Origin of the sequence: Luteimonas qiangzhengi (assembly GCF_039548515.1) — a bacterium.
In the GTDB taxonomy this organism is placed as follows: domain Bacteria; phylum Pseudomonadota; class Gammaproteobacteria; order Xanthomonadales; family Xanthomonadaceae; genus Luteimonas.
The window spans coordinates 225,940-339,170 of the sequence record NZ_JBCLVE010000002.1 but is presented as its reverse complement, the minus strand read 5'-3'; the positions used below and the strand labels follow the sequence as shown (position 1 = coordinate 339,170).

Genomic DNA, 113,231 nt, shown 5'->3' with positions numbered 1-113,231 from the left:
GCACGCTCATTCGATGTCGCGTCTGCGCCCACGCTGTCGATGCGACGCGGCGCTCCGTTCCGACCTCCGATCCAAGCGTAAGGCGCGACTGGCCGACTGGCCACCCGTCAACCTTCTGCTTTCCTCGGAGAACTCCCATGCAATTGCGACTCATGGCCTTGGCCGTGTGCGTCGCGGCGCTTGCCGTGGCCTGGCCGGCGGTCGCCGCCGACCCCATGACCCTGGACGATGCATTCGAGCGCGTCGCCCGATCCCATCCTGACCTGCGCCTGTTCGGCCCACGAAGCGACGCCTTCGCGGCCGAACTTGATCGAGCGTCATTGCGCCCGGCGTACGTGGTCGGCGGCGACATCGAGAACGCACTTGGCACGGGCGATGCCAGCGGCCTGGGTGGTGCCGAACTGACCTTGACGCTTGCGTCCGTGTTCGAGCGCGGCGGCAAGCTCGACGCCCGTCGCACGCTGGCGCAGAGCCGGATCGATGCTTTGGCCGTTGAACGCGAGTCGCGCCGGCTGGATCTGCTGGCCGAAGTCGCGCGACGCTATCTGGCGGCAGTTGCCGCGCGGCAGCAGTCCGCCATCGCGCAGCTCGACATCGAGCAACGCCAGCGCACGGTGGCCGCTGCCCGGCAGCGGCACCAGGCGGGCGCATCACCGGAATCGGTACTCCTGACCGCGCAGGCAGCTCTGGCGCGCGCCGAGCTGGATCAGGCGCGCAGCGAACAGCAGGGTGTCTCCGCGCGCCAGCATCTGGCGGCAATGTGGGGCGAACAGGCGCCTGATTTCGAAGTGGTGCAGGGGGACGCGCTGCAGCTGGCGAACGTGCCGGACTTCGCCACGCTGGCGCGATGGCTGGAACGCAACCCCAGCTGGCAAGTTTTGCGGATGCGCGACGCATCGGCGAGGCCAGGCTGCAGCTGGCGCGTACCGAGGGCACGGCGGATGTGGACTGGCAGGTCGGCGTGCGCCGCCTGCAGGGGACCGACGACTTCGGTCTGACCGCGGGCATTTCGATCCCGCTGGGTTCGTCAGGCCGCGCACGACCCGGCATTCGTGCTGCCGAGGCGGAGCTGGCCGCGCTGGAGATCGAACGCGAAGCCGCTGGGCTGTCGCTGTACTCGACGCTCGCCGAGGCCCACGGGCGCTATCGCGTCGCACAGTTGGAGGTGTCCCGCATCGGCGAGGAAGTGCTGCCGATGCTGGAGCGTGCGGAAGCCGCATCGGCCCGTGCCTACCGGGAAGGTGCCGCGAGCTACCTGGAGTGGGCAACGCTCCTGGCCGAGCGCACCGCGGCCTTGCGCCAACAGCTCGATGCGGCCTTTGAAGGGCAGCGTGCGCTCATCGAAATCCAGAGGCTGACCGGCCAGGCGTTCGTCGCCGGCCCGGCGCCATCCACTGAAGGAACAACCCCATGATGCCTGCTTCCACATTTCGACCCCTGGTTGCCGCTCTCGCGCTCGCGTTGTTGCTTGCGGCATGTGGTGCCGACCACGATGCCAACGACGGCCACGGCCATTCCGGGGAGGACGGACACGCCGAGGACGAGGACGCCGCCAGAGGCGAGCACGGAGGGCGCCTGCTGGAGCAGGACGGCTACACGGTCGAGCTGGCGATCGCCGAGGACGGCACGCCGCCCCGGTACCAGGCCTGGCTTTACCGCGATGGCAAGCCATTGCCGGCCCGCGAGGGCAGCGTTGGGGTGAATCTCGAGCGCTTGGGCAACGTGGATGAGCAGCACGTGCTTGAGCCGCAGCCCGATGGCAGCCTGATGGCCACGAGTATCGTCGGCGAGCCGCATTCGTTCGATGTCGAGGTGCGGGCCACGATCGACGGTCAGCCGCTGCACTGGACCTATCCCAGCTACGAAGGCCGTACCGAAATCGCCGCGGCCGTTGCCGAGCAGTCCGGGATCAGGGTCGCACCGGCAGGCCCCGGCATCATCGCCGACGAGCACGAAGTCCAGGGCTTGCTGACGCCCGTCGAAGGGCGCGTGGCCAGCGTGAGCGCGCGCTTCCCCGGTCCGATCCGCAGCCTGCGCGCCAACGTCGGCGACGCGGTCCGGGCAGGACAGCCCCTGGCGACCATCGAGAGCAACCTGAGCCTGAGCACCTACACCGTCAACAGTCCGATCGCCGGCGTGGTGACTGAACGCAACGGCGCCGTCGGCAGCGTCGCGGAGAACGCGGCCCTGTTTGAGGTCGTCGATCTTTCCGAGCTGTGGGTCGACCTACATATCTTCGGCTCCGACGCCCAGCACATCCGCCCCGGCGTGCCGGTCACGGTGACCCGGCTCAGCGACGGCACCACTGTGGAGACGACGCTGGAGCGCGTGCTGCCCGGGACCGCCACGGCCAGCCAGAGCACCGTGGCCCGAGCCACGATCGACAACCGCGACGGCGAATGGCGACCCGGCAGCGCCGTCAAGGCGCGTATCACCGTGGACCGCGAGCCGGTCGAACTGATGGTGCCCCTGGCCGCGCTGCAGACGTTCCGCGGCTGGGACGTGGTGTTCGTACAGGTCGGTGATATCTACGAGATACGGCCGGTGGAGCTGGGCAAGCGCGATGGTGAACGGGTGCAGATCCTGTCCGGACTGGAGCAGGGCGCACAGGTGGTCGTCGAACAGAGCTACCTGGTGAAGGCCGACATCGAGAAGTCGGGGGCCTCCCATGACCACTGACAAACGCGGCGCACTCGAGGGCATCATCCGCTTCGCCATCGCGCACCGCTGGCTGATGCTGGCGTTGACGCTGGTGCTGGTGGGAGTCGGCATCTGGAGCTTCACCAAGCTCCCCATTGACGCCACCCCGGATATCACCAACGTCCAGGTCCAGATCAACACCGAGGCATCCGGCTACTCGCCCCTGGAGGCGGAGCAGCGCGTGACATTCCCGATCGAGACTGCGATCGCCGGGCTACCGGGCCTGGACTACACGCGATCGATCTCGCGCTACGGGCTGTCGCAGGTCACCGTGGTGTTCGAAGACGGCACCGACCTGTACTTCGCGCGCCAGCTGGTGGGCGAACGGCTGCAGGAGGTGTCATCGCAGTTGCCGGATGGCATCGATCCATCGATGGGACCCATCGCCACGGGCCTGGGCGAAATCTTCATGTACACGGTGGAAGCCGATCCCGAAGCGCGCAAGGACGACGGTACGCCGTGGACTGCAACCGACCTGCGCACCCTGCAGGACTGGGTGATCCGCCCGCAGATGCGCAACACGCCGGGCGTGACGGAGGTGAACACCATCGGCGGATACGCGCGACAGATCCACATCACGCCCGATCCGGCGAGGCTGGTCGCAGTCGGCCTGACCCTGCACGACGTGGTGACCGCGGTCGCGGCCAACAACGAGAACATCGGCGCCGGCTACATCGAGCGCAATGGGCAGCAGTTCCTGGTGCGCGTGCCGGGCCAGGTGTCCGGGCTCGACGAGATTCGCGAGATCGTGCTCGATCGTCGCGGCGGCGTGCCGATCCGCGTGGGCGACGTCGCCACGGTCGGCGAGGGTCCGGAGCTGCGCAGCGGGGCGGCGACCCAGAACGGGCGCGAAGTCGTGCTCGGCACGGTAATGATGCTGGTGGGTTCCAACAGCCGCGAGGTCGCGCAGGAAGCGGCCGCAAAGCTCCAGGACGCGACTCTCAGCCTGCCGGCAGGTGTCTCCGCCAATCCGGTCTACGACCGCACGGCGCTGGTCGACCGCACCATCGCCACGGTGTCCAAGAACCTGGTGGAAGGCGCCCTGCTGGTCATCGTGGTGCTGTTCCTGCTGCTGGGAAACTTCAGGGCGGCGCTGATCACCGCCGCGGTGATCCCGTTGGCGATGCTTTTCACTGTCTTCGGCATGGTCCGCGGTGGCGTCTCGGGCAACCTGATGAGCCTGGGCGCGTTGGATTTCGGCCTGATCGTCGACGGCGCGGTGATCATCATCGAGAACTGCCTGCGCCGGTTCGGTGAGATGCAGCACCGGCTGGGCCGGGTGATGAATGAAAAGGAACGTCACGACGTGGCCGCCTCGGCGACCGCCGAGGTGATCCGGCCCAGCCTGTTCGGCCTGGCCATCATCACCGCTGTCTACCTGCCGATCTTCGCGCTCACGGGGATCGAGGGAAAGATGTTCCATCCGATGGCGATCACGGTGGTGCTGGCGCTGAGCGGGGCGATGATGCTGTCGCTGACCTTCGTGCCAGCGGCCGTGGCGGTGTTCCTGGGCAGCCGCGTGGAGGAGAAGGAAAACCGCCTCATGCAGTGGACCAAGCGCCTCTACGCCCCGGCGCTGGACTGGTCGCTGCGCCACCGCAACATCGTGGTGGGAAGTGCGCTCGTGTTGGTGATCGCCTGCGGCTTGTTGGCCACGCGCCTGGGCACCGAATTCATCCCGGACCTGGATGAAGGCGACATCGCACTACATGCGCTGCGCATTCCGGGAACGGGACTGGACCAGGCGGTACAGATGCAGATCACCCTGGAAGACCGGATCGCGCAATTCCCCGAGGTCGAACGCGTCTACAGCAAGATCGGCACGGCGGAGGTCGCCTCCGACCCGATGCCGCCATCAGTCGCGGACACGTTCCTGATCATGAAACCACGGGACCAATGGCCGGATCCCCGCAAGTCGAAGGCCGCGCTGATCGCGGAGATGGAGGCCGCGGTCACGCAACTGCCCGGCAACAACTACGAGTTCACCCAGCCCATCCAGATGCGGATGAACGAGTTGATCTCGGGCGTACGCGCGGAGGTTGCGATCAAGGTGTTCGGCGACGACCTGGACACGCTGGTCGAGGTTGGGGAGCAGATCACCGAAGTTGCCGAGTCGGTCGGTGGCGCCGCGGACGTGGCGCTGGAGCAGACCACCGGGCTGCCGATGCTCACGGTGACACCGGATCGGGTGGCGCTGGCGCGCTATGGCCTGAACCCGGGCACGGTGCAGGACACCGTGGCCACGGCCGTCGGCGGCCAGGTCGCCAGCCAGTTGTTCGAAGGGGACCGGCGTTTCGACATCGTGGTCCGTCTGCCCGAGCACCTGCGTCAGGATCCGGCCGCGTTGGCCGACCTGCCGATTCCCCTGCCTGCGGAGTTCAGCGCCGACGAGTCGGGACGCCGTGCCACTTGGCAAGCCGGCGCTCCGCGCACGGTGCCGCTGCGCGAGGTCGCCAGCATCGAGACCGTCACCGGCCCGAACCAGATCAACCGCGAGAACGGCAAGCGCCGCGTGGTGGTGACGGCAAACGTGCGTGATCGTGACCTGGGCAGCTTCGTGGAGGAGTTGCAGGATCGTGTGGTGGCCGAAGTTGAGCTTCCGACCGGCTACTGGATCGACTACGGCGGCACGTTTGAGCAGATGATCTCGGCCAGCCAGCGCCTGTCGCTCGTCGTTCCGGTAACGCTGGCCGGAATCTTCGCATTGCTGTTCATGGCCTTTGGCACGGCCAGGGACGCGGCGATCGTGTTCACTGGCGTGCCGCTGGCGCTGACCGGAGGCGTGCTTGCGCTTGCGCTGCGGGGCATTCCGCTTTCGATCTCCGCCGGTGTCGGTTTCATAGCCCTCTCGGGTGTCGCCGTGCTCAACGGACTGGTCATGATCACCTTCATACGCAAGCTGCGGGAGCAAGGCGTAGCGCTGGACACTGCAGTGGTGCAGGGTGCATTGACCCGTCTGCGACCGGTGTTGATGACGGCGCTGGTCGCATCACTGGGGTTCGTTCCGATGGCATTCAACATAGGAGCGGGTTCGGAGATCCAGCGGCCGCTGGCAACCGTGGTGATCGGCGGGATCACATCCTCGACGCTGCTTACGCTGCTGGTCCTGCCGGTGCTGTATCGCTGGATGCACAGGGCGGATGGGTGACCAGCCTGCTCGCCTATCGGGATCGGGGCTGATCTGAAGCGCCGTGTCGTCCGCTCAGCACGTCCAAGGTGGGGCAGGGGGTTCCGGCAGGAGCCTGGACACACCTGTCGAGCTGCTTTTCCAGATCGGCTTCCAACTTCCGCAGATCGGAAATGCGCCCACGGACATCGGCGAGCCTGCGCGCGGTGAGCAATTGCGTCTGCTCGCACGAAGAATTCCCAACCACCTGCTGGAGTGCCTGAACCTCCCTGAGGCTGAACCCCATGGCTTGGGCCCGACGGATGAACTGAAGTTGCCTCACCGCATCCGACCCGTAACGGCGGACGCTGCCTGCGGGACGCTCAGGTTCCGGAATCAATCCGCGGCGCTGGTAGTAGCGGACGGTTTCCACGTTCACGTTTGCGGCCGCTGCGAGCCGCCCGATGGTCAACGTCTGGGTATTCAATGGCCTTGACTCCGTACCATGGTACGGAAGTTAGTATAGCCCTCATGTCGCGTACGCACCCCAAATCTCCAGTCGTCGCCGTCGTTGCCGCTGGCCTCGCCACAATCGGAGCTTCGGTCTGCTGCGTGGTCCCGCTGGTGCTCGTGCTCATGGGGGTCAGCGGCGCCTGGATCAGCACTTTTACTGCGCTCGATCCCCTGAGGCCCTGGTTCAGCGCCGTCGCCATCCTGTCCCTGGTGGTGGCGTTCTGGATGCTGTATCGACCAGCAGTTCGGTGCGGCGTGGATGGCCACTGCGTCGAGCCCGGCACCCTGCGGCGCCGGCGGCGTTGGCTCTGGTTGGCGACAGCCGTCATCGCCCTGTTGCTGCTCTTTCCCTATTACATCGTCTGGATCCTGTAGGAGGACGCATGCGCAAGTGGATACTGACCCTGGTGGCTGCTTTTTCGCTCGGCGCAGCCCTGGCGGCCGCACCCGCGGCCGTGGTGGTGCTCGATGCCGAGAACATGACCTGTCCCGCCTGCGGCATCACCATCAAGAAGGCACTGGAGAAGGTGCCGGGCGTCACCGACACGAAGGTCGATACCCGAGCAGAAACCGTCACGGTGACGTTCGACTCGGGCCAAACGGATACATCCGCGATCGCGCATGCAGTCACGGAGGCCGGCTTCCCGGCGACGGCGCGGACAGACGGTGAGTAGCGTCGAGATCGAAAGCATCCTGACCTGTCCGGAATGCGGGCATCGGGCGAGCGAGACAATGCCCGTCACCGCGTGCCAGTTCTTCTACGAGTGCACTGGCTGTGGAGTGGTCCTGCGACCCAAGCAAGGCGACTGCTGCGTGTTCTGCTCGTTCGGAACAGTGCCATGTCCGCCAATCCAGCAACACAGTCCATGCTGCGGCTGATCTGCGAGTGACGCCACGGAACGAGTGAGTATCATGCGCCGGGGCATCTGAAGAACCAGCACATGTTCGAAATCCTGCGTAATCGCACGTTCCGTCGCCTGTTCGGCGCCCAGGTGGTTGCGCTGGTCGGCACCGGCCTGGCGACGGTCGCCCTTGCATTGCTGGCCTACGACCTCGCGGGTGACCAGGCAGGCTCGGTGCTCGGCACCGCGTTGGCCATCAAGATGGTCGTGTACGTGACCCTGTCACCGCTGGTGGGCGCCATCGTGCCGGCGCGATCACGTAAGGCGGTGCTGATTGCGCTTGACCTGGTCCGGGCCGGCGTCGCGTTGATGCTGCCATTCGTCACCGAGATCTGGCACATCTACGTGTTGATCGCGCTGCTGCAGTCCGCGTCCGCAGGCTTCACGCCGCTGTTCCAGGCGGTGATCCCGGATGTTCTTCCGGATGAACGTGATTACACCCGCGCTCTGTCCCTGTCGCGCCTCGCCTACGACCTGGAAAACCTGCTCAGCCCGGTGCTGGCTGCAGCCCTGCTGACGGTCATCAGTTTTCATGGCCTGTTTGCAGGGACGTCGGTGGGATTCGTCGCCTCGGCCCTGCTGGTCCTGGCAGCCACGTTTCCCGTGGTGCGTGCGGCGCATGCCGAGGGCGGTCCCTTCACCCGTGCGCTCCGCGGCATGCGCATCTACCTGCGCACGCCGCGACTGCGCGGCCTGCTTGCGCTGAACCTGGTCGCCGCGGCCGGCAGCGCCATGGTGCTGGTCAATACGGTCGTGATCGTGCGCGGCCCGCTGCAGGGAGGCGAGCGTGAGGTTGCCTGGGCGCTGGCGGCGTTTGGCGGCGGCTCGATGGTCGTAGCGCTGTTGCTGCCGAAGCTGCTTGATCGCCTCCGTGACCGGAGCATCATGCTCGCCGCCGCTGCGCTGATGACGGGCACGTTGTTCGTGGCGACCGGGCTTTGGACCGCCACGCAGGGAATGATCGGCTGGACGTTGCTTATCGTGCTGTGGTGCCTGCTGGGAGCGGCATATGCCGGCCTTGTCACCCCTGCAGGACGGCTGTTGCGAAGTTCCGCAGCGTCGGATGATCTTTCGTTTCTGTTCGCGGCGCAGTTCTCGCTGTCCCACGTTTGCTGGCTGCTGACCTATCCAATAGCGGGCTGGGTCGGGGCCAGCGTCGGGCTTGGCAGTGCGTTCGTCGCCCTCAGCGGTCTTGCAGTGCTAGGGCTGATCGTGGCCTGGCGCGTTTGGCCGCGCCACGATCCCGAAATGCTTGAACACAGCCATCCTGAGCTGCCCGAGGATCATCCGCACGTCATCCAGCACCAGACTCCGGATGGCAAACACGCGCATCCTTACATGATCGACGAGTATCACCTGCGCTGGCCGCAGTGAGCGGATGCTGCCCAAGCGAGTCACCTTCTGACCGATGCTGGGGCTAGGCGTCTATGCCGGACTGTTCGTGGTTGCCTTCGGGGCCGCGACGCTGCTGCCGCTGCAGTCGGAGGCGCTGCTTACTGGCCTGTTGTTGGCGGATTACGATCCGGCGTTGCTGATCGCCATTGCGAGCACCGGCAACGTACTCGGATCTACCGTGAACTGGGTCATCGGGCGTCAGGTAGAGCGTTTCAGGAATCGACGCTGGTTTCCGGTGTCAACGCCGATTGAATTCTGACCCACTTTGGCCCGTTATCGCCGATTGAAATCTGACCCACCCAGGCCCGTTCAAGTGGTGCTCTGCGGCCGGATGGTTCCGGCCTTTCTCTTGTCCTTCAGCCGGTAGCTGTCGCCGGTGATTTGCACGATGTGGGCATGGTGCAGCAGCCGGTCCAGCAGGGCCGCGGTCAGCGTGGCGTCGTCGGCCAGGGCGCCGGCCCACTGCGGGAACGGCAGGTTGCTGGTCAGGATCATGCTGCCGCGCTCGTAGCGCTTGGCGACGACGTTGAAGAACAGGGCGGCTTCTTCCCGTCCGAACGGCAGGTAGCCCAATTCGTCAACGATCAGCAGCCGTGGGCCCAGCACGGCGCGGTTGAAGTACTCGCGCAGCCGCCCCTGGCTGTTGGCCGATGCCAGTTGCAGCATCGGGTCGGCGGCGGTCAGGAACCGCGTCTTGATGCCGGCGTGCACGGCGCGCATCGCCAGTGCGATCGCCAGGTGCGTCTTGCCCACGCCCGACGGGCCCAGCAGCACCACGTTCTCGGCCCGCTCGATGAAGGCCAGGCTGGCCAGTTCCATCACCTGAGGCTTGGAGACACCGGCGGCGAAGCCGAAGTCGAACGCCTCCAGCGTCTTGACCGATGGCAGCGTGGCCAGCTTCTGCAGGGTCTGGCGGGTGCGCTCGGTGCGGGCGGCCATCTCGGCCTGCAGCGCCTGCTCCAGGAAATCCCCATAACTCGTCTCGTTGGCCACTGCATGCTGGGCCAGGGCCGGCCACTGGGCAGCGATCGCAGGCAGGCGAAGCTGATCGCACAACGCCTGCACCTTGTCGTGCTGCAGGTTCATGCCATCGCCTCCATCAGCTCGCCGTAGACCGACAGCGGGTGCTGGATCGAGGGGAACGGCAGCACCCGGGCGGTCGGCGGTGGGGGCAGCACCCGCGTCATCACGGTCTCTGGCAGCGGCTGCAGGTGCTGGCGCTCGTGCACCAGCAGGTCGCAGGGCCGGGCCTGGGTGGTGCCGTGGGTCCTCCGGTTGGCCACCTCGTCGAGCCAGCGGCGCGCCTCGCGGTTGGCGGTGTGCGCATCCAGCACCAGTCCGCCGCTGCGCAGTGTGGCCGCCAGCGGGACCACGAAGCTGCCCTTGAGGTAGCCGTTGAACCGCTCCACCTTGCCCTTGGTGCGGGCCCGGTAGGGCCGGCATACGCGCGGGGTGAAGGCGCACTGCTCGGCCAGGTCCAGCATCTGCGGGTTCCAGCGATGCTGGCCGGGGCCGTACACGTCGCGATCCAGCAGCACCGGCTTGGCGTTGTCGAACAGCACGTGCTGCGGCACGCCGCCGAAGTAGTCGAACGCACCGACCAGCCCGGCCTCCCATGCCGGGAAGCTCTCGTCATCGCCAAAGCGCACGTAGGTCGTGCGGCTGTAACCGAGCGTGGCCACGAAGGCGACAAGCCGGTCGCGGCCGCGTCGCACCGTGGTGAAGTTCGCCTGCATCTGCTCGCCCGGCGCCGTCTCGAAGCGCACCACCGGGTCGGCCGGCGCATGCCGCAGCGGTGCCATGAACGCCTTGAGCTGGCTGATGCCGCCGGTGTAGCCCTGCTCGGCCAGCTCGCGTAGCAACACCGTTGCCGGGATCACGTCCGGCTGGGCGGCCGCCAATCGTGCCCGGACGTAGTCCTCATACGGTGCCAGCTTGGTCGGCCGCCTGGGCCGCGGCGTGTACTTCGCCTGGGCGCCTCGCAGGTACCGCCGCACCGTGTTGCGCGACATCCCCAGTTCCCGGGCGATCTCCCGGATCCCCTTGCCCTGACGGGCCATCACTCTGACTTCCACTGCTTCCTCCTGGGTCAACATCCAGGCGGCCTCCAAAAGACCGCCATCCTCGCCCGGGTGGGTCAGATTTACATCGGCGCGGGTGGGTCAGTTTTACGTCGGCGGTGACATCCGGCAAATGAGGCACAGCTTGAACGTGCGCGGAGCTGGTACCAACGCTATGGAAAATGGTCACTGCTGCTCAGTTGGGTTCCAGTGATTGGCGATCCACTCACGCTCGTTGCTGGCGTCATGCGCGAGCGCCTTTCGACCTTCCTGGTACTTGTAACAATTGCCAAGGTGGGACGATACATCGCGGTCGCGGCACTGGTTCTCGGTGCGCGTTGACTTGCCTCCCTTCCGGGCTGGAGTTGGTGACGTCCGCCATGTCCGCGAAGGGGGGCATCGTAGAACCGGCGACCTTCAGCTATCCTATGACCTGCGGAGATGGCATTCCTCCGGCCCTGTTCTCAGGGCGAACCGCCGCCCTTGGCTGATGATGCCTGCTCACCCCGGAGATCAGGGGTGCGCAGGCGTTCGTCCCTGATCCTGACGTCTCGCACGCGCACTCTCCGGAACCACGGAGCGTCGCAAATGGATGGCATCTCAGCATTCGCTGTTTTTGTAGGGGCCGGCTTTGGAGCCTTGTTGCGGTGGGGCCTCGGTATCACATTGAACCCGCTGTTTCCCGACTTGCCGTTGGGCACGTTGGCCGCAAACGTACTGGGCGGACTGCTCATGGGCCTGGCGCTTGGCGTATTCGCACAGTTTGAGAGCTTGCCGGTTGCGTGGCGCCTTGCAGTCACCACCGGCTTCCTTGGCGGACTGACAACGTTTTCTGCCTACTCCGCAGAAGCGGCAAGCCTGCTGTTGCGCGCAGAATACCGCTGGGCGACCGTCCACCTCGTTACTCATGTGGTTGCGTCATTGCTGGCAACCTTGGCCGGTCTGGCAGCAACCCATGCGCTCTTCAAAGGCTCGGCGACTTCGCTCTGACTGGCTTGATCAACGTGTGTCCGCCGCCTCGAGGTCCAACAGGGCACGCACCGGATCTTCCAGGCTGGTCATGCCGGCGCGGCGCCCCACCTCCAGAGCCTCTTCCGGCGGCGCGCCGTTGCGCACGGCGATCATTGCCAGCAGCGCGCCGGCGCGGTTGCCGGAGGAGCAATGGAGCAGCACGGGTCCCGGTGCCTCGTCTATCCAGGCCTGCACCTGAGCAGCGTTGGCATCGGTGATGTCCTGGATTCCACCGACGTCGAGCTGGCGGTAAACCAAGCCAGCTGTGGCGACTTCCGATGCCTCGTCGCGTCCTCCCATCTCGTCGTCTGGACGCAGATTGATGACGGTGGTGACCCCGCTTGCGCGGATCGAAGCCCACTGGGAAGGCGTGGGTTGGCCGGAGGCGAACAGACCGCTGCGCACCGCCTGCAGGGGCACCTCTTCGGCTGCGTCAGCCGGCGCAGCGTCGACATGCCGGCTTGCTGAATCGACGGAGGCGCAGCCGGCCAGAAGCAGCGCGCCCAGGAGCGACCAGGTCAGCGCCTCGATTCGCCCTGAGATGCGGAATGAGCTGGATTTCATGCCTTTGATAGTGGGGCGTGCCGGTGAAGCCGCCATAAGGGTGGTCCGACCAGGTCGCTGCGGAGTAGGGCGCGTTATTCGGGGGTAGGGAAGGGCCAGCTCACGAATTCACGCGGACGAGCTCCGCGCCGGAAGCCTCCGCCAATGCGGCAACCGCCAGGTCACCCTTGCGCTCACTGTAGCGGCTTGTCAGGTAGTCGCTGCGGTCACGCACCAGCAGAGTGAATTTCACCAGCTCTTCCATCACGTCCACCACGCGGTCGTAGAGGGGTGAGGGCTTCATGCGTCCTTCGTCGTCGAACTCCTGCCAGGCCTTGGGCACGGAGGACTGGTTGGGGATGGTGACCATGCGCATCCAGCGGCCCAGCAAGCGGAGCGAGTTGACCACGTTGAATGATTGCGAGCCGCCGCTGACCTGCATCACCGCCAGGGTACGGCCTTGGGTCGGTCGCACGCCGCCTTCCTCCAGAGGAAGCCAATCGATCTGGTTCTTGAACACGGCTGTGAGGGTGCCATGGCGCTCTGGGCTCACCCACACGTGGCCTTCCGACCATAAGGAGAGCGCACGCAGTGCCTGCACCTTTGGATGATCCGGCTCGACGCTGCCTTGGATGGGCAGGCCGTGCGGATCGAAGACCCGGGTTTCGGCTCCAAAGTGGCGAAGCAAGCGCTCAGCTTCCAGCGCCAACTTACGGCTGTAGGATTCCGCCCGCAGCGAGCCGTAGAGGATCAGGATCCGCGGGCGGTGCGGGGAGCCGTCCACACCGAGGCTCTCAAGGCTGGGGCTGTCCACAGCCGAGCGGGTCAAGTTGGGTGAATCGGGGAGGGACATCGTTGCCTCTTGTCATTCAATTCGAGTATTTTAGAAAAATGGAACTGAATAGTGCAACCACAGCCCTTGCAGCCCTCGGCCAGCCGACGCGTCTGTCTGTTTTCCGTCTCCTCGTGGAGGCCGGTCCCCAAGGGCGCACGCCTGGGGAAATTGCCGAAGTGCTGTCGCTCCCAGGTGCAACCCTGTCGTTTCATCTCAAAGAGCTGACCGCGGCGGGATTGATCCAGGGCGAGGCGCATGGTCGGCACATCACCTACCGCGCCGACTTCGAGGCCATGAACGGCCTCATCGAATTCCTGACGCACAATTGCTGCGGGGGCGATCACAACCAGTGCCAGCCCGCGCCGGCTTCGCGACCGAAGTCGGCCAGAGCTTAAGCATGTTGGTCGCGCTTGGGATCTTCATCGTCACCATCGTGTTGGTGATCTGGCAGCCGAAAGGGCTCGGAGTAGGCTGGAGCGCGATGCTCGGCGCGGTCCTGGCGCTGATAACCGGCGTGGTGGCGGTCGCGGACATCCCCACGGTTTGGGGCATTGTCTGGAACGCCACCTTTACGTTCGTGGCGGTGATCATCATCAGCCTGGTGCTCGATGAAGCTGGCTTCTTCGAGTGGGCGGCGCTACACGTGGCGCGCTGGGGCAGGGGCAGCGGACGCAGGCTGTTCGTTTTCCTGGTGCTGCTGGGCGCGGCTGTAGCGGCCCTGTTTGCCAACGACGGTGCGGCACTGATCCTCACGCCGATCGTGATCGCAATGCTGTTGGCCCTTCGCTTCAGCCCGGCGGCCACGCTGGCGTTCGTCATGGCGGCTGGATTCATTGCCGACACCGCCAGCCTCCCTCTGGTGGTATCCAACTTGGTCAACATCGTCTCGGCGGACTATTTCGGCATCGGCTTTGCCGAATACGCCTCGGTCATGGTGCCGGTCAATTTCGTCTCCGTAGCTGCGACGCTGGCCATGCTGATGTGGTTCTTCCGCCGCGACATCCCGGTGAGCTACGACGCGACCCAGCTGAAGGATCCCCGATCGGCGATTGTGGACCCGACCACCTTCAAGGCCGGTTGGGCGGTGCTGGCACTCCTGCTGGTGGGGTTTCTGGGGCTGGAGAGATTCGGCGTGCCAATCAGCGCGGTAGCCGGAGCCGGGGCCCTGGTCCTGCTGGGCGTTGCAGCGAATGGCCATCTGATCCCGATCCGCAAGGTGGTCCGGGAAGCGCCATGGCAGATCGTGGTGTTCTCGCTGGGCATGTACCTGGTGGTCTTTGGATTGCGCAACCAGGGGCTGACCGACCATCTGGCGACCTTGCTCGACGGGTTCGCAGGTTATGGCCTGTGGGGCGCGACCCTCGGGACCGGCCTGCTGACCGCGGTGCTGTCCTCGGTGATGAACAACATGCCCACGGTGCTGGTGGGTGCGCTGTCCATCGATGCCAGTCAAGCGGAGGGCGCGGTGCGTGAGGCGATGATCTACGCCAACGTCATCGGCAGCGACCTGGGTCCCAAATTCACCCCGATTGGCAGCCTGGCCACGCTGCTCTGGCTGCACGTGCTGGCGCGCAAGAACATCAAGATCACCTGGGGCTACTACTTCCGAGTGGGCGTCGTCCTGACGCTTCCGGTCCTGCTGGTCACCTTGGCGGCCTTGGCCGTACGGCTGAGTCTTGGGTAAAGAGCCGTCCCGATCAACAGCTTCAATCGTCACTCTGCGACCACCTGAAATGCCGCTCCTGGATGCGGCGCTGACTCGAGGGGAACATCGTGAAGGACAAATACAACGTGCTGTTTGTGTGTACCGGCAACTCGGCGCGCAGCGTGATGGCCGAGACGTTGGCCAACCGCCTGGGTCACGGACGGTTGCGGGCGTACAGCGCCGGTAGCCATCCGGAAGGCCACGTCCACCCGTTGGCCATACAGGTGCTGGAAGCGACCGGTCTGCCAACGGATGGTTTGCGCAGCAAGAGCTGGGACGAGTTCAGCGCACCCGGCGCTCCCCGAATGGACCTGATCATCACGGTGTGCGACCGCGCGGCTGGCGAGGCCTGTCCACATTGGCTTGGGCATCCGGTCACCGCCCACTGGAGCATCCCCGACCCGTCAGCGGCCGCCGGCACGCGGGAGCACCAGCTCAATGCTTTCGGTGACGCCCTGCAGATGTTGCAGCAGCGGATTTCCCTGCTGCTGTCTCTCCAGCCTGAAGCCTGGGATCGCCTGGCGATCGAAGCGCTCCCGGACGGGGGCGAAACACCCTCGGCGACCTGAAACGCACCCCAAACTGCTCCTGGAGCATGAGTACATGACCCTCCGCGTTGGAATCAACGGCTTCGGCCGCATGGGCCGCCTCACCCTGCGCGCCGCCTGGAACGATCCGGACCTGCAGTTCGTGCAGGTGAACGACCCTGCCGGCGACCCGGACACGCTGGCCCATCTGCTGGCGTTCGACTCGGTCCACGGCCGGTGGGATCGCGAGATCGAGTCGGACGGCGACGCGCTGGTCATTGACGGCACGCGCATCCCGGTCACGCGCAACAGGGAACTGGCCGCCACCGACTGGTCCGGCTGCGATGTGGTGATCGAGGCCTCCGGCAAGTTCCGCAAGCCGGATGTGCTGCAGCCGTACCTGGATCAGGGGGTGGAACGCGTGGTCGTGACCGCGCCGATCAAGACAGCCGGCGCGCCGGACATCGTAATGGGCGTGAACCATCACCGCTTTGACCCGGCCCGGCACCGCATCGTTTCGGCTGCATCGTGCACCACCAATTGTCTGGCGCCGGTGGTCAAGGTGATCCACGAAGGCCTGGGTATCCGCCACGGCAGCCTGACCACGATCCACAGCCTGACCAACACCCAGACCATCGTCGACGCGCCCCACAAGGATCTGCGCCGGGCGCGCTCGTGTGGCAGCAGCCTGATCCCCACCTCCACCGGCTCGGCCACGGCGATTGCCGAGATCTTTCCGGAACTGCGGGGCCGGCTCGACGGACACGCCGTACGCGTGCCGCTGACCAACGCCTCGCTCACCGACTGCGTGTTCGAAGTCGAGCGGGCCGCCACCGTGGAGGAGGTCAACGCCCTGCTGAAAGCGGCTGCCGAGGGTGAGCTTGCCGGCATCCTGGGCTTTGAAACGCGCCCGCTGGTTTCGATCGACTACCAGACCGACCCGCGCTCAAGCATCGTCGATGCGCTGTCCACCATGGTCGTCAATGGTACCCACGTGAAGATCTACGCCTGGTACGACAACGAGTGGGGATACGTGCACCGGACCGCGGACCTTGTGCGGCTGGTCGGAAGTGCGGATCGCTGAGATGCTCGCGCGCCTCTCACCGGCCGTGCGCCAGTACCTGCTGATCATCGGCAACTACTGGGCGTTCACCCTTACCGACGGTGCGCTGCGGATGCTGGTGGTGCTGCATTTCCACCAGCTGGGCTACAGCCCGCTGCAGATCGCGATGCTGTTCCTGTTCTACGAGATATTCGGCGTCGTCACCAACCTGGTGGGTGGTTGGCTGGGCGCGCGCATCGGGCTCAACCGCACCATGAACATTGGCCTGGCGCTGCAGGTGGTGGCGCTGTCGATGCTGCTGGTCCCGACCGCCTGGCTGGTGGTGCCGTGGGTGATGGCCGCGCAGGCCCTGTCGGGCATTGCCAAGGACCTGAACAAGATGAGCGCCAAGAGCAGCATCAAGCTGCTCGTCCCGGCCGACCGGCAGGGAGCGCTGTACCGCTGGGTGGCGGCGCTGACCGGCTCCAAGAACGCGCTGAAGGGGGTGGGGTTCTTCCTGGGCGGCGCACTGCTCGCGGGGGTCGGCTTCAGGCCGGCGATCGCGATCATGGCCGCCGGCCTGGCGCTGGTGTGGCTGGTGAGCCTGGCCCTGCTCAAGCGTGATCTCGGCAAGGCCACTGCCAAGCCGAAGTTCCGCGACATCTTCTCCAAAAGCCGGGCCATCAACCAGTTGTCGGCGGCGCGCATGTTCCTGTTCGGCGCCCGCGACGTCTGGTTCGTGGTCGCCTTGCCGGTGTTCCTGGCGGCGTCGCTGGGCTGGGACTTCTGGCAGGTTGGCGGGTTCCTCGCTGCTTGGGTGATCGGCTACGGCCTGGTCCAGTCTCTGGCGCCGTGGGTCACGGGTCGCCGCAGCGGCAGGGTGCCGGATGGCCGCTCCGCCCTGGGCTGGGCCAGCGTCCTCGCGCTGGTCCCCGCGATCATGGCGATCCTTCTGGTCCAGGGCGTGTCGCCGCAGTGGGTGCTAATGGTGGGGCTGGCCGTGTTCGGCGTGCTGTTCGCGATCAACTCCTCCCTGCACAGCTACCTGATCATCAGCTATGCGACCGAAGACGGGGTGTCCCTGGACGTCGGCTTCTATTACATGGCCAATGCCATGGGTCGCCTGCTCGGAACCGTGCTTTCGGGCTGGATCTTCCAGCAATTCGGTCTGGCAGCCTGTCTGATGGTTTCGGCGGGCTTGGTAGCGGCGGCAGTCGTGATGTCGATTGGCTTGGAGCGGCCGCGTCACGAGAATCGCTAGTCGTTATCTGGGCCGTCAAAACTGCCCACCGGGCTCAGGTCGGTGCGATGCAGGAGCCTTCGGCCATCCGCAGCTATCTCTCTGAGCTTGGGTGAGGAGGTGGCCGCAAGTGGACCCTTGCTGCAGATTAGGCCAAGTTATCGGGGGTAGGGTCGAGGGAGTCTCCTCAGTTGCTGGCGCTGTCCTGACTGGAGCAGTCGGATAGAAGCGGGTCGGCACGCAAGACGCGTCTGCCGCTGTCCCGTCTGAAGGATCTATCGCCCCGAAGTGGCGCGTGATAGCGCACAGGTCAGACTTGTTCCTCTGCAAACATACTGTGGCCCAAGGTGGCAGCCCGCTCGGAAACTGTTTCCGACGCAACTTGCTTGCCCATGACGCCCTCGATCAAGGAAAGCAGCTTCTGCTGGCGCTGTGAATAGAACAGCTCGAAGTCGTCAGATCGCAGCGCTGCCACTGGAATGTGGTGAGTGACAAGCAGCGCATCCATGCCGGCTTCGTCCACTTGGACCTGCTTGTGGGCTTGCAACTTGGCCAGGTAGGAGGATGGGGCTGTGCCACCAATCATCCTGTTCGCTTTGTACGAGAGAGGCGTCTTGTTGATGATCGAGTCGTAGCGACGACGCGGAATACTTTGCTTCTCGCACCAATCGCGCGGGAAGATGTGGTGGATATCCAGAGCGACTTCGTCGGCCTCAAGATCGCGGATCCGGGATTTCCAGAACAGATCATGTGCCCCTTGGCGCAACACCAGTACGTTGATGCCCTTGTAGGCAGCGCTGTTGCGGGTCGAAAGCGAGGCGAGCCTGTCAATCTGGAAAGCCGCGTCAGCGATAGTGCGGGGAGGCGTGCCATCGGCTTCGATCCAGGCCAGAAGCTCTTCCACATCGTTGGCCATGCGCGTTTCTACGGCGCCGCCGTACAGCTCACCAAGCACGCCGCACCAGTACCACTGCGCCAGCTTCTGATGGATGCGCGGCTCACGCCAGCGTTCCTCGGCGCCAACCAGTGCAAGCACTGCGGCCAGCGGTGCAAGCTGAGTGCGGTAAGGCAGGTCGCGTGTGGTGGTGAAACACTCCTGCCTCAGGAACTTGGCCGTGCGCAGAAAGCCCTGTTCCACCGGATCAGCCCAGCGCTGGTACGCCTCGAGCGGCAGCTCAAGCACCGACGCGCGTTTGGCGCTGACAGGCGTCACCTGCTTCCCGGTCTTCCCGGCCGTCAGGTCGGCGCGTCGCTTTTCAAGCGTGTGCAGCATGGTCACTGCCTGCAGGAAGTCGGTGTTCTCAACGCCTTTGAGGATCGGCTCCTTCGCCAGCCGTTTGCGGCGCGAAGAGACCTGTCGCTGCGCGCTTCCGAACCAGTCGTCCCGCAGGTTATAGCCGTCTGCCGCATAGGTGGCGGTGACCAGCTCGAAGACCGATAGTGGAACACCGCCCGTGTTGACCTTCTCGAACACTAGGCATACCGCCTCCTTGCTGGTTTCCTTCTTCAACACGATCAGCGGGATCTGGTATTCGTTGTAGGCGTCCAGCACCTCCTTCTTGAACTCGAAGAACTGCGGAACGGCATCGGCGTTGTGCTGGTACAGGTCCTGCAACCAGTCCATCGCCTCCAGGATCTCCGAGCAGGGGAAGTAGAGATGCCGGCATTCCAGCTCTCGCGTGCTCAGGTCAAGGTCAACCCTGCGACCGAAATCGCTGCGCTGCTGCCGAGTTCCATCAGTGGCGACGATTGCGTCGTCCAGCCGGTCCGGCCCCGCCAACGCAGTGGGGATATGGATGTAGTAATAGCGCTCGACCGGCTTGCCCTTTTCCGTAGTCGTCTTGACCGGTCCGGACAGTTTGAGCACCTGGGTGAGCGTAGTCAGGCGCTGCTGACCATCGAGGATCAGCTTCTCGGGGGCTACAAGCCCCTCCAGCGGCACGTTTTCGACCGGACGCATCTGAAAGCGCACCGAGCCGCCCGTCTCCAGCAACATCACCGCGCCCACGGGGAATGAGCGCCCCAGACTGACCAGCAGGCTACGCACGTGCTCGTCATCCCAGACCCAACCGCGCTGGAAGTCGGGCAGCTGAATCTTGCCGTTGACGATGTCCTTGAGCAGGTCTTTCAGTGGCAGCTTCGTGCTGTCGAATGTGGTCATTTTGGTGCGCCCCCTAATGGATTTGCAGTTTGCTCAGTTGAGAGTGGTCTTGCGGCCGCGTTTGGGCTTGGGTGCCGCGGCGCGCTGGGCGCGGATACGCTCCAGCAGCACGCTGGCGGGCTCGTCGTTCGGGTCCTGTGGCACCAGTTCGCCATGGAAGGCCTTGGCGAGGAGGCTTTGGGTCAGGGCATCGATGCGCTGCTTGGCGATGGCGACCTTGGTTTCCAGTTGGTCGGCGAAAGCGAAGAGAAGCTCGATGCGGCGGACAATTTCCGTCTGTTCCTTAGCGGGAGGTACAGGAACGGGGCACTTGGCGAAGTCGATAATCGACAGATGCTGTATCGCCATTCCTTGGGCCTTGTCTTTGACGAATCGCTGTGTGTGCTCACTATTCGCGAGGAACTCAAGAAAGCGTCTGTCCATCGTCGTAGACCGCAGCCAGCAAACAGCTACGCTCTGGTTGATACAAAATCTCTCGTCAGTTGTGACGAGTGCGGATCGGCCGATGCTGCCATCCTTGGTGATAAGCAAGTCCCCTATGATCGGCTTGTCCTTCTCCGATAGGGCTTCGAAAGCATCTTGAGTCGTCAAGCCACAGTGCTTCAAGTCGAGATCAAAGCGCTGTACGTTCTTGGCTGTCAGCAGCTTTTCGCCTGACGCGGATTTGGGCATCGGCCGAGTGAATCCGTAGGTAATCCACTCGGAAAGTTTTCCCCAGGTGGTGAAGGACCAGCTTCCGGGTATGTCGAAGATGTAGCTTTCTTCGATTTCGGATTGCAAGGAGGACTTCTTGTTTTTGAGTCCTGGATTTTCTCGTAGAAGTTTTCGCTTCGCCCTCGCGTCGTTATCTATTACGTCTTGCCCGGTCTCCAACTGGACTTCCTGCTCTCGCCAGTCTTCTGTCAATTTCCCAGATACTGCTGCGGAGAGGGCTGACTGACGGAAGCGCTTGAGCACGGCGGGAATGGCGTCGATACGGGCCTTGAGGGTGTCGACCTGCGCCAGCAGCAAATCCAGCTTCTGGGCGATGCGCTTTTGCTCGGCGAGCGGGGCAATGCGCAGCGTGTAGCCTTCCACCTTCTTCGGTTGAGCGCGTGTCAACGAACCGCCGACCCCTGAGACCTCCGCGCAGAGACGCTCTCGGAAGTCGGATTCTCTCAACTGATACCGGATGAAACTGGTATCTAGATGCGGCTGGCGCAGGACGATCCACTCTGAAGACGCTATTTGTTCGTGCTCCCTCTTTTCACCAACAGCCCAAACGCGATTGATGCGCGGATTGATCTTGCAGAGGAGCACATCATCAGGTCTCACCTTTAGCTTGTTTGATCCGATTTCTTCGCCTTGGAGGATTTCCGGTTGGCGGGTCGGAAAGGTGGGCACGCTGTAGAGCTCGAACGTTTCCTGGGGGTACTTGGATGGGTCGATCGTCTCGGACCTGTATGTGTTGATTTGGCCAATTTCGATGACGGCCCACCCCGCCGGCAACTCACTCACCGTCCACCTCACCATCCACAACTTCCAGCCCCATCACCTCCGCCAGCAAACGCTTCTGCTCCAGCGCCTCATCCCCGGCGCCCAGCGCCTGCATCAGCGCATCGAGCTCGCGCAGCGCTTCTGACAGTTCCGCCATCGCCTCGGCTGCCAGCACTTCCGGTGCCGGCAGGCTGCTGGCATCGATGCTGTCGGCATCCTTCAGCCAGCTGATATCCAGCGAGTCGCCGCGCTCGGCGATCTGCGCCCGGGTGAAGCAGCGGAAGCGACCTTCTTCACCTTCATCGGTACGCGGGCTGCCGCCGTTGGGATCGCTGCCGTACACATCCTCGAACGGCTTGAGATGCGTCTCGCCAAACGGCGTGCGCTTGCCGAAGCTCGGCATGTTGCTGCGCAGGTCATAGACCCAGGTCGCCTGCGTGCAGCTGGTCTCCTGGCGTGGGTTGTCGGCGGTGCCTTTCTGGAAAAACAGCACGTTGGTCTTCACACCCTGCGCATAGAAGATGCCGGTGGGCAGGCGCAGCAGGGTGTGCAGGTTGCACTTGTCCATCAGGTCGCGGCGGATCTCGGTGCCGATGCCGGCCTCGAACAGCACATTGTCGGGCAGCACCACGGCGGCACGGCCACCGGGCTTCAGGCCGCGATAGATGTGCTGCAGGAAGGCCAGCTGCTTGTTGCTGGTGCGGTAGGTGAGGTCGTCGCGGGTCGGGCCGCCACCGCCCCTGGCGGTGCCGAAGGGCGGGTTGGACAGGATGATGTCGACCTTGGGCAGATCGGCGCCGGGTTGGCCCAGGCTGTTGCCCAGCTGCACCACGCCTTCGCCTTCGCCGTCCATGCCGTGCAGCAGGCAGTTCATCAGCGCCAGCCGGCGGGTGCCGGGCACCAGCTCCATGCCGGTGTAGGCCTTGCGGCGCTGGAAGCGGCGGGCCTTGTCGTCCAGCGCGTACAGGTCGTCGGTATTGCCCTTGATGTACGTGTCCGCGGCGATCAGGAAGCCGGCCGTGCCCGCGGCGGGATCCTGGATGGTCTCGCCGGGCTGCGGCTTCAGACAGCGGATGATGGAATCGATCAACGGGCGCGGGGTGAAGTACTGGCCGGCGCCGGACTTGGTCTCACTGGCGTTCTTCTGCAACAGGCCTTCGTACAGGTCGCCCAGGCCGTCCTCGCGGGCGCTGAACCAGTCCAGCCCGTCCAGCGCCTTGACCAGGGTTTCAAGGTGGCGAGGCTCCTTGAGGCGGGTCTGCGCGTCGGCGTAGATGGCGGCGATCATCGGGTCGCTGCTCTTGCCCAGGTCCAGCAGCATCTGCCGGTAATGATCGAGCAGGTTGAGGCCGGAGCGGCTTTCCAGATCCGGCCAGCGGCAGCCCTTGGGCAGCTTGTGCTCGAAGGCGGCGTTGTTCTGCACCTGCTCGTACTCCATCTTCACGAACAGCAGCAGCACCAGCTCGGTGACGTAGTCGCTGTAGTTGATGCCGTCGTCGCGCAGGACGTCGCAGAGGTTCCAGAGCTTCTGGACGATGTCGTTGTGAGTCATGCCTTGGGTTCTTCAGTGGAAGTGGGGCAGGGCGGCAGCGGGATGCCCGGTGCCGGGGCGTTGATCTCGTAGCGGGTGCTGCGGCCGCCACCGGGCAGGCGACGGATGCAGCCCTTCTCCAGCAGGTCGGCCAAGTGGCGGGTGGCGGTCGCCTTGGAGACCTTCGCGACCGCCTGGTAATGGCGTGCGGTCAGGCCCTGTTCGAAGCCGCGTTCGCCACCGTCCAGCATGCGGTTGAGCACCTTGGCCTGCTCGGCGGACAGCGCCTGTTCGCGGTGGGCCTGCCAGAAACGCGCTTTGGCCAGCACGCGGTCGATGCGGTGCAGGGCGCGGGTCAGGCTGTCGTGCAGGGTACGCAGGAACCACTTCAGCCAAGCGGTGATGTCGAGGCCGTCCTTCTGGCTGGCTTCAAGCACGCGGTAATAGCCGGCGCGGTCCTCGAGGATGCTGGCCGACATGGCGTGGAAGCGGATGGCCTGCGGCTGGGCCTGGGCGAGGGCAAGGTCGGTCAGGGCCCGGGTCAGGCGGCCGTTGCCGTCGTCGAACGGGTGCAGGGTGACGAACCAGAAGTGCGCCACACCGGCCCGGAGCAGGGGATCCAGCGCGCTGTCCTGACGCGAGGCGTTGAACCAGCCGATGAAGTCGTCCACCTGCGCTTCGAGTCCGTCGCGGGGCGGGGCTTCGAAATGCACCGTCGGGCGGTCGATGCGTCCCGACACCACCTGCATCGGCTCGCTGCCGCGCAACGCACCGACGCGGATGCCCGTGGGCAGCAGGTCGTCGTTGGCAGCGAACAGCCAGCGATGCCACTGCAGCAGCCGCGCCAGGTCGAGCGGGGCATCGGCATTGCGGGTGGCGTCGAGCATCAGCTCGGCCAAGCCTTCCGCGTGGGCGGCGGTGGGGCGCGCCGGTTCGTCGGCCAGGCCCAGGCGGCGGGCCAGCGACGAGCGCACCGAGCCCACGTCTAGCTGCTCGCCCTCGATCGCCGAGGAGTCGACGATGTTGGAGAGCAGGGTGTCCAGCGCGTCCTCGGCCTGCAGGTCGCCGGCGGCGGCTCCGGCCATGCCGAGCAGCTGGCCTTGGACCTGCTGGCAGTCGCGCAGCAGGCAGGCCAGCGCCGTAGCGTCCCATGTGAAACGGGGCCAGGCGGGCTGCTGCCAGATCCAAGGGGGCAGGGTCATGGGGTAGCTTGCATGAGCTGAATATGTGGTGTATTTGGCTCGATTGGTGAGCCGAATATACCCGCTATTCGGCTCATCTGCACCTCATCCGGCCTGGTGCCAGAGCTGCTCGCCGATGTCATTCAGAATCTGGTCGAGTTGGCCATCGAGCAACTTGTCGAGCCTGGGTGCGCCCCCATCGGCCTCGAAGTTGCGCTGCACCACCTCGCGATCCAGCACCACCTCGTGCACGAGCTGCTGGGCGAGACGCTCCAGCCAGCGCCGCTGCAGTGGCGTCCAGGCACGGCTGGCGTAGATGGTCTGCATGGCGCGGCCCACGCGATGTTCGAACGGGACCAGCGCTTCGCCCAGGGCAGCACGGCGGATATGGCCGATGATGCTGGCCGCGATTTCCTGCTGCGTGCTCTCACGCAAGGCGCCGCGCAGGTTGGCTTCGCTGAAGCCGTGCTCGTCCAGCAGCAGGCGGATTTCGCGCAGCTGGGCGCGGGTGAGGTCGCGGGGGCGGGTGACGACCACGCTCAGGGCGACCGACTGGTTGAGGTTCTCGCGGACGAAGCGGTTGAAGCTCTCCAGGTAATCGGCGGGCTGCTCGTGCACGCCGTAGTTCTGCTGGCGGTCGATCAGTTCGTCCTGGTGCGTGGAAATGATCGGGTAGTGGTCAGAGCCGAGCAGGGCGCCGACCTCGGCCAGCTGTTGGAGCAATAGCGGCTGCGCGTGCAGGAACTTCGCGGCGGCCTGCGGTCCCAGTGCGTGCAGGTGGGTGTGCAGCCGCTCCGGTGCCACGCCCCACGCGGCCTCGAGCTGGTCCAGCTTGTCGCGCAGCGTCGGTTTGGCGGCGGCGCGATGCGCGGCCTTGCGCAGCACGCGCATCAGCTTCTGGCCGAGCTGGTCGAGGACGTCCTGTGCATGGCTGTCGCCGTTGCCGCCGGGCGCGGCCAAGCTGCGCGGATCCTTCAGCTCGTGCAGCAGCTGTTCGATACTGACGTTGGGATCCTTCACCAGCGGCTTCATGGTGTCGACCTCTTCCAGCGCGGCGTACAGGTCCACCGGGTCGTAGATACGGAAGACGGTCTTGCCGATGTCGTCGCAGCGGCGGGTAGCCCGGCCCTTCATCTGTTCGTAGAGGATGCGCGAGCGGACCCGGCGCATGAACACCAGATTGCAGATGGCGGGCACATCGATGCCGGTGGTGAGCAGGTCGACGGTGATGGCGATGTTCGGGTGGCGCTCGTTCTTGTAGCGCCGGATCAGCGCGTCCACCTTGTCGCTGCGTCCGGTGATGATGGCCACGCTGGCCTGGTTGTACTGATCGCCGTGGACGGCCTTGAAGGCTTCGTCCAGAAGGTGCTTCACGCGTTCGGCGTGGGCTTGGCTGATGCAGAAGATGAGCGTCTTCTCGTCGCCGTCTGGATCGAGTTCGCGCGCCAGCTGTTCGCAGATGACCTGGTCGAAGGCCGGGGTGATGACGCGGCGATTGAAGGATTCGACGTTGAAGTCGAGATCGTCCTCCAGCTCCGTGGTGTCGACCTCGCCGGTCTGGACGTTGACCACGTTGACCTGTTCGCCGCGCTCGAAGTGGATGCCCTTGGTGTTGAGCAGGGTTTCGTAGCGGATCGGTGGCTCGTGGTCGATCAGCCAGTCGTCTGCGACCGCCTCGCGGTAGCTGTAGGTGTAGACCGGCTTTCCGAATATGTCGGTGGTGTGCTTGGCGGGCGTCGCGGTCAGGCCAACGCGATGGGCATCGAAATAATCCAGCACGCGCCGGTACTGCGACATGTACTGCGCGTGGTTGCGGACGGCCAGCTCGCCCTCGGTCATCTCCTGGTCGAGGGTGTAGCCGCGGTGGGCTTCGTCCACGACGATGCAGTCGAAGGTGTCGATCGGGGGAGGGGAGTCGGACTGGAAGATGCGGCGGACCATGGCCTGCACGGTGGCCACCTGCACGCGCGCTTCGTCCGCGGTGGAGGTGTCCTGCAGGCCGTCCAGGTTGTAGATCTGGGAGAGCGTCTGGTTCTGCTCCAGTCGCATCTCGCCCATGGCGTCCTGGGCCTGTTCGCCCAGCGCGGAGCGGTCGACGAGGAACAGGATGCGGCGGAAGCGCTCGGTCTTCAGCAGGCGGTAGATCAGCCCGATGATGGTACGGGTCTTGCCGGTGCCGGTGGCCATGGCCAGCAGGCTGGTGCGCTGGCCGGCGGCCATGGCGTCCTCGACCGCCTGGATCGCGTGCTGCTGGTAGTCGCGCAGGCGCAGGTAGGCCATGCCTTCCTCGGCCAGCCGTGACTGCGCGCCGTCGACGTCGCGCCTGAGCAGGTCGGCGATGCCGTCGGGCGTATGAAATCCCTGCAGGGCACGCCTGAGGTTGGAGGGGCGGCGCAGGTCGCGGAACCAGATGCCGGACTGCTCGGCCAGCTGCCGGATGTAAGGGCGTCCGTTGCAGGAAAACGCCAGCGGAACGTGGAAGGTGCCGTCCTGGCCATCAGGCCAGGGAGCGGTGAGTCCGGCCTCGCGCCATGCCGGCTGCAGATCGCCGGACGGGACGAGATCGCGTGCATAGCGTTCGGCTTGTAGGATCCGGTCGGCGACGTTGATCCGCTTGCGTTTGGCTTCGACGATGGCGACCGGCACCAGGCCGCAGAACAGGACGTAGTCGGCGTTCGCTCCGGCAACGCGCGTGGGCCACTCCGCTATCGCGCGGTTCACGCCTTTCTCGGGGCGAGTGCCGTTGGCGTACGTCAGTTCAAGCGAGTCGGCTTCCCAGTCCGCGTCCTGCAGCTGCTGGTCGATCAGGATGCGGGTGAGGTCCTCGCTCAGGTCGAAACCCTGGCTGGCGCGGTGCGTGGCGGCCTGGACCTTTTCGGTGTCCACAACCTGTGGGTCGGGCGCTTGCGACATCCCCGCGATGCGCTGGTCGAATTCCTCCCGCAGCTGTGCAAGCTCGCGTTCGCGCTCCGCGACCAACGCGGCCTGCTCCCTTGCCTCAACGTCCATGGCCTCGGCGAGGGCGGCATGGAGTTCGGACTGCTCCTGCTGCAGATTCGCCAGTTGCAGGCTTTCGTCATGTGCCTTGCGCGCCGCGTCCAGCTGCGCCTGGAGCTGCTTCACCTCGGCCTGGACCTCGCGCAAGGGAGCTGCCGGGTCGCTGGGAGGCGAGAACGGGCCGGGCTTGAAGTCCGCCGAGTCCCGACCGAACGCGCGGTGGTACCAGACAGCCAGCTCGCGGGCGATCTTCAGGCCGTCCATCGCCTCGCGATGCCGAGTAGCGAAACCGTGGGTGGCCTTGTTGCCTTCGACGCGCAGGACATGGAACAGCTCCCGGATCCGCGGATCGAGCCGCAGTTCCCGGGAGAGCTGGAAGATGAGATCGGCCTGCGACGAGCGCTCATCCACCTGGAGGCCAGCTCGGCCTGCCAGATCCTTCGCAAACGCTTCGCCCAGCTGGCGTAGCTTGATGAGTGTCGTGTTCGGGTCGGCAGCGAAGACCTGCTCGGCCATGGAGGCGAGTATCAGGAACACGGGATCATGCCCGCGGAGGAACCAGAAATTACTTTCGACCGGCGTACTGCCCAAGGCGATCCCCCTGCACCTCATTCCGAACCAATGATAGGGCAATGGGCCGTAGTGGGCATTGAGAAACGGTCGCCGGGGCAGAGCGGCGTGCTGACTGGGCCTGGACCGTGGCCGCGACAAGTTTCCAGGGACGTATCACAGAGCCGGATTAGGGATGTCTGTCGGGGGAAGGTCGACTCCTCACGCCAAGCGGATAGGGCCAAAGGCCTTGGCGTCAGGGTGGTCGGGGAAGGGGATGGTGATGCAACTGCACCCGCGCTATTGTCTCGGTTTGGGCTAGGGCGCTTGGTGCTGTCGTGGGAAAGCAGTCGGATGCAAAACGAAAGGCAAAGCTGAAAGATCGCCGTAAGAAGCAAGAAGCGGCCCTATCCCGCGTAGTCGCTAGCCAAACCAAGGTTGCGAAGTGGGTAGCCGCCCTCGATGCGGAGCCAAACATCGTCGCGGAGCTTGTGGACGTCCATGGCGCTCTTCTCGCCTACGTCGAAGGCGACGCTGAAGAAAACTGGACTGTGGTGGTCGACAGCGTACCCGTCGCCGGCACGAGTGACGAGTTTGCAGCGCTGAGCTGGTTCCTCAGTGCCGCAGTCGACGATCAGGCCGCTGGGAACACATCCTTCATCCAGTTCTCGCCTTGGTTGCTTGAAGAAGTCGAGAAGCTCTGCGAAGCAAAGAACATGGAGTGGAACGACTTCTTACGATCGCTTCTGCCGCCCGAGAAGCAGCATCTGAAGTTACCTGGGCAGCGAGTTGTATAGCTCCAAATTTCTGCCTTGGCGGAGGGTCAACATCGTCGATTGGGTAAACCGGCTCCCGGCGATGAACATTGGACGACGCATGCGTCGGCAGCTTTGGTCAGCAACCGACCGTGGGGCCGGGCGGGTTGGTTAGGGATGTTTATCGGGGGTAGGGAAGTGCGGCTTCCGACCCAAAGCGGACGTCTCGTTGGAACATCGCGCACCACTTCGTCCCACGGATCACTCAGGCAGCCAAGCCCGACCGCATGACCTCGTAGAGCGCAGTCCGGGTATTGTTGTCTGCCATCGAAGGGCTAGCAGCCCATGCAACGGCAAGAGCCCCCAGGAAGAGACTGAGCCGGGGCATCCCGGCGGCTCCCGGCGAGGTCAGTGTCCCCGCGCATGAAATCGAACCGCTGCAGCAGGCGCACCAGTTCCTGGACACGCACTGTCGTCGGGGCTGCGCGATCACCAGCCGTGCCAGTGCGGCAGCGGAAACAAGTACAAGCGGTGCCATGGCCGACAACTGGAACGCGCCTTTTCCCTGTAGCCCTCTCGACGCATTCAGCGGAATTGTATAACCCCATCATCCGCAGGTACCCTGTGCGGCCATGATCCGACTGCATCCCCGCTTCCTGTTGCCGCTCCTGCGCGTCGTCGTGCTGGGTATGCTTGCGCTGGGGTTGGCGTTCCAACCGGTGATGACGGCCGTCGGCGAAATGCATGAGTTCGCGCACGATCCATCGGGCGCGCACAGCCACGGGCCGCATGCCAACGATCTGGGCGCGGAGTTCGCCGCGGCGGACGCGCACGATCAAGACGGATCGGAGACGTTGCACCTGTTGCTGGATTTCGCGCATTGCTGTGGTTCAGCCGCAGCCGTATTGCCGGTGCTGGAGCCCCTGTCCACTCTCCCGGTAGCCGACCGGCTGGTGGTTGAGAAGGCGTCGCCCCCGTCGGCCGTGCCTCTACCGAGCCCGTTCAAGCCTCCGATCTTCGGATGACCGCGTCGTCGGCTTGACGCCGGCACCCGTCAATTCGATTCATCGGAGCAACCCTCATGCTTTTGCGATCAGCGGCCCTGGCCGTGTTCGTCGCCGTGTGTGCCGTGGCATTCCCCACGCACGCCGCCGACCCCCTCACCCTGGACGACGCTTTCCTCCGCGTTGCCGATACACACCCCGATCTGCGCCTGTTTGGTGCCCGCCATGAGGCGCTGGAAGCCGAGCTGGATCGTGCCTCCCTGCGCCCGGCCCTGGTCGCTGGAGCCGAGCTCGAGAACGTGCTCGGTACCGGCCCGGCCAGCGGCCTGGATGGCGCCGAGATCACGCTGAGCCTCGCCTCCGTGCTGGAGCGCGGCGGCAAGCTCGATGCCCGCCGCACACTCGCGCAAAGCCGGATCGATGCGCTGGCCATCGGGCGCGAGGCGCGGCGGCTGGATCTCCTGGCCGAAGTGGCCCGCCGCTACCTGGCGGTCGTCGGTGCACAACGCCAAGGCGAGCTCGCGCAGCTGGATATCGACCAGCGCGAGCGCACCGTCGCTGCGGCACGCCGGCGTCACGACGCCGGCGCTTCGCCCGAGTCGGTCGTGCTCACCGCGCAGGCCGCCCTGGCGCGGGCGGAACTGGATCGCGCGCGAGCCGGGCAACGCGGGGAGGCTGCCCGCCAGCACCTTGCGGCCCTGTGGGGCGAGCGCGATCCTGCATTCGAGATCGTCGGCGGCGATCCGCTGGCCGTGCCCCAGGTCGCGGACTTCGCGGTGCTCGCCGACTGGCTGCAACGCACCCCCGAGCTGGCGCAGTTCGTCGACCAGCGGCGCATTGGCGAGGCGCGCCTGCAGCTGGCGCGCAGCGAGGCGACCCGCGACCTCGACTGGCAGGTTGGCGTCCGGCGGATGACCGATGGCGATGACTTCGGCCTGGTCGGCAGTGTCTCTATCCCGCTGGGCACCACTCGCCGGGCACAGCCGGGCATCCGTGCCGCACGCGCCGAGTTGACAGCGCTGGAAATCGAACGGGAGGCCATGGGGCTGTCGCTCTACTCCACCCTCGCTGAGGCGCATGGCCGCTTCGGAGTGGCCCGCCTGGAAGCACAGCGGCTAGGTGAGGACGTGCTTCCACGTCTGGCCAAGGCCGAAGCCGCGGCCGCCACCGCGTACCGCGCAGGCGCCGCCAGTTATCTGGAGTGGTCGAGCCTGCAGGCGGAGCACGCCGCCGCACGGCAGCAACAGCTGGCGGCGGCGCTGGAAGCCCAGCGCGCCCTGATCGAGATCCAGCGGCTGACCGGCCAGGCATTCGTCGCCGGCCCGGGCCTGCAACACAACCAAGGAGCAACCCCATGAAGCCTGTCCACCTGATTCCGGCACTGGCGCTGGCCTTGGTCCTCGCAGCCTGCGGTGGCGAGCCGGACCAGCCGGCCAAGGACGCACATGCGAACGACGCCGCCGACCACGGAACGGAGGCCGACGAACACGGCCATGAGGCGGATGAAGTCGCCAGCACGGTCATCCCTGCGGAAATCGCTGAAAAGTCCGGTATCAAGACCCAGCCGGCCGGCCCCGGCGTGATCGCCGACGAGCATGAGGTGCAAGGCCTGCTGACCCCGGTTGAGGGTCGTGTTGCGCAGGTCACCGCCCGTTTCCCTGGCCCGATCCGTTCGTTGCGCGCCAACGTCGGCGACCCGGTCCGCGCCGGGCAGACGCTGGCGACGATCGAGAGCAACCTGAGCCTGAGCACCTACAGCGTTGCCGCGCCGATCTCCGGCGTGGTCGTCGAGCGCAGTGCCTCGGTCGGCGGCCTGGCCAGCGAGGGTGCGCCCCTGTTCCAGATCGCCGATCTCTCGCAGCTCTGGGTCGACCTCCACATTTTTGGCGCCGACGCCCAGCACATCCAGCCTGGCGTGCCGGTCGCGGTCACCCGCATGAGCGATGGCGAGACGGTCCACACCACGCTCGAACGTGTGCTCCCGGGCATGGCCACGGCCAGCCAGAGCACAGTCGCCCGCGCAACGATCGACAACGCCGACAACCAGTGGCGGCCGGGAACGGCAGTCAAGGCGCGGATCACCGTCGCGCAGCAGCCGGTTGACCTGATGGTGCCGTTGACCGCGCTGCAGTCGATGGATGGCCAGGACGCCGTGTTCGTACGTGAAGGCGAGACGTACCTGGCCCGACACGTGGAACTCGGCGCCCGCGATGCCACGCGGGCGCAGGTCCTCTCGGGCCTGAGCGGCGGCGAGGAGGTCGTCGTCGCGGAGAGCTACCTGATCAAGGCGGACATCGGCAAGGAGGGCGCGTCGCATGACCACTGACACCACAGTCCGCCAGGCCGGTCTGCTGGAGCGGATCGTCCGGTTCTCGATTCGGCATCGCTGGATGATGCTGGTGCTGACCCTCGGGCTGATCGGTGTGGGCATCTGGAGCTTCACCCGGCTCCCGATCGATGCAACGCCGGACATCACCAACGTCCAGGTGCAGATCAACACCGAGGCGCCCGGCTACTCGCCACTGGAATCCGAGCAGCGGATCACCTATCCGATTGAGACGGCACTCGCCGGCTTGCCCCGTCTCGACTACACGCGCTCATTGTCCCGGTACGGGTTGTCGCAGATCACCGTCGTGTTCGAGGACGGCACCGACCTGTATTTCGCCCGGCAGCAGGTGGCCGAGCGCCTGCAGCAGATCCGCTCGCAGATTCCGGAGGGCCTGGAGCCCGAAATGGGCCCGATTTCGACCGGGTTGGGCGAGATCTTCATGTACACCGTGGATGCGGCGCCCGACGCGACCAAGCCGGATGGCAGCCAGTGGAGCCCCACCGACCTGCGCACCCTGCAGGACTGGGTCATCCGGCCGCAGATGCGCAACACCCCGGGGGTGACCGAAGTCAACACGATGGGCGGCTTCGAGCGGCAGATCCATATCACGCCGGACCCGTCCAAGCTGGTCGCACTCGGCTTCACGCTGCAGGACATCGTCGACGCGGTGGCCGCCAACAACCAGAACATGGGCGCCGGTTACATCGAGCGCAACGGCCAGCAGTACCTGGTGCGCGTGCCCGGCCAGGTCGGCGGGATCGACGAGATCCGCAACATCGTGCTGGACCGGCGCGAAGGCCTGCCGATCCGGGTTGCGGACGTGGCGCAGGTGGGTGAAGGCCCGGAGCTTCGTACGGGCGCGGCCACCCAGAACGGCGAAGAGGTCGTGCTGGGCACCGTGTCGATGCTGGTCGGCTCCAACAGCCGCAGCGTCGCGCAGGCCGCGGCGGCGAAGCTGCAGGACGCGAACGCGAGCCTGCCAGAAGGCGTCACCGCGACGGCGGTCTACGACCGCACTGCGCTGGTCGAACGCACCATGCAGACCATCTCGAAGAACCTGGTCGAGGGCGCCCTACTGGTGATCGTGGTCCTGTTCCTGCTGCTGGGAAACTTCCGCGCCGCGCTCATCACCGCAGCCGTCATTCCCCTGGCCATGCTGTTCACGATCACCGGAATGGTGCGCGGCGGCGTGTCCGGCAACCTGATGAGCCTGGGTGCACTCGACTTCGGCCTGATCGTCGATGGCGCGGTCATCATTATCGAGAACGTCCTGCGCCGGTTTGGCGAGATGCAGCATCGGCTTGGCCGGTCGCTGACGCGCGAGGAGCGCAACGACCTGACCGCTACCGCCACGGTCGAGGTCATCCGGCCCAGCCTGTTCGGCATGTTCATCATCGCCGCGGTGTACCTGCCGATCTTCGCGCTGACCGGGATCGAGGGAAAGATGTTCCATCCCATGGCGATCACGGTGGTGCTGGCCCTCACCGGTGCAATGGTCTTGTCACTCACCTTCGTTCCCGCATCCATCGCGATCTTCATGGGCAACCGGGTCCAGGAGAAGGAGAACCGGCTGGTCCAGTGGGTGCGACGCGGCTATAAGCCGTTGCTCTCGTGGTCGCTCCGTCGGCAGAACTGGGTGTTTGCCGGGGCGTTTGTCTTGGTTGCCGTGTCCCTGCTTGTCGCCACGCGCCTGGGCAGCGAGTTCATTCCCAGCCTGGACGAGGGTGACGTCGCCATGCATGCGATCCGCATCCCGGGCACTGGCCTGGAGCAGTCGGTGAAGATGCAGCTCGCCGTGGAGGAGCGGCTGATGCAGCTTCCCGAAGTGGAGCGGGTGTTCAGCAAGATCGGCACGGCCGAGGTGGCTACCGACCCGATGCCACCAAACGTCGCCGACACCTTCCTGATGATGAAGCCACGCGGGCAGTGGCCCGACCCACGCAAGCCCAAGGACGTACTGCTCGACGAGATCGAGGCGGCGGTGGCGACGCTCCCAGGCAACAACTACGAGTTCACGCAGCCGATCGAGATGCGGACCAACGAGCTGATCTCCGGCGTGCGTGCGGACGTGGCGGTCAAGGTGTTCGGCGATGACCTGGACACGCTGGTCGAGGTGGCCGAACAGGTCGAGGCCGTTGCCAGGCAGGTCGAGGGCGCAGCCGACGTCAAGACCGAACAGGCGACCGGCTTGCCACTGCTGACGATCGTGCCGGATCGTGCGGCGCTTGCGCGCTTCGGCTTGAATCCCGGGGTTGTGCAGCAGACCGTTGCCACCGCGGTCGGTGGCCAGGTTGCCAGCCAGCTGTTCGAGGGCGACCGCCGGTTCGACATCGTGGTCCGGTTGCCGGAACAGATGCGCGTCGATCCGGCGGCCCTTCAGGACCTGCCGATCCCTTTGTCCGACGATGCAAACGCGGACAGATCGAGCCTGGACCCCAGTTGGGCAACTGCGCGAACCATACCGTTGCGGGAGGTCGCGAGGGTCGAAAGCCTGCTGGGGCCCAACCAGATCAACCGCGAGAACGGAAAGCGCCGGGTGGTGGTGACCGCCAACGTGCGCGATCGCGATCTGGGCACCTTCGTCGAAGAGCTGCAGCAGCGCGTCGGGCAGCAGGTGAACGTGCCGGAAGGCTATTGGATCGACTACGGCGGCACGTTCGAGCAGTTGATCTCGGCCAGTCGGCGGCTCGCAGTCGTGGTACCGGTGACGTTGGTCCTCATCTTCGGCCTGTTGTTCATGGCATTCGGCTCGGCCAGGGATGCGGTGATCGTGTTCAGCGGCGTGCCGCTGGCGCTGACGGGCGGTGTGGCCGCACTGGCACTGCGCGGCATCCCGCTGTCGATCACCGCAGGTGTCGGCTTCATCGCGCTGTCCGGCGTGGCCGTGCTCAACGGCCTGGTCATGATCGCCTTCATTCGCAACCTGCGCGAACAAGGCCAGTCGCTGGACGACGCGGTCTTCAACGGCGCGCTCGGGCGGCTGCGGCCGGTCTTGATGACTGCCCTCGTGGCGTCGCTCGGCTTCGTCCCGATGGCGCTCAATGTCGGCGCGGGCGCGGAGGTGCAGCGTCCGCTCGCCACCGTCGTGATCGGCGGGATCGTGTCTTCAACGCTGCTCACCCTGCTTGTCCTGCCCACCCTTTACCGTCTTCTGCATCGCGGCGACGCAGCGAAGCCGCAACTGGAGGCCCACTGAGTTGAGTGAAGAGAAGATCGAGATACACGACGCGCACCAGCGCCGGATCCTGTTGATCGTCCTCGCCCTGAACCTCGCGCTTGCCGCGGGGTTTGGGGTCACGGGCGTCGCCGCCGGCTCAAGCGCTCTGATCGCAAATGGACTGGACAATGCGTCCGACAGCGCCGTCTACATCATCACCCTGCTCGCACTCAGTCGCTCACAAGCCTGGAAAAGGTCGGCGGCCAAGGTGTCCGGCTGGCTACTGATCCTGTTCGCCGCTGGAATCCTGGTCGACGTGGGCCGTCGGTTCCTGGGTGACGCCGAGCCCATTGGCACGACGATGATGGCGATGGCGTTGGGGGCCGGCCTGGTAAACGCGACATGCGTGTGGCTGCTCAAGCAAATCCGGCAGGCCAATGTGAACGTGCGCGCCGCGACCACCTTCAGCACCAACGATTTCATCGCCAACGCAGGCGTACTTGTGGGTGGCGGACTCGTGCTCTGGACCGGGCAAGCCTGGCCCGACCTGGTCGTAGGGCTTGCCGTGGCGGCAATCGCCCTCAAAGGTGGTGTCGAGATCCTGCGGGATGCGAATGGGGAAGAACATGGTTAGCAAATGGCGCTTGCGGCAGACTTCCCGGGACCCAAGGTGCTCGCTGTCCAGGCGACTGGCGCCCCTGCAAACGATGTGGCTGAAGTCGTGACGGGACTGGCCGATGTACGCGACGGGCTGGAGCGGCACCAGATCCCGATCTACTTTTCGGCGATCGCCCTCGGCTTTGCCATTGCGTGGACCGTGCCTGCCACCGGAAGGCTGGAAGTCCTGATCAATCCTGCGTTGGCACTGATGCTGTTCGTCACCTTCCTGCAGGTGCCATTGGTCAAGTTGCGGGCCGCGTTGGTGAACAGGCGTTTCCTCGGTGCACTGCTCGTTGCGAACTTCGTGGTCGTGCCAATCCTAGTCGCGGCCATGTTGCCGCTGCTGCCTGCAGAGCCGCTGATCCGCGTTGCCTTCCTCTTCGTCCTGCTGTGCCCATGCATCGACTATGTGGTCACGTTTTCCCACCTGGGTAAGGCGGATTCCTCGCTGCTGCTCGCCGCAACGCCGGTTCTACTGTTGGTGCAGATGTTGCTGCTGCCGGTCTACCTCGGCGTTTTCATGGGGGCAGAATCGGCGTCACTGGTCCAGGCAGGCCCATTCCTGCATGCGTTTGTCTGGTTGATCGCGATCCCGCTGCTGCTTGCGGCGCTCCTGCAGGCCGCCGCGTCTCGCTCGCCGACGGCAGCCCGTGTTGCTGACTTGAGCGGCGTGCTGCCCGTACCTGCGACCGCGGGCGTGCTCTTCATCGTGATCGCGGCGGTGACACCGCAGCTCGGTCCGGCAAGCAATGCGGCGCTCTCGGTCCTGCCGTTCTACATAGCGTTCGCGATCATCGCGCCCGTGCTCGGCCTCGCAATCGCTCGGCTTTTCAAGCTGGACGTCCCGGCGAAACGGGCGGTGGCGTTCGCGTCAGGCACGCGCAACTCGCTGGTGATACTGCCCTTGGCCCTGTCCGTCCCTGACGCGCTTCCCATCGTACCGGCGGTGATCGTCACCCAGACGCTGGTCGAACTGACCGCCATGCTGGCCTACATACCCCTGATGCGACGGGTGGCGACGCGTTGACTAGCCATGCTGTCGAAGTCGCCCGTGTCACTCCCGGGTGCTTGTCGGCGGGTGTCGCAGTGTGTCGAGGATGGCGCACTGGCCGCGCCCACCGCCGCTACAGCTGCCGATCACCCGCTCGAGCTCCGAGGCCATCCGCTGCAGGTCGCTGAGCCGGGTCTGGATGTCGTGCAGGTGCCCGCGGGCAAGCCGGTCGACATCCTGGCACGACAGTCCGTCATCCTCGGCCAGGCCCAGCAGGCTGCGGATCTCCTCCAGGGAGAAGCCCAGTGCGCGTCCACGACTGATGAAACGCAGTCGATCCGCGTCGGCGGGACGGTAGTCGCGATACCCGCCCGCCGTACGCGGCGGGGCAGGCAACAACCCGATGCGCTCGTAGTAGCGCACGGTTTCGGGATGGCACCCGCTGCGCTCCGCGACCTCTCCAATCTTCATGGGCTTGACCCTGTAGCGACTCCGGGGTTTAGGATCGCCGACCTGGAAGCGGGCCGCAAATCCTCGGACGCCCGCTCGACTTGGAGACATGATCATGAGTGATTCGTGCGGCTGCGGAAGCACGGTGGATATCCGCGCCTTGGAGGCGGGGCAGCGGCGCGTGTTGATGATCGTGCTGGCGATCAACATCGCCACCTTCGTGATGATGATCACGGCGGCGATTTACAGCGGATCGTCCTCGTTGCTGTCAGGCAGCCTCGACAACCTCGGCGATGCGTTGACCTATCTGTTGAGCCTGGCAGTGATCGGCGCTAGCCTGCGCGCCAAGGCCAAGGTGGCGCTGTTCAAGGGATTGCTGATCCTCGGTGCCGCGGTGGCTGTCGCCATCCAGATCGGCTGGCGCCTTGCCCATCCGGAGGTGCCGATCTTCGAGGCCATCGGCATCGCCGCCGTGATCAATCTTGCGTTCAACGCCCTGTGCCTGTGGCTGCTGACGCCGTACCGCTTTGGCGACGTGAACATGTCATCGGCGTGGGAGTGCTCGCGCAACGATCTGTACGAGGGTGTTGCGGTGCTGCTGGCGGCCGCCGGCGTGTGGCTGTTCGATGCAGGCTGGCCCGATCTGGTCATCGCTGGTGGACTGTTGCTGATGTTTCTGCGGTCCGCCTGGCGGGTACTCCGTATGGCTTGGCGGAGTTACCGGGACGAGGTGAAATAACGAGTTACGGCCCGTTGTCCGGTCCTCGAAGAAGAAATGCTCCGTTCTGAAGCGTGGCTGGAGCGGCCAAGAAAGTCAGCTATGACAGGCAGTTAGCTCACCTTTGGCCGTTTTTTACACGAATCCCTGCCGACCCTCTGAAAGAGTGGATTCGAAGCGGCAGTTCGGGTCAGCCAGAACGTCCGCTTCTGGCCGACAGCGGACGTCTACAAGTCAGCGGTGACGGGTCTTTACTTCAGTAATCGGGCCGCAGGATTGTCTTCCGCAGCGCCTGCCTGGAAATATCCGATCACGCTCGCCACCGAGCGATGCTCGGTCATCGCCATTACGGCCGGCAACGGCACCCCTTGCTTACCCGCCTCAGTCACAAACCCCGACCTGAGACTGTGTGCCCCAAAATCCCCCTCCAGCCCCGCTAACCGGGCCCGTCGCTTCACGATTGCGGCCACTGAACCCGGGAGCAGGGCAGGGCCGACCCGCCCCTTCCAGATCCGCCGGAAGATCGCCCCCTCGTGAATTCCCGCCGCGTTGATCCAGGCAGCCAGCGCCTCGGCACTGCGGCCCATGATCGGCTTGTCCGGGGTCGAGTCCACCGTGACACCGGACTGCTGGGTTTTTGAATACTCTAGCCGGTAGATGTAGCCGTCTTCGCTTACCTTGCGCAGGTCGCGCATATCCGCGGCCGCGATCTCACTACGCCGGCGGCCGCCGCTGGCGAACCCGAAGCAGAGCAGGGCGCGATCGCGTAGGCCTTCCAGGCTGTCGTCGCAGGTGGCCAGCATGGCCTCCAGCTCGGCGCGGGTGATCGCGGTCTTCTTGGTCGGCCGCTCGCCGCGCTTGACTGCCGCGCGCCGGGCCCGGCTCAGCAGGGTCCGGACACTGGGCAGCTCGCAGGGGTTGGCCTGGCGCTTGAGCTTGTGTGCGGTGGACAGCACGGCCACCCGCTGGACTACGGTCGAGAGCTTCAGTGGCCCAATCTTGGCCTTGAGGCCGGCGGCCACCAGCGCCTGGTCCAGCGCGTCCGGCATCTCGGTGACGAGGCCGGCCTTGTTCTTGCGCTGGATGTGGTCGACCAGAAACTGGATGACCACCGCTTCGTTGACGGGCAAGGTCAGCTCGACGCCGTAGCGGCCTTGGTGCCAGCCGGCCCAGTAGCGCAGGGCGGTCGCATAGCTGCGGGTGGTGTTGGCGGCCGCGGCTTCGGCGAGCACTTCGCGCACGGCGTCGGCCGCTTGCTGGGCGAGCTGCTCCGGCAGCACCAGGCTGGCGGCTGTCGCGGCGCTGACGGGAAGTGTGTTATTTCGTTTCATACTATGTAGTGTATGTTATGAAATAGGGCGTGTACTGGCGATAATCATCACTTATCACCAGTACGTCAAGTGCGGGGCAGGGCGCCCGCGTAGGAGAGGCTCCATGGCACGTGGTATCACCGAAAATGACGTCCACACTGCGGCTGATTCACTCGTCACCGCCGGCGAACGACCGACGGTCGAGCGCATCCGTGCGTACTTGGGCACCGGTTCACCGAACACGATCGTCAGGTGGATGGAGACCTGGTGGCGCGGGCTAGGGGAACGAATACTGGAACATGAAACACGCTTGGATCTTCCAGGGGCCCCAGAGGCTGTAGCTGTCCTTGCAGGAAAATTGTGGGCGACGGCTCTGGATCATGCTGAAGCTGTCGCCGAGAGTTCCATGGCGTCAGATCGCGAATCCTTGGCATTGGAACGTGAGGCGGTCCGCAAAGATCGAGAAGCCTTTAGTGACGAGGCTGCGGCTTTGCGCCAAGAAGTTGCTGCCGCTCACCGAGCAAGGGATCTCGCTGTGACGCGGTCAGATGAATTGGAGCGCTTGGTTCGGCAATTGGAAGGACAAGCACGGGATTCGGGGGAACAGCGTGACTCCGCGCTGGAGCGTTTAGCCGAATCCGACAGCCAGCGCCAAGTCCTAGTAAAGCGTTTCCAGACACTCCAAGAGCAGTCTGCGGCTGAGCGCGAGAGCCTGATGCAGCATGTCCGGGCAGCAGAGGACCGCGCCCACCTCGAAATCGATCGCGCTAGGCAAGAAGCGCGAGAGTTAAAGCAGCGCATGACCAAGTTGTCTGACGAACAGACAGCCAGGGAAGTTGCGCGTCAGAAGGAGCTGGAGGCCTTCCGCGCCGGCACCGCAGGCGCACTACGTGATGCTGCTATTCAGAGAGCCCGGGCTGAGGCGCTGGAGCCGCAGGTGGTCCACTTGCGAGAGCTCTCGACAGCTTTGGAGAAGGCGCTTGAGCTTGCCAGGAAGACATCAGCGCCGAAGAAGGTGGTAAAGAAGGGTCGTACTAAGATCCGCCAGGGCGCTAAAGTAACAATGAGCCAAGCGCCTGGAGGTTGAGGGCAGCCACGCGGGTACAGGATCGGCACGCTAATTCAGACGGGTGTTCGACGGAGGCAGCACTGATGATTGATGCCAGTAAAACCGAAGTCGGTGAAGACGCCATGGCGGTGGTCGTTGCGCAAGCTCATGAGGTGGCCCGGGGATTCACAACGTTATGGATGCCTTCCCAGGTGGTGTGTCCTTCAGAAATCGCAGAAGAGGCGGTCGTGAGGGCCTTATCTACTGCTGCCCTCCAAAGGGATGTTCCCTTCGAAACGATCGATCTTCGCCCCGCACCCGCTGAGCGCCTTGAGGCCGTTACTGCACGCTTGGCTGGTTGGCGGGGGCGGCCCGAGACGCGCGATCCTACTTTCGTTCGTTCCTTGTTGATCCTGCGCGGGTTTGATGTCTTCGGTGACGAGCAGCACGAAGAGCCCACGTACCCGTTTCGGTCGAACTTCCAGTTCGACGAGGAGTTCCGATGGGTGTTCCTTGGGCGAAACGATGAGCGGATGCGCTTTCTGTTCAGCAGCTACGAACGACCGTTATACCTTGCTGCCATGGACATCACACCGGAGGCGTGGCGATGAAGGCTTTTGCGATTTTCGGCACCCAACTCAAGGACCAAGATCATCTCTACGGCAAAAATGTACACCCTTCAGTGCGGTGGCTGGAAATCTGGGCACTTAAGTCCGCGGATCCAAATCAGTGGGCACCCTTAAGTGCGGCAAAAGAGCACTGTGAGTGCGTGGTGGTGGCATGCAAGAGTACGGTGACCACACATCCACCGATCGAGCAGATGGGGAGCGATGCGCTCGCCGTGCGGGTTGATCAGCCAGCGGCCGGCGAAGCGCCAGCCTTGCCAGGGCTCCGGCAGCCAATGCCGGTTGTTGATCGTTCTCTCGTAGTACGCTCGGGCGCACCAGTTGGGGCACGCCTCAGCGTCACGCCAGCAAGGGGGACGCATGGCCGACTCCTTGGCAGCGTCCCATCGTCGCGAACCACGTGGCAAGCCTGCGTCGAAGCTTTGCGCATAATGTATATTATGTAAATTAACAGCGCCTGGGCCGCGTTCGCGGCGAGTCTCCTCAAGGCTATGCGCTTTCTGAACATGCAGTGCGTTAGGTTCGCTCAAGCAACGGTGTCCCTCACGCCGCAAGCCAATACGCCACCCTGGAGACGACGATGAAGACATACAACGTGGGTTACCTGGTCGGCAGCCTTGCCACCGAGTCGATCAACCGCAAGCTCGCCAACGCGCTGTTCAAGCTGGCCCCGGAACAACTCCAGTTCCAGGAGATCCCGTTCAAGGATCTGCCGCTGTACAGCTACGACTACGACGATGACTACCCCGAGGTCGGCCGCAACTTCAAGAAAGCGATCGAGAACTCGGACGCGATCCTGATCATCACCCCCGAATACAACCGATCGATACCCGGCGCCCTCAAGAACGCCATCGACTGGGCCAGCCGGCCCTGGGGCACGAACTCGTTTGCCAACATCCCCTCGGGCGTGATCGGCACCTCGCCGGGTTCGATCGGCACCGCCGTGGGCCAGCAGCATCTGCGCAGCATCCTGGGCTTCCTCAACTCGCCGCAGATGAACGCGCCGGAGGCCTACATTCAGTTCAAGGACGGGATGATCAATGAAGACGGCGGGATCGCGGATGATTCGACCGCTGAATTTCTTCGCAACTATCTCAAGGAGTTCCATGAATTCATCGCCCGGGTCCTGACAGTGTTGCCGCGAGGTGTCTGAGGGTATTGCGCTTCTTGGAAACCCCCATTACAATTTCCGGCTCCACACGATGTGGGGCCATAGCTCAGCTGGGAGAGCGCCTGCATGGCATGCAGGAGGTCGGCGGTTCGATCCCGCCTGGCTCCACCAAAATTTAGAGGGTATCCGGCCACAGGCCGGTCGGATATCATGACTGCATCAGCGTCCCCATCGTCTAGAGGCCTAGGACACAACCCTTTCACGGTTGCGACCGGGGTTCGAATCCCCGTGGGGACGCCACTTCTTCAAGCCAAAAGGCTCGCTTCGGCGGGCCTTTTTGCTGTCTGTCTTTCGCGCTGCGTCGTATATCGCAGCGTTTCGAGTCGCGGAGTTTCATGGATCTGAAACGACAGCGGCCGGGCTTCTCCCCGGCGAGCGCCCTGCCCCGTCCCAGCCTGCGTCCCCGGGACGCGTTTGCGATCACGATCGGCATCGTGGTGGGCGCAGGCATCTTCCGCATGCCGTCATTGGTGGCCGGTGCATCGGGCAGCGAAGCGGTGATGCTGGGGGCCTGGCTGGTGGGCGGCGCGCTGTCGATCGTTGGCGCGCTTTGTTACGCGGAGCTCGCCACCACCTACCCGCAGGCCGGAGGCGACTACAGCTATCTGCGTCGGGCCTACGGGCCCCGCCTGGCGTTTCTATATGCATGGGCACGGCTGGCCGTGATCCAGACCGGATCGATCGCGCTGCTGGCATTCGTGGTGGGCGATTACCTGTCGCAGATGTTCAACCTGGGAGCCGGGTCGGCCGCTCTCTACGCTGCGCTGTCAGTGGTTGTACTGACAGCGATCAACTGGCTGGGGATCCGCCAGGGAGCGGCGGCGCAGTTCTGGCTGACAGTGCTGGAAATCGGCGGCGTGGTGCTGATCATCGTGGCCGGTTTGCTGCTGGCACCGGGGGATACCGCGGTTGCGGCGCCTGCCGGCGGGGACAGTGCCATGGGGCTGATCCTGGTGTTCGTGCTGCTGACCTTTGGCGGCTGGAACGAAGCCGTCTACATCACCGCCGAGGTGCGCGACCCGCAGCGCTGGATGCCGCGGATCCTGGTGCTGAGCCTGGTGGTGATCTCGCTGGTTTACCTGCTGATCAACTTTGCCTATCTGCGCGTGCTGGGAATGGGCGGCATGGCGGATTCGGAGGCGGTCGCCGCAGACCTGATGGGACACGTGTTCGGTGAGCGCGGCGCGCTGTTGATGAGCGGCATTGTGGTGGCCGCGGCGCTGACGTCGGCCAATGCGACGATGATCACCGGCGCGCGCAGCGTCTATGCGGTGGGCCGCGACTTTCCGGCGCTGGCCTTCATCGGCCGATGGGATGAGCGCAGCGGGTCGCCACGTACCGCCATGCTGGTCCAGGGGGCGCTTGCCCTGCTTCTCGTCGCAGTCGGAGCGCTGGCGATGGATGGCTTCAGGATGGCGGTGGAGTACACCGCGCCGGTGTTCTGGCTGTTCTTCCTGCTGGTTGGGATCAGCCTGTTTGTGCTGCGCCGCCGTTCGCCAGGCATCGAGCGGCCGTTCCGGGTCCCGATGTATCCCCTGCTCCCGCTGCTGTTCTGCCTGACCTGCGCGTATCTGCTCTACTCCAGTCTGGCCTATACCGGCGCCGGGGCGGTGGCCGGCGTCGCGGTGCTTCTGGCCGGCGGGGTGTTGCTGCTGTATCTGAAACCATCCGATCCAATTGAACGGGAGAGCCACGAATGAAAGTGATCAAACCCCTTGCCTGCCTGGTGCTGCTGGTGCCCCTGTTGTCCGCGTGTGCGGACGAAGCCGTGGAAGCCCGCATGCCCGCCATGGAAGCGACCGCTCAGCCCGACATGGGGAATCTGCCTCCGGTCACCGCCGTGACCGGCCCGGAGTCCCGGTTTGAAGAAGGTGCGCCACCCCCTGCCCGCACGCCGGATGTGATCTACGTTCCCACGCCCGAGCCGGTGGTGGACGCGATGTTGGAGATGGCGCAGGTGGGTCCTGACGACGTGCTCTACGACCTGGGTTCGGGTGATGGCCGCATTCCGGTGACCGCTGCCGAGCGGTTCGGGATCCGCGCCGTGGGTATCGATATCAACCCGGTGCGGATCATGGAAGCCAATGCCAATGCCGAAGAAGCCGGCGTGACCGACAAGGTGACCTTCATCGAAGGCGACCTGTTCGACGCCCATATCAGCGACGCCACGGTGGTGACCCTCTACCTGCTGCAGAGCCTGAACGTAAAGCTGCGTCCGAAGCTGCTGAGCGAACTGCGCCCGGGCACCCGCATCGTCAGCCACTCGTTCGACATGGCCAACGAGTGGGAGCCGGAGCTCACCCGGGAGGTCAACGGCAGCATGGTCTATCTGTGGACGGTGCCTGAGCGCTGATCCAGGTCCACGCTATGCATAAGCGTGCGCTTCAGGGTAGCGACGCCGTGGCCGCGTTCGCCCAGGTAGTGCAGCCATTTGCCGAGGAAAGTGTTCATCTGCATCCGGTGGCCCATCAGCCGTGCGGGCGTTGGGTGCATGCCGATCACGTCCTGCCAGCGCCGACCCAGGTAACAGTGGGTCGCCTCCACCTGTTTCGCATCGTGGTAGAGGCGCAGATAGGCGGAGGGATCGGGCTGGCCGGTGATCGGATCGCACAGCCCGTAGCTCAGCCGGAGTTCGGTGGTGTAACGGTGGCACGCGATCACATCCAGCCGCAGGTCGATGCCATCCCCGGCGGATGACAGATAGCTGCCGGGCCGCAGGTCGGCCGGCTCAAACAGCCGGGTCAACAGCGCGTGGTTTTCCGCGTACAGCGCCATCAGCCAGCTCAGCCGGCTGAGCCCGGGAAGACGCCTGGTGCGGGTGGCAACGTGTGACATGCAACTGATGCTACACGCTCAGAACTTTTCCCGATGAATGTCCAGATGGGACAGGATCCGGCTGGAAATCTCCTCGATCGAGGCGTGCGTGGTGCTGAGCGTGGGCACCCGTTCCATGCGCAACATGGTCTCGGCGGCCGCGACTTCGCGCTTGCAGGTTTCCAGCTCGGCGTAGCGGGAATTGGGCCGCCGCTCCTGTCGTACCTGGTGCAGGCGCTGGGGATCAATGGTGAGCCCGAACAGCTTACGGCGGTGCTTGCGCAGCCGCGCCGGCAGCCGGTCGTGCTCCAGATCTTCCTCGGTCAGCGGGTAGTTGGCCGCGCGGATGCCGTAGTGCAGTGCCAGATAGATGCACGTAGGCGTCTTGCCCGCCCGCGAGACCGCCACCAGGATCACCTCGGCTTCGTCGTAGTTCACCGACATGCCGTCGTCGTGGCTGAGGGCGAAGTTCATCGCGTTGATGCGGCGATGATAGGTGTCGAAATCCACCATGCCGTGGGCCTGGCCCACATTGAGTTCGCGCTTGGTACCCAGCAGTTCCTCCAGCGGCTGGATGAACGGCGCAAACACGTCCAGCATCAGCGCCCCGCTGCCGACCAGAATCTCGTTCAGCACCGGGTTGACGCAGGAATTCACCACGATCGGGCGCGTCCCGTGCGTTTCCCCCGCCGCGATGATCTCGGCGACCGCCTGGTGGGCCTTCTGTTCACTGTCGATGAACGGCATCCGTTCGGTCTGGAAATTGACCTCGGCGAACTGGGTCAACAGGCTGTGGCCGATGGTTTCGGCGGTGATTCCAGTGCCATCGGAGACGTAAAACACGGGCCTGACGGGAAGCTGCGGCAAATCAGTGGGCATGGGGCGGACCTTAAACCGTGGAGGGTTGCTAAAATAGCGCGGTTTCCGCCGGACAGTACCCGGCCTCCCTTCCAATTCCCTCCCGGAGCATCGCTTTGACCGCCAACATCCTGTGGCTGCAAGACCTGCGACTGAATGACCTGGACCAGGTCGGCGGCAAGAATTCCTCGCTAGGCGAGATGATCGGCAACCTGTCCCAGCTGGGTGTCACCGTCCCGGGCGGATTTGCCACCACGGCCGATGCATTCCAGGCTTTCATCGCCCACAACACCCTGTATCAGCGCATCTTCGATCGCCTTGGCGCCCTGGATGTGGAAGACGTGCAGGCGCTGACCGAGGCCGGTCGGGAGATCCGCGGCTGGGTGGTGGATGCGCCGCTGCAGCCGGAGCTGGACCGCGATATCCGCGAGGCCTACGCCAAGCTGTGCGCCGAGAATGGAGGCAGCGACATCGCGGTGGCCGTGCGCTCGTCGGCGACCGCCGAAGACCTGCCCGATGCCAGCTTTGCCGGCCAGCAGGAAACCTTCCTCAACGTGACCGGCGCCGATGACGTGGTGATCAAGGTCAAGGAAGTTTTCGCCAGCCTCTATAACGACCGCGCCATCGCCTACCGCGTGCACCATGGCTTCAAGCACGAGGAAGTGTCGCTGTCCGCCGGCGTGCAGCTGATGGTCCGTTCGGGATCGGGCGCCTCCGGCGTGCTGTTCACCCTGGACACCGAATCCGGCTTCCGCGATGTGGTGTTCATCACCTCCAGCTACGGGCTGGGCGAAATGCTGGTGCAGGGCGCGGTGAACCCGGACGAGTTCTACGTCTACAAGCCCACCCTGAAGCAGGACAAGCCGGCCATCCTGCGCCGCTCGCTGGGTAGCAAGCAGATGCGCATGGTGTACTCCGATGTTCCCGGCGAGCGCGTGCGCACCGAGGACACCCCGGCCGAGCTGCGCTCGAAATTCTCGATCACCGATGAGGACGTGCACGAACTGGCCCGCCAGGCGCTGACCATTGAAGAACACTACGGCCGCCCGATGGATATCGAATGGGGCAAGGACGGCGTGACCGGCCGGCTCTACATTCTCCAGGCGCGCCCGGAAACGGTGAAGTCGCGCGCCAAGGCGACCCAGATGGAGCGTTACCAGCTGGGCGAGCGCGGCACCGTGGTGGCCGAGGGTCGCGCCATCGGCCAGCGCATCGGCAGCGGCGTCGCGCGCATCATCCGCACCGTCGACGACATGCACAAGGTGCAGCCCGGCGACGTGCTGGTGGCCGACATGACCGACCCCGATTGGGAGCCGGTGATGAAGCGTTCGGCGGCGATTGTCACCAATCGTGGTGGCCGTACCTGCCACGCGGCCATCATCGCCCGCGAGCTGGGCGTGCCGGCAGTGGTTGGTACCGGTAACGCGCTGGATCTGATTCAGGACGGGCAGGAAGTGACGGTGAGCTGCGCGGAGGGCGACACCGGCTTCATCTACGACAGCGCCCTGCCCTTCGAACGCATCACCACCGATCTGGACGCCATGCCCGAGGCGCCGCTGAAGATCATGATGAACGTGGCCAACCCGGAGCGCGCATTCGACTTCGGCCAGCTGCCCAACGCCGGCATCGGCCTGGCGCGGCTGGAAATGATCATCGCCAGCCATATCGGCGTGCACCCGAAGGCGCTGCTGGAATACGACAAGCAGGACGCTGGTATCAAGCGCCAGATTGACGAGCGTATCGCCGGTTATGCCGATCCGGTGTCGTTCTACGTTGATCGTCTGGCGGAAGGCATCGCCACCCTCACCGCTTCGGTGGCGCCGAACCCGGTGATCGTGCGCATGTCGGACTTCAAGTCCAACGAATACGCCAACCTGATCGGCGGGCAGCGTTACGAGCCCGAGGAAGAGAACCCGATGATCGGCTTCCGCGGCGCCAGCCGCTACGTCGATCCGTCCTTCTCCGACGCCTTCGCGCTGGAATGCCAAGCCGTGCTGCGCGTGCGCGAGCAGATGGGGCTGGACAACCTGTGGGTGATGATCCCGTTCGTGCGCACGCTGGACGAGGGTCGTCGCGTGATCGAAGTGCTGGCTGAGAACGGTCTCAAGCAGGGTCAGAACGATCTCAAGATCATCATGATGTGCGAGGTACCTTCCAATGCCCTGCTGGCAGACGAGTTCCTGGACATCTTCGACGGCTTCTCCATCGGCTCCAACGACCTGACCCAGCTCACCCTGGGCCTGGACCGCGACTCCTCGATCGTGGCCGGGCTGTTCGATGAGCGCGACCCGGCCGTAAAGAAGCTGCTGTCGATGGCCATCAAGACCGCCCGCGCCCGCGGCAAGTACGTCGGCATCTGCGGCCAGGGCCCGAGCGACCATCCGGACCTGGCGCAGTGGCTGATGGAGGAAGGCATCGAGTCGGTGTCGCTGAACCCGGACACCGTGGTCGATACCTGGCTGCGCCTGGCCAAGTCGAAGGCGGGCTGAAGGACTGCCTATGACACGCCTGGACGGAGAACGGCTGCTGCAGTGGCTCGAGGTCAAGAGCCTGGACCTGCTCGCAGTGGCCGTGATCCTGGCAGTAGGCGTGTGGCTGTCGCGGCGGCTGAGCGCGGCGCTGGAGCGGGTGCTCAATCGCGTGGGCGCGGACAGCACCGTGTCCGGATTCCTGCGCTACCTTTCCTACGCCGCCCTGCTGGTGGTGACGGGGATCATCGCCCTGCAGCAGTTCGGGGTGCCGGTGACCTCGATCATCGCGGTGCTGGGTGCCGCGGGCCTGGCGATTGCGCTGGCGATGAAGGACTCGCTGTCCAACATCGCCGCCGGCATCATGCTGATCGTGCTGCGGCCGTTCCGCGAGGGTGACTTTGTCCAGGTTGCCAGCCAGGAAGGCACCATCGAGCAGATCCGGGTCTTCCAGACCCGCCTGCGCACCGCCGATAACCGCGTGGTGGTGATGCCCAACAGCAGCATCACCACCGCTGCGATCATCAACTTCAGCGCCTATCCGCGGCGCCGTATCGACATCAGCATTACGCTGGACTACCGCCACGACCCCCGCCAGGCACGGGCCGCGCTGCTGGAAGTGGCATCCGCAACGCCCGGCGTTCTGGATGATCCCGCCCCTTCGGTGGCAGTGAGCCAGCTGGCCGACGCCGGCACCCAGATGACCCTGTTTGCCTGGGCCAAGACCTACGAGCTCGGTGATACGCGCAGCGAACTGGTGATGGCGATCAGGGAGCGTATGGATGCTCTGGGGATGTCGCTGGCCTCAGCGCCCCGCGATATCCGCCTGCTTCAGGACGACACGCAAGCCGTCCACCCACCCGCGTAGGAGCGCGCATGGCGCGCTCCTACGACTCGGCCAGCTTCGCGATGTGCTTGCGGTAGTGGCGCAGCTCGGCGATCGAGTCGTGCACATCGCTCAATGCGGTGTGGGCCGCATTCTTCTTGACCCCGGCAAACACCTCGGGCGCCCAGCGGCGCGCCAGCTCCTTGAGCGTGCTCACGTCAAGATTGCGGTAATGGAAATAGCGCTCCAGCTGCGGCATCTGGCGATACAGGAAGCGCCGGTCCTGGCAGATCGAATTGCCGCACATGGGAGACACCCCGGCTGGCACCCATTCGCGCAGGAAGGCCAGGGTCTGCGCTTCGGCTTCATCCATCCGCACCCCCTCCTCCAGCACCCGGCTCCAGAGACCGGAGCCACCATGCTGGTTGCGGTTCCAGTCGTCCATCGCCTCCAGCACCGCCGAATCGTGGCCGATGGCGAACACCGGACCTTCGGCCAGAACTTCCAGCTGCGAATCAGTCACCACAGTAGCGATCTCGAGGATGGAATCTCGCCGCGGGTCCAGCCCGGTCATCTCCAGGTCGAGCCAGATCAGGCGGGTTTCAGCAGCATCGGGGGAGACAATATTCATTCGCGGGTCCGGCAGGGGCAGCCGGTCATGATAGCGCAGCGACGGCAGTGAACCCCGGCCTTCAGAGCGGTGGCTTGCCCCGCTTGCGACGGAAATAATTGGTCAGCCGCCGGCCCGCTTCTTCGGCCAGCACTCCGCGTATAACCTCGACGCGGTGGTTGTGACGGGGGTCTTCCAGCAGGTTGAAAACCCCGCCGGCCGCGCCGGTCTTGGGGTCCGGGGCTGCATAGACCACCCGCGCAATACGCGCATGCACCATCGCCATCGCGCACATGGCGCAGGGCTCCAGGGTCACGTACAGGGTGCAGCCGATCAGGCGATGGTTGCCGAGCGCCCTGCCCGCCTGACGCATGGCGATGATCTCCGCATGACCGGTGGGGTCATGATCGGTGATGTTGCGGTTCCAGCCCTCGCCCAGCACCTCGTCATTGGGCCCCAGCAGAAGCGCACCGACCGGGATTTCATCGAACTCGCGCTCGGCGCGCTTGGCCAGCGCCAACGCACGGCGCATCCACGCCTGATGCTCTTCGCTGTCCGCCATCAAAGGTGCTTCAAGCTGCATGGCCGCATTCTACCGTTCCGCTCGATCCGCTCTGCCGGCCTCACCCTAGGTATCCGCAGGAGTGCGCCGATGCATCAGTATCCCGGCCAGGCACACGCCCAGCGCCACCAGCACCACGATGATCGTGGCCAGCGCGTTGATCTCCGGCGTGACGCCCAGCTTGACCTTTGAATACACCACCATCGGCAGCGTGCTGGATCCCGGGCCCGAGGTGAAGCTGGCAATCACCAGATCGTCCAGTGACAGGGTGAACGCCAGCAGCCAGCCGGCCAGCAGCGCCGGTGCGATCAGCGGCAGCGTGATCACGAAGAACACCCGCCAGGGCTTCGCACCCAGGTCCATCGCGGCCTCTTCCAGACTGTCGTCCATGCCCGCCATGCGCGAACGCACCACTACGGTCACGTAGCAGGCGGTCAGGGTGATGTGCGCCAGGGTGATCGTGATCATGCCGCGGTCGGGCCAGCCGAATGCCTGCTGCAGGGTCACGAACAGCAGCAGCGAGGACAGGCCCATCATCACGTCGGGCATCACCATCGGGGCCGAGTTCATCAGGCTCAGCAACCCGCGCCCCGGGAAGCGCCCGAAGCGCGACAGCGCAAGTCCGCAAGCCGTGCCGAGGAACACCGCCGCCGTCGCGGTCAGCGCCGCGATGAAAAAGCTCCGCTGCACCGCGTCCAGCAGCTGCTGGTTGCCGAGCAGTTCCACATACCAGCGGGTGGAGAACCCGCCCCACACCGTGGATACCCGCGAAGCGTTGAACGAATACACGATCACCGAAATGATCGGGATGTACAGGAAGGCGTAGCCGGCCACGATCGCCGTGTACAGCAGCGTCGGATTGCGCCTCATGCCTCGGCCTCCCGCTCGTTGCGCCGGTTTTCGAAATACTCGAACACAAGCACCGGCAGCACGATCAGCACCAGCATGGCGATGGTCACCGCGGCCGCCAAAGGCCAGTCGCGGTTGGTGAAGAACTCGATCCACAGCACCCGGCCGATGGTCAGCGCATCCGGCCCGCCGAGAATGTCGGGGATCACGAACTCGCCCACCGCCGGGATGAACACCAGCAGCGCGCCGGCGATGATGCCCGGCATCGACAGCGGCAGCGTGACCCGCAGAAACGCCTGCCACGGCCGGGAGCCCAGGTCCTCGGCGGCTTCAAGCAGGGTGAAATCAAGCCGCATCAGCGTGGCCGTCAACGGCAGAATCATGAACGGCAGATAGTTGTAGACAATGCCGATGTACACCGCGATGTCGGTATGCAGCAGCGCGAAATCAGGCCCCACCAGTCCGATCGCCCCCAGCGCCTGGGCAAGCAGCCCGTTGGCCTTGAGGATGCCGATCAGCGCATAGGTGCGCAGCAGCGAACTGGTCCAGAACGGCAGGATCACCAGTACCAGCAGCAGCATCCGCATCGTCGGCCGCGCACGGGCAATGCCGTAGGCAATCGGGTAGCCCAGCAGCAGGCAAAACACGGTGGATACGGACGCAAACATCAATGACTTCAGATACGCCGAGACGTACAGCGGATCGGACAGCAGCATTGCGTAGTTGGAGACGTGCAGCCGCAGCGAGGCCGCGCCGTCCGCGGTGTGCTCGATCAGCGCCGTGTACGGCGGCGCCTGCCCGAACACCGCCTGGGCGAAGCTGATCTTGAGCACGATCAGGAACGGCACCAGGAAGAACAGCCCCAGCCACAGCATCGGCAGCGCAGTCACCAGGAAGCGGCCGCGTCGGGTACGGAACTCCTGGCCCACGGCACGAAACCAGCCGAACAGGTTGCGCACCACGTCGAACCAGAAATCCCACAGGCCGGCGTTGCGCCCCGCCCGCATGCTCATGTGGTCAACACCACCGCGCTGGCCGCTTCCCAGCTCAGCCACAGCGTGTCATCCCAGTCGTAGTGCGGCTCAGAGCTGCGCGCCACATGGGTTTCCTGCACGCGCACGATCGCGCCGGCCTCTGTCTCCACCCGATAGATCGAAACGTCGCCCAGATAGGCGATGTCGCGCACCTTGCCCACCACCACGTTCTCGGTGGCGGCTGTGCCGCGCTGCGGCTCGGATTCGTGCACGTCCACCTTCTCCGGGCGTACCGCCACGCTGACCGCAGTGCCCTCCGGCAGCGGATCGGTATGCCGGGCCAGCAGTTCGGCATCCAGCGCATCGCACTGGATCCGCACCTGCTCCGACTCCTCGTCCATACCCAGCACGCGGCCTTCGAAAATATTGATGCCGCCGATGAACTCGGCCACGAAGCGCGTGGCCGGGTACTCATAGAGCATCGCCGGGGTCGAAACCTGCACGATCCGCCCGGTATCCATCACCGCGATCCGCGACGACATGGTCATCGCCTCTTCCTGATCGTGGGTGACCATGATGAAGGTGGTGCCCAGCTGTTCCTGGATGTTCACCAGCTCGAACTGGGTGTGCTCGCGCAGACGCTTGTCCAGCGCACCCAGCGGCTCATCGAGCAGCAGCAGCTTGGGCTGTTTGGCCAGCGCCCGGGCCAGGGCCACGCGTTGGCGCTGGCCGCCCGATAGCTGGTGCGGCCTGCGGTTGCCCAGCTGCGGCATGCGTACCAGCTCCAGCATCTCCTGGACGCGGTCCTTGATCTCCGCGGACGGCATGCGGTCCTGGCGCAGGCCGAACGCGATGTTCTGCGCCACCGTCATGTGCGGGAACAGCGCATAGCTCTGGAACATCATGTTCACCGGCCGCTGGTATGGCGGCAGGTTGGTCACGTCCAGGCCGTCGATCAGGATCCGTCCCTGGTCGGGCTGTTCCAGTCCGGCCAGGATCCGCAGCAGCGTGCTCTTGCCCGAACCCGAGCCTCCGAGCAGCGCGAAGAACTCGCCGCGGTAGATATCCAGCGAAATGTCATCGCAGGCGTAGGTCTGGCCGAACACCCGGGTGACGCCCTCGATGCGGACGAAAGGCTGTGCACCCGGATCGCGCCAGGGTTCGGCTATCACGCTGCGCGCTGGAACCGACATCGCCTAGCGGCCGCTCTTGATGCCGGTCCAGGCGCGCACGCGGTGGCGCTGCACATCGTCGGGCAGCGAGACCGGATCCACCAGCCTGTCGCGCACATCCTCAGGCGGATAAACACCCACATCAGCCGCGATGCCGGGATCAATCAGCTCTGTGGCCGCCAGGTTGGCGTTGGCATAGGCCACGTGGTCGGTGATGGCGGCGATCACTTCCGGCTCCATCAGATAGTTCACGAACGCGTGGGCGTTGCCCGGGTGGCGCGCATCCTTCGGGATCGCGATCACGTCCATCCAGCGCACCGCCCCCTCCTTCGGGATCACGTAGCGGATGTCGGGCGCGGCGCGGCCGGTGGCTTCGGCCGCTTCAGTGGCCACGTCGCGGGCCTGGCCGATATCGCCCGAATAGCCCATCACCAGACAGGCGTCGCCGTTGGCCAGCGCGTCCTTGTATTCGGCGTTGTTGAACGTCCGGATATGCGGACGGATGGCGGCATAGGCCTCCCTGACCGCGTCGATCTCGTCGGCGGAGCCGGCATTGGGATCGCGGCCCAGCCAGATCAGGGCCGCGCTGAACGCTTCCTGGTCATCATCAAGCACGTGGATGCCGCAGGAGGCCAGCTTCGCCGCGTTGGCAGGGTCGAACAGCAGGCTCCAGGAGTCCAGCGGCGCATCCGCCCCCAGCGCCGCGGTCACCTTCCCAACGTTGATGCCAAGGCCCGTCGTTCCCCACATATAGGGCACCACATGGGCGTTGCCCTCGTCGATGTCGGTCAGCCCCTCCATGATGTCCGGGTCCAGGTGCTCGATGTTCGGCAGCTGCGCCTTGTCCAGCGGCGCATACAGGCCGGTGCGGATCTGGCGCTGCGCGAATGGACGCGCCGAAGGAAAGACCACGTCATAGCCCGAACCGCCGGCCACCAGCTTGGTTTCCAGCGTCTCGTTCTCGGCGTACACGTCGTAATTGACCTTGATGCCGGTCGCCGCCTCGAAATTGGCGATCGTGTCCGCGGCCACATAGTCCGACCAGTTGTAGACGTTGAGGACCTTTTCCTCGGCGCCGCCGGTTGCGCCGGAACCATCGGCACCGGGCTGGCTGCCACCGCAGGCGGCAAGGATCAGGACGCAGGCAAGGGGGGCAAAGCGCAGGGACACGGCGTTCTCCGGGAGAATTTCGGGGCAAGCATGGTGGGAGCGTACCCCTGCCCTGTCAACGCGAATTTACGCAGGGGCCGCTGGCGTATATTGTCGCCCGGTTTGCCCCTCCGGGGCTGGAGTCCAGGAAATGATGAAGTCCACGATCTGCGCCGCGCTGACGGCCGCTTTTGCCGTCGCCGCCCTGCCCGCCCACGCCCAGGAGGCCGGCGGTGATTCCGCTTGGTCATTCGGCGGCGAAGTGGTCGTCGCCAGCGACTATGTGTGGCGCGGCGTCTCACAAACCATGGAAGATCCGGCGCTGCAGTTGGACCTGATGGTTGAGCATGCCAGCGGGTTCTATGTGGGAGCCGCCGGCTCGAACGTGGATTTCGGCGATCCCGATGACGGGATGGACTACGAAGTCAGCGCCTATCTCGGTTGGGCCGGCGAACTGGGTGCCGGTACCGAACTGGACGTGTTCATCTCGCGCGTGGCCTACCCCGGCCACAACGGCGCCGACTACGACATCGACTACACCGAAATCGAGGCCAACCTGGCCTTCGCCGGGTACTACAACGTCGGCGTCGCCTACTCGCCCGACATCTTCAACCTCGGCGGCAAGGGCTGGTACTACTACGCCGGCGCCGACTTCCCGCTGGGCGACACCGGCTTCACCCTGGGCCTGCAGGCCGGCCATTACGACCTGGAGGATGCGGCCGGAGACAGTTACAGCGATTGGCTGGTGGGCCTTGACCGCGACTTCGGGCCGATCAACGCCCGCCTGCAGTACAGCGATACCTCCAGCTACAGCGAGCTGGTGGCGGAATCGGTGGGGGATGCGCGGCTGGCGGATGGACGCGTTGTGCTGGTGTTGAGCTGGACTTATTGAGGGGATGCTATTAAAGGATACCTTCGCCGGTTCGCATACTAGTTTCCGACACCACGTGGGACGCACGACCTCTTCGCCAACGGCATAAAGTGTGGACAGACCCTTTCTCTAGACAAATGCCCAACTCGCTTGGCCCTGTCGTCAGGCAGCATCTGATTAATTGTGGTTATTCCCGCAAAAGCGGAAACCGCGAGAAAGGCTAGCTGTTCAGAGACTCCTTGGCCGCAAATAAAGAGTTAACGCTGCACTTTTTATGCGATCTCTACTTTCGATGCAAACAACTTGAAAGTTGGCTGTTGAAGATTGGCAATCGAAGCGAATACGCCAACGAAGTTTGGGGCAGTTTTCTTAACCCCTTCGTTTGTTATTCTCCCCTTTGCAAACGCGCCGTCCAACTGGCCACTTAGTGGAAGAATAATGTCTAGGATCGCCCCCCACTCCTCTGCCAAAGAGAATGGCGAGCCGTTCGCTTTAAAACGAAGATCGAACTTGTTTGGTATGGGTTTCCCGACAATAGTTTCCAGACATTTCGCAATGATGTATATAAACAGAAACTGAGAGCCCTTCCGGTTCAAGAAATCCAAAGTGGTCTTTTCTAGATCGGTCAAGGTAGATGGGTCGGACTTATTTTTTTCCATCAGAATGAGTCTCCGCCTTGCCACAGCCTCTTGGATAGAAAAGCAAAAGACAATGTGTCTCGCGCTAGTCCTATCAGTAAACACGCGCCCATAATTTTTGTCATCTATCCAGATTTCTGACTTCTTATCGTATGCAAGAACAGGGTCTCCATGAAATGCAGCTAAGGACTGCCCGACCGTATAAGAAGGAAGAGTGTACTTGCTCCGTTTGATGGCATCACTCGCGCCGCCACGTCGCCCGCCTTCGTACTCCGCGTCTGGAATTGAAGAAAACTCGTGACGCAATCGATCTTGGACAGCATCATTGCTACGAAAGTCGGCTGCTTCGAGTTTGTTTTGGGAGTTGTTGTATTTGACAATCTTCTCGATCAAGTCATCGCTATCAGCCTTGACAAACCGAATTCCCACGAGAAGGCTTTCGGCAATCCCGCCCTTAGCGCTTGCAATTGACCCGGTCGTTTGCGCTCCATTTACGATGGATAGGCCGGTAATATTAAGTTTCCGGCCTTTTTTTGTTTTCCCCGAGTACTTGTAATCAAGCACGAGCGACGTAACGCCGTTGTTGTACACGAGGAAATTGTCCGGCTCTTGGGATGTGGTTCTCTTGATTCCGTTGTTTATATTTTTGTCGCTGGCTCGAGAGCCTAAATATCCTCGCAAGTTCGCTGAGAACAGGTCGGTTTCATACTTGGCATATAAGTCGGCCAGCCATCGCCCGGGTACAAAGGTGCTAATTGAAGACCACGTCCCATCGTGATGTTTGTGTTCTAGCACATCCGGCACCTGAACTTGGAAGGTGTCGGTCACGATTATAGTTCGCTCTGCTTTGGTATACAGAGATTCAATCTCGTCTGCCCCAACCTCCTTAGCGAATACATTTATTTGAGATTCTTTGTTATAGGACGAAAGAGCGCTTCGGACGGTCTGTTCTACTGTGTCTAGCTCAGCTCTGACATTCTTTGAGGTCGGAAGGTTGTGCACGTACCAGCAGTGAATCTGATTAATATCTCCTGCTCGAACTGCATCTCGCAACTCTTGTGCGCGTCCCGAAAGCGAAGGGTCAAGATTGGCGATATTTGCGCTGAGTAGCCAACTTACCGCAGTGTTCAGGTCAGCAGCTTTGTTGGACTTGGCGGCTTTCTTTTTGTTTTGAGCCACGTAGCATTGTGCGATTACTGCGATGCCCATCTCTTTGTCTACGTGCAGGACATCGCACTTACGATCGTTCCCTCCGCCGGTTAGTGCCTCAGCGGCAATTAATTTTATGTCATCCAGATTGAAGCGTAACTGGATCGCGAAGGCACCAATGGCATCATCGTTAAGACCAAAGTTTGTCTTGGCCGCTGTGTAAGCGGCTTGCCATTTTTGACCTGGCGTTACGTACATTTCTTTCTCCCCCTACGAAATTACTTGTAAAAATAAAATTCTGCTCCGCTCATTTTGCATCGGATCGGAGTCATGATCCTTGCTCTGGAATTCCCGGCAGTTCCACGATTACATTCCGGAACTGCTCCAACGCCGCCTCAAGCCCATCCACGATCTCCGCCGCCAGGACATCCGGCGTCGGCAGGCTGTCGATGTCTTCCAGGCTGTCGTCCTTGAGCCAGAAGATATCCAAATTCAGCTTGTCGCGCTTGGCGAGCTCCTCGTAGGTGAAGCGGCGGAAGCGGTCAGTTTCCTTGCGCTCGGCGTAGCAGTGGACGAAGTCATCCAGGTCGGCGTGGACCAGCGGTTTCGTCTTGAGAGTCTTATGGACGTTGGTGCGGTAGTCATAAACCCAAAGCTCCTTCGTCTGCACATCGCGCGAGGCGGGACGCTTGTCGAAGAACAGCACGTTCGCCTTCACCCCGGGGCTGTACCAGATGCCGGTGGGCAGGCGCAGCAGGGTGTGGAAGTTGAACTGCTCCAGCAGGCGCTTGCGGATGCCCTCCCCTGCGCGACCGGCCTCGAACAGCACGTTGTCCGGCAGCACCACGCCGGCGCGGCCGTGGGTGTCGAGGATGGTCATGATGTGCTGCAGGAAGTTGAGCTGCTTGTTGGAGGTGGTGAACTTGAAGTCGTCGCGTTCGTAGGTCTCGCGCTCGGTGGTCACGCTGCCGTCCTCGCCCACCACCTGGTAGCTGGACTTCTTGCCGAACGGCGGATTGGTCAGCACCACCTTGTAGCGGGTGCCCGGGTCCGAGGCGAGCGCGTCGCCCTGCGTCACCGGGCTGTCGCCGTTGCCGACGCCGTGCAGACACAGGTTCATCGCGCACAGACGGACGACCTCGTCCACGATGTCCACGCCGTGCAGTGCGCCGTGGCGCAGCTTGCGGAGCCGGTCGCGGTCCTGGCTCTGGCCCTTCATGTGCTCAAAGGCGGTCAGCAGGAAGCCGCCGGTGCCGCAGGCCGGGTCGCAGACGGTCTCGCCGATGCGCGGGTCCACGCACTTCGCGATCGCCTCGATCACAGGCCGCGGGGTGAAGTACTGGCCTGCGCCGGAGCGGACTTCAGAGGCGTTGCGCTCCAGCAGGCCTTCATAGATGTTGCCCTTCACGTCCACATCCAAGCCGATCCACGGGCCTTCGCTGTCGATCAAGCTGACCACGCGCTTGAGCTTGGCCGGATCGGAGAGCTTGTTCTGGGACTTGCGGAAGATGGTGCCGATCAGGCCGTCCACCTTCGCCAGCGCCTGCAGGGTGCGGCGGTACTGGCGCTCCAGCGCCTCGCCGTCGTGCTTCACCAGCGCGTCCCAGTTCCACTCGGGCGGGATGGCGGATTCCTCGGCCAGGTACTCGGTGCGCTCCTGGTCCATTTTCAGGAACAGCAGGTAGGTGATCTGCTCGATGTAGTCGCCGTAGGAAACGCCCTGGTCGCGCAGTACGTGCGCGTAGTTCCAGACCTTGGCGACAAGCTGGTCGTTGCTCATGGTGCGTCTCTGTTCTTGCCCGTGGCCCGGTTGCACATTGGCTGGCGTCCGGGGCATCCTGCGGTTCCCTCAGGCCAAGGATAAGGCATGGACAGGAGCTGGATCGTCCTGGGCGACCCGACCAGCAGCGGCGGCAGCGTCGTTACCGGCTCGCCGTTCACCGATATTGACGGCATTCCCGTAGCCCGGGTCACCGACCAGGCCACCTGCCCGCGCCACAAGGGCGCCTTCCCGATCGTTGACGGCGACAGCACCATGATCGTGGACGGCCAGCCCGTGGCCCTTCATGGCAGTTCGCTGGCCTGCGGCTGCAAGGTGCTCTCGGCCAATCAGGCGCGAGTGTTCGTTTCCCAGGGTCCGGGAGCCGGCACCGGAGCCACGACGCTACCGATGCAGTACACGCCGCCGGCTGCGGGAACCCAGGCGACAGATCTCCACCCGCTCGACTACCCCGGCCCCGGCAGCGATGCCAACACACCGTCGGACCCGGACTGGAAGGTTGCCAGCGACGTCATCACCGATTCACACCAGGCACTGATGCAGGCCGGTGCATACCGCGACTACGACACCGAGCTGGAGGCGGCCCGTGCCTGGCGCGAGCACGTACTGCCTGTTGCCAACAGCGAGCGCTACGGCGTGGAAGTCGGCGCCATCATCGGCCGCACCCCGGCCGGGAAGTACCGCTTTGGCGCACCTTGGAGCAGTGGGGAGCATGCGAGCGTGCGGGGAATCATGGAGCAGGCGCAACGCCCTGCGGGCATCGCGGCCGACACTGCGGCCATCCATACCCACCCACGGGCCGGCGCGTTACCTGGCGGTGGGGATCGGGCCTTCCGATTCGATCAACGCCCGGACGCAAATGGAGTCGGCGGCTACGGCGGATCGGGAGACGTGCAAGCAGGCGACCTTGTCTTTGGCTACTACGAAGAAATCAACGTATATATCGCCGACTCTTCCGGGTTGCACTATTGGGACTATGAGGTCTACCTCGATATTCAGCGAGAAGATCTCGTCAGACCCATTCCGCTCCGAGACGCCTACCAGAGTGGGCTGTGATGCTTCTTCGGACACTTTCAGCGCTTCTCCTCACGCTGCTTTTCGCGTGCTCCAGCGACGCGCCTGTCGAGCGGAGCTGCTACACCAGTGGCCATATGGCCGCCCCAACCTGTAACTACGAGATATCCGAGCTCTCCAACAGTCCGGAGGCAGAAGGTGTGCGCCTCTCCGCCTACTTGCATGAGCGCAAGGGTGAGCTCTATTTGGCCGAGGACCGGGACGGCACCGGCGCGACTGTTCGCATTGCCCAGGTTCCAGGCAGGAACATGGACGATGTCATCTGGATGGCAGGGCACCGGGTGGGCATTCGCGGAATTTTTCATCATGAGATCAACAGTCTTGACGTGTACTCGATCGGCTGGATCGATGAGCCTGGTGTCCCGGAACCGATCCCTCCGTTCCCCGGTCCGTCCGGTGTTTCCCGTCCCATGGAGCCCGGCCAGACTGACCGCAAACGGGTCCAGGCCGACACCGAAGTAGCACGGCAATCTGCCGACGATGAGTTCTTCTACTTCACCCACGATGCCAATGGCGCGCGCATTTGTTCGGAGATCTCGTACACCCCCGAAGAGCGCTGCCACTATCTGTTGGACGAACTGACCAACATCCGGGAGCCATCCGTGGTCGGCGTGCGCCTGTACGGATTTCTGGTCTCCAGAAACGATAACCTGTATATCGCGACCAGCCGCAGCGGCACCGGCACCGCCATGCCTGTGACTCAGGTCGACGACATTGTTCCGCAATGGCTTGTTGGGCGACTGGTCGAAACCGAGCACCTGGCTGGACTCAATGGACAGTACTTCCCGGAAACGAAAACGATCCGCGCCTTCTCGCTCAGCTACGTCAATCTTCCCGGCGAGCCGGCGTTCCGGATTCCTCCACCCGACCAGCGCTTGCCCTCAGTGTCCGAACCTACGCAGTGTTTCGCGCCAAGATATGGGGAGGTGCTGCCGGAGGATTGTCTCCACTAGCTCGGCACAAGCAGGGTTCCGGCGAGCGCGACCGTAGGCAGCCGCAACCCCATCAGTATCGGTCCTTGCGATCGCGGTACCCGGTGGGATTCGCACCTTTGGCGATACCGCCGAGCCGCTCCCGCTCCCGTGGAAGCACCAGCATCACCGTCAACGGTTCGATGGGTGATGCCCGGAATCCGTGGTGCAGGTAGAAATCCCTGGCCTGCTCGTCGAGCGCGTGAGCGAGCATGGCGCGCACTCCCAAATGCTCGGCTACCGTCATTGAGCGCAATACGGCATCCCTCAGCAACGCGGCTCCCAAGCGCCTGCCCTGCGCGCTCCGGTCCACGGCCAGTCGCCCAAGCACCACGACCGGGATCGGGTCGGGCATGTTGCGCCGCGCCTGGCCAGTGGCGATGCCGTGGGTCACGGCTCCTCCCGCCAGCGAGTAATAACCCAGCACCCGGCCAGAGGCTTCGGCCGTCACAAAGGTGCGGCTGGCACCGCTGACCTGATTGACCAAGGCGCGGCGCTTGAGCCAGTCGTCCAGCACCGCGTGCCCGCACGAGAAATCGCCCAGCACGTGGCTGGGCGTGAGCGGGCACGGTGCGGCGAGGCTGTCGGGCTTCACGCCTCGTCCCAGGGCGCCTTGACCGACAGAAGCCGCTCCAGCCCTGCATTGGGCAACGGCGGCGCATCCAGCAGTTCGACGAACTCCGCAAAACGGGCTTCGTCGAGCTCGAAGAAGGTCTGGTCGAGCAGCACGTTGCGCGCGCGGTCGCAAGCGGCTTCGAGCATGAAGTCGGAACGGTTCTTGCCCAGCACGCCGGCGGCCCGGTCGATGAGGTCGCGCTGCGCCGGCAGGGCGCGCAGATTGATAGGGGCGACGCGGGACATGGAGGTACCTCGGTGCGTATAGCTGTTGAGTACACAATTTTCGGCGCATGTATATCTATTGTCAACACGCGCAAGCTGCACTCACTTCATCGCTTTGCTGCCCGGCCAGCTTCCTGAGACCGGTGGATGCGCGCCAGTAGCTCGGAGGCGGGTTCGTCGTGGGGATCCTGGGGGACCAGGCGGCCGGAGAAGGCGTCTTTGAGGATGGATTGGCGGAGGGCGGCGGAACGGGAAAGCTCTGCGATGCAGGCGGCCTCAAGCAGGTCAGCGTTAGCGACTTGTTCGCCAAGCTGCTCAACGATTTCAGATTGCGTCGCCACCGTAGGCAGCTCGAACTCAATCGCCCGCACCTCGGTGCTGTTGATGTTGTGGACGCCACTCGTAGACCGGGCCTGTCGTTCAATTTTTTCCCGCACCTCCGGAGAGTTCAGCACGATGTGCAGGAACTCTGGGAGGATCCGGTTCCGATCCACTCGCAGCCTGATCAGATACCCCGCGAATGCCATTCCAGCCGCGCGATCATCTACTACCGCAGTGCGCCCAACGAGATTGGCGCTCCCGTTGGAGCGAACCAGCAGAACGTCTCCCCTCGTGAGGCTTAATCGGGACAACTCCTTCTCCTCCAGCTCCGCAAACTTCAGATCTTCCAACTCGATCTGTCCAGTCACGACGTTCGGGATCCGGAGAACGGGCACGCCTTCAACTTCGGCGCGGCACTTTTTTGCGGTTCCGTATCGGATGTCTTCGAGCAGTTCCCCCAGTCGAACCGTTTCACTACTGCCCGTGAACTCTGTAACGGCGGCCTTGAGGACGGATTGGCGGTAGCGGGCCAGCAGGGTCTGGACCTGGCGCAGGGATTCTTCGCCCTTGTCCAGTTCGGCGAAGAGCGTGTCGATCTTTTCGACGATGCGCCGCTGTTCGTTGATCGGCGGCAGCGGCAACGGAATATCGCGCACGGTGAACGAAGAAAGGTGCTTCACCGTGACAGCCGACGTGTGCTCGTTGATCAGGCGGAGGTAGCCTGGAAGTGCGTAGGAAAGCAGCCGCTGCGAATAGAACTCCTCGTCAGCCTGCACGGTACACACGCGCTGGTTCAGGAGCGCGCGTCCGCCGCTCCATAGCCTGCTGTTGAAATTGCCGTCCATCCCGATGGCGATCTGGCCATCCTCGATGAAGGTCATTCGTGGATCGTCCGTGGGCCCACGGTAGAGGGTGCCGGCAGAGCCGCTCGTGACATCCCGGATGCGAACGATCGGTGTGCCTTCGCTCTCGTTGAAGGCGCTGGACCTGAACGCGAACCCATTCACGAGATGGGCCACATCCTCGAGTCGCACACGTTCCCAGCTTGTGTGCTTTCCGTGCAGTTCATTGGTGCTCTTCGCTACAAGATCGGCGAGGTTTTCTCCAAAGCTCATTTACGCCACCAACGCCTCTTGCAACTCTTCCAGCATCTCATTCAGCCCCGTTCCCAACACCTGCCGCGCCCGCACGATGCCGCCGCGATCCGACAGCGCCGGCGCCTCCATGAAATCCTTCGCCGCAATCTCGGCATTGGCGGCGATATAACCGGCAATTGCCCGCAGCCACTCCTCCTGCTCCGGCGTGTACGCCCTGCCCGCCTTCTTCTCGCGCCCCATCCACAGGTTGAAGCGACGCCCGACCACGGCGCCGAAGGGCTCCAGCGTATCGGTCTGGCCCAGGGCGTAGCGCACCAGGCTCACCACTTCGGTCAGCTGTTCGTCCACCGGGGCGCCGCGCACCTTCGCAGCCTCGATCCGCCGGTAGGCCTGCCACACGTTGGCGCAGGTCAGGTACAGCGGCGGGTCGGCCAGGCGCTGCACCAGGTCGCGGATGGCGGCATAGGTCAGCTTCTGCCGGCCCAGCGGCTGGTTGTAGATGATCTGCAGCGCGGTCAGCTCGTCGCGGTGGCGCTCAATGAAGTCGCGGAAGCTGGCCACGGTTTCCTCGGCACGTTTGAGGTCGAAACCGGTGTGCAGCACCTCGTCCGGCGTGACCTCGTCGATCACGATGTCGGTCTTCTGCTTGATGTCCTTGAGCAGCTGGCGCAGGGCCGGCTTGTCAAACGGCTGGCAGGCGGCATCGATCATCCCGGCGATGACTTCGGCTTCCTGCTCCGGCGTGGCGTCCGGGCCGTGGCGATCGATGACGGCGGCGCGCTGCATGTCGGGGTCGATGGAATCCAGCAGCCGGCCGGCGAGCTGGCGCGGGGTGAGTTCGCCGCTGGCCTCCTCCACCCGGGCGCGGTCCCCGTCGTCGAGCTTGCGGTCCAGCGCGGCCAGGCGCGCGGCCAGCGACGACACTGCGTCCTCGTCGCGCCGGCCCATGGCGATCTGCTCCAGCAGGGCGTCGAAGCCCAAGGTCCGCTTGCGCTCAAGCGGCTGGCTGGCGTTCTTCTTCGATTCGGAAACGCCCACCGCGTCGATCAGGATGAAGCGGGTCTTGGTCTGCGCGTCCGGGGTCACGGCGCGCAGGTCGGCGTCGGGAATAGTGCGCACGCCGCGGCCTTTCATCTGCTCGTAATACCCTTCCGACTTCACGTCGCGCATGAAGATCAGCACCTCCACCGGCTTGATGTCGGTGCCGGTGGCGATCATGTCCACGGTCACCGCCACGCGCGGGAAGGGATCGACGCGGAAGGCCTTGATCAGCGCCTTCGGGTCCTCGCCGGTGTTGCGGTAGGTGATCTTCTTGGCGAAGTCGTTGCCCTCGCCGAACACCTCGCGCACGGCGTGCACGATTTCCTCGGCGTGGTTGTCGTCCTTGGCGAAGACCAGGGTCTTGGGCAGCCATTCACCGCTGCGCTCGGGGAACAGTTCGGTGAACACGCGGTCGCGGTAGGTTTCCAGCACGGTACGGATCTGGTTGGGGTTGAGCACCGAGCGGTCGAGCTCCTGCGCGCTGTATTCCAGATCCTCGTCCAGGCTTTCGTAGCGCAGCTTGCGGGTGCGCCGGTCGCGCACGGGGATCTGGAAGCCGCTGTCGTCGGCCTCCACCGTGCCGCCCTCCTCCGTCACCCGGGTGCGGATGCGGTAGACCTCGTAGCCGACGTTGACGCCGTCGGCCACGGAGCGCTCGTAGGGGTATTCGGCCACCAGGTTCTGGTTGAAGAAGCCCAGGGTGTGCTTCGAGGGCGTCGCCGTGAGGCCGACGATATGGGCGTCGAAGTACTCCAGCACCTGCCGCCACAGCCCGTAGATGGAGCGGTGGCATTCATCGGTGACGATGAAGTCGAAGGTCTCGATGGGGATGTCGGCGTTGTAGCCGAGCGGCGGGATCGCGCCCTCTCCGTCCGGCTCGCCGGCCCACTGTTCGAAGCCGGAGACCTCTTCGTCCGCCTCGTCCAGTTCCCTGCCGCGCAGCATCGCGTACAGGCGCTGGATGGTGGTGATGACCACCTTGGCGTCCGGGTCGATGCGCGGGCCGCGCAGGTGCTGGACGATGTAGGTGTCGGTGAAGCGGTTGGCCGCGCCGGGCGGCTGGAAGTTCTGGTACTCCTTGAGCGTCTGGTCGCCGAGGTTGTTGCGGTCCACCAGGAACAGGATGCGCTTGGCGCCGGCGTGCTTGAGCAGGCGCCAGGAAAAGGTGCAGGCGGTGAAGGTCTTGCCGGCGCCGGTGGCGAGCTGGATCAGGGCGCGCGGCCGGTCCGTCGCCAGGGATTCCTCCAGGCCATGGATGGCTTCGACCTGGCAGTCGCGCAGGCCGTGGGTGTCCAGCGGCGGAAGGTGCTGCAGGCGGGCGCGCAGAGTGTCGGGCTGCTGCAGCCAAGTGCGCAGGGTTTCCGGACGGTGGAAAGCAAAAAGCCGGCGCGACCTGGGTTTCGGATCGCGTCTGTTCGTGAACCAGGTGTCGGCGCCGGTGCTCTCGTATCCGTACACGAGCAGCTCATCCCAGCGCGCCAAGTGCTCGGGCAGGCTGGACATGTATTTCGCTGATTGCTCAGCGACTCCACTCAGGGTCATGCCTTCGCGCTTGGCCTCGATCACCCCGGCGGCTTTGCCGTCGATGAAAAGCAGGTAGTCGCAGGGGCCTGCTGGCAGCGGGAACTCACGTACGACCACGCCCATGGCGGCATTGCGATCAAAGTCCGCCCGGTCCTGCAGTAGCCATCCGGCTGCGCCCAGCAGTTCATCAATCGTACGCCGGGCCTGCTGTTCGGGCAGATCCATGTCCCCTCCCCCCTGAGAGTGAAATCCGTGATGTCACCGCCGGATTGCGATCCACATCATATCCGGCGCGGGGGGAAGCAGGCCTCACTCCCACTCAATCGTAGCCGGTGGCTTCCCGCTGATGTCATACACCACGCGAGAAACACCGCGCAACTCGTTGATAATCCTGTTGGATACCCTGCCAAGGAATTCATGTGGCAGGTGCGCCCAGCGGGCGGTCATGAAGTCCACGGTCTCCACGGCGCGCAGGGCGATAACCCATTCGTAGGCGCGTGCGTCGCCGACCACGCCGACGGATTTGATCGGCAGGAACACGGCGAACGCCTGGCTGGTCTGGTCGTACAGGCCGGTGCGGAACAGCTCCTCGATGAAGATGGCATCGGCGCGGGCCAGCAGCTCGGCGTATTCGCGCTTCACTTCGCCCAGGATCCGCACGCCCAGGCCGGGGCCGGGGAACGGGTGGCGGTTGACCATCTTTTCCGGCAGGCCGAGCTCCACACCCAGGCGGCGCACCTCGTCCTTGAACAGCTCGCGCAGCGGCTCCACGAGCTTGAGGTTCATGTGCTCCGGCAGGCCGCCCACGTTGTGGTGGCTCTTGATCATGTGGGCCTTGCCGGTGCGGCTGCCGGCAGATTCGATCACATCCGGGTAGATGGTGCCCTGGGCCAGCCAGCGGGCATTTTTCAGCTTGCCGGCTTCTTCCTCGAAGATCTCGATGAACAGGTTGCCGATGATCTTGCGCTTGGCTTCCGGGTCGGTGACGCCGGCCAGTGCGTTGAAGTAGCGATCGGCGGCGTCCACCTTGATGACCCGCACGCCGAGGTGGTCGGCAAAGGTGGTCATCACCTGCTCGGCTTCCTGGAAGCGCAGCAGGCCGGTATCCACGAACACGCAGGTCAGCTGCTGGCCGATGGCCTGGTGCAGCAGTGCGGCAACGACAGAGGAATCGACGCCGCCCGAGAGACCCAGGATCACCTCGTCGCTGCCCACCTGGGCGCGCACCTGGCTGATCTGGTCCTCGATGATGTTGGCCGCGGTCCACAGGGTCTGGCAGCCGCAGATGTCGGCCACGAAGCGCCGGAACATCGCCTGGCCCTGGGTGGTGTGGGTGACCTCCGGGTGGAACTGCACGCCGTACCAGCGCTTGTCGTCGTTGGCGAAGGCGGCGACGGGCACGCGGTCGGTGCTGGCGGTGACGGTGAAGCCCGGCGGCGCTTTAGACACGTGGTCGCCGTGGCTCATCCACACATCAAGCCGTGCGGGGTTGCCTGCGTGGTCGGACAGGCCGGCCAGCAGCCGGTCATCGGCCACGCGCTCGATGACGGCGTGGCCGTACTCGCGCTGGTCGGCCGATTCGGTGGCGCCGCCCAGCTGGTGAGCCATGGTCTGCATGCCGTAGCACACGCCCAGCACCGGCACGCCGCTGTCGAAGACTTCCTGCGGGGCGCGCGGCGAGCCTTCCACCGTGGTCGATTCCGGGCCGCCGGAGAGGATGATGCCCTTCGGCGCGAATTCGGCGATCTCGGACGGGTCGTGGTCCCAGGCCCAGACTTCGCAGTAGACGCCGATTTCGCGGATGCGGCGGGCGATGAGCTGGGTGTACTGCGCCCCGAAATCGAGGACCAGGATCTTGTCGGCGTGGATGTCGGTCATTGGTGGTCGGTGATCCGGGGCGTGGCGGGTTGTGTGGTTGAACGTGGGATTGCGGGCGTCACGCGGCTTCGCGCGCATGGCGCGCTCCTACAGGGGGCAGCCGGCTGCCGCGCGCGTGCGCGAGGCTGTGGAGGCGAGCCTCCATCAACCCATGCGGTAGTTCGGCGGTTCCTTGGTGATCTGCACGTCGTGGACGTGGCTCTCGCGTTGTCCTGCGCCGGTGATTTTCACCAGCTGCGGCTTGGTGCGCATCTCTTCGATGGTGCCGCAGCCCACGTAGCCCATGGTGGCGCGCAGGCCGCCGATGAGCTGATGGATCACGCCCGCCAGCGGGCCGCGGTACGGCACGCGCCCTTCGATGCCTTCGGGCACCAGCTTGTCGGCCGTGGCGGCTTCCTGGAAATAGCGGTCGCTGGAGCCCTTCTCCATCGCCGCCAGACTGCCCATGCCGCGGTAGCTCTTGTAGCTGCGGCCCTGGTAGAGCTCGGTCTCGCCCGGGGTTTCCTCGGTGCCGGCGAACAGGCCGCCGATCATCACCGTGGACGCGCCGGCGGCCAGCGCCTTGCCGATGTCACCGGAATAGCGGATGCCGCCATCGGCGATCAGCGGAATCTGGTCCTTGAGCGCGGAGGCCACCATGTCGATCGCGGTGATCTGCGGCACGCCCACGCCAGCCACCACGCGGGTGGTACAGATCGAGCCCGGACCAACGCCCACCTTCACCGCGTCGGCACCGGCGTCCATCAACGCCAGCGCGGCGTCGCCGGTGACGATGTTGCCGCCCACCACCTGCACCTGCGGGAAGTTTTTCTTGGTCCAGCTCACGCGGTCCAGCACGCCCTGGGAATGACCGTGCGCGGTATCGACGATGATGACATCGACGCCGGCGGCGGCCAGACGCTCGATGCGATCCTCGGTATCGCCCCCCACGCCGACGGCAGCGCCGACCAGCAGACTTTCGGAAGTGTCCTTGGCGGCGTTGGGGTTGTCCTGGGCCTTCTGGATGTCCTTGACCGTGATCAGGCCGCGCAGCTGGAACTGGTCGTTGACCACCAGCACCTTTTCAATCCGGTGGCGGTGCAGCAGCTCGATCACTTCCTCGTCGCTGGCGCCCTCCTTCACCGTGACCAGCTTTTCCTTGCGGGTCATGATGTTGCGCACCGGGTCGTCCAGCTTCTTCTCAAAGCGCATGTCGCGGCCGGTCACGATGCCCACCAGCTGGTCGCCTTCGACCACCGGCACGCCGGAGATGTTGCGCGCGCGGGTGAGCTTGAGTACCTCGCCAATCGAGGTCTGCGGGCTGACTGTGAACGGTTCGCGAATCACACCGGCTTCGAAGTTCTTCACCTGCAGAACGTGCTGTGCCTGGCGTTCTGCACTCATGTTTTTATGCATGATGCCGATGCCGCCGAGCTGGGCCATGGCGATCGCCAGGCGTGCTTCGGTGACCGTGTCCATGGCTGCGGACACGATGGGCAGGTTCAGGTGCAGGTCTCTGGTCAGCCGGGCGGTGAGCTGAACGTCCTTGGGAAGGACGATGGAATGCGCTGGGACGAGGGAAACATCGTCGTAGGTGAGCGCTTCGGCCTGGATACGCAACATGGGCGGTCCGGATCTGGGAAAGCGGACTATTGTACCGCGCCAGTCACCGGGCGGCGCGCAACATCGACACCCCGGATTCGGCGGCTTCGGCCGCTTCCAGGGTGTTTTGCATGAGGGTGGCGACGGTCATGGGGCCCACCCCACCGGGGACCGGGGTGATCCAGCTGGCGCGCTCGGCGGCGGCGGCGAATTCAACGTCACCCACCAGGCGGCCATCGTCCAGGCGGTTGATGCCCACGTCGATCACCACCGCGCCGGGCTTGACCCATTCACCAGGGACAATGTCGGGTCGGCCCACGGCCACCACCAGGATATCGGCGCCTTCCACGCTGCGCTGCAGGACCTCGGGCGGGGTGAACTTGTGGCAGCTGGTGACGGTGCAGCCGGCGATCAGCAGTTCCAGCGCCATCGGCCTGCCCACGTGATTGCTCACGCCCACAATGGTGGCGTTCTGGCCGCGCACCGGGCGGTCGGTCCAGGCCAGCAGCGTGGTGATGCCGCGCGGTGTGCAGGGCCGCAGGCCGAATTGGCGCAGAGCCAGGTGGCCGACGTTTTCCGGATGGAAGCCGTCCACATCCTTGCGCGGATCGATGCGGTGAATCAGTCGGGTGGCATCGGCAATACCCGGCAGCGGCAGCTGCACCAGGATGCCGTGCACGTCCGGATCGGCGTTCAGGCGGTCGATCAGTTCCAGCAGCTCGGTCTCGGTGGTGCCGGCCGGCATGTCGAAATCAATCGCGCGGATGCCGACCTTCTCGGCCGCGCGGCGCTTGTTGCGCACGTACGACTGCGAGGCCGGATCGCTGCCCACCAGCACAACCGCAAGCCCCGGTGCCGGCTTGCCCTCAGCCAACCGGGCCTCCACCTTGATGCGAAGGGAATCAAGCAGGCTGTCGGCGATGGCCCTGCCATCAAGGATGCGTGCGGTCATGCGGGAATGGGTGCGCTGGGATAGAGTCGAGGCCCCTATTCTCGCTGTTTAACCCTGCGGGCGAAAGCGCCGCGGGTTCCGCATATGACCGAAGCCGACCGCACCACCACTGAAATCGAAGCCGCCGTGTTCCGCCGTCTGCGCGATCACCTGCTGCAGCAGCGCCCGGACGCGCAGAACATCGACCTGATGATCCTCGCCGGCTTCTGCCGCAATTGCCTGGCCGACTGGTACGGCGAAGCCGCCGCCGAGCGCGGCATCGAGATGGACAAGGGCGCCGCCCGCGATCATTTCTACGGCATGCCTTTCAGCGAGTGGAAGGCGAAGCACCAGCGTCCGGCCACGCCGGAGCAGATTGAAGCGTTCGAAGCGGTGCAGCGCGGTCGCGAGGGAAAATAATCCGGCGTCCGGGCGTCGGGGGCGTAGCCCCGACCTACGCGCCGGAGCAGAACGCGGCGTAGTCGATGTAGCCGGGGAATTCGCGCCCTGGCGCGCACAGCGGGCATTCCGGATCCGGCCCGAGCCGGGTTTCGCGGAACCGCATGCCCAGCGCATCGAAGTGCAGCAGGCGCCCGCGCAGCGGCTCGCCCAGGCCCAGCAACAGCTTGATCACCTCGGTGGCTTCCAGCATGCCAACCACGCCCGGCAGGATGCCCAGCACCCCGGCCTCCGAGCAGTTGGGGGCGAATTCCGGCGGCGGCGGCTCCGGAAACAGGCAGCGGTAGCACGGCTGGGTGCCGCGGTTCCGGCCGGCATCAAACACGCTCACCTGCCCTTCGAAGCGGTGCACGGCGCCATAGACCAGCGGCTTGCCCAGCTTCACGCAGGCGTCGTTGAGCAGGTAGCGGATCGGGAAGTTGTCGGCGCCGTCGACGACCACGTCAATGCCTTCCAGCAGCGATTCGACGTTGTCGCTGGTCACCAGCTCCTGCACTGCCTCGATGCGGGTGCGTGGGTTCAGCGCGCCCAGCGTGGCCGCCGCGGAGGCGACCTTGGGCGTGCCGATCGAGGCTTCGGTATGCAGGATCTGGCGCTGCAGGTTGCTGCGATCCACCACGTCCGGATCGGCGATGCGCAGCGTGCCCACGCCCGCTGCGGCGAGGTAGTACGCCGCCGGAGAACCCAGGCCGCCCGCGCCCAGCATCAGCACGCGCGAGGCTTCCAGCCGCTGCTGGCCTTCCACACCGATCTCGGGCAGCAGCAGGTGGCGCGAATAGCGCTCGTGGAAGTCGGGGTCGAAGCCGGCGGCCGGGCCGCTCATGGGCAAGCCTTCGTCCTGCCAGCGACCGGTACCGCCGACGACCGAACAGACGTTGGCATAGCCAAGCGCGGCGAGTGCTTCGGCCGCCTGGCGGGATCGCCCGCCCATCTGGCAGATCAGGATGACCTCGTCACCGGACGGCGGAATATGCGCGTCCGGCGCCTGCTCCAGCTCTGCCCTGGTCACCCCTCGCGCGCCTTCGGCCATGCCGGCAGCGCGCTCGTGGTCATCGCGGATGTCGATCAGCCTGGCGCCGCGGGACACGCGGCGCTGGGCTTCGCGGGGGAGGATTTCATCGATTGCCATGCCCGCATTATCCCGCGTCCCGCCTGTGCCTGCGCGGAATGGCGGTCAGAGCGCCCGGTCAGCGCCGGGTCAGTACGGAATGATCTCCACGACCTCGCCAGCGGCGTAGTCGCGTGCGCCTTCCTGCAGGACCAGCAGCGCATCGGAATCGGCCGCCGCGCGCATGCGGTGCGAGCCATCCGCTGGATTGGGCTCGATGGTGAGCACGCCATCTTCGCCGCAGCACAGCCGCCCGCGCAGGAATTCCAGCCGCTCATTGCGCTTGCGCCAATCGGTCGCCAGGCGCGCATACATGCGCTGGCGCGGTGCCCGGCCGCGCATGGCGTCCACCAGCGGTCGCCCCAGGGCAAGCCAGGTGGCCAGCACCGACACCGGATTGCCCGGCAGGCACAGGAACAGCGCATTGCCGAGGCTCGCGCCCTCGGCCAGCAGCACCGGCATGCCGGGCTTGAGCCGCGACTTCCAGAACAGCACCCTGCCCTGCGCCTGCATCAGCGCGGGCAGGTAATCCTTCTCGCCGGCGGACACCCCGCCGGTGGTAATCACCAGGTCGAACGCGTGGCCGGCGTGGCGCAGCGCTGATTCGACCTGGGCGGGTTCGTCGGCAAGATTTGGCCACGCCACCGGGTCCAGGCCGTCGTTGCGCAGCAGGCCCATCAGCTGTTCGCGGTTGGAGTTGTAGATCTGGCCCGGGCCCAGTGACAGGCCAGGCTCGATCAGTTCATCTCCGGTGCTGAACACCGCCACCGTGGGCACGCGGGTGACTTCCAGTTCGGCCAATCCCTGCATGGCGCACAGGCCGATCCGCGCGGGGCTGAGCACATCACCGGCGCGCAGCAGCAGGTCACCGGGCGCGGTGTCCTCGGCAGCGTGGCGCACGTTGCGCCCCGGCGTTGGCGCAATCACCACGTGGACGGTGTTGCCTTCGACCCGGGTGTTTTCCTTCATGACCACCGTGTCGGCGCCCGGCGGCATCGGCGCGCCGGTGGTGATCCGCACGCACTCGCCCGGCTGCAGTGCCGGCTGGTCCGCTGTGCCGGCGAACTGCTCGCCGACGAGCGTCAACGTGCTCTCCCCTTCCGCGGCCAGGTCGACATGGCGCAGGGCGAACCCGTCCATGGCCGAGTTGTCGAACGGCGGCTGGGCCACCGTGGCCACGACATCGGCGGCCAGCACCTTGCCGTGCGTCCGCTGCAGCGCGCAGCGTTCGATCGGCATGCGGTGGGTGGAACCAGCGTCTTGGATAATCGCTGAGGCTTCAGCGTAGGAAATACGGGTAGGAAAATCGGTCATCCAGGTTCAATGCCGGCGTTGGCCAGGTCCTGTGGGGTATTGAGGTTACCGAAGCGTACCCCTTCCAGCCGCAGCGGAGCCATGCCCAGCTTTGCCTGCAACGCATGCACTGCCAGCTCGCCGGCGTCGATGGCCGCAGCGAGCGCGGGCCGCAGCCGATCAACACGCCACAGCGCCACCAGCGGCTGGGGGCCGTCGTCATCCACCGCCCAGGCGCCCTGTTCGCCGCAGGCGGAAAGCCGGCGCAGCAGGCAGTCGTTGATGTTCACCACGTCCACCGGCACGGTCAGTAACCACTCGCCGGAACAGGCCCGGGCCAGTGCGTCCAGCCCACCCAGCGGACCGATGCCGGCTACCCGGTCGGCGACGGTGGCCAGGCCTATCCGCGCATAGGCGTCGTGGTTGCGGTTGGCGCTGACCAGCACCTCTCCGGCACCGTCACCAAGGCGCGCGGCCAGTCGTTCCACCTGCGCGATCCCGCCGCGTTGCAACCAGGCCTTGTCCAGACCACCCAGGCGCGAAGCCTGTCCACCCGCCAGAATCCCAAGGGTGGTTGCCGCCTGCATGCTTCAGCCCTTGCGTTTGACGTGCCGGATCATGCGCTTCTTCTTGGCTTTCTGGCGCGTGGTCAGCACGTTCTTGCGGTCCTTGTAGGGGTTGTCCCCCTCCTTGAAAAAGAACCGCACGGGCGTGCCCACAAGCTTGAAGCGCTTGCGGAAGAAGTTTTCCAGATAGCGCTTGTAGCTCTCCGGCAGAGTCCGCAGCCGATTGCCGTGAATCACGATCGTAGGCGGGCTGGTCCCGCCTGGGTGACCGAAGCGAAGCTTGGGCGCATGCCCACCGCCGGCCGGAGGCGGATTCGATTCACTGGCGATTTCAAGCGCCAGGTTGATTTCCGAAGTGCTGAGCTGGCGGGTGGTGGCGGCGTGCGCCCGATGGATGGCGGCAAACAGCTCCTTCAGCCCGGAGCCGTGCAGCGCACTGATACGCACCGACTCGGCCCACGGCACGAAGGCGAGCTTGCGAGAAAGCAACGCCGCGGTCTGCTCGCGCTGGTAGGTGCTCAGTCCATCCCACTTGTTGACCGCGATCACCAGCGCCCGGCCGGCATCCAGCACCGCGCCCAGCACGCTGGCGTCCTGATCGGTGACGCCCTCGCTGGCGTCCAGCATCACCACGGCCACCTGGCAGTGCTCGATCGCCTGCAGGGTCTTGATGATGGAGAACTTTTCCACCGCCTCATCCACCCGCGCCTTGCGGCGGATGCCGGCGGTGTCGATCAGGGTGTATTTATGGCCTTCGCGCTCCAGATCGGCGGAGATCGAATCGCGGGTGGTCCCCGGCACGTCGGAAGCGATCATCCGCTCCTCGCCCAGCAGGCGATTGACCAGGGTGGACTTGCCCACGTTGGGGCGACCGATGAAAGCCACCCGCTTGCGCTCCGGATCCTCGACCAGCGGCTCGCCCGCGTCATCGGACGGAAGCATCGACAGCACCTGGGCCAGCAGCGGATCCATGCCCTGCCGGTGCGCCGAGGACACCGGGAACACGTCCTTGAAGCCGTAACGCGCGAACTCTGCCTGCGCGGCGCGGGCGTCGATGCCGTCGGTCTTGTTGACCACCAGCAAGACCGGGCGGCCACTCTTGCGCAGCCAGCCCAGCAGCTCGTCATCAAGCGCGGACGCGCCTTCGCGGCCATCGACCACGAACAGCACCAGGTCGGCCTCTTCAGCGGCGGTCCGGGACTGGCGCGCGGTCGCGCCGGCCAGCCCTTCTTCCTCATCGGTGATGCCGCCCGTATCGACCAGGGCGAAAGGACGCTCGGGATCCAGACGGCAGATGCCGTAGTTGCGGTCGCGGGTTACCCCCGGCTCGTCATGGACGAGCGCATCGCGGCTGCGGGTGAGTACGTTGAAAAGGGTCGATTTGCCCACGTTGGGGCGTCCGACCAGAGCAACCAGGGGGAGCATGGGGGGTTTGTGCCTGTCGTATCAGCGCTGCAGCCGGTAGGCGCTGAGATCGCCCCTGACCGTTTGCACTACCAGAATGCCGTCGGCCACCAGCGGTGCGCCCTTGATCGGATGGCGTCCCGCACGGGCACGCGCAGCCAGCTCGCCGTTGTCCATGCGCAGCCAGTGCAGGTAACCGTCGAAATCGCCCACCACGGCGTGGTTGTCATGGATCGCCGCCGAGGTCAGGTTGCGTCGCGCCAGCGCGGGCTGCTGCCACAGGCTGGAGCCGCTGTTCTTGTCCAGCGCCCACACCGTGCCGTGACGATCGGCGATCACCAGCCGGTCGAAACCCTGGGCCAGACGACCCGGGCCGCCGCGGTCGCTGACCCAGCGCGGCCGGCCCGACGGTGCCTCGATTGCCATCGTCTGCCCGCGGTAGCTGCTGGCATACAGGGTGACATTGTCGAGCACGGGGCTGCCGTCGATATCAGCCATGCGCTCAAGCTCGGTGCGTCCGTCCGGCATGCCAACCTGCTGCTGCCAGATCGGCTGGCCGTCAGCCATGCTCAGGGCGATCACAGTGCCGTCGTCATTGCCAACGAAGACATAGCCGGGACCGATCGTGGGCGCATCGTTGCCGCGCACGGTCAGCGTGGGCAGTTCCTGCACCCAGAACCAGCGCTCGGCGCCGCTGCGGGCATCGAATGCGGTGATACGTCCGTCGTTGGAACGCACCACCACCAGCCCCTGGCCGATGGCGGGCGCAGCGATGACTTCGTTGCCGAGCTGGGAGCTCCAGAGCTCTGCGCCGGTATCCGCATCCAGTGCAACCACCTTGCCTTCCAAGCTGCCCACGGCCACCACTCCCTCACCCACGCCGGGCGTACCGGCGAGCTGGAGATCGGAGTCGTAATGCCACAGCGTGCTGCCACTCTGAAGGTCCAGGGCGCGCACGCCGTTGCTCAGCGCTGCCGCGTACACCCGGCCGTTTGCAATAGCGGGACCCTGGCGCGCACCGATCCGGCGCTCGCCCTTGCCGACGCCGGTGCTCCAGATCCGCTGTGCTGACGCGCTCTCGGTAAAATCCTGCAGCGGCATCGGCTCCGTTGCGCTGGGCTCATCGTCACTGCCGCCAAACCAGTCGCGGACCGTGCCGCAACCGGCCAGGGCGACGGCGCAGGACAGCACCAGCGCGCCGCGCAGCAGCGCGGTTCCCATGCCTGTGTTCACTGACTTCATCAAATTGCCCCGGCTTGCGCCGGCTTGCCGCCAGCGTCGATGAGTTTGAGTTCGACCAGTCCGCGCTGCGGCGCAGCCACGTCCAGGTTGCGCAACGCAGCCTGGTAGGACTCGCGTGCGTCATCGCGACGATCCAGCATTACCTGGGCATCGCCCAGCGTTTCCAGCGACGCCGGATCCTGGCTGTCCGCCAGAAGGTCGACGGCTTCCGCGGTCTGTCCGGTTTCGATCAGAAGCTGGGCCAGCCGGTGCCTGCGGATCGGCTCGAGTGCCGGATCGGCACTGCTGGCGCCCTGCAGCGTTGCGATTGCGGTCTCGGCTTCTCCGGACTCGAACTGCGCCTTGGCCAGGCTGAACGCGGCCAGGATTGCGTAGCTGTCCGAATCCAGCGTGTCCGCCTGTGCGCTGGCCTGTTCAAGATCGCCTGCGGCGATGGCATTCACCACGCTCTGATACCGGTCACCCTCGGCCACGCGCTGGTCGTGCTGGTACTTGCCGAACCACTGCCAGCCGCCGATCAGAGCGACGCCGATGGCAACGCCGCCGGCCAGCCCCAGGCTGTTGCGCCGGAGCCAGTCGCGGACGCGTTCGCCCTGTTCGTGATCGTCGTAAACATCGTCAATTGCCATGCTGTCTCCCACCCGGCGCGCAAGCGCGGGCAGCTCCTGTCTTCTTGATATGTGTGGCTATGGCCACTAAGCGGCCGGCCCTCGCCCGCGCTGCGGGCGACGTCAGTCGGCCAGCGGAGCGAGCGAACCGTCGGAGGATACCGTAAAGCGCGCAACGTTCGCCCGCTGGAACGGCTGGATATCCTGAATATCGCCGAACCGGATCACCTCCACCGCGCCGGCATTGCCAAGCACGATGCGGCTGACTTCACCGGCGGCGTAGCTGCGTTCCTCGCCGGCACGGAGCAGTGCCTGCTCCAGCTGGCGACCGTCGCGGCCGCTGATTTCAACCCAGCTGTCTTCCTTGAAGCGCAGCGCCAGGGCGGGAGCCCCGGAAGCGCCCGCCTCAACCGCCGCAGACGGCTGCGTGCGACGGGTCTGGATAGGGGTCATGGAAGCCGTAAGGGGGCGCTGCTGCCGCTGGGTGGGATTGTTCAGCGCAGTGGCACCCTGCCCTTCGGCCACCGGGCTCCTGGCCAGGTCCAGCGAAGCAACTTCGGCGGGCGAACCCTCCATGTGGCCGCGGGTCACCATCCACACCGGCACCACCAGGGTGGCGGTAATCACCACGTACACCATCCGCCGTGCAGCCTGTTCGGCGATGCGCCGATAGCGCGGGGTGAAGGTGCGCGGCTGGAGTGCGGGCGGCGTGACCGGGGGCAGCTCATCGGCCACCAGCAGGTCCGCTTCAGAAAGACCGACGATACGGGCGTAACTGCGCAGCTGTCCGCGCACAAACACCGCCGCGCCCAGGTGCTCCCAGCGCCCCTCTTCAAGGGATGAGACCACACGTACGGGAACGTGCATTTGCGCTGCTACTTCGGCGATACCCAGTCCGGCGGCCTCGCGCGCCTGTCTGAGACGAAGGCCGGACCCCTGCTGGGATACGCCTGCATTCGCTGCGGATGACATGTGAACTGCTATCCCCCGGGGGTCTGCTGCGACGCGTGCGGGAATTCCGTTCCCAGCCGCTGACGATAACGCTCTGCGGCGACGCTGTCGCCCATTTTTTCTTCGATCTGTGATGCAAGCAGTAATGCCTCGCCCGTCGCCGGTGCTGCTGCCAGCCGCCGCTGCGAGAAAGCCCGTGCTTCCAGATACCGACCGTTACGGTACTGGTATTCGGCCATCGCTGACAATGCCACGCTGTTTTCAGGGTCGAGATTGAGCGCGGCGCGCAGATAGGCATCGGTGCGATCGCCGCGACCGGCGGCCTCCGCGCAGGCGCCCGCATTGGCCAATGCATCTGCACGGGCTGCGTAGGCGGGATTGGCCACGGCCCGTTCGAAATAGTCCATCGACTCGGCTGCCCGGCCCTGCCGGCACAGCCACGCGCCGTAGTTGTTCTGGATCGCCCCGTTGTCCGGCGCATGTTCGGCGGCGCTGGCGTAATAGCGACCGGCCTCTTCGCTGCGGCCGCGGATCATTTCCACCAGCGCCATCATGGTCAGTGCCCGTGGAGATTGGCGATCGATCTTCAGCGCGGCAAGCGCAGCCTCCTCCGCCTTGTCGATCTGACCGGCATCCAGGGCACGGCCCGCTGTCGCGATGTGATTGTGCACCTGCGACAGGCGGCGGCTTTCGGCGGAATCACCGAAACTGTAGTCGGGCGCAACATTCTCGTAGCGACCGCGCTCGGCACTGGGTTTGACGAAGGTGAGCCGTGAGCAGGCCGTGGTCGCCACGACCACCATCGCTGCCACCAGCAGCGCGCCGCGCACGCCCATCAGCGCTTTTCCTGTTCGGCCAGATGTTTGTTGAATTCCGCCTGGCGGCGGGTGCGGTCCATCACCTGGCCCTTGAGCTGACCGCAGGCGGCATCGATATCGTCTCCGCGCGGCCGACGCACCGGAGCGATCCGGCCGGCGTCGTTCAGCAGCTTCTGGAAACGCCTGACCGTTACGTCGTCGGGCCGCTCATAGCGCGTTCCCGGAAACGGGTTGAACGGAATCAGGTTGATCTTGGCCGCATCCTTCATCTGCAGCCGGTTGTCGAACTCGCGCATCAACTGCACCAGCTCGCGGGCCTGTTCGGGCTGATCGTTCACGCCCTTCATCAGGGTGTACTCGAACGTTACCGATTCGCCCTTCCTGCGCTGGGCGTAGCGCACGCAGGCTTCCATCAGCTCGGCGATGGGGTATTTCTTGTTGAGCGGCACCAGCTGGGTGCGCAGCTCATCGTTGGGCGCGTGCAGCGACACCGCCAGGGAAACGTCGCTCTCCTGCCCGAGCCGGTCGATCATCGGCACCAGGCCGGCGGTGGACAGGGTGACGCGTCGGTTGGCCAGACCGTAGCCGAGGTCGTCGCGCATCACGCTCATCGCGCGCACCACGTTGTCGAAGTTCATGAGCGGCTCGCCCATGCCCATCATCACCACGTTGGTCAGCCTGCGCTGCTTGTGCGGCACGTTGCCCAGGTGCTTGGCCGCCACCCACACCTGGCCGATGATCTCGGCGGTGGACAGGTTGCGGTTGAAGCCCTGGGTCCCTGTGGAACAGAAGGTGCAGTTGAGCGCGCAGCCCACCTGCGAGGACACGCACAGGGTGCCGCGGCCCTTGTCGGGAATGTAGACCGCTTCGATGGCGTTGCTGCCATCCATCGCCAGCAGCCACTTGTGGGTGCCGTCCACCGAAGGCTTTTCAAACTGGATCTGCGGCACGCGCACTTCGGCAAGCTCGTGCAGCTTGGCGCGCAGCGTCTTGCCCAGGTCCGTCATCTCATCGAAATCGGTGACGTGGCGATGATGGATCCACTTCATCACCTGATGTGCGCGGAAGCGCTTTTCGTCCAGCGCTTCCACGAAGAAACGCTCCAGCCCTTCACGGTCCAGGTCGAGGAGGTTCTGCTTGGCGGCTGTTTCGGTCACTTCGGTCAGGATTCCTGATGTGGAGGCGGCCACTGGATCACTTATGGATGCGGATCCAGTGGCCGGTGGATCAGCGTGCGTACACCTCGTCATCGCCGAAGAAGTACTTGATCTCCTCGGCGGCGGTCTCGGCGGCGTCGGAGCCGTGCACGGCGTTGGCGTCGATCGAGTCGGCGAAGTCGGCGCGGATGGTGCCCGGCGCGGCTTCCTTCGGGTTGGTGGCGCCCATCAGATCGCGGTGCGTGGCAATCGCGTTCTCGCCTTCCAGCACCTGGATCATCACCGGGCCGCTGATCATGAACTCTACCAGCGCACCGAAGAACGGGCGCTCACGGTGCACGGCATAGAAGCCTTCGGCCTCTTCGCGGGTCAGGTGCTTCATGCGGGCGGCGGCGATCTTCAGGCCGGCCTTTTCGAAACGCGAGTAGATTTCACCGATGACGTTCTTGGCAACGGCATCGGGCTTGATGATGGACAGGGTGCGCTCAAGCGCCATGGGAGATCTCCATTAGCGGGCCCGCCACCGTGTGGCGACCCGGATTGCATGTAAAAACCCGCGAAGGGACGCGGGTTTGGCCGGTTCAGCTGTGGCCAATTCTATAGGATTCCGGGCCCGGTTGACAGCGCCGTTTGACCGCCGGTGTGGATCCGCTTAGCATCCAAACAAACGTTTGAACCGGCCTTGCAGCAGATGTCCAGCACCCGTTTTTCAACCAAGGAGCGCATTCTCGGCGCCGCCGAAGAGCTGTTCGCGCAGCAGGGCTTCAGCGGCACGTCATTGCGCCAGGTGACCTCCCGCGCCGAGGTCAATATCGCCGCGGTCAACTATCACTTCGGCAGCAAGGAAAACCTCGTCAACGAGGTGTTCCGGCGGCGCATGGACGAAATGAGCGCCCAGCGTCTGGAGATGCTGGGCAAAGCGCAGCAGGACGCTGCCGGCAACCTGGAGGCGATCCTGGCCGCGTTCGTGGAGCCGGCACTGACACTGGCGGCCAACCGCAACGGCGGCGGCGCTTTCATCAGGGTCATCGCCCGTGCCTACGCCGAGACCAATGACGGCCTGCGGGCTTTCCTGTCCGAGCGCTACGGCCACGTGCAGCGTGATTTCGCACGTGCGCTCGCCGTCTGCCTGCCGGCGCTGTCAAAAGAAGAGCTCTATTGGCGCCTCGATTTCCTGGGCGGGTCGCTGACCTACGCAATGGCGGATTTCGGCCTGATCAAGCGGCCTGCCGATGTCAGCGAAGTGGAACATCGCAGACGCGCGGGAAGCGAGTTGATCCGCTTCGCAGCCGCCGGTTTCCGCACTGCGGGGCAGGCCGAAACCACATCATCCGTAACTGAATAAAACACATTCAATCATGGAGTTGCAGCACATGTCTAAGAAACTGCTTGTACGACGCGCGGCGGTGCTTGGCGCCGGCGTGATGGGCGCACAGATTGCCGCCCACCTGACCAATGCCGGCGTTGACACGGTGCTGTTTGACCTGGCGGCAAAAGAAGGCGCTCCGAGCGCCGTCTCCGCCAAGGCCATCGCCAACCTGGGCAAGCTCAGCCCCGCCCCGCTCGCAGACCGGGCGCTGGCCGCGCGGATCGTGCCGGCCAATTACGACACCGACCTGGCGCTGCTGGAAGAGTGCGATCTGGTGATCGAGGCGATCGCCGAGCGGATGGACTGGAAGCAGGATCTGTACCGCCGGATCGGGCCGCATATCGCCTCGCACGCGGTGCTGGCTTCCAACACCTCGGGCCTGGGCATCAACCGGCTTGCCGACGTGCTGCCGGACGCGCTGAAGCCCCGCTTCTGCGGCGTGCATTTCTTCAACCCGCCGCGCTACATGCACCTGGCCGAGCTGATCCCGGCCAAGGGCACCGACAAGGCCGTGCTGGAAGGGCTGGAAACCTTCCTCACCACCCATCTGGGCAAAGGTGTGGTGTACGCGCGCGACACGCCGAACTTCATCGGCAACCGCATCGGCGTGTTTTCGATCCTGGCCACCGCGCACCACACGCAGGAATTCGGGCTGGGCTTTGATGAGGTGGACGCCGTTACCGGGCCGCTGATCGGCCGGCCGAAGTCGGCGACGTATCGCACCTCCGACGTGGTGGGCCTGGACACTATGGCCCACGTGATCGGCACCATGGCCGACACCCTGCCCGACGATCCGTGGCATCGCTACTTCAAGTCGCCGGCCTGGCTGACCGGGCTGGTCGAAAAGGGTGCGCTGGGACAGAAGACCCGCGCCGGCGTGTTCCGCAAGGTGGGCAAGGACATCATGGTCCTCGATGTGGAAAAGCAGGACTACCGCCCGGCCGACCGCAAGGCCGCACCCGAGGTGGTGGAGATCCTGAAAACCAGGAATCCGGCGGAGAAATTCGCCAAGCTGCGCGCCAGCGAGCACCCGCAGGCGCAGTTTCTGTGGGCAGTGTTCCGCGATCTGTTCCACTACAGCGCCTACCACCTGGCCGACATTGCCGAGACCGCGCGCGACGTGGACCTGGCGATCCGCTGGGGCTACGGCTGGTCGCTGGGGCCCTTCGAGACCTGGCAGGCCGCCGGCTGGAAGCAGGTGGCCCAGTGGATCGACGAAGACATCAAGGCCGGCAAGGCGATGAGCGATGCGCCGCTGCCTGATTGGGTGCTCGACGGCCGCGAAGGCGTGCACAGCGCCGAGGGCAGCTACAGCCCGGCTTCCGGCAATCATGTGCCGCGCTCCAGCCTGGCGGTGTACGACCGCCAGCGTTTCCCCGATCCGTTGTTGGGTGAGCGTTTCGACCAGGGCCAGACCCTGTTCGAGAACGATGGCGTGCGCCTGTGGACGGATGGCGACGGCGTGGGCGTAATCAGCTTCAAGACCAAACTGCATACGGTCAGTGACCATGTGCTGGATGGCATCCAGGAGGCGATCGGTATCGCCGAACGCGACCTGCGGGCGGTGGTGATCTGGCAGCCGAAGGAGCCCTTCTCCGCCGGTGCGGATCTTGCCGGGGCGCTGGGGCTGCTGCAGGACGGGAAGGTGGACGCGTTCGAAGCGATGGTGGCCAACTTCCAGCGCACCAGCCAGCGCATCAAGTACTCGCTGGTGCCGGTGGTGGCTGCAGTGCGCGGGCTGGCACTGGGCGGCGGCTGCGAATTCCAGATGCATTCGGCGCGCACGGTGGCCCACCTGGAAAGCTATATCGGCCTGGTGGAAGCTGGCGTGGGCCTGCTGCCCGCCGGCGGCGGATTGAAGGAGCTGGCGGTGCGTGCTGCGCAGGCGGCCGGCCCGGGCGGTGACGTGCTGGCCGAGCTCAAGCGCGGTTTCGAGACCGTGGCGATGGCCAAGGTTTCCACCTCTGCGATGGAGGCCAAGTCGCTGGGGCTGCTGCGCCAGGACGACGTGGTGGTATTCCATGCCCACGAGCTGCTGCACGTGGCGCGCCAGCAGGCACTGGCGCTGGCCGAAGCCGGCTACCGCCCGCCCCTGCCCGCGCGTGCCATCGAAGTGGCCGGCGACGTCGGCATTGCCACCCTGAAGATGATGCTGGTGAACATGCTGGAAGGCCGCTTCATCAGCCCGCACGACAACGAGATTGCCGAACGCATCGCCGACGGGCTGTGCGGCGGTGAAATCGATCGCGGCGCGAAGGTTGACGAGGATTGGCTGCTGCGCCTGGAGCGCGAGCACTTCGTTGCCCTGGCACAGATGCCCAAATCGCAGGAACGCATCGCCCACATGCTCAAGACCGGAAAGCCGCTGAGGAACTGAGGTCCGCCCGCGCCCTGCGGCGCGGTGCACCGAGACCCTTTTCCCGAATCAGGACCCATGGAGTTCAACAGATGACCAGACAGATCCAGGACGCCTACATCGTCGCCGCCACCCGCACCCCGGTGGGCAAGGCGCCGCGCGGCATGTTCCGCAACGTCCGCCCCGATGAGATGCTCGCCCACGTGCTCCGCTCCGTGGTGGCCCAGGCACCGGGCATCGACGTCAACCGCATTGAAGATGCCGTGATCGGCTGCGCCATGCCCGAGGGCGAGCAGGGAATGAACGTGGCGCGCATCGGCGTGCTGCTGGCCGGCCTGCCCGACACCGTCGCCGCGCAGACCATCAACCGGTTCTGTTCTTCCGGCCTGCAGGCCGTTGCCCTGGCCGCCGACCAGATCCGCCTGGGCAGCGCCGACCTGGTGCTGGCCGGCGGCACCGAGAGCATGAGCATGGTGCCCATGATGGGCAACAAGGTTGCGCTGTCGCCTTCGGTGTTCAAGGACGACCACGTGGCCATCGCCTACGGCATGGGCATCACCGCCGAGAAGGTCGCCGAGGAGTGGAAGGTCTCGCGCGAGGACCAGGACGCGTTCGCGCTGGCCTCGCACCAGAAGGCGATCGCCGCCATCCAGGCCGGTGAGTTCAGGGACGAGATCAGCCCGTACGAAATCGTCTCCAATCAGCCCGACCTTGCCGGCAACGTGATCCACACGCGCAATCACATGGCGGACACCGACGAAGGCCCGCGCCCGGACAGCTCAATGGAAGGCCTGGCGAAGTTGCGCACGGTGTTCCGCAACGGCCAGTTCGGTGGCAGCGTCACTGCGGGAAACTCCTCGCAGATGAGTGACGGCGCCGGTGCGGTGCTGCTTGCGTCCGAACAGGCGATCAAGGACTACGGCCTGACCCCGCTGGCGCGCTTTGTCAGCTTCTCGGTGGCTGGCGTCCGCCCCGAAGTGATGGGCATCGGCCCGATCGCGGCGATCCCCAAGGCGCTCAGGCAGGCTGGCCTGACGAAGGATCAGCTTGACTGGATCGAACTCAACGAGGCCTTTGCTGCGCAGGCGCTCGCCGTGATCCGCGACTCTGAACTGGACCCGGCCAAGGTCAATCCGCTGGGCGGCGCAATCGCACTCGGCCATCCGCTGGGGGCAACCGGTGCGGTGCGTACTGCCACCCTGCTGCACGGCATGCGCCGCCGCCAGCAGAAGTACGGCATGGTGACCATGTGTATCGGCACCGGCATGGGCGCCGCCGGAATCTTCGAGGCCCTGTGATCGCTTGATGCCGGGCGCTGGTTTGATGCCCGGTAGCGGCAGGAGCGCGCCATGCGCGCGAAACCGCATGACATGTTGCGTAGCGACGGGGCTTCGGTCCCGTCGCTGTTACCGACGCCTCACCTTGCCGCCATAATTCACGCGGCTTCGCGCGTACGACGCGCTCCTACACAATCGCCGCCATTTTCTGCGGCACCTTTTGGGCAGTTCACGCGTTGCCGGTGCCGCCCAGTTCGTCCAGCGCCTTCTGCATGCTTGCACGGGCGGGCTCGCTGAGCTGCTCGTGGTCGAGCGCGAAGCGGATGGTGGCCTCGATCAGGCCAATGTGGGTGCCGCAGTCGAAGCGGTCGCCCTCAAACCGGTAGGCATCAAAGCGCTTGCCCTGCCCGACCATCGCGGCGATGGCATCGGTGAGCTGGATTTCCCCGCCACTGCCGCGACCGGTGTTTTCCAGCGCGTCAAAGATGCCCGGCGGCAACACGTAACGGCCCACTACGCCGAGCGTGCTCGGGGCATCTTCCGGACTGGGCTTTTCCACCATGTCGCGGATCACGCCGTGGCGCCCATCGAAGTCGCCGGTATCGACGATGCCGTAGCTGGATGTCCGCGCCCGCGGCACATCCTGTACCGCAATCACCCCGCCAGCGGTCTGTTGCGCATGATCGGCCATCTGGCGCAGTGCGCCGGGCCCCTTCCTGTTCCAGATCAGGTCGTCGGGGAGCAGGACGGCAAACGGTTCATTGCCAACCACCGGCTTGGCGCACAGCACCGCGTGACCCAGGCCCAGCGCCTCGTGCTGGGTGACGAACACGGCGCGCACGTGGGGAGGCAGCGGGTTGCGGATGACTTCGAGCAGCTCGGTCTTGCCGCTACGCTCCAGCCTGTCTTCCAGCTCATAGGCCTTGTCGAAATAATCGGCCACCGCGTGCTTGTAGCGGTTGGTGATGAATACCAGCGTGTCACAGCCCGCATCAATGGCTTCATCCACCGCGTACTGGATCAGCGGCCGGTCAACGATCGGCAGCATCTCCTTGGGAACGGTCTTGGTAGCCGGCAGGAACCGGGTGCCGAGGCCGGCGACGGGAAAAACGGCCTTGCGGATACGCTGTGTAGTCATGTCTTCCTTGCGTGGCGGGCGGGAAACTCAACCACCGTGGCCACCTGCGGCGGGCGTGGAGAATCCTGCGGCGAAAACTCCGGCACCGAATCGCGCAGCAGCTGTGCAAGCCGATCCAGGTCGTATTCGGCGACGGCCTCACGCATCTGCCGCACGGCCTGGAACACCTGCTCGGTAGCGATTTCGCGGGCTTCCGCCTGCAGGATCTTCGGATGGGTGGTGGGCCGGTAACGCTCGTCGGCGTGGAACAGGGTTTCGTGCAGTTTTTCCCCCTGGCGCAGGCCGGTGTAGACGATGGCGACGTCGCGCTCGGGGTGTTTTCCGGCCAGGCGGATCATCTGCTCGGCCAACAGGCGGATCAGCACCGGCTCGCCCATGTCCAGGGTATAGATCGCATGCCGCGATCCGATCGCGGCGGCCTGCAGGATCAGCTGGCAGGCCTCCGGGATAGTCATGAAATAGCGGGTCACTTCGGGGTCGGTGACGGTCACCGGCCCACCGTTGCGGATCTGCTCGCGAAACAGCGGGACCACGCTGCCGGCCGAGTCCAGCACGTTGCCAAAACGGACGGTGACAAACCTGGTTTGTCCCGGCCTGGCCGTGGCCTGGCAGACCATCTCGCCCAGCCGCTTGGTGGCCCCCAGCACGTTGACCGGGTCCACCGCCTTGTCGGTGGAAATCAGCACGAAGGTGCCCACGCCCGCTTTCATGGTTTCCGATACCACGGTTTCGGTGGCCACCACGTTGTTGCGCACGGCTTCGCGCAGCTGGGTCTCCAGCACCGGCACCTGCTTATAGGCCGCAGCATGGAATACGGCTTCCGGTGACGACAGCTTCAGGGCGTGCCGGATCACAGCCGGATCGCCGCAGTCGCCCAGCACCGGTACGCACTGGATATGGGGGAAGTCACGGCGCAGCTGCATTTCGATGGTGGCCAGGGCGAGCTCGTCCATCTCGACGATTGCGATCTGGCGGGCGCCGTGACGGGCGCACTGTCGACACAGCTCGGAGCCGATCGACCCGCCGCCACCGGTGACCAGCACGCTGCGACCGCCAAGCCACCCGCGGATGCCCTTCCAATCCGGCGTTACCGGCTTGCGGCCCAGCAGGTCTTCAATCGCGACTTCCTTGAGTTCGCCCGGCAGCGAGCGCCCTTCCAACAGGTCGTCGATCCGCGGCACGGTGCGGAATGGCAGCCCGGTTTCCTCGCAGGCGGCCACCACCTGCCGCATCTTCGCCGCATCCAATGACGGCACGGCAATAATCAGGAGCTTGGCCGCGGTTTCGGGTGCGATCCGGGCCACGTCCTCGATCCGGCCGAGTACCGGCACGCCCTGCAGGTGGCTGCCGTGCAGCTTCACTGCGTCATCAAGGAACCCGACCGCCTGGTAGGAGCCGGTGCGGCGCAGGTCGCGCAGCAGCGCTTCGCCGGCCTGGCCTGCACCCAGGATCAGGACCCGCACGGCCGACTGGTCGGTGCGGTTGACGCTGTAGTCCTTCCAGCTGCGATACAGCAGCCGCGGCATGCCCAGCAAGGCGGTCAACACCACCGGGTACATCACCAGCACGGTGCGCGGCACCGGGTCGAGCCGGTTGTAGAGAAACAGCACAAAAACGATGGCCAACAGCCCGAACAGGCTGGCCTTGAGGATGTTGATCAGATCCGGAACGCTGGCAAACCGCCATACCCCGCGGTACAGCCCCACCCGCCACAGCACCAGGGCCTGGGCGGCAAGAATCAGGGCGATTTCACCCGACCACCAGGGAATCTGGGGGGCGAAGGGCTGCATGGACAGGCGGAACTGATGCAGCCCGATCCAGCACACCCACACCATGGCCAGGTCATGGGCAATGATTGCCAGACGCGGCAGCGCGATGATCACCCGATCCTTCCAATGCTTCATTGTCGGTGCGCCCATCCCTTAGCTTTTCCGCGTTACCTATTGCAGGAGCGTTGCAGGAATGTCCATACAAGGCACCCGGCAAGACACCAGCCGGCCACTGCAGCCGTCACAATGATAAACCCATGGCCAGCGCCCGTCAGGGCATACATGAATGCCACTCCAATCATCGACCAGCCTGCGTAGGCCAGCGTCACCGGTACGTGATGGCCCAGTACGCGCGCCCACCCCTGATACGCATGCTGAACATGAGGCAGCCACCAGGCTTCGCCCCGCAATATGCGCCGTCCCAGAGTGAGCGATGCATCCACCAGGAACGCCGCCAGCGGCAGCACGAGCAGCGGCCATGGGGTCGCGGCCAAGCCCGTCTGTGGGCTGACCAGCAGCAGTGCCAGGATCAGGGCCAACGCCTGCCCGAGCGCCCCACTGCCCACATCACCCAGGAAAATCCGCGCCTTGGGAAAGTTGTATGGCAGGAACCCCAGGCACGCGCCGGCCAGCGCCAGTGACAACCACATTGCCGCGCCCGGCCCTGCCAGCAATGCATAGCCCAGTGCGGCGATGGCAGCCTGCGTGGTGGCCAGGCCGTCGATGCCGTCCATGAAATTCCACACATTGACCAGTACCAGCACGGCTCCGAAGGCGAGCAGCGCTGGCAGCACGCCGTGCCCGGACAGCAGGAGCGCGGCGGCGAGCAGACAGGCCGAGAACGCGTGGGCAGCCAGGCGCAACAACGGTGACAGGGGCCGGTGATCGTCGATCCAACCGACAGTGGCCACCAGTACCAATCCCAAGGCGCCGGCCATCAGCACCGGTCGCAACTCAGGCTCGCTGTAACCCAGGATCAGGATGGCCAGCAGCAGTGCCGCCACGATGGAAATCCCGCCACCCCGCGGCGTTGCAACGGCATGGCTGCGGCGCTCGCCGGGCTGGTCCAGAAGACCCCGGCCCCGCGCATAGCGCAAAGCCACCCACGTGCCGGCCAGTGCAATGGCCAGCGGGACCAGGAACCAGGTTGTTGCAAGAGTCGCCGCAGCCGGCACGTCAGACCACGGCGAAGTTCAGCAGCGGCTTGATCGTGCCCCATTCCTTGCAGCTCGGGCACTGCCAATGGTGGCTTCGCGCCCCGAAGCCGCAGCGGCTGCATCGATAGCTGGGATTGCGCACCAGCAGCTGGTCGGTGATCACCTTCAGGTCCTGAAGAGTCGCCATCGGGTCGCTGGTTTCACCATCGGCCAGGGTCAACTCGATCAGCGCGGCCTCACCACGGACCGACGGACGATCCTTGAGCTGCTGGGTCAGATAGGTGCGTGCTGCGGACGTGCCTTTTTCCAGTTCCAGCAGGCGGGTCAGGGCCAGCACCGGTGCGATGCCGCGGTAGTGCTCGGTCATTTCCGCCAGGAAATTACGTGCGCCGGTGCCGTCGCCCATACGTTCGTAAGCGGACCGCAACAGGGGCAGGATCTCCGGAAGGAAATCCGTGTCGTGACGGGCGGCGCGCTCGAGGGCGCGGATCGCCGCGGCATCGTTGCCTGCATCAATCTCCACCCTGCCCTCAAGAATTCCCGCCCGGACCGACTTGGCGTCGGCCGCATAGGCGCGGCGCACCGCTTCACGGGCTTCGTCGATCGCCCCGGTGGACAGGTGGCGCTCGGCAAGCTCGCATTCGAAGTGCGCGATCAGCCGGCCCATCGGCTCGCCGGTGGCGGCTTCGAAGCGGGTGGCGTTCTCGATCGCCTTGGCCCAGTCGCGTTCGGACTGGTAGATGCTGATCAGGTGGCGCAGCGCCTGCGGGGCACGCTGGTCCAGCTGGGCCAGCTCGGTGAATACGGTTTCGGCCCGATCCAGCAGGCCGGCTTTCATGTAGTCCTCGCCCAGGGCCAGCAGCGCCTGCACCTTCTGTGCATCGCTCAGGTCGCCCCGTTGCACCAGCCCCTGGTGCAGGCGGATGGCGCGGTCCACCTCGCCGCGACGGCGGAACAGGTGACCCAGCGCGATCTGGGTTTCAAAAGTGTCCTTGTCCAGCTCGGCGATATGCAGGAACAGCTCGATCGCCTTGTCCGGCTGTTCGCTGAGCAGGTAGTTCAGGCCACGGAAATAGGTGGTGGACAGGCGGCTGACCTGCGTGTCGCTGTGGCGCTCCCCACCGCGCCGCCCGATCACCCAGCCCGACAGGGCCGCGATCGGCAGCAGCAGGAAAAACCAGAACCATTCGGTTACAAAGGCCATGCGGTCATGCTCCCGGCATCCGGCCCATCAGTCTTCGTTGGGAAGTGGCAGGACTTCGCGCACGCGCTCGCGCAGCTCCTTGCCCGGCTTGAAATGCGGTACGTACTTGCCCGGCAGCGCAACTGCGGCACCGGTCTTCGGATTGCGGCCGGTACGCGGCGGCCTGTAGTGGAGCGTGAAGCTGCCAAAGCCGCGGACCTCGATGCGGTCTCCCTCGGCCAGTGACGCGCCCATGATCTCCAGCAGTGACTTCACTGCCAGATCAACATCATCGGCCTTCAGGTGGGCCTGGCGACCGGCAAGAATCTCGATCAATTCCGATTTGGTCATGGTCCCCGACGCCCCCTGCAGTCGAAACCGGCGGCCCGGATCATCCGGGCCGCCGGGAGTGAATCACTCCGACTTGCCTTCCAGCTGTTCACGCAGCAGCGCGCCCAGCTTGGTGGTGCCGCTGGAAGCATCCGCCGCGACCTTGTTGTACTCGGCCAGGCTGGCAGCGGTCTCGGCTTCGTCCTTGGCGCGGATCGACAGCTGCAGCGTGCGGCCGCGACGATCCATACCCGTGAACTTGGCCTCGATGGTGTCGCCCACCTTCAGGTGCTGGCTGGCGTCCTCGATGCGCTCATCGCTGATGTCGCGCGCCATCACGTAGCCTTCCACGCCCTCGGCCAGGTCGATGGTGGCGCCCTTGGCGTCCACTTCACGCACGGTACCGGTGACCTTGGAACCCTTCGGATGGCCGGCCATGAACTGACCGAACGGATCCTGCTCCATCTGCTTGACGCCCAGGCTGATGCGCTCGCGCTCCGGGTCGACGGCAAGCACGACGGCCTGCAGGGTGTCGCCCTTCTTCAGCTCGCGTGCCAGGTCCTCGCCATCGGTGTTCCAGCTCATGTCGGACAGGTGCACCAGACCATCGATGCCGCCGTCCAGGCCGATGAACACGCCGAAGTCGGTGATCGACTTGATCTGGCCTTCCACCTTGTCGCCCTTCTTGTGGATGGCCGCGAAGGTCTCCCACGGGTTGGAGCTGACCTGCTTCATGCCCAGCGAAATGCGGCGACGCTCTTCGTCCACGTCCAGGACCATCACCTCGACGTCGTCGCCAACCTGCACGACCTTGGCCGGGTTGACGTTCTTGTTGGTCCAGTCCATCTCGGACACGTGCACCAGGCCCTCGACGCCCGGCTCGATTTCCACGAACGCGCCGTAATCGGTGACGTTGGAGACCTTGCCGAACACGCGGGTGTTGGACGGGTAGCGGCGGGCGATGTTGTCCCACGGATCCTCGCCCAGCTGCTTGAGGCCCAGGCTGACGCGGTTGCGCTCGCGGTCGTACTTGAGCACGCGCACTTCCAGCTCGGCGCCCACTTCCACCACTTCGGACGGATGGCGCACGCGCTTCCATGCCATGTCGGTGATGTGCAGCAGGCCGTCGATGCCGCCCAGGTCCACGAATGCGCCGTAATCGGTCAGGTTCTTGACCACGCCCGGCAGCACTGCGCCCTCGACCAGCTTCTCCATCAGCGCCTCGCGCTCTTCGGAGTGCTCGCTCTCGACCACTGCACGGCGGGACACGACAACGTTGTTGCGACGGCGATCAAGCTTGATGAGCTTGAACTCCAGGTCCTTGCCTTCCAGGTACGCGGGATCGCGCACCGGACGCACGTCGACCAGGGAGCCCGGCAGGAATGCGCGCACGTCCTTGATGTCGACGGTGAAGCCGCCCTTGACCTTGCCGCTGATCTTGCCGGTCACGGTCTCGTCGTTTTCCATGGCTTCTTCCAGCTCGTCCCACACCATGGCGCGCTTGGCCTTCTCGCGCGACAGTACGGTTTCGCCGAAGCCGTTCTCGAGCGCGTCCAGCGCCACCTTGACGATGTCGCCTTCAGCGATGTCGATCTCGCCGTCGTCGTTACGGAACTGTTCGATGGGCACGATGCCCTCGGACTTGAGTCCGGCGTTGATGACGACCACGTCGGTACGCACCTGGACGACGGTGCCGCTGACGATGGCGCCTGGCTTGAGCTTGGCCAGGTCGGTCTGACTGGCTTCGAACAGCTCTGCAAATGATTCGGTCATTAATTGATATCCGGTTGATGACACAAACCGCGCGGCACAGAGCAGATTCAGCGGAACTCTGAATGCGCGCGGTGGTCCACCCGTTTGGTCGGCCGGCGCGGGATTGCGCATGGGCCGCTGAGTGTTGTGGTTGAAATGGACAATCCGCCGGCTTCCCGGCGGGGCTTTATTCTGCTGGTGCCAGACCCTGGTCCGGGGAGCGTGGCGGCAGCAACGCCAACACGCGCCCCACGACCGTTTCGATGTCCAGGCCGGTGGTATCGATGTGGACGGCGTCTTCGGCCGGCCGCAGCGGCGCCACCGCGCGACTGGCGTCACGGGCGTCACGGGCGAGGATCTCGCGCAGCAGACCAGCCAATGTAACCGAAACCCCCTTGTCCCTCAACTGTTTATAGCGCCTCTCGGCACGTTCGTCGGCGCTGGCGGTCAGGAACACCTTGTAAGGGGCGTCCGGAAAAATGACCGTACCCATGTCGCGTCCGTCCGCCACCAGGCCCGGTGCACGCCTGAATGCGCGCTGACGATCCTTCAGCGCCTCACGCACTTCGGGGATGGCCGCGATCGCCGAGGCGGCGGCCCCGGCGGTTTCGGTGCGCAGCTCGGTCGTTGCGTCCACGTCGTTGACGAGCACCCGCGGCTCTTCATCCTCACCATCAATAAAACGAACCTGGGTGTCGAAGGCGCAGCGGACCAGGGCTGAGGCATCGGAGAGATCCAGGTTGCCCCAGCCTGCCGCCACCCCGACGGCCCGATACAGCGCACCGGAATCCAGGTAGTGCCAGCCCATGCGGGCAGCAATCGCGCGGCTGATCGTGCCTTTTCCCGATCCGGAAGGACCGTCGATGGTGAGGACAGGCAGGGCGGATCCGGGAGCGGCGTCGGTCATGATGGCGAAATAGTGGGAAGATTCAGGGCTGGCAAGTGTACTGCCCGGCGCTCCCTGGTCGCTGGGCCGGGACCCCGATTCAAAGGGTCGCCGCTTGCGCGTACAACAGACGCTTGCCCCTCGCGCGTGAAAACGCTACGATTGGCGGCTTGATTTCCGCCGCTCCAATTTTCAGAGGTTTGTCATGAAGGTCCTGTCCTCCCTGAAGTCGGCGAAGACCCGCCACCGCGACTGCAAGGTCGTTCGCCGTCGCGGCAAGGTCTTCGTGATCTGCAAATCCAACCCGCGTCTCAAGGCGCGCCAGCGCTGAGTTTCGCGCCGTGCGGCTGTTGCCGCACCGGTCGGTTGTGAGTTCGGGGTCGCAGAAATGCGGCCCCGAATCTTTTCCGGCCTTCGAAAACCACGCGTCCCCGCCGCTACTGCTTACAATCGCCCGTTCACATCGAGGGGAGGAACGCGCCATGAACCGTCGTGTCGTCAGTCGTGTCGAGAACCAACGCACCCATCGCGCCCGCATCCGCACCGCGCTGGCCCTGCCGGCCGCCGCATTGCTTGCGATCGCGGGATCGGCATCCGCGGACGTTTTGTTGATCGAACGGGTTGAAGCGCAGTCCCAGGTTGCCCTGCCCGCCCGTGGCCTGAGCATGCGCCAGGTGGAGCAGCAGTTCGGCGCACCCAGCGATCGGCTCGACGCCCGTGGCGGTCAGAAAAGCCAGTGGCCCAGGATCCATCGCTGGGTGTATCCGCAGTTCACGGTGTATTTCGAGCAGGACCGGGTGGTCAACGCCGTCCTGAACCAGGCCACCGCGAACGAAACCGGCCCAAAGCCGGCCATCCGCTGATTCATGGTTGCAGGTCACATGGTTGCAGGTCACATGGTTGAAGGTCAGGTGCGTTTTCCGGCGGAGTGGGAGCCTCAGTCCGCGGTGCTGCTCGCGTGGCCCCACGCTGACACCGACTGGGCCGATCGGCTGGGGGAAATCGAGGAGTGCTACATCTCCCTGGTGGAAGCGATTACCCGCTTCCAGCCGGCGGTGATCTGCGTTGCCGACGCGGACGTGGAAGCCTACGCGCGCGCCCGGCTGGCCTCGGCCCGCATCGACATGTCACGAGTCCAGTTTGTGGAGGTCGAATACGACGACACCTGGCTGCGTGATACCGGCCCGGTGACCCTGCGCGATGGCGACGGGTTCCGGCTGCTGGATTTCCGCTTCACCGGCTGGGGCGGAAAGTTCGGCGCCGCCCGCGATGATCGCCTCGTCAGCCAGCTGCAGGAAGCTGGAATCTTTGCGAACAATAGTCTCCAGGCCATTGATTTTGCCCTGGAAGGTGGCGCGATCGAAACCGATGGTGAGGGAACGTTACTGAGCACGCTGCGCTGTTTGCAGGAGCGCCATCCCACGCTGTCGCAGGCTGAACTGGAGCAGCAGCTGGGAAAATGGCTGCATCAGGATCGCTTCCTGTGGCTGCGGCACGGCTACATGGAAGGCGACGATACCGACGCCCACATCGACACCCTCGCCCGCTTCGCCGCGCCGGACGCGATCGTTTACCAATCCTGTGACGACGCGGCCGACAGCCACCATGCCGAACTGCAGGCAATGGCCGACGAACTTGCCGCAATGCGGACCCGCGATGACGCCCCGTATCGCCTGTTCCCGCTGCCCTGGCCGGCGCCGGTCATGGACGACGGACGTCGCCTGCCAGCTTCGTATGCCAATTTCCTGATCATCAACGGCGCGGTGCTGATGCCGGCCTACGACGACCCAGCCGACCAGCAGGCCGCTACGGTACTGGCTGAGGCGTTCCCCGGCCGCGAAATCGTGCAGGTCCCGTGTCGTCCGCTGATCTGGCAGAACGGCAGCCTGCATTGCCTCACCATGCAGATGCCCGAGGGCAGCGTGGCTGAGTGAACCGCACGGCAAACCGCGGCGCACCCTACAATGTGCGAATGAGAAACAAGACTGTTCCCGTCGCGCTGATCCAGGAGCGCAGCCACGGCGATGTCGAGGAAAACCTGGCCGTCATTGAAACCCGCGTCGCCGAGGCCGCCGCCGCGGGTGCAAAGCTGGTGATGCTGCAGGAGCTGCACAACGGCCCCTACTTCTGCCAGCACGAATCGGTGGATGAATTCGACCGGGCGGAATCCATCCCCGGGCCCAGCACCGAGCGCCTGTCACGGCTGGCCAGCCAGCACGGCGTGGTCATCGTCGGTTCGCTGTTCGAGCGCCGCGCGCCGGGCCTGTATCACAACACCGCCGTGGTCCTGGAAGCCGATGGCACCCTGCTCGGCAAGTACCGCAAGATGCACATCCCCGACGACCCGGGCTTCTACGAGAAGTTCTACTTCACCCCGGGCGACATGGGCTTCACCCCGATCGACAGCTCCGTCGGCAGGCTGGGCCTGCTGGTGTGCTGGGACCAGTGGTACCCGGAAGCCGCGCGCCTGATGGCATTGGCCGGTGCCGAGATCCTGCTCTATCCCACCGCCATCGGCTGGGATCCGGACGACGACGAGGACGAGAAACAGCGTCAGCGCGACGCCTGGATCATCAGCCATCGCGGCCACGCGGTGGCCAACGGCCTGCCGGTGCTGTCCTGCAACCGGGTCGGACACGAGACCTCCCCGCTGGGCGCCTCGGGCGTCGACTTCTGGGGCAACAGCCACGTGCTGGGTCCGCAGGGTGAATTCCTCGCCGAGGCGGGGGGCGATCCTGAGGTACTGCTGGCCGAGGTCGACATGGCCCGCAGCGAGGACGTGCGCCGGATCTGGCCGTTCCTTCGCGATCGTCGCATTGACGCCTACGCCGATCTGCTGCGCCGCTACATCGACTGAATCCTGACAGCAGGCCAACAACAGATGACAGATACCCAGCCCTCCCTGTGGCAGGAGCAGCCGCACGCCGTCGTGGAGCGCGATGGTGTGCGCTACACCCTGCTTGGCACCGCGCACGTGTCCCACGCCAGCGTGGACGCGGTTGAAGACGCGATTGAAAGCGGCGGCTTCGATACCGTGGCGGTGGAACTTGACGAAGCCCGCTTGCAGGCCCTGACCAATCCTGACTCGCTGGCCAAGCTCGATCTAGTGCAGGTGATTCGCAAAGGTCGCGTGGCGATGTTTGCCGCCAACCTGGCATTGGCCGCCTATCAGCGCCGCCTGGCCGAACAGCTGGGGATTGAGCCCGGTGCCGAGCTGAAGCGGGCCGCTGCGGTCGCCAAAGAGCGCGGCCTCGCACTCGAATTGATCGACCGCGATGTCGGCCTGACCTTCCGCCGGGCATCTGGCAGCCTGGGCTTCTTCGGCAAGTTGAAATTGGCCAGCGGCCTGTTTGCCGGCCTGCTCAGCAGCGACGAAATGGGCGAGGAGGAGATCGAGAAGCTCAAGCAGGGCGATATTCTCGAATCGACTTTCGGCGAATTCGCGCAGAGCAGCCCTGCCCTGTATGAAAGCGTGATCACCGAGCGCGATCGCTATATGGCGGCGCGTCTGCGCCAGGTACCGTCGGGGTCCAGGGAAGTGCTGGCCGTAGTCGGCGCCGGTCACCTGGCCGGGCTGGCGCGGCATCTGGCCGAAAGCCAGGACCTCCCGGAAACCACCCGGGAGACGCTCGAGCATGTTCCACCCACGCGCGGGCTGCGCTGGATCGGCACTGCGATCATGGTGCTGATCCTGGCCATGATCGGATGGGGCTACTGGCAGGGAGGCGCCGAGGTGGGCCGCCAGCTGGTATTGCAGTGGGTGCTGATCACCGCGGGCTTCGCAGCGCTGGGGACGATCCTTGCGGCCGGGCATCCGCTCGGCGTCCTCGCCGCGGCCGTGTCGGCGCCGCTCAAGCCGTTCCGCCCGCCCGGCGTATCGCCGGGACTGTTCAGCGGTCTGGTCGAAGCCCACTTCCGCAAGCCCGCCTACGGCGATTTCCTTGCCCTGCGCGACGATGCCGCTACCCTGCGCGGCTGGTACCGCAACCGGGTGTCGCGGACCCTGCTCAACTTCATCCTGACTAACCTGGGCTCGAGCCTGGGCGTGTGGGTCGCCGGCCTGCGGATCGCCGGCAAGCTGATGGCCTGACCGGCGCCGGACGACCCTGCATTTCGGGAGTCAGATTGGCTCTGGCACGGACTCAACGCCGCGGGCGCGGCGCAGGGTCCGTTTGGTGCTGTTGGCCAGGTCATCCAGGATCGCGTAGATGGTCGGCAGGAACAGCAGGCTGACAATGGTGGAGAACGCCAGTCCGCCGGCCACCGCGCGCGCCATCGGCGAGTAGGCCAACCCGCCCAGCACCACTGTCTCACTCAGTGAGATCGGCACCATCGCCAGTACCGCCGTGCCCATGGTCATCAGAATCGGGCGCAGGCGCTCGCGGCTGCCGGCCACCAACGCGTCGGTGCGGTTCATGCCGGTGCGGCGCAGGTTGTTGATGTGCTCGACCATGATGATGCCGTTGTTCACCACCACGCCCATCAGCACCAGGATGCCGATAAAGGCCATCACCGTGAACGCGGTGCCGGTGAGCCAGAACAGCCAGAACACGCCCAGAATCGAGAACACCACGCAGCTCATGATCGCCGAGGGGAACAGCAGCGACTCGAACACCGCCGCCATCACCACGTAGATCATGACCAGTGCCAGCAGCAGGTTGAACATCATCTGCCCCATCGCCTCCTGGTCCTCTTCAAATCCGCTGCCGGCGAAGCTGTAGCCGTAGCCGGCCGGGAACGCCACCGCGCCCAGGGTCTGCTCCATCGCAGCGCGGGCATCGGCCATGGTGGCGTCGCTGCCCAGGTTGGCCTGGATCGCCAGCGCGGTCTGCCGGTCGGTCCGGGTGATGCGGTTGGCGGCGGGATCGACGGAAATATCGACCATGGCCAGCAGCGGCACGGTGCGCCCGTCCGGCGAGCGCACGGTGAAGGTGGCAATGTCCTCGGCGCTGAATTCCTCGGCGCCGGCAAAGCGCACCCACACCGGCACTTCGCTGTCACCGCGACGGAATTCGCGCAGCTGGTTGCCGCGCAGGGCCAGGCCGACGAACGTGGAGACCTGTTCGGCAGTGAAGCCGAACGCCGCCGCACGCTCGCGGTCCACCCGCACGCTCAGCTCGTTGGCACGGTCCCCGGCTTCGATGCGTACGTCGCGCAGCTCTGGCCGCTGGGCAAGGATCGGCACCAGGTCCTGGCCCAGGTCGCGCAGTACCTCCATGCTGTCGCCAACCAGCTGCACCTGCACATTCTGTCCCAGCCCCCCACCCTGCTCGTCGCTGCCGCGCACGCCGATGTCGGCACGCGCGGAAACAGGCAGGCCGGCGCTGATCGCTTCGGCGATCGGCCTGGTATCGGCCACGCTGCCGTCCAGGGTGATCGCGGTGCCGGCGTCGCCCTGCTCGCCGAACCAGGAATACACCTGGGTGATACGGAACCGCTCGCGGTTCTCATCCAGGTAGCGCTCGACCCGCATCACTTCGTCGGAGACCTGGTCCAGCGTGTAGCTGCCCTTCCACTGGTAGTAGATCTGCAGCTCGCCCGCGTCACCACCGCCAAACAGGTCGAACTTGGTTTGCGTCATCGGCACCAGGCTGGCGGCAATCACCAGCACGATCCCAGCCACGCTCCAGCCGCGATGCTCCAGGCTCCAGCGCAATACGCGGGCGTAGCCCCGCTGCATACGCGGAATCAGACCGCCAGGGCGATGCACGGCGGCCGGCGTCTTCATGCGTGCGGACAGCATCGGGATCAGACTCACCGCCACCAGCCACGAGGCCAGCAGCGACACCGAAATGGTGATCGCGATCTGGGTCATGAAGATGCTGATGGTGTTGGTCTCGCCCAGCAGGTTGGGCAGGAACACGATGCAGTGGCAGATGGTGCCCGCCGACAGCGCGATGGCCACGTTGCGGGTGCCCACCACCGATGCGCGCCAGGGCTGGTCGGGTACCTTCTCGCGCTCCTGGTAGATGCTCTCCACCACTACCACCGCGTTGTCGACCAGCATGCCCACGGCAAGCAGCAGGCCCATCAGGCTGAGTACGTTGAGCGTCACCCCGAAGAAATGCATGAAGCCCAGCGTCATCACGAAACAGATCGGGATTGCCAGAGTGACCATCAGCGTTGACGGCCAGTGACGCAGGAAGAAGAACAGCACCACGATCGACAGCAGCAGGCCGATCACACCCGCCTCGGCCAGCTCCATCAAAGAGTCGGTGACCTCATCGCCCATGTTCTGGATCACCCGGAAATCAATGCCGCGCAGCGCGGGGTGCTCGCGTGCTTCCTCCAGCGCGGCAAGCGCCTGGCGCGAGACATCCACCAGGTTGGCATCGCGCTCCTTGTAGATCTCAAGGCCCACCGCTGAACGACCATCCAGGCGTCGGCCGGAGTCCATGCGCGAAGGCTTGAAGCGCACGTCCGCGACATCGCCCAGGCGCAGGCCGCGTTCATTCAGCGGCAGGTCGCGCAGCTGTTGCAGGTCGCTGATCTCTCCCAGTGGCTGGACCCGCAGCCGCTGTCCGCCGTCTTCGATCAAACCGGCGGAAACCGAGAAATTCACCGTCTGCAGGCGCGCGGCCAGGGCATTCAGTTCCAGCCCATGTGCGCTCAATCGATCGGGATCGATCGCGATCTCCACCTCGTTTGGCGGCGCTCCGCTGATATCCACCCGGGCTACGCCCGGCACCCGTTCGATACGCCGCTTGAGCTGGCGATCAAGCAGGTCGTAGGCGCCGGTCAGGTTGGTTTCGGCGGCCAGCCGCACCCGCAGTACCGGCTGGTCGCTGGTGGAAAACTTGAGTACCAGATAGCGGCGGAAGTCGTCCGGCAGTTCACCGCGCACCGCATCCACACGTTCACGCGCCTCGGACGCGGCAATGGCGGTGTCCCGATCCCAGTCCGAAAGCTCCATGAACACGCCCGCGCTGTCCGCGGTGGCGTTGGACTGCATGCGCTTGATGCCGGTCATGGTGGCCAGCGCTTCCTCCACCGGCCGCAGCACGTTGCGCTCCACCTCTTCCGGCGTCGATCCCGGATAGGGCAGCTGCACGTACAGGAACGGGGGCGATACGTCCGGCAGTGCTTCCAGGGGCAAACGGAACGCGGCGATCAGGCCCACCACGAACAGCGATACAAACAGCATCACCGTGGTGACCGGACGCTTGAGGCTCAGCTCGGCGAGGCTCATGCCAGCTGCTGCTCCGGACCGCCCTCATCCGCCGCCGCACCCAGCCGCGCCCGTCGGCCGCGCTCTGCGTACCAGGCATCGCCGCGGCGATCGAGCAGGTCGTACACCACCGGGATCACCAAAAGGGTCAGCAGCGTGGACACCAGCAGGCCGCCGATCACCGTGATCGCCATCGGCGATCGCACTTCGGCACCTTCACCAAACGCCAGCGCCAGTGGCAGGAACCCGAACAGCGTGCTGAGCGTGGTCATGGCGATCGGCCGCAGACGCGAACGCGCCCCCTCGACCAGCGCCTCGCGCTTGGCCACGCCGGCTTCGCGCAGCTGGTTGACCTTGTCGATCAGGATGATCGCGTTCTTCACCACCAGGCCCACCATCAATATCAGCCCGATGAACACCACCACCGAAATCGTGTTGCCGGTGACCAGCAGCGCCAGCACTGCGCCCACCATCGCCAGCGGGATGGTGAACAGGATCACGAACGGATGCAGCAGCGACTCGAACTGCGAGGCCATCACCAGATACACCATGAAAATGGCCAGGCCGAAGGCGAACATCAGCGACCGGATAGATTCGCCCAGTTCTTCGCCCTGCCCGCCGATGTGCATGGAAATGTCCGCGCCCAGCGGGTCGTCAGCCACCATCTGCTGGACCTCGGCCACGGCCGTGCCCAGGTCGATTCCAGCCAGGTTGGCCGAAACCATGGCTACCCGTCCCTGGTCGGCCCGGTGGATCTCACTCGGACCCACGGTCGCCACCACGTCTGCGACCGCAGCAAGACGGACCGGCCGGGCGGCGCCGGGGTTGATCACCAGGTTGCGGATCCGTTCCACCGAATCGCGCTCGCTTTCCTGCGCCCTGACCAGCACGTCGATTTTGCGGTCGCGGAAATTGTAGCGGGTGGCCACCTCGCCGCGAACCGAGCGCACCACGGCGTCCGCAATCTCGCGCGTCGTCAGGCCCAGCGAGCCGGCACGTTCCTGGTCGAACACAATCTGGATCTCCGGCGCGCCCTGCTCACCGGTTGCTTTCACATCGGCGTAGTTGGGGTTGGCGCGCAGCATGGCGGCCATCTTCTGCCCGGCCGCGGCCAGTGCATCCAGGTTCTGGCCCTGCAGCTCGATCTCCAGCGGCGTGGAAAAACTGAACAGCGATGGCCGGCTGAAGTCGACCTGCACGCCCGGATACACGCTGACGGTGGTGCGCAGGCGCTGGATGAGCTCCGCCTCCAATGCACGGCTGCCACCTCCCTCCATCACCACGCTCAGCTTGCCGACGTTCTCGCCGCTGTCGGTGGGGCTGGCATCCAGCCGCGTGCCGGTGCCGCTGACGCCGAACAGCACCTGGATGCCCGGGTCCCCGGCATGCCTGGCCTGCACCTCGCGCACCACCCGGTCGGTTTCCCGCAGCGGGGTGCCCGGCGGGAGCTTGACGGTCATTTCAAAACGATCTTGGGCAAGCTGCGGGATCAGGTCGGTTCCCAGCATCGGCACGGCCATCAAGGCCAGTGCGAACGCTCCGGCGGCGATGCCGAGCACCAGGCCCGGGCGGGCAATCGCACGCGGCAGCATCCGCAGGTAGCGCGTCTCGGCGTGGTCGTACAGATGCATTGCGCCGCCGCTGGCGCGATCTGCCACTGGAGCGACCACGGCTGTCAGCAGCCGCCACGCCCGCACCACCACCCACGACACGAGATACAGCGTCTTTCGCACCGCAGCGCTGATCCAACGGCCCAGTGCGGCAAACGGCTTCTGCCAAAGCCGCTGCGGCCGCCACGGCTGGCGGACTGTTTCGTCCGGGAACGCCAGCGGCGGGCTGCCCTTGAGCGAGCTGAGCATCGGGATCAGGGTGACCGCGACCAGCAGCGACACGCCAACCGCGATCGCGATCGTGAGCGCCTGGTCGCCAAACAGCTGCCCGGCGATGCCCTCCACGAACACCAGCGGCAGGAACACGGCAATGATCGTGAGGGTGGATGCCACCACCGCCATGCTGACCTCGCGCGTGCCTTCGATCGCCGAGGCCAGGATGCCCAGCCCGCGCTCGCGCGCCTTGGCAATGCTTTCCAGCACCACGATGGAGTCATCCACCACCAGGCCCGCCGCCAACGCCAGACCGCTGAGCGACATGACGTTCAAACTCAGGCCCAGCTGGCCCATGACGAAGAACGTGGTGATGATTGAAATGGGCAGCGACAGCCCGACCACCAGCGTGCTCCAGCCGCTGCGCAAGAACAGGAAGATGATCAGGATCGCCAGCGCGCCGCCGATCACCGCGTCCACTTTGACGTCGCTGATTGCAGCGCGGATGAACTTGGCCTGGTCGTCGACCACGGTCAGGGTGATGTCCGCCGGCAGCCGCTCACGGATCTGCTGGATGCGTGCGTGCACCGCGTCCGCAGTGGCCACGGTGTTGGCATCGCCTTCCTTGTAGAGGGCCAGCTCCACCGCTTCGCGCCCGTCCAGGCGGATGATCGCCTCGCGCTCCTTGTAGCCCTGGGTGACGGTGGCGATATCGCCCAGGCGCACGGGCCGGCCATCGGCAACCGCGCGATTGCCCGCCGAAGCCGCACTCTGCGCGGACATCGCCGCCGCCATCACTGACGCATCGCCCGAGGCCGCGGCAATCCGCGCGACCTCTTCCGCCCCGCCACCACCCGCGCTGGCGGACTGGGTAGCCACCAGCATGTCGCGGATTTCATCGATGCTGGAGAACTGGTTTACCGTGCGCACCAGATAGCGCTGGTTGCCCTGCTCCAGCCGACCACCGGACAGGTTGATGTTTTCCTGCTGCAGGCGCTGGATCACGTTCTCGATAGGCAGTCCGATCCGCACCAGCTGCTGGGTATCCAGATCCACCTGGATCTCATCTTCCAGGCCGCCGCCGACGCGCACTGCCGCCACGCCCGGAACCGACTCCAGTCGCCGCTTGAGATCATCGTCCGCATAGCGGCGCAGGGAATTGAGCTGCCCGACCTCGTTGCCTTCGGCTGCGGCCGACAGCGCCACCCGCAGGATCGGCTCGGTGGACGGATTGAAGCGCAGCAGCACTGGCGGCTGCACTTCGAACGGCAGCTGCAGCGTCTCCAGTTTGTCGCGCACCTCCAGGCTGGCCTGGTCCATATCGGTGCCCCAGGCGAACTCCAGCACCACGTCGCTTTGACCCGTGCGCGAGACCGATTTGAGCTTGCGCAGGCCTTTGACCACGCCCAGCGCTTCCTCGGCGGGTTCGGTGATCAGGGTCTCCACTTCCATCGGCGCCGCACCGGTGTATTCAGTGCGCACGGTCAGGGTGGGATAGCTGAGATCCGGAAGCAGGTTGACCCGCAGGTTGCCCAGCGCGATCAGGCCAAACAGCAGGAAGCTGACGGTCACCATGGCAACCGTGACGCGCCGCCGGGTGGCGAATTCAACCACGCCGCTCATTGGTCGTTACCGTCTGCCTGCTGCGCGCCCTCTTCGGCGACGGTCGGCCCGGGATCGACCGCCGTGTCGCCGATCACCTGGACGGTGCTGCCATCGCGCAATGCAGCCTTGCCGGCGATGACCACCCGGTCGCCCACGGCCAGTCCGCTCACGACTTCCACAAAACCGCCGTCCACGTGACCAGGCTCCACCGCGGTGCGGTAGGCAATACCGTCACGGACCAGATAGACCATTGGCTCGCCCTCATCCTCCAGCAGCGCCAGACGCGGAATCGTCAGCACGTCGGCGCGCTGGTCGTAGTCGATCCGGAAGCGGCCGAACATGCCCGGCTGGAGTCGCTGATCGCCTGCAAACACGCTGATCACCCGGAAGGTGCCGCTGCCTGCGTCCACGACCGGTGCGACCCGGTCAACCCGGCCTTCAAACACCTGGCCCGGCAGTGCATCCACCTGCATCCTCACCGGCTGGCCGGCCTTGAGGGTGGCCAGTTCACGCTCGGGGACGTTGAGCGTGGCCTCCAGACGTGAGTTGTCCACGATCCGCATGATCGGGGTGTTGATCTGGACGAAATTTCCGGTCTTGATCGATCGGGAGGCGATGACCCCCGAGATCGGCGCGGTCACCGTGGTGTAGGACAGCTCCAGGCGCGCGAGGTTGTAGGACGCGCGCGCATTCTCCAGGTCGTAGCGCATCTGGTCGTGCTCGCCGGCGCTGATCAGCTGCTGCGCCGCCAGCTGTTCGGCACGCCGGTAATTGCTTTCCAGCTTGCGCATCTGGGCTTCGATCTGGGCTACCGCAAGGCGCGCACGATCCGGGTCCAGACGCACCAGTGCCTGGCCTGCCTTCACTGTCTGGCCTTCTTCCACCAGCACCTGCAGCGCCACCCCGGAGGTCTTGGCCACCACCTGGGCTTCGGCCAGCGGTTCCAGTGAGGCGGTACCGGTATAGCTTGCGGCGATGGTGCGGGGAGCGGCCTGCACGACCTCTACCGGCACGGCTGGCGCCTGCTCGCTGTCGCCGGCCTGGGCATCACCCTGCGGGCGGCTGCAGGCAGCCAGAACCGTCAGCGCGGCGATCAACAACAGCGGCCACGTGCGCTGACCACTCCTGGAAGAACTTGCAAGCATGAGAGCCGACTCTGTTTGGTGTTGTAGTCATGTATATCACCGGACCGGTAAAACGCAAGCCCGCCAAAGGTCACGGTGGTCCTGGCAACGCCCATCCAGGCAGCTGGGGCAGCGATTGTACGGCAGGCTATACTGCGCCGATGGAGCGCCGAGGGGGATGATATCGGCGGCGCCCAGATGGCAGTCAGTCACGCTACATCCAGCCAACAAAAACGCGGGAAAATACATGATGCGACCGCTGCACCTTGCCGCTTGTCTTGCACTCTCCGCGCTGCCTTTCGCGGCGTTCACCCAGGAACCGGACGCTGCTGCGCCGGTCGAAACTTCCGTCGAGGAAGGCCGCATGCTGGGTTACACCTGCATGGGCTGCCACGGCATCCGGGAGTACCGCAACGCCTACCCCGCCTACCGGGTGCCGAAGATCGGTGGGCAATCTCAGGAATACCTCACCAACGCGCTGACCGAATACAAACGCGGCACGCGCCGTCATCCGACCATGGAAGCCCAGGCCAAAAGCTTTTCCGAGCAGGATATCGCCGCCCTGGCCGCCTTCCTGTCGAGCGTGAACAAGTGAGGGACGCCATGATCAAGTCGAAAAACGCCGTACTCGTTTCCTTCTTCGTCGCCGCAGCGGCGCTCACCGCCTGCGCTCCGGCCGATGGTGAAAGCTCATCGGCGGGACTGCCCAAGGGTCGCGTCGAGGCCGGCGAACTGCAGGCCAGCGTCAAGGGCGAGGCCACCGGCCAGTCCTGCGTGGACTGCCATGGTGCGGACGGCAACCAGCCGCTGGATCCGACCTACCCGAAAATCGGCGGTCAATATGGGGATTACCTGGGACATGCGTTGCAGCAGTACCGCAGCGGCCAGCGCGATCATTCGCTCATGTCCAACCAGGCCCGGGGGCTGACCGATCAGCAGATCGCCGATCTGGCGGCTTTCTACGCCTCCCAGCCCTCCCAGCTGAGCGACCTCAGCGGGGTGTACTGACGGTTCCGGCCGGCCCTTTGGGCCGGCACGTTGGTGGCAAGCGCGGGTTCAATTCCACCGGGTTCACCTTCACCAGGTTCAATTCCACACGTCGTCGCTGAGGCCTTCCTGGTCCTCGTGCAGCTCCGGGCGGAAAGGCACGTCCGGTGGCGGCCGCGCTGAAGCGGGATTGTCCTGCAGGTTCGGATCCACGATTCCACAGCCGCCGGCGAGTGCGAGGGTCACCACGTCGCAGCGGATTGATTTATTGGTGCCCGGGATCGGGATCAGCACCGTGCGTACGCTGCGCCGGACCCATTCCTGCAGCAGGTTTTCATTGGGTATCCAGAAGCGGTCCAGGCTGGTCGGCTCGTAGTCGGTGGGCGGCCGCTTGAGCCAGGTTCCCATGCGGTCGATGCGTTCGTAATCCTCGGTAATGGTGCCCGGGGGAAGGCCTCCCCCCACCCGACCGTCACCCGGCAGCCGCGTGCTGCCATCGGGATTGAACAGGCTCGCCGTTCCTTCCTGACCGCCGGCGCGCTCCCGACTTGAATCGCCCCAGTCGTCATCACGCACCGGGCTGTCCCAGCCGCCTTCCTGCACGACCGGTGCCGGACCGCGTCCGGGAACCGGCTGGTTGCTGGCACTTGGGGTGGCAGTCGAACTCGCAGTGGAGCTGGCGGGCGGTGCTGCGGTCGGGGCAGGCTCGCCTGCAGCGTCACTTGCGGTCGTCGCCGGCTCCTGCACGGCCGGCATCGGCACGTCCCTGATCCTTGCAGTGCGCACCGGAGCGTCCAGTACAGGCGCCTCGATAGATGGTGAGGCGATCTCCGGCAGCGGGATGCTTTGCGGCGCAGGGGGCAGGGCCACCTCCCGCTCACGGATCTGGACTTCGGGCTGGGCCAGTTCGCGGGGCTGTGGCTCCCGGGTGGCAATCACCGGTGCTGCCAGCTCAGGGGTCTCGGCCAGTTCGATTTCGCGGCTGCGTGGCGCAACCTCCACCGCCCGCATCTGCGGCGCCTCGATATCAACCGGTGGAATGGGCGGCAGCAGTAACGGGCCGTCCGGCTGATCTGTTTCGGTGATCTCCAGCGGCTGTTCCGCAATCGGTGGGAGCTCGACCGGAGGCAGTGGCTCGGGCACGCTTTCCAGCAACTCAGGGAGTGCAGGTTGCGCTGGTTGTGGCGGGGGTTGTGGTTGAGGGGGTGGCGGAGCCGGCTGCACAGACGCGGTTTCTGGCTCCGGCTCGGCATCTGCCTGCCCGGGCGCGATCCCCCCACCCTCCTCTTCCGGCGTACCGGTACCGATGAACGACACTTCGATCACGTGCTCGCCGCGCTGGGCATCAGCGTCCGGTGCCAGTACGAAACGGGCGTGCATCAACCAGGACAGCGCCAACACCAGCACCAGGTGCAACAGGAAGGAAACCGTGCGCGCCAGTATGCGCAGGCCACGTTCATCCCGTCTGGGCGGCTCCCAGCCCCTCAGCCAGCCGGGCGTGATTGACCACAACCACCCTCCGGTTTCCACCCGCGGCGTCCGCTCAGCCCGAGCTGCGTTTGATGTACGGCGCCGTACCGGTCTCGTGATCGGTGGCGTCGCGCACCGCGGTCACGCCGGGGACCTTCTGCACCAGGGTCTTCTCGATGCCCTGCTTCAGGGTCACGTCGGCCATGCCGCACCCGTGACAGCCACCGCCAAAGCGCAGGATCACCACGCCGTCGGCAGTGACTTCCTCCAGCGACACGTGGCCACCGTGACTGGCGAGCTGCGGATTGATTTCGTGCTCGATCAGCCAGCGCACGCGTTCCACCAGCGAAGCGCCGGCGCCCGGGGCTTCGCCCTTGATCTTCGGTGCACGGATCTGCAGCTGGCCACCCGTGGCCTGCGTGGTGAAGTCGATGTCCGCGCCGTCGAGGAACTTCACGCTGTCGGCGTCCAGCCACAGGGTGAAGCCTTCGCAATCCACCGCCCACTCGTCGCCCTTCAGGTCGGAGGGCTCGGTGAACTCCAGGCGCACGTCAGCCTGGGCGGTGCCGGGATGGACGGCCGCAAGGCGCACGCCAAGACCGGGCAGGTCCTCGCGTTCGATCAGCTTGCGGAAGTGGGTTTGAGCGTTCTCTGAGATCTGGATCATGCGGGTATTCTATCCGTCCTGCTCCCGGTATTCCGAACACCAGTCGACCGGGAGCCCTGCCGTCGATATCCCAGGAGCCCTGCCATGCCAGACCCCACCCCTCTTGCCCAGGCCGATTGCGTGCCTCGCAGCAGGCCGGAGCACCGCCTCGACGAGGCCCGGGTGCGCGAACTCCTGCCCCAGCTGGCGGATTGGGAGCTGGCCGAACAGGGCCAGGCGCTGGTGCGGACCTTCCGCTTCAAGGACTACTACCGGACCATGGCCTTCGTGAATGCGCTGGCGTTCATGGCCCACGCCCAGGATCACCACCCGGACCTGGGGGTGCACTACGACCGTTGCGTGGTCCGCTATTCCACCCACGATGTGGGCGGCCTGTCTGAAAATGACTTTATCTGTGCAGCCAGGGCCGACGCGCTGGCCGGATGATCCAGGCGCCGCTGTTCAGGCTCTGCCCGCCCCGGCCAGGGCGTCCAGCACCTGGGAAAGCTCCGGCGCCAGCGGCGCGTGCAGCAGGTAGGGCGCCGTGCCGCCATCCAGTGAAAACTCCAGCGACGCCGCGTGCAGGAACATGCGCTTCAGCCCGACCTTGTCGCGCAGGCGTCGGTTGATCTCCGCGTCGCCGTATTTGTCGTCGCCGGCCACGGGATAGCCGATGTGCTGCGCGTGCGCCCGGATCTGGTGGGTACGGCCGGTTTCAATCTGGATTTCGCAGTAGGAATGCCCCCCACGCCGCTCCAGCAGCCGGAAATGGCTCAGCGACGGTTTGCCGGCCTCGTTGACCTGCACGTGGCGCTCGCCACCCTGGCGCAGCCCCACGTGCAGCGGTGCATCAACAGTCATCGTGCCGTCCGGCATCCGTCCCGCGAGCAGGGCCAGGTAGCGCTTGGAAATGCCGCTGCGCGCGTCGCCATCGGCTTCGCGCATCAGCGCCTGCAGCTGGGTCAGCGCGGAGCGCTTCTTGGCAAACAGCAGCATGCCGGAGGTGTCGCGATCGAGCCTGTGCACCAGCTCAAGTGACTGGTCCGGTCGCAGCGCCCGCAGGGTTTCGATGGCGCCGAATCCGATCCCGCTGCCCCCGTGGCTGGCCACGCCACTGGGCTTGTTGAGCGCAAGCAGCCGCTCATCCTCGAACACGATCGCCTCGTCCAGCGCCTTCATCAGCCCTTTCGGCGGTGTTGCCCGCTCGCCCGGCTCCTCCATCCGCACCGGCGGAATCCGCACCTCGTCACCCCCCACCAGGCGCCGGTCGGCTTTGGCCCGGCCCCCGTTCACCCGGACCTGGCCGGAACGCACCAGCTTGTACACCAGGCTGCGCGGTGCGCCCTTGAGCTGGCCAAGCAGGAAATTGTCCAACCGCTGGCCGTCCCGGTCTTCGGAAACCCGCACCATATGTGCGCCGCGGGAGGGTGGAACGGTACTGTCCGGATGGCTCATGCGTGCCTCTTGATCTGCTACACTCGCGGCGCGATATAAGGGTTTGATTTCGCAGGGAGTTGCGCTGGTATCGCCTTGGCGATGCCGGAACATGAAAACCGGGCCGAAAACCCACCTCCCTCGATCCCGATTGCAGTACGCGGCCACCGCCTTCGGGGCGGACATGTTAGCGGCTCATCGGCAAGCCCGGCCATCGTCCGTTTCAACGGGACATCCTATTGGTCATCCCCTGGAATGGTGCTGAACATGCCCCGTGCGGCGTCTCCCGGCCCAGCTGGAAGTCGCCGCCGGTCCTGTAACGACGAACAGAAAACAATAAGCGCTCCCGCGGCTTGCCGTGGTGTCGTAGCGCTGGAACAACCTGAAGGCCGCGCCGCGGCGCGGGGCGGATATCGTCCCGGCAAGCGGATCCCCAGCTCCCGCTGGCGCAGCCTGAAGCCACCCCAGACGAAACGCTCCACGGCGTTCCGCGCGGTAGCAGCGCGCGAGGAACGCAACAATGAAACGCATGTTGATCAATGCCACGCAGGCCGAAGAGCTGCGCGTGGCGATCGTGGATGGCCAGACCCTGTACGACATCGATATCGAGCAGCCGTCCCAGGAACAGAAAAAATCCAACATCTATAAAGGCCGCATCACCCGTCTCGAGCCTTCGCTCGAGGCCGCTTTCGTTGAATACGGCGGCAACCGTCACGGCTTTCTGCCGCTGAAGGAAATTTCCCGCGACTATTACCAGGCAGGCGTCGACCACAAGGCCGGCATCCGCGAGCTGCTGCGTGAGGGCCAGGAAGTCGTGGTCCAGGTGGACAAGGAAGAGCGCGGCACCAAGGGTGCGGCGCTGACCACGTTCATCTCGCTGGCCGGCCGCTACATGGTGCTGATGCCGAACTCCCCGACCGCGGGCGGTGTTTCGCGCCGCATCGAGGGCGACGACCGCGCCGCGCTCAAGCAGGCAATGGACGCGCTCGCCATCCCCGACGAGATGGGCGTGATCATCCGCACCGCAGGCGTCGGCCGCGACGCCGAAGAGCTGCAGTGGGACCTGGACTACCTGCTGGGTATCTGGAAGGCGATCTGTGACGCGGCGCTGAGCAAGCCTGCCCCGTTCCTGATCTACCAGGAGTCGCAGCTGATCACCCGTGCGCTGCGCGACTACATGCGCGCCGACATCGGCGAGATCCTGGTCGACACGCCGGAGATGTTCGAGGAGGCAAAGCAGTTCGTCGAACAGGTCATGCCGCACAACCTGCGCAAGCTCAAGCACTACACCGACGACACTCCGCTGTTCAATCGCTATCAGATCGAATCGCAGATCGAGAACGCCTACGAGCGCACCATCCGCCTGCCCTCCGGCGGCGCGCTGGTGATCGACCAGACCGAAGCGCTGACCGCGGTCGACGTCAACTCGGCCCGCGCCACGCGCGGCGGCGACATCGAGGAAACCGCGTTCCACACCAACCTGGAGGCCGCCGACGAAGTGGCCCGCCAGCTGCGCCTGCGCGACCTGGGCGGCCTGGTGGTGATCGATTTCATCGACATGTCCTCCAACAAGAACCAGCGGGAAGTCGAGAACCGCCTGCAGGGCGCACTCAAGTACGACCGCGCACGCGTGCAGCTGGGCCGCATTTCCAAGTTCGGCCTGCTGGAAATGAGCCGTCAGCGGCTGCGCGCCTCGCTGGGCGAATCCAGCCAGATCGTCTGTCCGCGCTGCGAAGGCCATGGCCGCATGCGCAGCGTCGAGTCCCTGAGCCTGTCGATCATCCGCGTCGCCGAGGAGCACGCGATGAAGGACAACACCGGGCAGATCCTGGTGCAGGCGCCGCTGGATATCGCCAACTACCTGCTCAATGAAAAGCGCGCAGCGTTGGCCGAGATCGAAGGGCGGCACAGCACACCGATCGTGATCGTTGCCGACCGCTACCTGCAGACCCCGCACTATGAAGTTTCGCGGGTCCGCGACAACGAGCTGGGCGATGAAACAAACCGCCCGAGCTATCAGCGTGGTACGCCACGCAAGGTATCCACGATTGCCCTGAGCAAGTCCAATCTGAACGTGCCGCCTGCGGCCGCAATCAAGAATGTCCGTCCGTCACAGCCGGCTCCGGTGCGCGAACCGCGCGAGGAAGCACCAGCTCCAACTCCTGCTCCCGCAGCCGCTCCCGCACCGACGCCCGCAGCGCCTGCTGCTGGTGGACTGGTTGCGTGGGTCAAGAGCCTGTTCGGGCCGGCGCCGTCTCCGGAAGCCGCACAGCCGGCGCGTCGCGACCGTGACCGTGACTCTGCCGGCAAGGGTTCCGAGCGCGGTGGCCAGCAGCGCCGCTCCAACGGTCGCCAGGGTCGCAACGGAGAGCGTCGCGGCAACAGCAACGAGCGTCGTGACGACCAGCAGCCGCAGCAGCGCAGGGGCCGTAAACAGGCCCAGGCGAAGGACGAGGGAAACCAGCAGGGACGCGGCCAGTCGGGTCGCGAGCAGCCTGACCGCGAGCAGTCCGATCGGGAGCAGAACGACCGCCAGCAGCAGGGTCGCGCCAAGAGTGGCCAGAAGCAGTCCCAGTCCGGCCGCGGGCAGCGGCAGAGACAGGGTGCGGAAAAGCAGGCCCCTGACACCCAGGGTCGCGAAGACAGCCTGACCCCGGCTACCGAAGAAACCGCCATTGCGGCAGTGGCAGCTGGTGCCGTTGCAGCGAGCAAAGCTGATAGCCGGCCCACGCCCACGCATCCCGAGACTGACAATGCTCCGGCCGTGATCGCCAGTGAAGCGGCTGAAGGTGCTGCCGACGCCCAGGCATCCACGGGACCCGACGATCAGACCCCAACCGCTGAAGACGGGACGCCGCGCAGGCGCCGTGGCCGTCGTGGCGGCCGCCGTCGTCGCCGGGGCGGGGCAAATGCCGAAACTTCGGTGGACGCGCTGGACGAGACTTCGGAAGATGTCGAAGCGGCGGCCGAGGTCATTGCCGCCCAGGCAAGCCAGCCGGAATTCGATTTCGAAGACGGTTCGAGCACAGCAGATCCGGCGGAACCGGAACGCGAGCCTGCTTCCCGTCCGCCGCGCAGGAGCCGCAAGGCTTCCGCACCTGCGGTCGCAGCCTCAGCGGACGCAGTCGACCCTGTGCGCGACGCAGCCCCTGCAGCCGCTCTTTCGCAGCCTGAAGCAGCCGCGACGGCTGCCGACAGCAACGCCGCAACGGAGGTCAGCCAGGCTGAGGCTCTGGAAGTGAAGGCGGAAGCGCCGGAAGTCGCCGCAGAGCCGGCCGCAGAGCCAGCCCCGGAACCGGAGCCGGCGCAGGTCACTGCACTGGTCACCGAGGCTGCCGAGCAGGCTGCTCCTGCTCCCGCGCCCATGGAGACACCGGCACCCGAACCTGTGTCGACACCCGAGTCTGCACCCGTTGCAGTTGTCGAGGACGAGCCCGAAGAACAGCCTGCTGAAGAACAGCCTGCCAACGGTGAAGTTGCAACGACCGGGAACGAAGACCATCCGCGCAGCGCCTGACCGGCCTGCGCACGAGCTGCGCAGACGCTGTTGCTACAGCGTCTGCGCGGGATCGATCACGCCATACTGGCTGGCCAGACGCGCCAGCGAGATCATGTCGGTGATCTGCAGCTTTTCAAACATCCGCGACTTGTGGGTGTTGATGGTCTTCGCACTCAGGCTCAGATGCCTGGCCACCTGTTCCTGGCGCAGACCCTGGATCAGGAGCATGGCGATTTCCATCTCCCGCGGCGTCAATGCATCGAACGGGCTCTCTCCGCCCGTCAGGCCGGCCAGCGCCAGGTTCTGGGCGATGCTGCTGGCCAGGTAGCGCTTGCCACCGGCCACCGTGCGCACCGCGCGGACCAGCTCACTGGCATCGCCACCCTTGCCGACATAGCCGGAAGCTCCGGCCTCGATCAGGCGCTTGGGCATCGGACCGTCTTCCAGCACGGACACCACGATCACGCGCGAGCCGTAGTTTCCGCGGACGATCCGCTCGGTGACTTCCAATCCGCTGACCCCTGGCAAGTGCAGGTCGCACAGGACCACGTCCGGTTTCAGCTTGCGGATCAGTGGCAGGGCATCCTCCCCGCAGTCCGCCTCTCCAACGATCTCGATATCACTTTCAGTGGCAAGAATCATGCGCAATCCAGTGCGCACCAGAGCATGGTCATCGACCATGAAAACCCTGATCATCATCCCTGTAACCCCCTCTGTGTTCCCCCCTCGGGGCTCAGGCTATCGCTGCCATCCCACCACCGCAAGTAAAACCGGCGGCCGCGGCTCATCGTCCAACCAGCACATCGCAGCCCGCTTCCGACAGCAGTCGGCGGGTCACGCGGCCCAATAACGCGCTGCGGACAGCCCCGCGTCCGTCTGCACCAACCGCCATCAGGTCGGTCCGCGGGCTCTTGCTCATCTTCAGCAGGGCGACACCGGGCTGGCTCTTCATCACCCGCGTGACCACCCTGCCCTGCACCT

At 65.1% G+C, this 113,231-nt stretch carries 101 protein-coding genes, 2 tRNA genes, 2 pseudogenes and 1 riboswitch (2 of these 106 only partly in view); of the genes and pseudogenes, 50 read left to right on the top strand and 55 right to left on the bottom strand.

Annotated features, from left to right (window positions below):
- The 4 genes and pseudogenes from WCE59_RS01800 to WCE59_RS01785 form a co-directional block, all read left to right on the top strand.
- Positions 1–81 carry the end of a hypothetical protein gene (locus WCE59_RS01800; protein WP_343256979.1) on the top strand. Its footprint begins 297 nt before the window's first position, so only the last 81 of its 378 coding nucleotides appear in the window; the start codon falls outside the window, past its left edge; it ends in the stop codon at positions 79–81.
- 56 nt (positions 82–137) lie between these two features.
- Positions 138–1,414 (top strand): annotated as a pseudogene (locus WCE59_RS01795) (TolC family protein).
- Positions 1,414–2,679, top strand: coding sequence for an efflux RND transporter periplasmic adaptor subunit (locus WCE59_RS01790; RefSeq protein ID WP_343256978.1), 1,266 nt, complete (start codon positions 1,414–1,416; stop codon positions 2,677–2,679). Before WCE59_RS01795 ends, WCE59_RS01790 begins: the two are co-directional and overlap by 1 nt.
- The gene (locus WCE59_RS01785) at positions 2,669–5,848 is read left to right on the top strand and encodes an efflux RND transporter permease subunit (RefSeq protein ID WP_343256977.1); all 3,180 of its coding nucleotides are present in this window, start codon (positions 2,669–2,671) and stop codon (positions 5,846–5,848) included. The genes WCE59_RS01790 and WCE59_RS01785 overlap by 11 nt, the downstream gene beginning before the upstream one ends.
- A 13-nt stretch (positions 5,849–5,861) precedes the next feature.
- Here WCE59_RS01785 and WCE59_RS01780 read toward each other — a convergent pair whose 3' ends face one another.
- A complete protein-coding gene (locus WCE59_RS01780) occupies positions 5,862–6,293 on the bottom strand; it encodes a MerR family transcriptional regulator (RefSeq protein WP_343256976.1) in 432 nt (143 codons plus the stop codon).
- Positions 6,294–6,337: 44 nt separating this feature from the next.
- Here WCE59_RS01780 and WCE59_RS01775 point away from each other — a divergent pair, with 44 nt between their 5' ends.
- The 5 genes from WCE59_RS01775 to WCE59_RS01755 all read left to right on the top strand — a co-directional run bounded on the left by WCE59_RS01775 (position 6,338) and on the right by WCE59_RS01755 (position 8,875).
- Positions 6,338–6,694, top strand: a complete 357-nt coding sequence (locus tag WCE59_RS01775) for a mercuric transporter MerT family protein (RefSeq protein ID WP_343256975.1) — start codon at positions 6,338–6,340, stop codon at positions 6,692–6,694.
- An 8-nt stretch (positions 6,695–6,702) separates the two neighbouring features.
- The gene (locus WCE59_RS01770) at positions 6,703–6,993 is read left to right on the top strand and encodes a heavy-metal-associated domain-containing protein (protein WP_343256974.1); all 291 of its coding nucleotides are present in this window, start codon (positions 6,703–6,705) and stop codon (positions 6,991–6,993) included.
- Positions 6,986–7,198 carry a GDCCVxC domain-containing (seleno)protein gene (locus WCE59_RS01765; RefSeq protein WP_343256973.1) on the top strand — a complete coding sequence of 71 codons (213 nt, stop codon included), beginning with the start codon at positions 6,986–6,988 and terminating at the stop codon, positions 7,196–7,198. The genes WCE59_RS01770 and WCE59_RS01765 overlap by 8 nt, the downstream gene beginning before the upstream one ends.
- A 62-nt stretch (positions 7,199–7,260) precedes the next feature.
- Positions 7,261–8,595: an MFS transporter gene (locus WCE59_RS01760; protein ID WP_343256972.1), complete on the top strand. Its 1,335-nt coding sequence runs from the start codon at positions 7,261–7,263 to the stop codon at positions 8,593–8,595.
- 34 nt (positions 8,596–8,629) lie between these two features.
- Positions 8,630–8,875, top strand: a complete 246-nt coding sequence (locus WCE59_RS01755) for a YqaA family protein (protein WP_343256971.1) — start codon at positions 8,630–8,632, stop codon at positions 8,873–8,875.
- 50 nt (positions 8,876–8,925) lie between these two features.
- Here the strand turns inward: WCE59_RS01755 and istB are convergent, their stop codons facing one another.
- Positions 8,926–9,702 (bottom strand): IS21-like element helper ATPase IstB, encoded by a 777-nt coding sequence (gene istB / locus WCE59_RS01750; RefSeq protein ID WP_343256970.1) that lies wholly within the window; start codon positions 9,700–9,702, stop codon positions 8,926–8,928.
- Positions 9,699–10,712: an IS21 family transposase gene (gene istA, locus WCE59_RS01745; RefSeq protein ID WP_343256969.1), complete on the bottom strand. Its 1,014-nt coding sequence runs from the start codon at positions 10,710–10,712 to the stop codon at positions 9,699–9,701. Before istA ends, istB begins: the two co-directional genes overlap by 4 nt.
- Before the next feature lie 90 nt (positions 10,713–10,802).
- On the opposite strand from istA, the pseudogene WCE59_RS01740 reads away from it, so the two are divergent.
- Positions 10,803–11,018: pseudogene (locus WCE59_RS01740) on the top strand (YqaA family protein); the annotation flags it as partial.
- A gap of 86 nt (positions 11,019–11,104) precedes the next feature.
- Positions 11,105–11,183: riboswitch (Fluoride riboswitch) on the top strand.
- A gap of 81 nt (positions 11,184–11,264) precedes the next feature.
- On the top strand, positions 11,265–11,666 hold the full coding sequence (gene crcB, locus WCE59_RS01735) for a fluoride efflux transporter CrcB (RefSeq protein ID WP_343256968.1): 402 nt from the start codon (positions 11,265–11,267) through the stop codon (positions 11,664–11,666).
- A 9-nt stretch (positions 11,667–11,675) separates the two neighbouring features.
- On the opposite strand, the gene WCE59_RS01730 is transcribed toward crcB, so the two are convergent.
- Together WCE59_RS01730 and arsH are read right to left on the bottom strand one after the other, a co-directional pair.
- Positions 11,676–12,251 carry a beta-lactamase hydrolase domain-containing protein gene (locus tag WCE59_RS01730; RefSeq protein ID WP_343256967.1) on the bottom strand — a complete coding sequence of 192 codons (576 nt, stop codon included), beginning with the start codon at positions 12,249–12,251 and terminating at the stop codon, positions 11,676–11,678.
- 100 nt (positions 12,252–12,351) lie between these two features.
- A complete protein-coding gene (gene arsH, locus WCE59_RS01725) occupies positions 12,352–13,083 on the bottom strand; it encodes an arsenical resistance protein ArsH (RefSeq protein ID WP_343256966.1) in 732 nt (243 codons plus the stop codon).
- A 38-nt stretch (positions 13,084–13,121) separates the two neighbouring features.
- On the opposite strand from arsH, the gene WCE59_RS01720 reads away from it, so the two are divergent.
- The 5 genes from WCE59_RS01720 (at position 13,122) to arsJ (ending at position 17,600) form a co-directional block, all read left to right on the top strand.
- The gene (locus WCE59_RS01720) at positions 13,122–13,460 is read left to right on the top strand and encodes an ArsR/SmtB family transcription factor (RefSeq protein WP_343256965.1); all 339 of its coding nucleotides are present in this window, start codon (positions 13,122–13,124) and stop codon (positions 13,458–13,460) included.
- A gap of 2 nt (positions 13,461–13,462) precedes the next feature.
- Positions 13,463–14,749 carry an arsenic transporter gene (locus tag WCE59_RS01715; RefSeq protein ID WP_343256964.1) on the top strand — a complete coding sequence of 429 codons (1,287 nt, stop codon included), beginning with the start codon at positions 13,463–13,465 and terminating at the stop codon, positions 14,747–14,749.
- Between the two features lie 89 nt (positions 14,750–14,838).
- Complete coding sequence (locus WCE59_RS01710) at positions 14,839–15,339, top strand: arsenate reductase ArsC (protein WP_449284074.1); 501 nt, start codon at positions 14,839–14,841, stop codon at positions 15,337–15,339.
- A gap of 34 nt (positions 15,340–15,373) precedes the next feature.
- On the top strand, positions 15,374–16,381 hold the full coding sequence (locus WCE59_RS01705; protein ID WP_343256963.1) for an ArsJ-associated glyceraldehyde-3-phosphate dehydrogenase: 1,008 nt from the start codon (positions 15,374–15,376) through the stop codon (positions 16,379–16,381).
- A gap of 1 nt (position 16,382) precedes the next feature.
- The gene (gene arsJ / locus WCE59_RS01700) at positions 16,383–17,600 is read left to right on the top strand and encodes an organoarsenical effux MFS transporter ArsJ (protein ID WP_343256962.1); all 1,218 of its coding nucleotides are present in this window, start codon (positions 16,383–16,385) and stop codon (positions 17,598–17,600) included.
- A gap of 289 nt (positions 17,601–17,889) precedes the next feature.
- On the opposite strand, the gene WCE59_RS01695 is transcribed toward arsJ, so the two are convergent.
- From WCE59_RS01695 to hsdR, 5 genes are all read right to left on the bottom strand, one after another.
- Positions 17,890–19,740, bottom strand: coding sequence for a GmrSD restriction endonuclease domain-containing protein (locus WCE59_RS01695; protein WP_343256961.1), 1,851 nt, complete (start codon positions 19,738–19,740; stop codon positions 17,890–17,892).
- Positions 19,741–19,773: 33 nt separating this feature from the next.
- Positions 19,774–21,237, bottom strand: a complete 1,464-nt coding sequence (locus WCE59_RS01690; protein ID WP_343256960.1) for a restriction endonuclease subunit S — start codon at positions 21,235–21,237, stop codon at positions 19,774–19,776.
- Positions 21,230–22,768 carry a class I SAM-dependent DNA methyltransferase gene (locus tag WCE59_RS01685; RefSeq protein WP_343256959.1) on the bottom strand — a complete coding sequence of 513 codons (1,539 nt, stop codon included), beginning with the start codon at positions 22,766–22,768 and terminating at the stop codon, positions 21,230–21,232. The genes WCE59_RS01690 and WCE59_RS01685 overlap by 8 nt, the downstream gene beginning before the upstream one ends.
- The gene (locus tag WCE59_RS01680; protein ID WP_343256958.1) at positions 22,765–23,949 is read right to left on the bottom strand and encodes a Fic family protein; all 1,185 of its coding nucleotides are present in this window, start codon (positions 23,947–23,949) and stop codon (positions 22,765–22,767) included. The genes WCE59_RS01685 and WCE59_RS01680 overlap by 4 nt, the downstream gene beginning before the upstream one ends.
- A gap of 84 nt (positions 23,950–24,033) precedes the next feature.
- Positions 24,034–27,537, bottom strand: coding sequence for a type I restriction-modification system endonuclease (gene hsdR / locus WCE59_RS01675; RefSeq protein ID WP_343256957.1), 3,504 nt, complete (start codon positions 27,535–27,537; stop codon positions 24,034–24,036).
- A 275-nt stretch (positions 27,538–27,812) separates the two neighbouring features.
- On the opposite strand from hsdR, the gene WCE59_RS01670 reads away from it, so the two are divergent.
- The 8 genes from WCE59_RS01670 to WCE59_RS01640 all read left to right on the top strand — a co-directional run bounded on the left by WCE59_RS01670 (position 27,813) and on the right by WCE59_RS01640 (position 36,406).
- Positions 27,813–28,271, top strand: a complete 459-nt coding sequence (locus WCE59_RS01670) for a hypothetical protein (protein WP_343256956.1) — start codon at positions 27,813–27,815, stop codon at positions 28,269–28,271.
- 427 nt (positions 28,272–28,698) lie between these two features.
- Positions 28,699–28,800 carry an SEC-C metal-binding domain-containing protein gene (locus WCE59_RS13730; RefSeq protein WP_095209460.1) on the top strand — a complete coding sequence of 34 codons (102 nt, stop codon included), beginning with the start codon at positions 28,699–28,701 and terminating at the stop codon, positions 28,798–28,800.
- 61 nt (positions 28,801–28,861) lie between these two features.
- Positions 28,862–29,254 carry a hypothetical protein gene (locus WCE59_RS01665; protein WP_343256955.1) on the top strand — a complete coding sequence of 131 codons (393 nt, stop codon included), beginning with the start codon at positions 28,862–28,864 and terminating at the stop codon, positions 29,252–29,254.
- A 56-nt stretch (positions 29,255–29,310) separates the two neighbouring features.
- On the top strand, positions 29,311–30,591 hold the full coding sequence (locus WCE59_RS01660; protein WP_343256954.1) for a TolC family protein: 1,281 nt from the start codon (positions 29,311–29,313) through the stop codon (positions 30,589–30,591).
- Positions 30,588–31,559, top strand: a complete 972-nt coding sequence (locus tag WCE59_RS01655) for an efflux RND transporter periplasmic adaptor subunit (RefSeq protein WP_125111693.1) — start codon at positions 30,588–30,590, stop codon at positions 31,557–31,559. Before WCE59_RS01660 ends, WCE59_RS01655 begins: the two co-directional genes overlap by 4 nt.
- A 22-nt stretch (positions 31,560–31,581) precedes the next feature.
- A complete protein-coding gene (locus tag WCE59_RS01650) occupies positions 31,582–34,758 on the top strand; it encodes an efflux RND transporter permease subunit (protein ID WP_146313704.1) in 3,177 nt (1,058 codons plus the stop codon).
- A 1-nt stretch (position 34,759) separates the two neighbouring features.
- A complete protein-coding gene (locus WCE59_RS01645) occupies positions 34,760–35,353 on the top strand; it encodes a cation transporter (RefSeq protein ID WP_343256953.1) in 594 nt (197 codons plus the stop codon).
- A gap of 3 nt (positions 35,354–35,356) precedes the next feature.
- Positions 35,357–36,406 carry an arsenic resistance protein gene (locus WCE59_RS01640; protein ID WP_343256952.1) on the top strand — a complete coding sequence of 350 codons (1,050 nt, stop codon included), beginning with the start codon at positions 35,357–35,359 and terminating at the stop codon, positions 36,404–36,406.
- A gap of 27 nt (positions 36,407–36,433) precedes the next feature.
- Here the strand turns inward: WCE59_RS01640 and WCE59_RS01635 are convergent, their stop codons facing one another.
- Positions 36,434–36,841: a MerR family transcriptional regulator gene (locus tag WCE59_RS01635; protein WP_343256951.1), complete on the bottom strand. Its 408-nt coding sequence runs from the start codon at positions 36,839–36,841 to the stop codon at positions 36,434–36,436.
- Positions 36,842–36,935: 94 nt separating this feature from the next.
- Here WCE59_RS01635 and WCE59_RS01630 point away from each other — a divergent pair, with 94 nt between their 5' ends.
- Positions 36,936–37,559 carry a cation transporter gene (locus WCE59_RS01630; RefSeq protein ID WP_343256950.1) on the top strand — a complete coding sequence of 208 codons (624 nt, stop codon included), beginning with the start codon at positions 36,936–36,938 and terminating at the stop codon, positions 37,557–37,559.
- Positions 37,560–37,789: 230 nt separating this feature from the next.
- Here WCE59_RS01630 and WCE59_RS01625 read toward each other — a convergent pair whose 3' ends face one another.
- Positions 37,790–38,869, bottom strand: coding sequence for a site-specific integrase (locus tag WCE59_RS01625; protein WP_343256949.1), 1,080 nt, complete (start codon positions 38,867–38,869; stop codon positions 37,790–37,792).
- Between the two features lie 103 nt (positions 38,870–38,972).
- On the opposite strand from WCE59_RS01625, the gene WCE59_RS01620 reads away from it, so the two are divergent.
- Both WCE59_RS01620 and WCE59_RS01615 read left to right on the top strand, forming a co-directional pair.
- The gene (locus tag WCE59_RS01620; RefSeq protein WP_343256948.1) at positions 38,973–39,935 is read left to right on the top strand and encodes a DNA-binding protein; all 963 of its coding nucleotides are present in this window, start codon (positions 38,973–38,975) and stop codon (positions 39,933–39,935) included.
- A gap of 65 nt (positions 39,936–40,000) precedes the next feature.
- Positions 40,001–40,507 carry a hypothetical protein gene (locus WCE59_RS01615; protein ID WP_343256947.1) on the top strand — a complete coding sequence of 169 codons (507 nt, stop codon included), beginning with the start codon at positions 40,001–40,003 and terminating at the stop codon, positions 40,505–40,507.
- A 128-nt stretch (positions 40,508–40,635) separates the two neighbouring features.
- Here the strand turns inward: WCE59_RS01615 and WCE59_RS13725 are convergent, their stop codons facing one another.
- Positions 40,636–40,884 carry a DUF3653 domain-containing protein gene (locus tag WCE59_RS13725; RefSeq protein ID WP_449284073.1) on the bottom strand — a complete coding sequence of 83 codons (249 nt, stop codon included), beginning with the start codon at positions 40,882–40,884 and terminating at the stop codon, positions 40,636–40,638.
- Positions 40,885–41,102: 218 nt separating this feature from the next.
- Here WCE59_RS13725 and WCE59_RS01610 point away from each other — a divergent pair, with 218 nt between their 5' ends.
- From WCE59_RS01610 to WCE59_RS01590, 5 genes are all read left to right on the top strand, one after another.
- Positions 41,103–41,675 (top strand): NADPH-dependent FMN reductase, encoded by a 573-nt coding sequence (locus tag WCE59_RS01610; protein ID WP_343256946.1) that lies wholly within the window; start codon positions 41,103–41,105, stop codon positions 41,673–41,675.
- 53 nt (positions 41,676–41,728) lie between these two features.
- A tRNA-Ala gene (locus WCE59_RS01605) sits at positions 41,729–41,804 on the top strand.
- A 53-nt stretch (positions 41,805–41,857) separates the two neighbouring features.
- A tRNA-Glu gene (locus WCE59_RS01600) sits at positions 41,858–41,933 on the top strand.
- Between the two features lie 95 nt (positions 41,934–42,028).
- The gene (locus tag WCE59_RS01595) at positions 42,029–43,393 is read left to right on the top strand and encodes an APC family permease (RefSeq protein WP_343256945.1); all 1,365 of its coding nucleotides are present in this window, start codon (positions 42,029–42,031) and stop codon (positions 43,391–43,393) included.
- Positions 43,390–44,046 (top strand): SAM-dependent methyltransferase, encoded by a 657-nt coding sequence (locus WCE59_RS01590; protein WP_343256944.1) that lies wholly within the window; start codon positions 43,390–43,392, stop codon positions 44,044–44,046. The genes WCE59_RS01595 and WCE59_RS01590 overlap by 4 nt, the downstream gene beginning before the upstream one ends.
- Here the strand turns inward: WCE59_RS01590 and WCE59_RS01585 are convergent.
- On the bottom strand, positions 44,019–44,528 hold the full coding sequence (locus tag WCE59_RS01585) for a DUF1249 domain-containing protein (RefSeq protein ID WP_343256943.1): 510 nt from the start codon (positions 44,526–44,528) through the stop codon (positions 44,019–44,021). The genes WCE59_RS01590 and WCE59_RS01585 overlap by 28 nt on opposite strands.
- An 18-nt stretch (positions 44,529–44,546) precedes the next feature.
- Positions 44,547–45,386: a posphoenolpyruvate synthetase regulatory kinase/phosphorylase PpsR gene (ppsR, locus tag WCE59_RS01580; RefSeq protein WP_343256942.1), complete on the bottom strand. Its 840-nt coding sequence runs from the start codon at positions 45,384–45,386 to the stop codon at positions 44,547–44,549.
- A gap of 95 nt (positions 45,387–45,481) precedes the next feature.
- Here ppsR and ppsA point away from each other — a divergent pair, with 95 nt between their 5' ends.
- Both ppsA and WCE59_RS01570 read left to right on the top strand, forming a co-directional pair.
- Positions 45,482–47,854 carry a phosphoenolpyruvate synthase gene (gene ppsA / locus WCE59_RS01575; protein WP_343256941.1) on the top strand — a complete coding sequence of 791 codons (2,373 nt, stop codon included), beginning with the start codon at positions 45,482–45,484 and terminating at the stop codon, positions 47,852–47,854.
- A 10-nt stretch (positions 47,855–47,864) separates the two neighbouring features.
- A complete protein-coding gene (locus WCE59_RS01570; RefSeq protein ID WP_343256940.1) occupies positions 47,865–48,701 on the top strand; it encodes a mechanosensitive ion channel family protein in 837 nt (278 codons plus the stop codon).
- Positions 48,702–48,720: 19 nt separating this feature from the next.
- On the opposite strand, the gene orn is transcribed toward WCE59_RS01570, so the two are convergent.
- The 6 genes from orn to WCE59_RS01540 all read right to left on the bottom strand — a co-directional run bounded on the left by orn (position 48,721) and on the right by WCE59_RS01540 (position 53,996).
- Positions 48,721–49,290 (bottom strand): oligoribonuclease, encoded by a 570-nt coding sequence (gene orn / locus WCE59_RS01565; RefSeq protein ID WP_343256939.1) that lies wholly within the window; start codon positions 49,288–49,290, stop codon positions 48,721–48,723.
- Positions 49,291–49,351: 61 nt separating this feature from the next.
- Positions 49,352–49,852 carry a tRNA adenosine(34) deaminase TadA gene (gene tadA, locus WCE59_RS01560; protein ID WP_343256938.1) on the bottom strand — a complete coding sequence of 167 codons (501 nt, stop codon included), beginning with the start codon at positions 49,850–49,852 and terminating at the stop codon, positions 49,352–49,354.
- A gap of 45 nt (positions 49,853–49,897) precedes the next feature.
- Positions 49,898–50,701: an ABC transporter permease subunit gene (locus WCE59_RS01555; RefSeq protein ID WP_343256937.1), complete on the bottom strand. Its 804-nt coding sequence runs from the start codon at positions 50,699–50,701 to the stop codon at positions 49,898–49,900.
- Complete coding sequence (locus tag WCE59_RS01550) at positions 50,698–51,693, bottom strand: ABC transporter permease subunit (RefSeq protein WP_343256936.1); 996 nt, start codon at positions 51,691–51,693, stop codon at positions 50,698–50,700. The genes WCE59_RS01555 and WCE59_RS01550 overlap by 4 nt, the downstream gene beginning before the upstream one ends.
- Positions 51,690–52,847: an ABC transporter ATP-binding protein gene (locus WCE59_RS01545; RefSeq protein WP_343256935.1), complete on the bottom strand. Its 1,158-nt coding sequence runs from the start codon at positions 52,845–52,847 to the stop codon at positions 51,690–51,692. The genes WCE59_RS01550 and WCE59_RS01545 overlap by 4 nt, the downstream gene beginning before the upstream one ends.
- 3 nt (positions 52,848–52,850) lie before the next feature.
- On the bottom strand, positions 52,851–53,996 hold the full coding sequence (locus tag WCE59_RS01540) for a polyamine ABC transporter substrate-binding protein (RefSeq protein WP_343256934.1): 1,146 nt from the start codon (positions 53,994–53,996) through the stop codon (positions 52,851–52,853).
- 130 nt (positions 53,997–54,126) lie between these two features.
- On the opposite strand from WCE59_RS01540, the gene WCE59_RS01535 reads away from it, so the two are divergent.
- Positions 54,127–54,867: a TorF family putative porin gene (locus WCE59_RS01535; protein WP_343256933.1), complete on the top strand. Its 741-nt coding sequence runs from the start codon at positions 54,127–54,129 to the stop codon at positions 54,865–54,867.
- Positions 54,868–55,118: 251 nt separating this feature from the next.
- Here the strand turns inward: WCE59_RS01535 and WCE59_RS01530 are convergent, their stop codons facing one another.
- Positions 55,119–56,891, bottom strand: a complete 1,773-nt coding sequence (locus WCE59_RS01530; protein ID WP_343256932.1) for an AIPR family protein — start codon at positions 56,889–56,891, stop codon at positions 55,119–55,121.
- A 70-nt stretch (positions 56,892–56,961) separates the two neighbouring features.
- Positions 56,962–58,413 (bottom strand): type I restriction-modification system subunit M, encoded by a 1,452-nt coding sequence (locus WCE59_RS01525; RefSeq protein ID WP_343256931.1) that lies wholly within the window; start codon positions 58,411–58,413, stop codon positions 56,962–56,964.
- A gap of 87 nt (positions 58,414–58,500) precedes the next feature.
- On the opposite strand from WCE59_RS01525, the gene WCE59_RS01520 reads away from it, so the two are divergent.
- Both WCE59_RS01520 and WCE59_RS01515 read left to right on the top strand, forming a co-directional pair.
- A complete protein-coding gene (locus WCE59_RS01520) occupies positions 58,501–59,469 on the top strand; it encodes a PAAR domain-containing protein (protein ID WP_343256930.1) in 969 nt (322 codons plus the stop codon).
- A 95-nt stretch (positions 59,470–59,564) separates the two neighbouring features.
- The gene (locus WCE59_RS01515; RefSeq protein WP_343256929.1) at positions 59,565–60,440 is read left to right on the top strand and encodes a hypothetical protein; all 876 of its coding nucleotides are present in this window, start codon (positions 59,565–59,567) and stop codon (positions 60,438–60,440) included.
- Positions 60,441–60,492: 52 nt separating this feature from the next.
- On the opposite strand, the gene WCE59_RS01510 is transcribed toward WCE59_RS01515, so the two are convergent.
- The 7 genes from WCE59_RS01510 to folD all read right to left on the bottom strand — a co-directional run bounded on the left by WCE59_RS01510 (position 60,493) and on the right by folD (position 69,692).
- A complete protein-coding gene (locus WCE59_RS01510) occupies positions 60,493–61,053 on the bottom strand; it encodes a GNAT family N-acetyltransferase (protein ID WP_343256928.1) in 561 nt (186 codons plus the stop codon).
- A complete protein-coding gene (locus tag WCE59_RS01505) occupies positions 61,050–61,319 on the bottom strand; it encodes a type II toxin-antitoxin system TacA family antitoxin (RefSeq protein WP_343256927.1) in 270 nt (89 codons plus the stop codon). Before WCE59_RS01505 ends, WCE59_RS01510 begins: the two co-directional genes overlap by 4 nt.
- 86 nt (positions 61,320–61,405) lie before the next feature.
- Complete coding sequence (locus tag WCE59_RS01500; protein ID WP_343256926.1) at positions 61,406–62,734, bottom strand: restriction endonuclease subunit S; 1,329 nt, start codon at positions 62,732–62,734, stop codon at positions 61,406–61,408.
- Entirely contained in the window at positions 62,735–65,506 is a 2,772-nt protein-coding gene (locus tag WCE59_RS01495) for a type I restriction endonuclease subunit R (protein WP_343256925.1), read from the bottom strand.
- Between the two features lie 84 nt (positions 65,507–65,590).
- The gene (guaA, locus tag WCE59_RS01490; RefSeq protein ID WP_343257100.1) at positions 65,591–67,159 is read right to left on the bottom strand and encodes a glutamine-hydrolyzing GMP synthase; all 1,569 of its coding nucleotides are present in this window, start codon (positions 67,157–67,159) and stop codon (positions 65,591–65,593) included.
- A gap of 144 nt (positions 67,160–67,303) precedes the next feature.
- Complete coding sequence (guaB, locus tag WCE59_RS01485) at positions 67,304–68,761, bottom strand: IMP dehydrogenase (RefSeq protein WP_343256924.1); 1,458 nt, start codon at positions 68,759–68,761, stop codon at positions 67,304–67,306.
- A 43-nt stretch (positions 68,762–68,804) separates the two neighbouring features.
- On the bottom strand, positions 68,805–69,692 hold the full coding sequence (folD, locus tag WCE59_RS01480; protein WP_343256923.1) for a bifunctional methylenetetrahydrofolate dehydrogenase/methenyltetrahydrofolate cyclohydrolase FolD: 888 nt from the start codon (positions 69,690–69,692) through the stop codon (positions 68,805–68,807).
- Between the two features lie 84 nt (positions 69,693–69,776).
- On the opposite strand from folD, the gene WCE59_RS01475 reads away from it, so the two are divergent.
- Positions 69,777–70,091, top strand: a complete 315-nt coding sequence (locus WCE59_RS01475; RefSeq protein ID WP_343256922.1) for a DUF1244 domain-containing protein — start codon at positions 69,777–69,779, stop codon at positions 70,089–70,091.
- A gap of 34 nt (positions 70,092–70,125) precedes the next feature.
- On the opposite strand, the gene moeB is transcribed toward WCE59_RS01475, so the two are convergent.
- From moeB to ndk, 10 genes are all read right to left on the bottom strand, one after another.
- The gene (gene moeB, locus WCE59_RS01470) at positions 70,126–71,259 is read right to left on the bottom strand and encodes a molybdopterin-synthase adenylyltransferase MoeB (RefSeq protein WP_343256921.1); all 1,134 of its coding nucleotides are present in this window, start codon (positions 71,257–71,259) and stop codon (positions 70,126–70,128) included.
- Between the two features lie 69 nt (positions 71,260–71,328).
- Positions 71,329–72,552, bottom strand: a complete 1,224-nt coding sequence (locus WCE59_RS01465; protein WP_343256920.1) for a molybdopterin molybdotransferase MoeA — start codon at positions 72,550–72,552, stop codon at positions 71,329–71,331.
- On the bottom strand, positions 72,549–73,118 hold the full coding sequence (gene mobA, locus WCE59_RS01460; protein WP_343256919.1) for a molybdenum cofactor guanylyltransferase: 570 nt from the start codon (positions 73,116–73,118) through the stop codon (positions 72,549–72,551). The genes WCE59_RS01465 and mobA overlap by 4 nt, the downstream gene beginning before the upstream one ends.
- A gap of 3 nt (positions 73,119–73,121) precedes the next feature.
- The gene (gene der, locus WCE59_RS01455) at positions 73,122–74,522 is read right to left on the bottom strand and encodes a ribosome biogenesis GTPase Der (RefSeq protein ID WP_343256918.1); all 1,401 of its coding nucleotides are present in this window, start codon (positions 74,520–74,522) and stop codon (positions 73,122–73,124) included.
- Positions 74,523–74,543: 21 nt separating this feature from the next.
- A complete protein-coding gene (gene bamB / locus WCE59_RS01450; protein ID WP_449284072.1) occupies positions 74,544–75,743 on the bottom strand; it encodes an outer membrane protein assembly factor BamB in 1,200 nt (399 codons plus the stop codon).
- The gene (locus tag WCE59_RS01445; RefSeq protein ID WP_343256917.1) at positions 75,743–76,372 is read right to left on the bottom strand and encodes a YfgM family protein; all 630 of its coding nucleotides are present in this window, start codon (positions 76,370–76,372) and stop codon (positions 75,743–75,745) included. The genes bamB and WCE59_RS01445 overlap by 1 nt, the downstream gene beginning before the upstream one ends.
- Before the next feature lie 102 nt (positions 76,373–76,474).
- Positions 76,475–77,323 (bottom strand): helix-turn-helix domain-containing protein, encoded by an 849-nt coding sequence (locus WCE59_RS01440; protein ID WP_343256916.1) that lies wholly within the window; start codon positions 77,321–77,323, stop codon positions 76,475–76,477.
- An 8-nt stretch (positions 77,324–77,331) separates the two neighbouring features.
- The gene (gene pilW, locus WCE59_RS01435) at positions 77,332–78,138 is read right to left on the bottom strand and encodes a type IV pilus biogenesis/stability protein PilW (RefSeq protein ID WP_343256915.1); all 807 of its coding nucleotides are present in this window, start codon (positions 78,136–78,138) and stop codon (positions 77,332–77,334) included.
- Positions 78,138–79,370, bottom strand: a complete 1,233-nt coding sequence (gene rlmN, locus WCE59_RS01430) for a 23S rRNA (adenine(2503)-C(2))-methyltransferase RlmN (RefSeq protein ID WP_449284071.1) — start codon at positions 79,368–79,370, stop codon at positions 78,138–78,140. The genes pilW and rlmN overlap by 1 nt, the downstream gene beginning before the upstream one ends.
- Complete coding sequence (ndk, locus tag WCE59_RS01425) at positions 79,348–79,773, bottom strand: nucleoside-diphosphate kinase (RefSeq protein WP_343256913.1); 426 nt, start codon at positions 79,771–79,773, stop codon at positions 79,348–79,350. Before ndk ends, rlmN begins: the two co-directional genes overlap by 23 nt.
- Before the next feature lie 195 nt (positions 79,774–79,968).
- Between ndk and WCE59_RS01420 the strand changes: the two genes are divergently transcribed.
- The 3 genes from WCE59_RS01420 to WCE59_RS01410 all read left to right on the top strand — a co-directional run bounded on the left by WCE59_RS01420 (position 79,969) and on the right by WCE59_RS01410 (position 84,300).
- Complete coding sequence (locus WCE59_RS01420) at positions 79,969–80,622, top strand: TetR/AcrR family transcriptional regulator (RefSeq protein ID WP_343256912.1); 654 nt, start codon at positions 79,969–79,971, stop codon at positions 80,620–80,622.
- A gap of 28 nt (positions 80,623–80,650) precedes the next feature.
- Positions 80,651–83,023: a 3-hydroxyacyl-CoA dehydrogenase/enoyl-CoA hydratase family protein gene (locus WCE59_RS01415; RefSeq protein ID WP_343256911.1), complete on the top strand. Its 2,373-nt coding sequence runs from the start codon at positions 80,651–80,653 to the stop codon at positions 83,021–83,023.
- Positions 83,024–83,094: 71 nt separating this feature from the next.
- Positions 83,095–84,300 carry an acetyl-CoA C-acyltransferase gene (locus WCE59_RS01410; RefSeq protein WP_343256910.1) on the top strand — a complete coding sequence of 402 codons (1,206 nt, stop codon included), beginning with the start codon at positions 83,095–83,097 and terminating at the stop codon, positions 84,298–84,300.
- A 208-nt stretch (positions 84,301–84,508) separates the two neighbouring features.
- Here WCE59_RS01410 and galU read toward each other — a convergent pair whose 3' ends face one another.
- The 7 genes from galU to cmk all read right to left on the bottom strand — a co-directional run bounded on the left by galU (position 84,509) and on the right by cmk (position 92,515).
- On the bottom strand, positions 84,509–85,417 hold the full coding sequence (galU, locus tag WCE59_RS01405) for a UTP--glucose-1-phosphate uridylyltransferase GalU (protein WP_343256909.1): 909 nt from the start codon (positions 85,415–85,417) through the stop codon (positions 84,509–84,511).
- Positions 85,414–87,321: a polysaccharide biosynthesis protein gene (locus tag WCE59_RS01400; protein WP_343256908.1), complete on the bottom strand. Its 1,908-nt coding sequence runs from the start codon at positions 87,319–87,321 to the stop codon at positions 85,414–85,416. The genes galU and WCE59_RS01400 overlap by 4 nt, the downstream gene beginning before the upstream one ends.
- Positions 87,322–87,353: 32 nt before the next feature.
- Positions 87,354–88,361, bottom strand: a complete 1,008-nt coding sequence (locus tag WCE59_RS01395) for a hypothetical protein (protein WP_449284070.1) — start codon at positions 88,359–88,361, stop codon at positions 87,354–87,356.
- A 1-nt stretch (position 88,362) separates the two neighbouring features.
- Positions 88,363–89,547 carry a lipopolysaccharide assembly protein LapB gene (gene lapB, locus WCE59_RS01390; protein WP_343256906.1) on the bottom strand — a complete coding sequence of 395 codons (1,185 nt, stop codon included), beginning with the start codon at positions 89,545–89,547 and terminating at the stop codon, positions 88,363–88,365.
- A 27-nt stretch (positions 89,548–89,574) separates the two neighbouring features.
- Positions 89,575–89,877, bottom strand: coding sequence for an integration host factor subunit beta (locus WCE59_RS01385; protein ID WP_343256905.1), 303 nt, complete (start codon positions 89,875–89,877; stop codon positions 89,575–89,577).
- 63 nt (positions 89,878–89,940) lie between these two features.
- Positions 89,941–91,629 carry a 30S ribosomal protein S1 gene (rpsA, locus tag WCE59_RS01380; protein ID WP_343256904.1) on the bottom strand — a complete coding sequence of 563 codons (1,689 nt, stop codon included), beginning with the start codon at positions 91,627–91,629 and terminating at the stop codon, positions 89,941–89,943.
- A 166-nt stretch (positions 91,630–91,795) separates the two neighbouring features.
- Positions 91,796–92,515, bottom strand: coding sequence for a (d)CMP kinase (gene cmk / locus WCE59_RS01375; protein WP_343256903.1), 720 nt, complete (start codon positions 92,513–92,515; stop codon positions 91,796–91,798).
- Positions 92,516–92,699: 184 nt separating this feature from the next.
- Between cmk and ykgO the strand changes: the two genes are divergently transcribed.
- The 5 genes from ykgO to WCE59_RS01350 all read left to right on the top strand — a co-directional run bounded on the left by ykgO (position 92,700) and on the right by WCE59_RS01350 (position 96,584).
- A complete protein-coding gene (ykgO, locus tag WCE59_RS01370) occupies positions 92,700–92,825 on the top strand; it encodes a type B 50S ribosomal protein L36 (protein WP_333910734.1) in 126 nt (41 codons plus the stop codon).
- Between the two features lie 151 nt (positions 92,826–92,976).
- Positions 92,977–93,357, top strand: coding sequence for a hypothetical protein (locus WCE59_RS01365; protein ID WP_343256902.1), 381 nt, complete (start codon positions 92,977–92,979; stop codon positions 93,355–93,357).
- Positions 93,358–93,375: 18 nt separating this feature from the next.
- Positions 93,376–94,428, top strand: a complete 1,053-nt coding sequence (locus tag WCE59_RS01360) for an agmatine deiminase family protein (RefSeq protein WP_343256901.1) — start codon at positions 93,376–93,378, stop codon at positions 94,426–94,428.
- Positions 94,429–94,466: 38 nt separating this feature from the next.
- On the top strand, positions 94,467–95,351 hold the full coding sequence (locus WCE59_RS01355; protein WP_343256900.1) for a carbon-nitrogen hydrolase: 885 nt from the start codon (positions 94,467–94,469) through the stop codon (positions 95,349–95,351).
- Between the two features lie 24 nt (positions 95,352–95,375).
- Entirely contained in the window at positions 95,376–96,584 is a 1,209-nt protein-coding gene (locus WCE59_RS01350) for a TraB/GumN family protein (RefSeq protein ID WP_343256899.1), read from the top strand.
- A 30-nt stretch (positions 96,585–96,614) separates the two neighbouring features.
- Here WCE59_RS01350 and WCE59_RS01345 read toward each other — a convergent pair whose 3' ends face one another.
- The 3 genes from WCE59_RS01345 to WCE59_RS01335 are packed head-to-tail and all read right to left on the bottom strand — an operon-like array spanning position 96,615 to position 104,235.
- On the bottom strand, positions 96,615–99,683 hold the full coding sequence (locus WCE59_RS01345; RefSeq protein ID WP_343256898.1) for an efflux RND transporter permease subunit: 3,069 nt from the start codon (positions 99,681–99,683) through the stop codon (positions 96,615–96,617).
- Positions 99,680–103,108: an efflux RND transporter permease subunit gene (locus WCE59_RS01340; protein WP_343256897.1), complete on the bottom strand. Its 3,429-nt coding sequence runs from the start codon at positions 103,106–103,108 to the stop codon at positions 99,680–99,682. Before WCE59_RS01340 ends, WCE59_RS01345 begins: the two co-directional genes overlap by 4 nt.
- Positions 103,105–104,235: an efflux RND transporter periplasmic adaptor subunit gene (locus WCE59_RS01335; protein WP_343256896.1), complete on the bottom strand. Its 1,131-nt coding sequence runs from the start codon at positions 104,233–104,235 to the stop codon at positions 103,105–103,107. Before WCE59_RS01335 ends, WCE59_RS01340 begins: the two co-directional genes overlap by 4 nt.
- 229 nt (positions 104,236–104,464) lie before the next feature.
- Between WCE59_RS01335 and WCE59_RS01330 the strand changes: the two genes are divergently transcribed.
- Both WCE59_RS01330 and WCE59_RS01325 read left to right on the top strand, forming a co-directional pair.
- Entirely contained in the window at positions 104,465–104,809 is a 345-nt protein-coding gene (locus tag WCE59_RS01330) for a c-type cytochrome (RefSeq protein WP_343257098.1), read from the top strand.
- Between the two features lie 8 nt (positions 104,810–104,817).
- Positions 104,818–105,222, top strand: a complete 405-nt coding sequence (locus tag WCE59_RS01325; protein WP_343256895.1) for a c-type cytochrome — start codon at positions 104,818–104,820, stop codon at positions 105,220–105,222.
- A 78-nt stretch (positions 105,223–105,300) separates the two neighbouring features.
- Here the strand turns inward: WCE59_RS01325 and WCE59_RS01320 are convergent, their stop codons facing one another.
- The gene (locus tag WCE59_RS01320) at positions 105,301–106,713 is read right to left on the bottom strand and encodes a hypothetical protein (RefSeq protein WP_343256894.1); all 1,413 of its coding nucleotides are present in this window, start codon (positions 106,711–106,713) and stop codon (positions 105,301–105,303) included.
- Between the two features lie 31 nt (positions 106,714–106,744).
- Positions 106,745–107,338: an NfuA family Fe-S biogenesis protein gene (locus tag WCE59_RS01315; RefSeq protein WP_343256893.1), complete on the bottom strand. Its 594-nt coding sequence runs from the start codon at positions 107,336–107,338 to the stop codon at positions 106,745–106,747.
- An 84-nt stretch (positions 107,339–107,422) separates the two neighbouring features.
- Between WCE59_RS01315 and WCE59_RS01310 the strand changes: the two genes are divergently transcribed.
- Positions 107,423–107,764 (top strand): 4a-hydroxytetrahydrobiopterin dehydratase, encoded by a 342-nt coding sequence (locus WCE59_RS01310; protein ID WP_343256892.1) that lies wholly within the window; start codon positions 107,423–107,425, stop codon positions 107,762–107,764.
- Positions 107,765–107,779: 15 nt separating this feature from the next.
- Here the strand turns inward: WCE59_RS01310 and WCE59_RS01305 are convergent, their stop codons facing one another.
- The gene (locus WCE59_RS01305) at positions 107,780–108,772 is read right to left on the bottom strand and encodes an RluA family pseudouridine synthase (RefSeq protein WP_343256891.1); all 993 of its coding nucleotides are present in this window, start codon (positions 108,770–108,772) and stop codon (positions 107,780–107,782) included.
- A 499-nt stretch (positions 108,773–109,271) separates the two neighbouring features.
- On the opposite strand from WCE59_RS01305, the gene WCE59_RS01300 reads away from it, so the two are divergent.
- Complete coding sequence (locus tag WCE59_RS01300; RefSeq protein WP_343256890.1) at positions 109,272–112,268, top strand: Rne/Rng family ribonuclease; 2,997 nt, start codon at positions 109,272–109,274, stop codon at positions 112,266–112,268.
- Between the two features lie 33 nt (positions 112,269–112,301).
- Here the strand turns inward: WCE59_RS01300 and WCE59_RS01295 are convergent, their stop codons facing one another.
- Positions 112,302–112,949: a response regulator gene (locus WCE59_RS01295; RefSeq protein ID WP_343256889.1), complete on the bottom strand. Its 648-nt coding sequence runs from the start codon at positions 112,947–112,949 to the stop codon at positions 112,302–112,304.
- Positions 112,950–113,034: 85 nt separating this feature from the next.
- Positions 113,035–113,231 carry the end of a universal stress protein gene (locus WCE59_RS01290; RefSeq protein ID WP_343256888.1) on the bottom strand. 670 nt of this gene lie beyond the right edge of the window, so only the last 197 of its 867 coding nucleotides appear in the window; the start codon falls outside the window, past its right edge; the stop codon is at positions 113,035–113,037.

Bases quoted from the DNA above. Each gene is read 5' to 3' on its own strand.
- WCE59_RS01360 (WP_343256901.1), top strand. From the start codon at position 93,376: ATGGTTGCAGGTCACATGGTTGAAGGTCAGGTGCGTTTTCCGGCGGAG.
- WCE59_RS01660 (WP_343256954.1), top strand. From the start codon at position 29,311: ATGCTTTTGCGATCAGCGGCCCTGGCCGTGTTCGTCGCCGTGTGTGCC.
- folD (WP_343256923.1), bottom strand. From the start codon at position 69,692: ATGACCGCACGCATCCTTGATGGCAGGGCCATCGCCGACAGCCTGCTT.
- WCE59_RS01385 (WP_343256905.1), bottom strand. From the start codon at position 89,877: ATGACCAAATCGGAATTGATCGAGATTCTTGCCGGTCGCCAGGCCCAC.
- WCE59_RS01680 (WP_343256958.1), bottom strand. From the start codon at position 23,949: ATGACCCTGCCCCCTTGGATCTGGCAGCAGCCCGCCTGGCCCCGTTTC.
- guaB (WP_343256924.1), bottom strand. From the start codon at position 68,761: ATGTTGCGTATCCAGGCCGAAGCGCTCACCTACGACGATGTTTCCCTC.
- WCE59_RS01330 (WP_343257098.1), top strand. From the start codon at position 104,465: ATGCGACCGCTGCACCTTGCCGCTTGTCTTGCACTCTCCGCGCTGCCT.
- WCE59_RS01440 (WP_343256916.1), bottom strand. From the start codon at position 77,323: ATGTCATCCGCAGCGAATGCAGGCGTATCCCAGCAGGGGTCCGGCCTT.
- mobA (WP_343256919.1), bottom strand. From the start codon at position 73,118: ATGCAGGCGGCAACCACCCTTGGGATTCTGGCGGGTGGACAGGCTTCG.
- WCE59_RS01335 (WP_343256896.1), bottom strand. From the start codon at position 104,235: ATGCTTGCAAGTTCTTCCAGGAGTGGTCAGCGCACGTGGCCGCTGTTG.
- galU (WP_343256909.1), bottom strand. From the start codon at position 85,417: ATGACTACACAGCGTATCCGCAAGGCCGTTTTTCCCGTCGCCGGCCTC.
- WCE59_RS01445 (WP_343256917.1), bottom strand. From the start codon at position 76,372: ATGGCAATTGACGATGTTTACGACGATCACGAACAGGGCGAACGCGTC.
- arsH (WP_343256966.1), bottom strand. From the start codon at position 13,083: ATGTCCCTCCCCGATTCACCCAACTTGACCCGCTCGGCTGTGGACAGC.
- WCE59_RS01585 (WP_343256943.1), bottom strand. From the start codon at position 44,528: ATGTCACACGTTGCCACCCGCACCAGGCGTCTTCCCGGGCTCAGCCGG.
- WCE59_RS01760 (WP_343256972.1), top strand. From the start codon at position 7,261: ATGTTCGAAATCCTGCGTAATCGCACGTTCCGTCGCCTGTTCGGCGCC.
- WCE59_RS01775 (WP_343256975.1), top strand. From the start codon at position 6,338: ATGTCGCGTACGCACCCCAAATCTCCAGTCGTCGCCGTCGTTGCCGCT.
- WCE59_RS01520 (WP_343256930.1), top strand. From the start codon at position 58,501: ATGGACAGGAGCTGGATCGTCCTGGGCGACCCGACCAGCAGCGGCGGC.
- WCE59_RS01610 (WP_343256946.1), top strand. From the start codon at position 41,103: ATGAAGACATACAACGTGGGTTACCTGGTCGGCAGCCTTGCCACCGAG.
- WCE59_RS01630 (WP_343256950.1), top strand. From the start codon at position 36,936: ATGAGTGATTCGTGCGGCTGCGGAAGCACGGTGGATATCCGCGCCTTG.
- tadA (WP_343256938.1), bottom strand. From the start codon at position 49,852: ATGCAGCTTGAAGCACCTTTGATGGCGGACAGCGAAGAGCATCAGGCG.
- arsJ (WP_343256962.1), top strand. From the start codon at position 16,383: ATGCTCGCGCGCCTCTCACCGGCCGTGCGCCAGTACCTGCTGATCATC.
- WCE59_RS01410 (WP_343256910.1), top strand. From the start codon at position 83,095: ATGACCAGACAGATCCAGGACGCCTACATCGTCGCCGCCACCCGCACC.
- WCE59_RS01325 (WP_343256895.1), top strand. From the start codon at position 104,818: ATGATCAAGTCGAAAAACGCCGTACTCGTTTCCTTCTTCGTCGCCGCA.
- WCE59_RS01715 (WP_343256964.1), top strand. From the start codon at position 13,463: ATGTTGGTCGCGCTTGGGATCTTCATCGTCACCATCGTGTTGGTGATC.
- ykgO (WP_333910734.1), top strand. From the start codon at position 92,700: ATGAAGGTCCTGTCCTCCCTGAAGTCGGCGAAGACCCGCCACCGCGAC.
- WCE59_RS01415 (WP_343256911.1), top strand. From the start codon at position 80,651: ATGTCTAAGAAACTGCTTGTACGACGCGCGGCGGTGCTTGGCGCCGGC.
- rpsA (WP_343256904.1), bottom strand. From the start codon at position 91,629: ATGACCGAATCATTTGCAGAGCTGTTCGAAGCCAGTCAGACCGACCTG.
- WCE59_RS01355 (WP_343256900.1), top strand. From the start codon at position 94,467: ATGAGAAACAAGACTGTTCCCGTCGCGCTGATCCAGGAGCGCAGCCAC.
- WCE59_RS01300 (WP_343256890.1), top strand. From the start codon at position 109,272: ATGAAACGCATGTTGATCAATGCCACGCAGGCCGAAGAGCTGCGCGTG.
- WCE59_RS01545 (WP_343256935.1), bottom strand. From the start codon at position 52,847: ATGTCGGTTCCAGCGCGCAGCGTGATAGCCGAACCCTGGCGCGATCCG.
- WCE59_RS01340 (WP_343256897.1), bottom strand. From the start codon at position 103,108: ATGAGCGGCGTGGTTGAATTCGCCACCCGGCGGCGCGTCACGGTTGCC.
- WCE59_RS01590 (WP_343256944.1), top strand. From the start codon at position 43,390: ATGAAAGTGATCAAACCCCTTGCCTGCCTGGTGCTGCTGGTGCCCCTG.
- der (WP_343256918.1), bottom strand. From the start codon at position 74,522: ATGCTCCCCCTGGTTGCTCTGGTCGGACGCCCCAACGTGGGCAAATCG.
- WCE59_RS01505 (WP_343256927.1), bottom strand. From the start codon at position 61,319: ATGTCCCGCGTCGCCCCTATCAATCTGCGCGCCCTGCCGGCGCAGCGC.
- WCE59_RS01770 (WP_343256974.1), top strand. From the start codon at position 6,703: ATGCGCAAGTGGATACTGACCCTGGTGGCTGCTTTTTCGCTCGGCGCA.
- lapB (WP_343256906.1), bottom strand. From the start codon at position 89,547: ATGGCCTTTGTAACCGAATGGTTCTGGTTTTTCCTGCTGCTGCCGATC.
- hsdR (WP_343256957.1), bottom strand. From the start codon at position 27,537: ATGAGGTGCAGGGGGATCGCCTTGGGCAGTACGCCGGTCGAAAGTAAT.
- WCE59_RS01475 (WP_343256922.1), top strand. From the start codon at position 69,777: ATGACCGAAGCCGACCGCACCACCACTGAAATCGAAGCCGCCGTGTTC.
- cmk (WP_343256903.1), bottom strand. From the start codon at position 92,515: ATGACCGACGCCGCTCCCGGATCCGCCCTGCCTGTCCTCACCATCGAC.
- ndk (WP_343256913.1), bottom strand. From the start codon at position 79,773: ATGGCGCTTGAGCGCACCCTGTCCATCATCAAGCCCGATGCCGTTGCC.
- WCE59_RS01720 (WP_343256965.1), top strand. From the start codon at position 13,122: ATGGAACTGAATAGTGCAACCACAGCCCTTGCAGCCCTCGGCCAGCCG.
- WCE59_RS01365 (WP_343256902.1), top strand. From the start codon at position 92,977: ATGAACCGTCGTGTCGTCAGTCGTGTCGAGAACCAACGCACCCATCGC.
- WCE59_RS01785 (WP_343256977.1), top strand. From the start codon at position 2,669: ATGACCACTGACAAACGCGGCGCACTCGAGGGCATCATCCGCTTCGCC.
- rlmN (WP_449284071.1), bottom strand. From the start codon at position 79,370: ATGACGAGGTGTACGCACGCTGATCCACCGGCCACTGGATCCGCATCC.
- WCE59_RS01595 (WP_343256945.1), top strand. From the start codon at position 42,029: ATGGATCTGAAACGACAGCGGCCGGGCTTCTCCCCGGCGAGCGCCCTG.
- WCE59_RS01620 (WP_343256948.1), top strand. From the start codon at position 38,973: ATGGCACGTGGTATCACCGAAAATGACGTCCACACTGCGGCTGATTCA.
- moeB (WP_343256921.1), bottom strand. From the start codon at position 71,259: ATGGCAATCGATGAAATCCTCCCCCGCGAAGCCCAGCGCCGCGTGTCC.
- WCE59_RS01345 (WP_343256898.1), bottom strand. From the start codon at position 99,683: ATGAGCCTCGCCGAGCTGAGCCTCAAGCGTCCGGTCACCACGGTGATG.
- WCE59_RS01350 (WP_343256899.1), top strand. From the start codon at position 95,376: ATGACAGATACCCAGCCCTCCCTGTGGCAGGAGCAGCCGCACGCCGTC.
- WCE59_RS01685 (WP_343256959.1), bottom strand. From the start codon at position 22,768: ATGACTCACAACGACATCGTCCAGAAGCTCTGGAACCTCTGCGACGTC.
- WCE59_RS01465 (WP_343256920.1), bottom strand. From the start codon at position 72,552: ATGACCGATTTTCCTACCCGTATTTCCTACGCTGAAGCCTCAGCGATT.
- WCE59_RS01655 (WP_125111693.1), top strand. From the start codon at position 30,588: ATGAAGCCTGTCCACCTGATTCCGGCACTGGCGCTGGCCTTGGTCCTC.
- bamB (WP_449284072.1), bottom strand. From the start codon at position 75,743: ATGAAGTCAGTGAACACAGGCATGGGAACCGCGCTGCTGCGCGGCGCG.
- guaA (WP_343257100.1), bottom strand. From the start codon at position 67,159: ATGACCGACATCCACGCCGACAAGATCCTGGTCCTCGATTTCGGGGCG.
- WCE59_RS01310 (WP_343256892.1), top strand. From the start codon at position 107,423: ATGCCAGACCCCACCCCTCTTGCCCAGGCCGATTGCGTGCCTCGCAGC.
- WCE59_RS01625 (WP_343256949.1), bottom strand. From the start codon at position 38,869: ATGAAACGAAATAACACACTTCCCGTCAGCGCCGCGACAGCCGCCAGC.
- WCE59_RS01615 (WP_343256947.1), top strand. From the start codon at position 40,001: ATGATTGATGCCAGTAAAACCGAAGTCGGTGAAGACGCCATGGCGGTG.
- WCE59_RS01495 (WP_343256925.1), bottom strand. From the start codon at position 65,506: ATGGATCTGCCCGAACAGCAGGCCCGGCGTACGATTGATGAACTGCTG.
- WCE59_RS01635 (WP_343256951.1), bottom strand. From the start codon at position 36,841: ATGAAGATTGGAGAGGTCGCGGAGCGCAGCGGGTGCCATCCCGAAACC.
- WCE59_RS01755 (WP_343256971.1), top strand. From the start codon at position 8,630: ATGCTGGGGCTAGGCGTCTATGCCGGACTGTTCGTGGTTGCCTTCGGG.
- WCE59_RS01790 (WP_343256978.1), top strand. From the start codon at position 1,414: ATGCCTGCTTCCACATTTCGACCCCTGGTTGCCGCTCTCGCGCTCGCG.
- WCE59_RS01525 (WP_343256931.1), bottom strand. From the start codon at position 58,413: ATGAGCAACGACCAGCTTGTCGCCAAGGTCTGGAACTACGCGCACGTA.
- pilW (WP_343256915.1), bottom strand. From the start codon at position 78,138: ATGGGCGTGCGCGGCGCGCTGCTGGTGGCAGCGATGGTGGTCGTGGCG.
- WCE59_RS01640 (WP_343256952.1), top strand. From the start codon at position 35,357: ATGGCGCTTGCGGCAGACTTCCCGGGACCCAAGGTGCTCGCTGTCCAG.
- ppsR (WP_343256942.1), bottom strand. From the start codon at position 45,386: ATGCCCACTGATTTGCCGCAGCTTCCCGTCAGGCCCGTGTTTTACGTC.
- WCE59_RS01420 (WP_343256912.1), top strand. From the start codon at position 79,969: ATGTCCAGCACCCGTTTTTCAACCAAGGAGCGCATTCTCGGCGCCGCC.
- WCE59_RS01730 (WP_343256967.1), bottom strand. From the start codon at position 12,251: ATGAAATCCAGCTCATTCCGCATCTCAGGGCGAATCGAGGCGCTGACC.
- WCE59_RS01295 (WP_343256889.1), bottom strand. From the start codon at position 112,949: ATGATGATCAGGGTTTTCATGGTCGATGACCATGCTCTGGTGCGCACT.
- WCE59_RS01305 (WP_343256891.1), bottom strand. From the start codon at position 108,772: ATGAGCCATCCGGACAGTACCGTTCCACCCTCCCGCGGCGCACATATG.
- WCE59_RS01315 (WP_343256893.1), bottom strand. From the start codon at position 107,338: ATGATCCAGATCTCAGAGAACGCTCAAACCCACTTCCGCAAGCTGATC.
- WCE59_RS01535 (WP_343256933.1), top strand. From the start codon at position 54,127: ATGATGAAGTCCACGATCTGCGCCGCGCTGACGGCCGCTTTTGCCGTC.
- WCE59_RS01570 (WP_343256940.1), top strand. From the start codon at position 47,865: ATGACACGCCTGGACGGAGAACGGCTGCTGCAGTGGCTCGAGGTCAAG.
- WCE59_RS01695 (WP_343256961.1), bottom strand. From the start codon at position 19,740: ATGACCACATTCGACAGCACGAAGCTGCCACTGAAAGACCTGCTCAAG.
- WCE59_RS01530 (WP_343256932.1), bottom strand. From the start codon at position 56,891: ATGTACGTAACGCCAGGTCAAAAATGGCAAGCCGCTTACACAGCGGCC.
- WCE59_RS01400 (WP_343256908.1), bottom strand. From the start codon at position 87,321: ATGAAGCATTGGAAGGATCGGGTGATCATCGCGCTGCCGCGTCTGGCA.
- WCE59_RS01500 (WP_343256926.1), bottom strand. From the start codon at position 62,734: ATGAGCTTTGGAGAAAACCTCGCCGATCTTGTAGCGAAGAGCACCAAT.
- istA (WP_343256969.1), bottom strand. From the start codon at position 10,712: ATGTTGACCCAGGAGGAAGCAGTGGAAGTCAGAGTGATGGCCCGTCAG.
- orn (WP_343256939.1), bottom strand. From the start codon at position 49,290: ATGAATATTGTCTCCCCCGATGCTGCTGAAACCCGCCTGATCTGGCTC.
- WCE59_RS01665 (WP_343256955.1), top strand. From the start codon at position 28,862: ATGATCCGACTGCATCCCCGCTTCCTGTTGCCGCTCCTGCGCGTCGTC.
- istB (WP_343256970.1), bottom strand. From the start codon at position 9,702: ATGAACCTGCAGCACGACAAGGTGCAGGCGTTGTGCGATCAGCTTCGC.
- crcB (WP_343256968.1), top strand. From the start codon at position 11,265: ATGGATGGCATCTCAGCATTCGCTGTTTTTGTAGGGGCCGGCTTTGGA.
- WCE59_RS01515 (WP_343256929.1), top strand. From the start codon at position 59,565: ATGGCCGCCCCAACCTGTAACTACGAGATATCCGAGCTCTCCAACAGT.
- WCE59_RS01555 (WP_343256937.1), bottom strand. From the start codon at position 50,701: ATGAGGCGCAATCCGACGCTGCTGTACACGGCGATCGTGGCCGGCTAC.
- WCE59_RS01550 (WP_343256936.1), bottom strand. From the start codon at position 51,693: ATGAGCATGCGGGCGGGGCGCAACGCCGGCCTGTGGGATTTCTGGTTC.
- WCE59_RS13725 (WP_449284073.1), bottom strand. From the start codon at position 40,884: ATGCGTCCCCCTTGCTGGCGTGACGCTGAGGCGTGCCCCAACTGGTGC.
- WCE59_RS01705 (WP_343256963.1), top strand. From the start codon at position 15,374: ATGACCCTCCGCGTTGGAATCAACGGCTTCGGCCGCATGGGCCGCCTC.